The sequence below is a fragment of the Streptomyces sp. SYSU D01066-1 genome (assembly GCF_054956795.1).
This window is the reverse complement of record NZ_JBUDHV010000030.1, coordinates 1-85880: the sequence shown is the minus strand read 5'-3', so window position 1 is coordinate 85880 and position 85880 is coordinate 1. Positions and strand designations below refer to the sequence as shown.

The window sequence follows — 85880 nt, the reverse complement described above, 5'->3', positions numbered from 1 at the left end:
ACCCGTCGGTCACCACGGCGGGCGCGTCCACCTCGGCCAGCGCCTCCAGGTACTGCTCCAGGCCGATCACCCGGCGCCGGAGCACCTCTTCCGCCTCCGTCAGAGCCGCCTGAATCCGCTCCAGCTCGGCTTCGATTTCCTCCACCCGCGCCTCCGCGGCCTTCCGCCGCGTCTCCAGAACCGCCCGCATCGACGGCACCCGCCACCCCCACGACATCTCGGCCAGCAACGTAGCGAGACTCCCGCGATAACCGCGGTCTCATGCCTGACCAGCAGAAATCACACATGAGGTTCGGAAAGAGAACGGCCTCTGATCCGGCCTCGGGAACGGTAACCGTCGACCGTGGTGGCCGCTCGGCCGGTCGGACGCTCCGGCAGGCGTCCGGCCGGCCGTCGGCCTCGAACGAGGAGAGCGCACATGGCCGGGCCGGGGCCGCCGACCGGGGCGGCACGGTCCGACGCGGCCTTGCCCGAGCCTGTGTGCGGGAACCGGCTTCAGTGACCGAGGAGTTCGCGTACGAGCGCGGCGACCTGCTCCACTTCGACGAGGAAGCCGTCATGCCCGCAGGGGGATTCGATCACCCGGCAGTGATCCGCCGCGCGGATTCCGGCGGCCAGCTCCGCCTGCTGGACGAGGGGATACAGGCGGTCCGAGTCCACTCCAGCGACAAGCGTCCTGGCGGTCACGCGGCGCAGGGCGGCGCGCGTACCGCCCCGGCCGCGGCCGACGTCGTGCGTGTTCATGGCGTCCGCCAGCACGACATAACTGCCCGCGTCGAAGCGGCGCACCAACTTGGCGGCATGATGGTCGAGATAGGACTCGACCCGGTACCGGCCGCCGTCCCAGGGGTCCTCCGCACCCTGGGGCGCGCGGCCGAAGCGGAGCTGCAACTCCGGCTCGCTTCGGTAGGTGACGTGGGCGATGCGGCGGGCCAGTCCGAGCCCCGTGTGCGGCCCCCGGCCCGTGCCGTGGTAGTCACCGCCGCGCCAGTGGGGGTCGCTGCGGATGGCATGGAGCTGAATGCCGGCCCAGGCGATCTGCTCCGCGGTCGCCGCCGCCGCGGTGGCGAGCAGGAGGAGGGCGCCCGTGCGCTGCGGATACGACACGGCCCACTCCAGGGCGCGCATCCCCCCCATGGAGCCGCCGATCACCAGGGCCCAGCGGTCGATGCCGAGTGCGTCGGCCAGGCCGGCTTCCGCGGCGACCTGATCGCGCTGTGTCAGGGAGGGGAAGGCCGCCCCCCAGTACCGTCCGCCGGGACGTACCGAGGAGGGCCCGGTGCTGCCCTGGCAGCCGCCCAGCACGTTGGGAGCGACGACGAACCAGCGGTCCGTGTCCAATGCCAGACCGGGCCCCACGAGCCCGTCCCACCAGCCGGGGGTGGGGTGACCGGGCCCGGCCGGTCCGGCGACGTGGCTGTCGCCGGTGAGCGCGTGGAGCACCAGCACGGCGTTGGAGCGGTCCGGTGCCAAACGCCCCCAGGTCTCGAACGCGAGCCGCACGCCGGGTAGTTCGCCCCCCGCCTCCAACGGCAGCGGTTTCTCCCGCACGTGCCATTGGCGGCGACCCGGGGGGTCCCCCTCCCGCCAGGCCCCGGAGGCCGGCGGGAGGGGGACCCCGGAGGTCGTCGGTACGGTGTTCAGGACGCGCCCTTCGCCGCGCGGAAGCCCGCCTCCAGGTCCGCCTTGAGGTCGGCGAGGTTCTCCAGGCCGACCGACAGGCGAACCAGTCCGGGCGAGGCGCCGGTCGCCGCCAACTGAGCTTCGTCCAGCTGGCTGTGGGTGGTGGACGCCGGATGGATGATGAGACTGCGTACGTCGCCGATGTTGGCGAGATGGCTGAACAGCTCGACGGCATCGACGAACCGCTTGCCGGCCTCGACCCCGTTCCGCAGTTCGAAGGCCAGGACCGCGCCGGCGCCGCGCGGCAGATACCGCTGACCGGCCTCGTACCACCGGTTGGACTTCAGACCCGGGTAATGGACGACGGCGACCTCGTCGCGCTGTTCCAGCCACTCGGCCAGGGCCTGGGCGTTGGCGGAGTGCCGCTCGACGCGCAGGCTGAGCGTCTCCACGCCCTGCAGCAGCAGGAAGGCAGAGTGCGGGGAGAGCGCGGGTCCGAGGTCGCGGAGCAGTTGGACGCGCAGTTTGACGGCGAAAGCACCCGGGCCGAGCGCGGGCCAGTACCGCAGACCGTGGTAGCTGGGGTCCGGTTCGCTGAAGTCGGGGAAGCGGTCGGCGTGCGCGCCGAAGTCGAAGGTGCCGCCGTCGACGACGACGCCGGCGATGGTGGTGCCGTGGCCGCCGAGGAACTTGGTCGCGGAGTGGACGACGATGTCGGCGCCGTGCTCGACGGGCCGCAGCAGATACGGGGTCGGCACGGTGTTGTCCACGATCAGCGGGACACCCGCCTCGTGCGCGACGTCGGCCACCGCCCGTACGTCGAGCACGTTGCCGCGCGGATTGCCGAGCGTCTCGGCGAACAGGGCCTTCGTGTTCGGCCGGATCGCCGCGCGCCAGGCCTCGAGGTCGTCGGGGTCGTCGACGAAGGACACCTCGATGCCGAACTTGGGCAGGGTGTGGCGGAACAGGTTGTACGTGCCGCCGTACAGGGACGTGCTGGAGACGATGTGGTCGCCCGCGCTCGCCAGAGTCAGGACGGCGAGGGTCTCCGCGGCCTGCCCGGAGGCCAGGGCCACCGCGGCGACGCCGCCTTCGAGCGCGGCGATCCGCTGCTCGAAGACGTCCTGGGTCGGATTGTGGATACGGGTGTAGATGTTGCCCGGTTCGGCGAGCGCGAACAGGTCGGCGGCGTGCTGGGTGTCACGGAAGACGAACGAGGTGGTCTGGTAGATCGGTACCGCCCGCGCTCCGGTCGCCGGGTCCGGCGTGGCGCCGGCGTGGATCTGCTTGGTCTCGAACGACCAGGCCGAGGTGTCGGGGCCGGCTGGTTCGTCCTCGGGGGTGTGACCGGCGGTGACGGAGTCGATCGGCTGGCTCATGGTTCTCCCTTGTGCGGGACGTGCGGGGTGTGCGAGGAGAGCACGCGACCGCTGCCCGGACCGGAAGAGGACGGGGCGCGGACAGCGCGGTGCGAGAGTGGAGAAGGAAATGCGAATGCCGGAGCGCGGCGTCAGCCCACGGCGGAACAACACGTGGTGGTGACACGCACGTAGTCAACGTGGCGGCGGGTCACGAGCACGGTCATGCGATCAGGTAACCACAGATGGTGACGGCGCACCAGTAGGAAGTGGAGGAGGATGACACCTCGGACACCGGACCCGGGTCGCCGTCCCCTCCGCCGGGACACCTTGTGAACGCAGCTGCGCGTGTGTCCTCCGGTCCGGCCGTGGAGACCACTGGCCAGGCACACACGGTGTTGCCCGGCCCGTTCCGGGTGAGCCGTCGCGGCCGTCACGGTGCGGCCGGGGGCCGCCCGGTCGAGGCCGCCCACGGGCATGGGAGCGGTCCGGTGATCCCCTCTCACGCTTCCTCACGGGCGGGTGCGGGGTGCGGGTGTCCCAGCCCGGTGAGGGGGGCGTCGGGGGTCGTGAGGCGGGGGCGCGGCAGCGACAGGATGACGGCCGCGGTCGGCGGACTGGCGCAGGGGAGAGGCGCGCGAAAGCCGTACGGGGGCTGCCCGTCGGTCCCGACGCACCGCGCAGACGGCTCCCGGAGACAGTGCTCAGGGTGATGGCCGCGGCGATCCGCTGAGTCATCCGGAGAAGGCCGCCGGCCACTCCGGCGGCCTCGGCCGGGACGCCCTCCCCGCAACCGGTCTCGTCCCCGATCCGGATCCGCTTCCCGCAAGTGCCCGCCTCTGCCGCTGGGAACAGGCCTTCGCACGCGGTGTCACGGAGGCGGCGCCCCCTCCGTGTCACCGGGCCGAGGAAACCCGGTCACGACCGGACCGGACACCCGCGCCTCGGCACCCACCGCCGAAGAACCGGGCACGGTGGTTCCGTCAGGGGAAGCGGGCCACATGTGCCGGCGGTTGCGGACAGCGGCCGGCGATCGACCACCTCGAGGACACCGGGGAAACCGATGACGCCGCGCACCCTCCCGGCGCCGACGGGAAGCGCGTACTGCGGGGCGTGACGATTTACGACAGTATCGGGGGGCCTACGGACCTACGCACGCACCCGGCGGCCCGGCCCCCGGATCGCCGGCAGGATCCATCGAGCCCTCGGTGGTGCCGCCACCGTGATCAACGTGGGGCCGACGCCGGCTCCTGCGAACCGTCACGGACGGTGCTGGCCGTCGAACCCAGCTCAGTGATGATCGCCCAGCGTCCGGCCGGATCCGCGCGGGCCCTGGAAGCATCCGCGGAGTCGATCCCCCTGCCCGACGACTCGGCCGACGCGGCGATGGCCCTCCTGACCGTGCATCACTGGAGCGACCTGGAAGCCGGCATCCGGGAACTCCGCCGTATCGCCCGGCGGCGGATCGTCGCCCTCGCCTTCGACCACGACGTCAACCGCCGTTTCTGGCTGCTGGAGGAGTACCTGCCCGAGGCGGCCGCGGTCGACGGCGCACGAGCGGTCGCGGTCGGCCGCCTCGTCGCACTGCTGGGAGGCGCCCGCATCGAGACCGTCCCCGTCCCGCACGACTGCACCGACGGATTCCTCGCCGCCTTCTGGCGCCGACCCGAGGCATACCTCGATCCGCAGGTCCGGGCCGGTGTCTCGCTGTTCGCCCAGACCCGGGACGAAGCCCTCCGGCCGGGCCTGGCCCGGCTGTCCGAGGACCTGCCCTCCGGCCGGTGGCACCGACGCCATGCCGACCTGCTCGACCGCGAAGCACTCGACGCCGGCTACCGGCTTCCCGTGGTCGACCTGCAGCACCGGGCCAGCCGTCCCGACCGCACATGTCCCCGTACCCGGGTGAGCGGCACCCGGGCGGGAGCGGACGTGTGACACGTATACGATTGACCTGCACGTACGAGACGGCTGAGAGCGGCACCGAGGCAGGCACCACGCGCATGAACGTCACCCGAGGCTTCACCGGGCGCCCGCGCGTCCACAACCCCGGTCTGCCACCCGGTCAGTACGACGCCGGCGACGACTGGCCCGTCCTGTCCGCAGAGGTCACGCCCGACCTCGCGCCCGCGGACTGGACCTTCCGCGTCGACGGCCTGGTGTCCCGGCCCCGCACCTGGACCTGGGAGCAGGCCCACGAACTGCCCCGGTCCGCCTACGCGGGCGACATCCACTGCGTGACCAGCTGGTCGAAGTTCGACGTGCGGTTCGAGGGCGTGTCCCTGGACGCGTTCCTGGACGCGGCCGCCCCCGACGCCTCCGCCACGCACGCCCTCGCGTACTCCCACACCGGGTACACCACGAACCTTCCGCTGGCGGACCTGACCGGTGGCCAGGCCTGGATCGCGTTCGGGTACGGGGGCGCCCCGCTCTCCCCCGAGCACGGCGGACCGGCGCGGCTGCTGGTGCCGCACCTGTACTTCTGGAAGAGCGCCAAGTGGATCGCGGGCATCACCCTCCTCGACCACGACGAACCCGGATTCTGGGAGCGCAACGGCTACCACGCCCGCGGCAACCCCTGGCAGGAACAGCGGTACTCCGGTGACTGAGACCCACCTCCCCGCCACCCGCTTCGCGGTGCCCGGCCGGATCGCGGTGAGCAACCGGGCTGCGGCCGTGTGGCAGACGGCCACCCTCGTCGAGGTGCGGCGCGAGACCCCGCGCGCGTCGACCTTCCGGTTCGCGGTGCCGGCCTGGGCGGGACACCTGCCGGGGCAGCACCTGATGCTGCGGCTGCGCGCCGGGGACGGGTACGTGGCCCAGCGCCACTACTCAATCGCGTCCGCCCCCGACGACTCGGGGCACGTCGAACTGACACTGGACCACGTCGAGGGCGGCGAGGTCTCCGGCTGGTTCCACACGGTGGCCCGGCCCGGCGACACGGTCGAGGTGCGAGGCCCGCTGAGCGGCTTCTTCGCCTGGCCGGGCGACCGGCCCGCGCTGCTGGTCGGCGCCGGCTCCGGGGTCGTACCGCTGATGTCGATGGTGCGGCACCACCGGGCGCGGCGGCTGTCGGTCCCGCTGCGGCTGCTGGTGTCCGCCCGCTCCCCGCAGGACCTGATCTACGCGAGGGAACTGGGCCCGGAGACCACCTCCGTGTTCACCCGTTCCGCCCCTGGGGGGCACCCGGTGGGGCGACTGTCCGCCGCCCAGGTGACCACGCTGATCGCCGAGGCGCCACCCGGCGGCTGGGAGGTGTACGTCTGCGGGTCCAACGCCTTCGCCGAGCACGCCTCCCGGCTGCTGGTCGCGGCGGGGCAGCCCGTCGACCGCATCCGCATCGAGCGCTTCGGCTGACCGCCGTACGCACGCTGTCCGGCCGCGCGGACGGACGGTACAAGGCGCCGGCCGTGGGGACCGACCGACCTCTCCCCGGCCGCCCCGCACCCCTCGGGCCGACCCGCGCTTCTCGAGCCGACGCCGGTCGCCCGCGTCGGGCGGGCCGTGCGAGGCGGCGGCAGGTGCCGACGGACCGCGCGAGCCGACCGGTCGGCCGGAGGGAGCGACCGGACGCGTGCGCCGGTCCGACGTACGGGGCGACCGGTGAACCGGAGAAGGGGCCGACGCCCTCGTGCGGGCGGCGGCCCCTTCGCGGGCGGTGCGGGCGGTCAGTCCCGGGCCGCCGGGGCGGCGACGAGCGCGGCGAGGTCGGCGACGGCCGCGGCCTCGTCGATCGTGGTGAGCACGCGGTCGCGCATCAGCACGCGCCCGTCGACCACCGTGTCCCGGACGTCCGCGCTGTGCGCCGCGTAGGCGAGCGTCGACCACGGGTCGTGCTGCGGCTGGAGATGCGGCGCGCGCAGATCGAGCACGACCAGATCGGCCCGCTTCCCGGCCTCCAGCGAGCCCAGCTGAGCGCCGAGCCCCAGCGCCCGCGCCCCGTCGAGGGTCGCCATGCGTACGGCCTGCTCCGCGCCGACCGCCGTGGGGTCGCCGCCCGCCTTGTGCACCAGTGCCGCCTGCCGCACCGCGCCCAGCACGTCCAGCGAGTTGGAACTGACCGCTCCGTCCGTGCCGAGACCGACGGTCACCCCCGCGCTCAGCAGCCGGGGCACGGGGGCGATGCCGCACCCCAGTTTCAGGTTGGACACCGGGCAGTGCGCGACGGACGTGCCGGTGCGGGCCAGCGCCGCGATCTCCGGGCCGGTGAGGTCCACGGCGTGCGCGAGCAGCAGGTCCGGGCCGAGCAGCCCGAGCGCGTCCAGCAGTTCGACCGGCCGCCTGCCGTGCCGCGTCTCGACGGTGGCCACCTCGACGGCGTTCTCGGCCGCGTGGAGGTGCAGCAGCGCACCGAACTCCTGCGCCAGCGCGGCGATCTCGACGAGCTGCCCCGGGGCGAGGGTGTAGGCGGAGTGGGCGAAGAGCACCGGGCGCCGGCCGCCCCGGGCCGGTCCCCTCCGCTCCAGGTCCCGTCGTGCCCACGCGAGCCGCTCCTCGTACCCGAAGCCGTCCGGGGGCTCCGGCACGTCCATGAAGGTGGGGCCGGTGTGCAGCCGCCAGCCCGCCTCGCGGGCCGCCGTCTCGGCCGCCTCGTGGAACCAGTACATGTCCAGGGCCGAGGTCACTCCGGCCCGTACGCTCTCGGCGACCGCCAGCCGCACCGCCGCCGCCACGTTTCGCGGCGTCAGCAGTGCGGACTCCCACCGCAGCACCCGCTCCAGGAAGCCCTGGAGGGTGACGTCGTCGGCGCGGCCGCGCAGCAGTGTCATCGCGAGGTGGGTGTGCGTGTTGACCAGGCCCGGCAGGACGAGACACCCGGTCGCGTCGATCTCCTCCGCGGCGGTGCAGCGGGCCCTCAGGGCCTCGGCCGGGCCGACGGCGAGGATCTCCCCCTCGTGGACGGCGACCGCGCCACCGGGGACGACCGTCCCGGCGTCGTCGACCGTCAGCACCTCGCCGCCGTGGACCAGCAGGTCGATGGTCATGCCGGGTTCTCCTGCTCCGCCAGCAGCCGCAGCGCCTCCAGCGAGACGACCGCGCCCCGTTCGACACCGGCGGCGACGACGTCCCGGTGCGGGTCGTAGCCGCCGGTGCTCTCCACGTCGACCAGTTCGTCGGCGTTCGCCCCGTCGATCACCAGCACCCCGCCGGCCGCGAGGCCCCGCAGCGAGGCCGTCACCAGCAGCGCCGACAGCTCCATCTCGATCGCGGCGAGTCCGGCACCGGCGTAGGAGAACAGCGGCAGCAGACCGGGCTGGAACGCGGCCCGGGTCCAGACGATCCCCCGGTGGTACGGGGCGCCGTTGTCGCGGGCCGCGCGCGCCAGCGCGAAGACCACCTCGGGGGAGGAGACCGCCGGGTACTCCGGCGGCAGCAGCTGGTGGGTCACCCCGTCGTCGCGCACCGCCGCCTCCGCGACGACCAGGTCACCGTCGGCGATGCCCGGCTTCATCGCGCCCGCGGTGCCGAACCGGACGAAGGTCCGCACCCCCGCGTCGGCCAGCTCCTGGAACAGCAGGACCGCTCCCGGCGCGCCGACCCCGTGCGAGGCCACGACGACGGGCAGCCCCTTCCAGCTCCCCCGGAAGACGCGGTACTCGCGGTGGTACGACACCTCCTCGGCGCCGTCGAGGAGGGCGGCGACGGCCGTGGCGCGGGCCGGGTCGCCGACGACCAGCGCGTGGGCGGGGAGACCGGTGCGGGGGATCCGGGTGACGGGCAGCAGATCGAGGGTCATGAGGCGGCTCCGGTGGGACGGGCACGGCGGCGCAGACGGGCCGTGGTGAGGAAGAGGGCGCCGAGGGTGACGACGTACGGCGCGGCGTCGGTGGCCTGCTGCGGCAGTCCGAGGCCTTGGAGGCGGAAGCCGACCGCCTCGGCGAGGCCGAACAGCAGCGCCGACAGCAGCACCCCGACGGGCGCGGCCCGGCCGAGCATGACCGCGACGACGGCGATCCAGCCGCGGCCGGCGGTCATGTTCTCGGTGAACAGGGTGACGTTGCCGAGCGCCAGCTGGGCACCGGCCAGACCGCACAGCACCCCGGAGACGAGCACGGCCGCGTACTTGTACTTCACCGGGCTCACCCCGAGGGTGGCCGCGGCGTCCGGGGCCTCGCCGACCCCGCGCAGCCTCAGCCCCCACACGTGCCGGGAGAGCAGCACGGCAGAGAGGGCGACCGCCGCCCAGGACACGTACGCCAGCGGTGAGAAACCGCCGATCAGCGGCAGTCCGGCGAGCGAGGGATCGTCGAAGGTGCCCTGCACGCCGAAGACCGTGCGCAGCAGGAAGCCGGTCAGCCCGACAGCGAGCAGGTTCATGGCGATGCCCAGCACCACCGCGTCCCCGCGCAGCGTGACCGCTCCGACGGCGAGGATCAGCGAGTACGCCGCCGCGGCCAGTGCCGCCGCCAGGACACCGAGCCAGGGACTGCCGGTGAACCAGCTGGTGGCGACCGAGGTGAAGCAGCCGAGCAGCATCATGCCCTCGAGGGCGATGTTGAACACACCCGCGCGTTCGCACAGGGCGCCGCCCAGCGCGGCCAGCAGGATCGGGGTGAGCGCGCCCAGCGCCGACATCAGCAGATCGGTGTTGAGGAACATCACACGGTCTCCTTCTGCCGGACGCCGGAGTCAGTCCGGGGGGCACCGGCGTCCTTGGGCCGGAACAGGCGGCGCGGGAAGCGCAGCCGGGCGGCCAGGAACACGATCACGATCGCCTGCAGCACCTGTGTCAGCTCGCGCGGGACCTCGGTCGTGCGCTCCATCGCCAACCCGCCGACCTGCAGGACAGCGAAGAAGAAGGCGGCGATCACGGTGCCCAGCGGGGCCGCCGCGGCCAGCAGCGCGGCCGTCAGCCCGGTCCAGGTGTAGCCGGGCGTGGTCAGTGAACCGTCGATGAAGCGGTAGGGGAAGCTCAGCACGCCCAGGGCGCCGACCAGTCCGGCCAGGGCGCCGGAGACCGACATCAGCTTCAGCGTCAGCCCGCGCCGTTCGACGCCCGCGTACGCGGAGAAGCGCGCGTTGCGTCCGGTCATGCGGATCTCGTAGCCGAACGCGGTGCGCCGGTCGGTGAACCAGTACGCGGCCGCCGCGAGGACGACGAGGAGCAGCCCCGCCGTCACCGTCGAGTCCCCGAAGGCGGGCAGCGCCACCCCCTTCGGCAGCGCGCGGGTCTGCGGCAGGCTCGAACCGGGTTCCTTGAGCGGGTAGCGGGCCAGATAGGAGGCCAGGGACACCGCCGGGTAGCTCAGCAGAAGGCTGCTGATCAGCAGCGGGACACCGAGGTGGTTCTCGCACAGGGCGGCCAGCACGGCGTATCCGGCGCCCGCCGCCATGCCCGCCAGCAGGGCGACGGCGACGGTGAGGGGCGCGGGCAGCGGCGCGTACAGGCCGGTCACGGCCGCGGCGATGCCGCCGAGCACCATCTGTCCGTCGCCGCCGAGGTTGATCAGTCCGGCCCGCAGCGGTACGGCCAGCGCCAGTGCCAGACCGAGCACGCTGGTGCCGGTGGAGAGCGTGGAGCCGATGCCGTCGCCGCCCAGGGAGCCGGTCAGGATGGCGCCGTACGCCTCGAGCGGGTCCGCGCCCGTGCCGAGCAGGAACAGCGCCCCGATGACCAGGCCGGCGAGCACCGAGAAGGTGAGGGGGGAGCGCAGGGCTCCCGCTGTGAGGTTCCTCATGTCAGTCGATGGCCTTCCGCCACGGCGGAGTCCGCGTCGGTGCCGCCGGCCATGGCGAGGCCCAGCGTCCGCTCGTCCGCCTCTTCCTTGCCGTACTCCGCCGTGACGCGGCCCTCGTACATGACCAGCACCCGGTCCGCGAGCCCCCGAATCTCGCTGAGCTCGGCCGAGACCAGCAGGACGGCGTGCCCCGCGTCGCGGTAGGCGATCAGCTGGTCGTGGATGTTCTGGATGGCGCCGATGTCGACCCCGCGGGTGGGCTGCTCCACGAGCAGCAGCGGGGCCCCATGGGCGAGTTCACGGCCGATCAGCAGCTTCTGCAGATTGCCGCCGGACAGCGCGGAGGCGGGCACCGTGGGGGTGAACGCCTTGATGCCGAAGCGCTCGATCAGGCGCCGCGCGTGGGCGCGCACCGCCGGGGGCGGCAGCAGACCGTGGGAGGACAGGGAGGTGCGGTGGTGGCCCATGGCCAGGTTGTCCGCGACCGACGCGGACGGCGCCGTGCCGACGGCGTGCCGGTCCTCGGGCACGTACGCCAGCCCCCGCGCCCGTCGCTCGGCTGCGGAGGCGTGGGTGATGTCCGACGTGCCGAGCGTGACCCGGCCGGCCGTGACCGGCCGCAGCCCGGCCAGCGCCTCGACGAGTTCGCTCTGCCCGTTGCCGGCGACGCCGGCCACGCCGACGATCTCTCCGGCGCGGACGGTCAGGTCGACCGCGCGCACGCCGTCCGTGTCCAGGCCGGTCACGTCGAGCACCACGTCGCCGGGCGTGCCCGCCGGGTGGACGCGGTCGAGTGCGACCGCCCGGCCGGTCATCGCGGCCGCGATGTCCTCGGCCGACGTCCCGGCGGTGACCAGGCGTGCGGTCACCCGGCCGTCGCGCAGGACGGTCACCCGGTCGCTGCCCTCCAGCACCTCGCGCAGCTTGTGCGTCACGAGGATCACCGCGTGGCCCCGCGCGGTCAGTGACTTCAGCACCGCGAACAGCGCGTCGGCCTCGGCAGGCGTCAGGACGGCGGTCGGCTCGTCGAGGATGAGCGTGCGCGCCCCGCGGTGCAGCAGCTTGAGGATTTCCACGCGCTGGCGCAGCCCCACCGGCAGGTCGCCGACCCGGGCGTCCGGATCGACGGCCAGCCCGTGCTCCTCGGCGAGCGCGCGGACCCGGCTCCGGGCCGCGGCCCGGTCCACCAGGCCGAAGCGGCGCGGCTCGGCCGCGTAGACGACGTTCTCGGCGACCGTCAGGGAGTCGAACAGCTTGAAACTTTGGTGGACCATGCCGAGTCCGGCGGCCATCGCGTCGCCGGGACTGGTGAAGACCACCTCACGTCCGTCGACCGCGACGGTGCCGGCGTCCGGGCGTTCCATGCCGTACAGGACCGACATCAGAGTGGACTTGCCGGCCCCGTTCTCGCCCATCAGCGCGTGGATCTCGCCGCGCCGGACGGTCAGGTCGACGGCGTCGTTGGCGAGCGTGCCGGGGAACCGCTTGGTGATTCCCCGGAGTTCGACGGCGACGTCCATGTCAGCTCGCTGCCGGGTCATCGACCTTCAGCTTCCCGGACACGATCTGGTCACGCAGCGCCTTGACCTTCGTCAGGACGTCCTTGTGGTCGGCGATCACGCACTTGGAGGAGTCGACGCCGTCCTCCAGCCCCGTCAGGCTGATGCCGCCCTCCTTCAGGCCGTAGGAGACGGTCGTGCCGGTCCTGCCGCCGAGTACCGTCTCGATGCCCTTCTCCACGGCGATGTCGGTGCGCTTGATGACGTTGTCGACGACCGTGCCCGGCGCCGAGGAGCACTGGTTGACGTCGACGCCGTACGCGTACGCGCCCTTGGCCTCGGCGGCCTCGAACACGCCGTAGTTGCCGGCCGCGGACGCCGCCATGATCTGGTCGTAGCCCTGCGACAGCAGGGTGTTGGCCTGCTCCTTGGCGCGGGCGGAGTCGTCGAAGGGGGACTGGCCGCCGACGAAGCGCGTGGCGGACTTCGTCCCGGGGGCGACCTTCCTGGCGCCGGCCGCGAACGGGTCGCTGTAGCGGCGGAACTGGGGTGTGTCGAGCACGTCCACCGCGCCGACCTTGCCGTTCTTGCTGAGCAGACCCGCCTCGGCGCCCGCGAGGTAGACGGCCTCCTGCTCGCGGAAGACGGCGCAGCTGACGTTCTTGTACGTCTTGGTCGTGCACGCGTCGACGAGCAGGAACCGCTGCTCGGGGTTCTTCACAGCCTGCTGCGCGACGATGTCCGCGAACTCGAAGCCGACCAGTACGACGGCGTCGGGCTTGGCGTCCACCGCCGCCTGCACGTTCTGCTGCTGGGAGGCGGTGTCGGTGGACTCGTAGACCTTCTGCGCCCCGTCGTGCCGCTTCGCCGCCTGCTTGACACCGTCGACGGCGAGCTTCAGGAACTCGTTCTGTCCGACGGCGGTGGGCGTGACGAGCGTGAAGGACCTGCCGCTGCTTCCCGAGGAGGCGGACGCGCCGTCCTTTTTCGCGGCGGCGTTGCAGGCGGTGGCGAGGAGGACGGTGCCGGTGGCGAGCGCGGTCAGTTGCAGGGAGCGGCGGAGTCTGCGGTGCATGGGTGCCTTCCGGGTACGGCGGGAGAACACTCCGTGAGGAGCGCGCGACGGTGAGCGGGGAGGCCCGGGGGCCGGTGAGGAGGAACGGGCGCGGGGTCAGCTACGACAGCCGTCGCCGGCGCACCGGCCGAAATCCAGGAAGAAACGCCTGATGAAGAGCATGCGTCCTCCTTCTTCGTCTCGGCCTGCGGGTGCGGGGCTGGACTGTAACACCCGCCTCCGGATACGTGCTCCTTTGTCTCGAACTGTGGTTCGTCGAGGTCATGTACGGTGGCGGACACCGTCCGAGGAACAGGGGAGAGTGCCCGTCATGTCGCAGGAGCTGCGCGCCGTTGAGTGGACCGGGTCCGGTCTGGCCCTGATCGACCAGACGCTGCTTCCCGGACAGACCCGCACGGTGTTCGTCCACGACGTGGACACCCTGGTCGACGCGATCCGGCGCCTGGTCGTGCGGGGCGCCCCTGCGATCGGCGCGGCCGGTGCCTACGGCGTGGCCCTCGCGATGATCGAGGGCCGGCGCGGGGGCCACGGGCCGGAGCGGGTCCGCGCCGCGGTGGCGCGGCTCCGCGAGGCACGCCCGACCGCGGTCAACCTGATGGTGTGCGTGGACCGTGTGATGGCCCGCTTCGACGAGGGCCTGGACGCCGTCCTGGAAGAGGCGTCCGCCCTCCAGCACGAGGACGTCGAGGCCAATCACCTGATGGGAGCCCACGGGGCCGACTGGCTGCTGAAGCGGGTAGGCGGGGACCGGCCCCTGCGCGTCCTCACCCACTGCAACACGGGAGCGCTGGCCACCGCGGGCTGGGGCACCGCACTGGGCGTCGTCCGTGAACTGCACGCGCGCGGGCGGCTGGAAGTCGTCCACGCCGACGAGACCCGCCCCCTGCTGCAAGGCTCCCGGCTGACCGCCTGGGAACTGGTCCAGGAAGGCATCCCGCACTACGTCCAGGCCGACGGGGCGGCGGCCGGGCTGATACTGCGCGGCGGGGTGGACGCGGCGGTCGTCGGAGCGGACCGCATCGCGGCCAACGGCGACACGGCGAACAAGGTGGGCACCGTGGGTGTGGCCCTGGCCTGCGCGGACGCCGGCATACCCTTCCTGGTCGCCGCGCCCACGACCACCGTCGACCTGTCCACGCCCACCGGGGACGACATCCACATCGAACTGCGCGGGGAGGACGAGGTCCTGGAGTGGGGCGGGGTGCGGACCGCGCCCGCCGGGTCGCGGGGGTACAACCCGGCGTTCGACGTCACCCCCGGACGTCTGGTGACCGCGCTCGTCACCGAACGGGGCGTCCTGGAGGTGTCGGCCGGTGAACTCCCCGGGGACAGGCTGAAGTAGCCACCGCGTCGGGCGGCGGCGAGGGGCACCGGTCACGCACCGGTTCCCCCGCCGCCGTGGTCTGCGCCGCGGTGCGCGCACGGGCGCGGTGCGCGCACGGGACCACTCAGCGCCGGGTGAGCTCCAGCTCCAGCAGCCACTCCACGACCTCGGTGTGGTGGCGGGCCTGGCGCAGGTCGTCGCCCCACACGTACAGACCGTGCCCGGCGACGACCACGGCCGGCATCCGCGGGTTCCGGGCCTCCTCCAGACGGTCGCCGAGGACCTTCATGTCCTGGCTGTTGGCGATGACCGGCAGGGTCACTTCGACGTCGTGCGCCGGCTGGCCGACGCCCTTGAGCATCTCCAGGTCCCGGAAGGCGATCCCGCCGGGGTTGCGGTGTCCCAGGGCCACCGACGCCACCGTGTGCACGTGCACGACGGCACCGGCGCCGGTCAGCGCGGCGACCCGCGTGTGCAGTGCGGCCTCGGCGGACGGCCTGCCGCCCCGGACGGCCGCACCGGCCCCGTCCACCAGCACCACGTCCGCCGCGGTCAGTTCGCCCTTGTCGTGGCCGCTCGCGGTGACCGCCAGCCGCAGCGGGTCGCGGGAGAGCACCACGGACAGGTTGCCGGAGGTGCCCCGCATCCAGCCAAAGGAGGCGAACCGGGCGGACTCGGCGGCGAGGAACGCTCCCGCGGCCTCCAGGTCGTGGGCGGTGATGTCGACGGTCATGGGATGCTCCTGGTAGTGCTGACACTGATCTCGTCGAACGTCTCCACCTGCGCGTGGTCGCCGACGCCCTGCTGGTAGTACGGCTCTCCGGGCCGCCGGACACCCACCGTGTGCCAGCCCGCCGCGCGGGCGGCGTCGAGCTCCCCCGACCGGTCGGAGAGGAAGAGCAGCCGTTCCGCCGCGAGGCCGGCCGCCTCCGCGATACGGCGGTAGGAGTCCCGCTCCTGCTTGGGCCCCGCGTTCTCGGTGTCGTACAAGCCACTGACCAGCGGGAGCAGGTCGCCCTCGGGGGTCGAGGAGAACCAGGCCCGCTGGGCCGCGACCGACCCGGACGAGTAGACGTACAGCCGGACGCCCGCCGTGTGCCAGGACCGCAGCGCCGGCACCACGTCGTCGTAGAAGTGGGAGACCAGGTCACCGCGCGCGAAGCCCTCCGACCAGATGATCCCCTGGAGGGTCTTCAGCGGTGTGGCCTTGCGGTCCTCGTCGAGCCAGGCGTTCAGCGTCGCCTCGACGGCGTCCGGGCCGGCCGCGGGATCTCCCGTCAGCTCCCGCACCTGCGCCACCGCCCGGATCACCGCCTGCTCGTGGGCGCGCTCGGTCAGCAGCGTGCCGAAACGGGCGCGCGAGTAGGGGTAGAGCACGTCCACGACGAAACCCGTGGCGCTCGTGGTGCCCTCGATGTCGAGCACCACGGCGTCCACGTCGAAACGCAAGCTCACGCGCCGGCCCTGTCCTGCGCGTGGCCCGCGGCGATGGTGTCGTAGTCCGGGAAGCGGGAGGCGATGGGGGAGCCGGTGAAGTTGCCGACCCAGCCGTCCTCCTCGTGGAAGAACCGGATCGCGGTGAACGCCGGCTCGGTGCCCATGTCGAACCAGTGCGTGGTGCCGCGCGGCACTCCCAGCAGGTCGCCCTTCTCGCAGAGGACCGCGTGGACCTCGCCGGCCACGTGCAGGTAGAAGATGCCGGAGCCAGCGACGAAGAACCGGACCTCGTCGTCGTCGTCGTGCGTGTGCTCCTGGAGGAACTTCTCCCGGGCGGCCTTCGCCTTCACCGGGTACTCCGGGTCGTCGCTCGGGTGCAGGCCCAGCACGTCGACCGTGGTGAAGCCCTCCTCGGCGTTGAGCCGCTCGATCTCCGGACCGTAGGCGGCGAACACGGTGTCGCTGTCGGCGTCCGGGGCGACGTCCTCACGGACCGGCCACTGCTCGTAGCGCACACCGATCGGCTGCAGGGCCGCCGCGATCTCGACGGGGTCGGAGGTACGGCGGACCTGGACCTCGGGACCGGACTCGGGCCAGGTGGTGAGCAGGGTCATGGGGCACTCCACAGGGTGGGAAGGGGCGTCGGACACGTGGCGGGTACCAGACGGACGCACGGAGGGGGAAGACGCGTGACCGCGAGACCGGGGAGGGGCGTGGTCGGAGGAGGACTGTCAGCCGCCGCACACCGCGCCGACGGGGCGCCGCGTGCAGGCGGTACAGCGCCCCGCGCAGGGCAGGCGCCTCGCTGTCGCGACGGGTGCCGTCATCATGTGCCTCACTGTTCCGGGCCGGTACCGGCCCGGTCATATTACGCCCGCACCGCGCCTGACCGGCGGCGGCGAGGACGTCGTCTCAACTGCTGAGAGGGCGGGTGGTGGGGCCGGCGCCTCGGACGGACACGGCACCACGGTCGTGCGCCTCCTCGCCGGGGGCCGTCGGTTGAAGTGCCGGCCCCTCCTCCCGGCGTGGAGACGGTCCCTGCGGCCGGCCCTGCGGCCGGGGCGAAGACGGGGGCGGGAACGTTCTTCCGTGCGAGCCATTGACGAAAAAGCGCTTTCCTCCCAGGTTCCGGTCAGCGATGTGACTCGTGGACATTTCGACGACCCTGGATACGCGCGATTCAAGGCGTGGCGTCATGTCGCATTCAGTGAGAGATCCGATGTTCACCCATCCGAACAGGAATCGAAGAGCCGACGGTCGAACGAGGAGAACACATGGCACCCGCACCCCGCCGCGCGCACGACGGTTGCGCACACTGTCCGGCGCGCTCGCCGCGTGGACTCCGAAGGAGCCGTATTGCTGATCGAGCAGCGCGATCAGGGTCCGGACGCCCGCTTTGCCCAGGGAAAGGCTCACGTACTGCGGCTTGGGTTCGGGCATGCCGCCTGTGACAAGGAACGTTCCGTTCCCTCGGGCTGCCATTGCCGGCGCGAGGCGCGCTGCAGCATTCAGCGCGCCGACCGTATTGACCGCCCATGCTTCCAAGTGATCGCGCACCGACAACTCGCCCAGCTCGTCAGCGCGGACGAGCGCGGCGTTGTACACGGCGACCTCCGGTACGCCGTACTCGTCAACGGCCTGGTCCAGAGCCGCGTCCAACTCGGCCCGGTTGGTGCTGTCGGCTTGCAACGTAATGATCGGGACGTCATAGGGAGCGAGCTCGTCCGCAACGACGCGCAGCGTCCGTCCGCCCCTGGCGATCAGCGTGATCGGCATCCCCTCTCTGGCGAACCGACGGGCGACCGCCTGCCCGATCCCCGGTCCCGCACCAATGATCACTGCACCCGGCATGATCCGGCTTCTCCACTTCGTGATCTGTGACACTGGGGACGGTAAGGCTTCACATCAATGTGAAGGTCAAGGAGAAGACCGCGGATGCGAATTGGCGACCTCGCCCACGAAACCGGGGTGAGCAGACGGCTGTTGCGCTACTACGAGGAGCAGGGTCTGCTCCGGCCGACACGGTTGGACAACGGCTACCGCGAGTACGCGGCGGCAGACGTCACCATGGTGCGCCACATCCGAGCAATGCTCGCCGCAGGGCTCTCCACTGCGGTCATCGGCAAGGTCGTGCACTGTGTGCGCGACAAGGACGAGCTGAAGGCGCCATCCGGCTGCCCGACTTTCATCAGGGAGTTACGGCGCGAACGCGCCCGCATCACTGAGGCGATCAGCCAACTGCAGAGTTCCCGGCGAGCACTGGACGCCGTTCTCGACACAGCGCCTCGCAAAGGTGAAGATACGTCGCGCGACACCGCTCTATAAGCCGGGTCGGTCACGTGCCCCGGCACTGAGTGCGCCGTAGACCGTCCGTCGGCGACCGACTTCGAAGTTCGTCAGCACGAGCAGGGAGCGCAGGAAACGCGTTGCGCGAGCAGGATCGGTACGGAGCTTGGTGAGGATCCGCCAGTTCTTGAGAGGGCGTTCGATGTGGTCGAATTGCCGCTGGCAGAAGCGAGTGAAACGGACCACAGGGCCTGCACGGCAGGAGGCGAAGAAATTCGCGTACTTCCTGAAGCTGGATAAAGAAGGGCAGTGAGCAAAGCCGTTTCCGGAATGTGCCTACCTGAACGCCCTCTGAGAAGGTCGTCTTCGAGGTGAGCTTCTGAATCGTGCCGTTGCCGAGCTGGGAGTTTGTGTACCGGAGCCACGCCGGGGCGGGCGCGCCCGATGCGAGTGGCGCCCTCGCCACCTGCGAGGTGATCCCGCCGACGCAGCCGCCCACCAGCCGCCACCTGGGGTCGGCCACCTCGGATGTTGCCTTGACGGAGGCTGGCGGACACGAATGTCGACCATGCCAACCGTCAGGTCCGGCCGAGCTTCCTCGGCTGAGCGGGATCGTTCAGCGGGGAGCGTGCCGCTGACGCTCCGTACCGTGCGCGCTCGAACGGGGAGCAGCGACGCGCGGTACGGACCCCAGCGCGGTCGGGCGTCCCTACGGCGGAGGCGGCGAGTGCCTGCTCGGAGGCGGTGGTCGACGCACGGGAAACCGGCGGTCTCCTCCCCCCGGGCGCTGACGCGCGGACGTGCTGACTGCCGCCGTCCCCGCCGGCGCCCGCCTCATCGGCTGAGCGGACGACCGGGGCTTCCGGCGCCACGGATCCCCTGGCCCGCCGGAGCCGTGTCCCGTGGTTTGCCGACACGAACGGCCTCGGCGGGTGCCACGGGAAGGCCGGTGGTGCGGGGCCCGGCCGATCAGGGCCGGGAGTTCCGCCGCCCCGCCGCGGCGGACGCAAGCGGGGTGCGGGACAGGGTCCGGTCGGCCCTGTCGGGTACTCGGCGGATCAGGGGAGTGTGGGCCCCAGGGCCCGCACCCGTACCCTCCGACCGCATCCCGAACCGCAAGGGAACCCAGTATGTCCGTCGCATCACCACAAGTGTCAGGTTCGCTGACAGACGAGGAACTGAGGACTCTGGACGCCCACTGGCGTGCCGCGAACTACCTGTCAGTCGGCCAGATCTACCTGTTGGCGAACCCCCTGCTCACTGAGGAACTGCGTCCGGAGCACATCAAGCCGCGGCTGCTCGGGCACTGGGGCACCTCGCCCGGCCTGAACCTCGTGTACACCCACCTCAACCGGCTCATCCGCTCCCGGCACCTGGAGGCCCTCTGCGTCTGGGGCCCCGGCCACGGCGGTCCCGCCGTGGTCGCCAACTCCTGGCTGGAGGGGTCGTACACGCAGACCTACCCCGGCATCACCCGGGACGAGGCCGGGATGGCCCGGCTGTTCCGGCAGTTCTCCTTCCCCGGCGGCGTCCCCAGCCACGTCGCGCCCGAGACGCCCGGCTCCGTCCACGAGGGCGGCGAACTCGGCTACGCCCTCTCGCACGCATACGGCGCCGCCTTCGACAACCCCGGCCTGCTGGTCGCCTGCGTCATCGGCGACGGTGAGGCGGAAACCGGCCCGCTGGCCGCCTCCTGGCACTCCAACAAGTTCCTCGACCCGGTGCACGACGGCGCCGTCCTGCCAATCCTGCACCTCAACGGCTACAAGATCGCCAATCCGACGGTGCTGTCCCGGCTGCCGGAGCCGGAACTCGACGAACTCCTCAAGGGCTACGGTCACGAGCCGATCCACGTCACCGGTGACGAACCCGCCGCCGTCCACCGCGCGATGGCCCGCGCCATGGACACCGCCGCGGACCGTATCGCCGCGATCCAGCGCGCCGCCCGCGAGGACGGCGCCACCGAGCGGCCCCGCTGGCCGGTGATCGTCCTGCGCACCCCCAAGGGCTGGACCGGCCCCGCCGAGGTCGACGGCCTCCCCGTCGAGGGCACCTGGCGCGCCCACCAGGTCCCTCTGTCCGCCGTCCGCGACAACCCCGACCACCTGCGGCAGCTCGAGGAATGGCTGCGCTCCTACCGGCCGCAGGAGCTGTTCGACGAGCGCGGAGCGCCCCGCCCCGACGTCCTGGCCTGCGTCCCCGACGGCGCGCGCAGGCTCGGCTCCACCCCGCACGCCAACGGCGGCCTGCTGCTGCGTGAACTCCCGCTGCCCCCGCTGGAACGGTACGCCGTCCCGGTCGACAAACCGGGCGCGACCCTGCACGAACCCACCCGCGTCCTCGGCGACCTGCTGGAGAACGTCATGCGCCGGACCGCCGACCGGCGTGACTTCCGCCTGGTCGGACCCGACGAGACCGCCTCCAACCGCCTCCAGGCCGTCTACGCCGCCAGCGGCAAGGCATGGCAGGCCGGCACCCACGCCGTGGACGAGCACCTCGACCGCCACGGCCGGGTCATGGAGATCCTCTCCGAACACACCTGCCAGGGCTGGCTGGAGGGCTACCTCCTGACCGGCCGGCACGGGCTGTTCTCCTGCTACGAGGCGTTCGTCCACATCGTCGACTCCATGGTCAACCAGCACATCAAATGGCTGCGCGTGACCCGCCGCCTGCCCTGGCGCGCCCCCATCGCCTCCCTCAACTACCTGCTCACCTCCCACGTGTGGCGCCAGGACCACAACGGCTTCTCCCACCAGGACCCCGGCTTCGTCGACCACATCCTCAACAAGAGCCCCGAGGCCGTACGGGTCTACCTGCCGCCGGACGCCAACACCCTGCTCTCGGTGGCCGACCACGCCCTGCGCAGCAAGGACTACGTCAACGTCATCGTGGCCGGCAAACAGCCCTGCTTCGACTGGCTGTCGATGGAGCAGGCCAGGGCGCACTGCGCGCGCGGCGCCGGCATCTGGGACTGGGCCGGCACCGAGGACGGCAGCCGGGAACCCGACGTGGTGCTCGCCTGCGCGGGCGACGTCCCCACCCAGGAGGTACTGGCCGCCGCGCAGCTGCTGAGGCACCACCTGCCGGAGCTGGCCGTCCGGGTCGTCAACGTCGTCGACATCGCCCGGCTGCTGCCGAGCGAGGAACACCCGCACGGCATGTCCGACTTCGAGTACGACGGCCTGTTCACCCCCGACAGGCCGGTCGTCTTCGCCTACCACGGCTACCCCTGGCTGATCCACCGGCTGGCCTACCGCCGCACCGGCCACCAGCACCTGCACGTGCGCGGCTACAAGGAGATGGGCACCACCACCACACCGTTCGACATGGTCGTCCGCAACGACCTGGACCGCTACCGGCTGGTCATGGACGTCATCGACCGAGTGCCCGGCCTCGCGGTGCGCGCGGCGGCCCTGCGACAGGAAATGGAGGACGCGCGGCTGCGCCACCACGCGTACATCCGCGAGCACGGCGTCGACCTGCCCGAGGTCGCCGACTGGACCTGGGACGGCTGACAGGAGCCGGCGGGGCCCGGGCGGTGGATCGTACGTCCACCGTCCGGGCCCCGCCGCTTCTTTGGTGACCGGCCGCCGGACCTCGGTCCGGGGACGCGGGGTGCCCACCAGCGCTGTACGGGCCTGGAGGGCGCCGGTCCGCCCCGGGGCGGTCCGGAACGCGGCGGAAGCGGTCGCTGTCGAAGACGAGACGCGGCCCGCCGCGTCACTCCCGGGCCCGTCCGCGACGGTCCGTGCGCCGTCCGGCGCCCGGTCGGGCGGAACCGGACGCGCGGTGCCCGTCCGCCGACCGCGAAGGGACGACGGCACCGCGAATCCGAGCCCCGCACCCTCCGCCACCCCACCTCACCCCCACCACGCCACGCCCCGTCCGTCCCGCGGCCGCGCGGCCCGGGAGACGGGGCCGGAGGTCCCGGCCGGCCGGGCTCGCACCGGAACGGTCACGTCCCACCTCGACACCCCGCTCACCGGACCCCGGTCGCGCGACCGGGCGCGGGCGACGCTCCCCGCCCACGAGACGGGTCCGGTCCGTCCGCGCGGTACGGCCGACGGCCCGGCCGCCGTGGGGTGAGCGGCCCTTTGGCGACCGGAGGCAGCCGCGGTCGGACGGACAGCTCAGATCAGAGACGGAGACGTCTTTCCTACCGGCGGCGGACGCCCCGCGCGGACGGTCACGGCAAGCTGTCGCACATGACAGAACTCGCTTCCCCGCCCTCCCTCCCGTACCACCGGCTGGCCCGCCTCACCGGCCGCAACCGGTGGTGGCGGTCGCTGCTGGGGCTGCTGCTGATGACCGGCGGCTGGATGCTGCTGATCGTCGCCATCGACACGGTGGCCTACGGCGTCGGCACGGCGTCCGGCCGCCCGGAACGGCCGGACGGCTCCGTGGACCTCGGCCCGCTGCCCAACACCGTGCTGGACCTGTCGTACATAGCCCTCATGCTGCCCATGGCCCTGCTGGCCGCGCGCTGGACGGACCGCAGACCGGCCGGAAGCGTCTCGTCGGTGACCGGACGGCTGCGCTGGGGCTGGCTGGCGCGCTGCCTGGCGCTCGCGGTGCCCGCCTCCGCGCTGCTGCTCGCGGCCTCGTTCGTCCTCCCCGCCGGTGAGGAGGAGACCTCGGCGGCGAACGAGTGGGTGGGGCTGCCGACGTTCCTCGTCTCACTGGCGGTGCTGGCGGTGTTCGTGCCGCTGCAGGCGGCGGCGGAGGAGTACGTGTTCCGGGGCTGGCTGATGCAGGCGGTCGGCGGGTTCCTGCGCTCGCCGTGGTGCGCGGTGCCGCCGCAGGCGGCGCTGTTCGCCGCCGCGCACGGCTGGGGCACCCCCTGGGGCTTCGTCGACCTGCTGGTGTTCGGCCTGGTCGCGGGCTGGCTGACGGTGCGCACCGGAGGCCTGGAGGCCGCTGTCGCCCTGCACGTCCTCAACAACCTGATGGGCTTCGGCCTCGCCGCCGCCGTCGTCGACGGCCTGACCTCCGAGGAGACCGCCGCCGACCTGCCCTGGCAGATGGCCGCCGTCGACATCGCGACGATCCTGCTGTACGCCGCCGCGGTGCTGTGGCTCGCGCGCCGCGACCCGCCGCAGCGCCTCGCGACGCCCGCCCCCCTGCCCCTCGCACCCCCCGTGCCGGCCTACGGCCTGCCGCACTACCCGGCGCCCGTCGCGTACGCCCCCGCACCGTACCCGGCGCCGACGGCCGCAGCACCGTACGGCGCCGCGCACCTCCCGCCACCGCCGCCGCACGGGCCCGCGGCACCGGCCGCGCACCCGCCCGTCCACCGTCCCGGCGACGGGCCCGCGCCCCAGTGAACGGCGACGGCCGGCGGACCGCGCACGGCCCCGACGGCCGTGCGCACCGTGACCCCGTGCCAGAGCCGTCGTCGAGGGGGCATGAGCGCGGGTCTCGCTGACGCCGGTCCGCGGGCGAGTGGACCGGACACCGCGCATGAGCGACAGGCCGGCCCGTCTTTGCCGCGGAGCTTGTCCTGGAGCACGGCCGGACGGTCCTGAGGATGTGCACCGTCAACCCGGCCACCACCACGGCCGGCATCGACGCCACGCTCGACCTGGCGGTCCGCGCGGCGCGGGAGGCGGGAGAGGGACCCGGGCCACGCCGGGAGGACCCGGCCTGAGGGCCGCAGCCGCGCCCCGACCGCCCTCGCCCGTCCTTGTCCTGCGTCCGTCCTCGTCCGCCCCCGTCCGGCGACCGTCCTCGTCACCGTCCGGGTGCGGTCCCTTCCCCCGGCGCTGCCCGGCGGGACCGGATGCGACAATGGGACGCGGGGGTCGCAACCGGCAGCAGCGGACCGCAGGTGAGACATGGAGACCAGGCTCGTGCCCGTCGAGGGCGCGGTGGCGCCGAGGGCGAGGCGTCGTGGGTGAGGTCGCGCTCACAGCCGCCGGTCTCTACGTCATCGTGCTGCTGCGGGCCGGAGGGACGTTCGCCGTCGGGCGGCTCGCCGGTGCCGGCGCGCGGCGCAGCAAGCTCGCCGCACGGTACTCCTCGGACAGGTTCCGGCGCGTCGAGCGGGCGATCCAGCGCTGGGGCGCGCCCGTGGTCGCCGTCTCCTTCCTGACCGTCGGCTTCCAGACGGCGGCCAACTTCTTCGCCGGGAGCATGCGGATGCCGCTGTCGCGCTACCTGCCCGCGCTGTTCGTGGGCGGCGCGGGCTGGGCGCTGATCTACGCGACCGCCGGGCTCGGGGCCCTGGAACTGCTGGGGCGGCTGTTCGCCGAGCGGACGGCGTCGGGGGCGGCCGCGGTCGCCGCGGTCCTCCTCGCGCTGTGCGGCGCGGTGGTGTACCGCCGCCGGAGGAAGGGCGCCGCGCCGGCGCTCCGCGAGACCGTGGCCGAAGAGCGGCACTGACAGCCGCGCGTCGTCCAGCGGCGTTCCCCGCCCCGCCTCACCCGCCGCGCACCCGCCCCGCCACCCGCCGCAGCAGCGGCCAGGCCAGCAGCAGCACGACCACCGCGTACACCGTCACCGAGAACGGGGTGCCGACCAGGCCGGTGACACCGCCGTCGCTGATCTGCAGCGCGCGCCGCAGCTGCTGCTCGGCGGCGGGGCCGAGGACGACGCCGATGACGGCGGGCAGCACCGGCAGTCCGTAGCGCCGCATGCCGAAGCCGATCAGACCGATGACCAGCAGGATCACCAGGTCGATGACCTCGCCGCCGACGGCGTAGGCACCGACCGCGGCGAAGAACATGATTCCCGCGTAGAGGTAGGGGCGCGGGATGCGCAGCAGCCGGGTCCACAGCGGGGCCAGCGGCAGGTTCAGGGCGAGCAGCAGCACCATGCCGACGAAGAGGGAGGCGATCAGACCCCACACCAGCTCGGGCTCGTGTTCGAAGAGCAGCGGGCCGGGCTGGATGCCGTACTGCTGGAACGCGGCCAGCATCACCGCCGTCACCGCCGTCGTCGGCAGCCCCAGCGTCAGCATCGACACCAGCGTCCCCGCCGCCGACGCCGAAGCCGCCGACTCCGGGCCGGCGACGCCCTCGATGGCGCCCTTGCCCCATTCGTCCCTGTGCTTCGAGAGCCGTTTCTCGGTGACGTACGACAGGAACGTCGGGATCTCCGCGCCGCCCGCCGGGATCGCGCCGAACGGGAAGCCGATGAACGGGCCCCGCAGCCAGGGCTTCCAGGTACGGCCGAGGTCCGCCCGGCCGAGCCAGGGCCGGCCCACCGGGATCGGATCGGCCGGGCCGCGCCGCAGACGGGCCGCCACCCACAGCGCCTCCCCGATCGCGAACAGGCCGACCGCGACGATCACCACGTCGATGCCGTCGGCCAGCTGGAGCGAACCGAAGGTCAGCCGCTGCTGTCCGGTCATCCGGTCCAGGCCCACCAGCCCGATCGTCAGGCCGATCAGCAGCGAGGCCGTCCCGCGCACGCGTGAGGAGCCCAGCACCGACGTCACGGCGATGAACGCCAGCACCATGACGGCGAAGTAGTCCGGGGCGCCGATGTCCACCGCCAGGTCCGCGACCGTCGGCGCCAGCGCCACCAGCAGCACGGTGCCGATCATGCCGCCCGCGAAGTGGCCCACGGCCGCCGCCGCCAGCGCCTGTGCGCCCCGCCCCGCCTTGGCCATCGGGTTGCCCTCGACGGCCGCGACCACGGCCGCGCTCTCCCCGGGCGTGTTGAGCAGGATCGAGGTCGTCGAGCCGCCGAACATGGCGCCGTAGTAGATGCCCGCGAACATGATGAACGCGGCGACCGGGTCCAGGCCGTACGTCACCGGCAGCAGCAGGGCGACCGCCATCGCCGGGCCGATGCCGGGCAGTACGCCGATCGCCGTGCCGAGCAGCACGCCGAGCGCGGCCCACAGGAGGTTGAGCGGGGTGAGGGCGGTGCCGAAGCCGTCCAGGAGGGAGTCGAGGGCGTTCACGTCACAGCACTCCCATCAGCGGGCCGCCCGGCAGCGGGACACCGAGCAACTGGTCGAAGACGGCGTACGTGGCGACGGACAGCACCGCGGCGATCAGCGGGTCGCGGTCCGGGCGGCGGCTGCCCAGCGCGAACGCGGCGCCCCAGAACAGCAGCGCGCCCGCGACCGGGAAGCCGGCGGGCTCGATCAGGACGGCCGCGCCCAGGAAGACCCCGGCGAGCAGCAGCACCGTACGCCAGTCGGTGGGTTCGGACAGGTCGACGTCCTCGCCGCCCTCCGCCTCGCCCCGACCGCCGCGCAGCACGTCCACCGCGAGCAGCGCGGCGATCAGCAGCAGTCCGGCGCCGACCGCGACCGGCACGGTCCGCGGGCCGACCGGGCCGCGCTGGGCGACGTCGACGTCCATGGTCAGCGCGTCGGTCAGGACCAGCACGCCGAGCGCCAGCAGCAGGACGCAGACGCCGAGCTCGGAGCGGTCGCGCAGCCAGGAGCGCCGGCCGGCGGGGACGGGGTCCGTACGGGTGCTCACAGGCCCAGCTCCTCCAGTACCGACACCACGCGCCGGTCCTGCGCGTCCAGGAAGTCACCGAACTCCTCGCCGGCCAGGAAGGCGTCGTCCCAGCCGTTGGCCTCCATCGACTCCCGCCACTCGGGCGAGTCGTGCAACTCCTCGACCAGCCGGACCAGCTTGTCCCGCTCGGCGTCCGACAGCCCCGGAGGGGCGACGATGCCGCGCCAGTTGGTGAAGTCCACGTCGTAGCCCGCCTCCTTCAGCGTGGGCGCGTCCAGCCCCTCGATCCGCTCCGGGCCGGTCACCGCGAGCAGCCGCAGCTCACCCGCCCTGATCTGGTCGAGGTACTCGCCGACGCCCGAGACACCGAAGGCCACCTTGCCGCCGAGGACCGAGGCGAGCAGCTCACCGCCGCCGTCGAACGGGACGTAGTTGACCGCCTTCGGCGCGATCCCCGCGGCCCGCGCCATCAGCATCGGCGCGAGATGGTCCGGCCCGCCCGGCGACGAGCCGCCGCCCACCGGCAGCTTGCCCGGCTCCTTGCGCCACGCCCCGATCAGCTCGTCGATCGTCCGGTACGGGGAGTCCTCGGCGACCACCACGACGTCCTGCTCCTCGGTGAGGCGGGCGATCGGCGTGGTGTCGGCGAGGGTGCGGGGCGCGTCGTTGGAGCGGACGGCGCCCACCACGCCCAGGCCCATGGACATCGCGAGCCTGCCGTTGCCGTGCTCGCCCACCAGCCGGCTCAGCCCCACCGTGCCACTGGCGCCGGGCAGGTTGAACACCTCGATGCCATGGGTCAGCCCGGCCTCCTCGGCGTCCTTCGCGGCCGTACGGGCCGTGATGTCGTAGCCGCCGCCGGGGCTGTTGGGGACCATGAGGCGCAGGCCCGGGATCCGCGTACCGGCCCCGTCGCCGCCGTCGGCGTCCAGCAGCGGCGGTCCCACGAGCACCAGCACGGCGGCCCCGAGCAGGGCGAAGGGGGTGCGCAGGCGCACGAGTGCCACCACCTGTCGTCGTGTCGATGTGGGCCACATGGTGCCCGGTCCCCGGCGTCCCGTCGTCCTTGCGTCACCAACGGAGGTTGTGGTCTTTGCGGTCGTCGTCACCGCCCACCCCTGGCGCCGGCCCGGCCGGTCTGCGAACGTCACGGCGGTGAGATCCCGGTGACCAGCGCCCGGCGGGGTGCCGGGCACCGCCCGCACGACCGTCAGCCACCCCGTCGACGCGGTGGCGGAAGGAGCGACATGACGACCGGAACCAGCCGGACGGAGCCGATCGAGACCCTCGTGGTCGACGACGACTTCATGGTGGCCCGGATCCACCGCGCCTTCGTCGAACGCGTCGCGCCGTTCCGCGTCGTCGGCGCCGCCGCCACCGGCGAGCAGGCCCTCGCCGCCGTCGACCGGTTCCGCCCCGGCCTGGTCCTGCTCGACCTGTACCTGCCGGACGTGTTCGGCCTCGACCTCCTGCCGCGGCTGCGCGCCGCCGGCCACGACTGCGACGTCATGGTCGTCAGCGCGGCCCGCGACACCGACACGGTGCGCTCCGCCGTACGGCAGGGCGTCGTCGACTACCTCCTCAAACCCTTCGAGTTCGAGGACCTGCGATCGCGCCTGGAACGGTACGCCGTCCAGCGCGGCCGCCTGCTGGAGACGGTGGTCCGCGGCCAGGCCGACGTGGACCGGGTCCTGGCGGGCGCGGCCGGCCCCGCGCCCGGCCCGGCGCTGCCCAAGGGCATGAGCGTGGAGACCGCCGAGCTGATCGAACGCGCCCTCCGTGACGCCGAGGGCACGCTGTCCGCCAGCGAGTGCGCCGCCCGCACCGGCGTCTCCCGGGTCAGCGCCCGGCGCTACCTGGAGTACTTCCACACCGTCGGCAGCGCCGAGGTGTCCCTGCGCTACGGCGTCGCCGGCCGCCCCGAACGCCGCTACCGCCACCGCGACCCCACGGCGGAGTCCACCGGTCTGCCGTCCACTGGTCTGCCGTCCACCGCTCTGCCGTCCAGCGGCGGGGTGCGGGCGTGAGCCCGGCCCGGCCCGGTCAGCAACGCGGCCGGGGTGAGATCTCCAGGGCCCTGCCCAGCCCCTCGGCGTCGGTGCCCAGTTTGCGGTAGACCGAGGAGAGCACCTGTCGCACGCCCTGCTCGGTGAGGCGCAGTTCCTTGGCGACCACGTCCGGCGGATCGTCGCGGGCGGTCATCTCGGCCGCCCGGCGCTCCCGCGCGGTGAGCGTGTCGGTCCGCGCGTACCGCAGCGGCAGCGGCCGCAGCCCGGCCGCGGAGAGTTCGGCCCTGGCCCGGCCGGCCAGCCCCTCCGCGCCGCAGTGCACCGCGCGCTCCAGCCCCTGGTAGAGCCGGTCGGCCGCCTGCTGCACCCGGCCGTTGCGGGACAGCAGCGCGCCGTGGCCGACCAGCGCGCGGGCCAGCTCGTAGGCCGCCGGTGACGCCTCCAGCCGCTCCACCGCCTCGTCGTACAGCTCCAGCGCCGCCGCCCCGCCGGTCACCTCCGCCTCGGTGCACAGGGCCTGGCCGATCACCGACGCGGCCCCGAAGTCCCGGGCCCGCTTGACCGCCTCCCGGGCCAGCCGCGCCGCCCGGCCGGGGTCGGCGCGGGCCACGGCCCGGGACAGGTGCAGCTGCCAGGGGCACCAGGAGGGGTTGCGCCAGGCGCGCTCGTCCAGCCGTTCGCCGACCTCGGTCAGGGCGCGCGCCGCCGTCCGGTGCCGGCCTTCGGCCAGCAGCAGCTCGGCGTGGACGGTGCGGGGATCGGGGTAGATGACGGCGTTCGGCAGGGTCTCGCCGTAGTGGTACCGGTCGGCGAGCCGGCGTGCCTCGGCGGTCCGGCCCCGGGCCAGCAGCGTCTGGACGAGGATGCCGACGGCGAACCACTGCGCGGGCACCGCCCCGTCCACCTGTTCGGCGATCGCGAGGCCCGCCCGTACCAGGCCCTCCGCCTCGGCCAGCGAGCCGCGCCGGTAGCGGATGTACCCCAGGAGGGCCTGTCCCAGGGCCAGGTGGGAGCCGCGCCAGCCCTTGCTCTGGCACTCGGCGATGCCCTGGGTGAACAGGTCCTCCGCCCGGCCCGGCTGGTCGCCGTACAGGAACACCAGGGCGACGGAGACGGGCACCTCGAAGCCGCGGTGCTCGCTGGCCCAGCTCAGCCCGCCGCGCAGCGCCTCCTCCGCGAGGGCCAGGGAGATGTGCCGGGGTTCGCCGCGCAGTACGGCGTCCCAGGCGCGCATCCCGAGGATGTAGCGCTCCTCCAGGCCGCGGCCGGGCATCCGCTCGGCCAGCCGGACCAGCACGCGCGAGCGGGCGGGGGAGTCCGGCTCGTCGGCGCGGGAGGCGCTCCACACGAAGTGGTCGGCCAGCATGCGCAGCCGGATGCGGGCGTTGGTGGTCCGCCGGGCCTCCTCCCCGGCGACCGCGGCGGCCTCCGCGACCCGGTCGGTGTGGGCCAGTGCCTGGGCCAGCCGGAAGACGATCGAAGCGCGCAGACCGGGGTCGACGTCCGGTTCCGCCAGGGCCGCGCGGAGGTGGCTGACGGTGGCCGCGGGGTCGACCAGGAAGGTGGCGCGGGCCAGTTCGTGGAGCAGGGCGGCCCGCTCCTCGGACGGCGGCGGCTCCTGGAGCGCCCGCAGCAGCGCCCGCTGGGCGGCCTCCGGCGCACCGGCCCGCAGATACTCGCGGGCGGCCTCCCGCAGACAGGCGACGGCCGCCGGCCTGCCCTCGCAGGGCACCTCCAGGAGGTGCCGGGCGGCGGCGGTGGGGCCGAGCCCGGCGGCGAGGACGGCCTCGGCGGCGGTGTTGTGCATCCCGACGCGCAGACCGGGCGGGACGTCCCGGTACACCGCCCTGGCGATCAGGGGGTGGACGAACTCCAGGCCGCCGCCGGCCCCGGTGCCCGGGGCGAGGATACGGGCGGCGCGCAGCCGCTCGGCCGCCGCGGCGCCCTCCTCGGCGCCGACCACCGCGAGGGCCGCGGCCAGCTCCGGCGGGGCCGGTGAACCCAGTACGGCCACGGCCCACGCGAAACGGACGGTGGCACCGCCGAGCCGGCGCAGCCGGTCGGCCAGCCCCGGCCCCTTGACGGCCGAGGCGAGGTTCCGCATGGCCGCGAGATCGGACGAGGTGCCCGTGAGCCCGGCCTCGCCGAGCCGTACGGCCAGTTCGACGGTCTCGAAGGGGCTGCCGCCGGTGACCGCCCAGCACTCGGCGCAGAACGCGTCCTCGGCGCCCTCACCCACCACGTCCCGCACGATCCGGGCCACGGCGGTCCCGGTGAGCGGGGACAGGCTGTGCGGGCGTTGCCCGTGGCGTTCCACCAGGGCGCGGAACGCGTCGGCCTCGGGGGGCAGTTCGTCGGGCCGGTAGGCGGTGACGATCAGCAGTGGGAGGTCCTCGGTCCGGGGCGCGAAGGAGACGAGCCAGCCGAGCGACTCGACGTCCGCCCAGTGCGCGTCGTCCAGCAGCACGACGACGGGTGCCTCGCGCACGGTGAGCTGGGTCATGACCCAGTCCAGGCCGTCGCGGACGCTCAGGGGGTCGGGGGCCCGGGCGGCGCCGGCCGCCTCCAGGCCGAGGGCGGCGGCGACGATGTCGTACCAACTGCCCAGGAACGCGCGGCGCTCCCGGTCGTCCAGCGCCGCCAGTGACGGCTGGAGCAGCTGGCGCAGCACCCGGAACGCCAGCTCCTGCTCGTGCTCCTCGCCGCGGCCGGAGAGCACCGTGCAGCCACGGGCCGCGGCCCGGGTCCGGGCCCGGGACAGGAGCGTCGTCTTGCCCATCCCGGCCGGTCCCGTGAACGCGACCACGCCGCCCCGCCGTCCGCGCGGCGTGTCACCGCCGGTGCCGCACAGCCGTGCCAAGGCATCGTCGAGAGCGCGGAGTTCGGATCCGCGCTCCAGTAACGGGCGGTTACCGGTGCCGGATCGACGCAGTCCAGTCGCCATGTGCCGTACTGCTTCCTGTCGACGGCCGTCGGAGGACAGCGCCGAGCGTACGCCCCGGCGGAGCCGGACTGCCCGGATTCTGAGACAGGTTCGACGAGGACGGGTGAATCCGGCTCCGCCGGCGCATGGGACGGGCTCCTGGTGGGTAGCGAGGCGCGGATCGCCACCGTCCGGGCCGTCGGACGGCGTCGGACGCGCCAGACGGCGTTCAGGCGCCGCCGGGCGGTGTCACGGCCCTGCGGGCGCCACCGTGCCCGCCGGCCACACCGGCGCCCCGCCGTCTCCGCGTACTGCGGCACCACGCGCGACCAGTGGTGACAGCCCCGTGTCCACCCGGCCGTGCCCTCGACGTACCCGGCGCCGGCGCGGCTCGGTCCGGGGCGATCGCACGCCTCTTCCGCCGGCTTCCTCCTCCGCGCGGTGCCCGCCATACCGGTCACCGGCTCGTCATACGTCGGCACCCGCCTGTCGGAAGCCCGGTCCGCGGGACGCCGTCCCGGGGCGCGGGCGCTTTGCCCGGCAGGTGTGCCCGCGGTTCACGGACCAGTGCCGGAGACCGGAGGTCCAGCGTGGCCGCCGGACGGCGCGCAGCCGCCGGCGATGGGCGGTGACGGCCTCGGCGGTGACGGCCACGGCGGTGCCGGCCTCGGTCATGGGACACCACCTGCCTCAGCCGACGTACGGACGGACCCGGTGACCGCTCACCGGGCCGCTGCTCGAGTCATCGTTCCGCCCGGTTCAACGGCTCGCGGCCGGCCCGCGCCCCCCCGTGCGGGGGCGCGCGGACGCATGAAGGAGCGTCTGCGCGCCCCGGGAGGGACGGGGCCACCGGAGGGGACCGGGGCGGCATTCACCTCCCGGGCGCGCCCGCCCGCAACCCGTCCATGACGAAGTCCAGCAGCCGAGTGGCACGCGTCTGCCAGTCGTTGTGCGGCTCGATCTGCCACAGTCCCGCGATGGCGAGGTAGAAGTCGTCCGCGGTGACGCCGGGGCGGATGGTGCCGGCCTTCTCGTTGGCGCGCAGCAGGAGTTCGGCCGCGGCCAGCACCGGGGAGGGCTCCGGCTTGGCCGGGCCGTCCGGGGCGCAGGTGGCCTGCCGGATGGCTTCGGCCAGGCCCGCCTTGGTCAGGGCGAAGCGGGCGAGGTGGTCCAGCCACGCGCGCAGGGCCTGCTCCGGCTCCCGCTCCGCGAGCAGTTCGGCCGCGCTGTCGGCGACCTGTCGCATCTCGTGGCGGTAGATCTCCAGGACCAGGGCCTCCCGGTTGGGGAAGTTGCGGTAGAACGTGCCCTGGCCGACCCCCGCCTTCTTGGCGATGGCGCTGAGCGGGGTGTTCGCGCGGTGCGTCAGCTCGGTCAGCGCCACTTCCAGGATCCGCTCACGGTTGCGCTGCGCGTCCGAACGCAACGGCCCCTTCTGTTCCGGCTGTTCCACCAGTCCTCCTCACGGGTTCCTGGCCGGATCCCGTCCTTGCTAACCGGACAGCTGTCCGTTACGTTTTTGCCAGCGGACAGCTGTCCGGTTGGCACCAGCGTATCCATGAGCGTGGCACGCGCCGGAGCCCCGGCCCACCGGCCGCGGGCGGCCCTCGCCGTGCCGCGCCTCCCCCAGATGCTTCCCGAGCCCACCCTCCCGTACAGCGCCACCCCTTCGTTCCCTGACGCATGAAGAAGGCTGACTCATGGCTTCAGCGCCCTCGCCGACGTACAGCGCCATCACCTTGAACATCAACGGCGAGAAGCATTCCCTGACCGTCGACCACCGCACCACCCTGCTCGACGCCCTGCGCGAACGGCTCGACCTGACCGGTACCAAGAAAGGGTGCGACCAGGGACAGTGCGGGGCCTGCACGGTCCTGATCGACGGGCGCCGGTCCGTTTCCTGCCTGCAGCTCGCGGTCGCGGCCGACGGACGTGAGGTCACCACCGTCGAGGGCCTGGCCGACGGCGACCGGCTGCACCCGGTGCAGCAGGCGTTCCTCGACCTCGACGGCTACCAGTGCGGCTACTGCACGCCCGGACAGATCTGCTCGGCCGTCGCCGTCATAGAGGAGCACGCGGCGGGCTGGCCGAGCGCCGCCACCGACGACGTACGGCCCGAGGCCGGGCCGCCCGAATTGACACCCGAGGAGATCCGGGAGCGGATGAGCGGGAACCTGTGCCGCTGCGCCGCCTACGTCTCCATCGCCGACGCGGTGGCCCGCGCCGCCGAGGAGCGCGCGCACGGCACCGAGGAGGCGGCGGCATGAGGGAGTTCGGTTATCAGCGCGCCGACGACGTCTCCGGTGCGGTGGCCCTGCTCGCCGCCGACCCGGACGCCCGTTATCTCGGCGGCGGCACCAACCTCGTCGACCTGATGAAGACCGGCGTCGAACGGCCCGGCCTCCTCGTCGACGTCCGCGAACTGCCGCTGGACGGCATCGAGACGACCCCCGACGGCGGTCTGCGGATCGGCGCGACCGTCACCAACAGCGACCTCGCCGCCCACCCCGAGGTACGTCGCCGCTACCCCGCGCTGTCCCAGGCCGTCCTCGCCGGTGCCTCCGGACAACTGCGCAACATGGCCACCGTCGGCGGCAACCTGCTCCAGCGCACCCGCTGCGGCTACTTCACGGACACCACCCGGCCGTGCAACAAGCGCGTCCCCGGCAGCGGTTGCTCCGCGCTCGGCGGCGAGCACCACAATCACGCCATCCTGGGCGCCTCCGGCCACTGCGTGGCCACCCACCCCTCGGACATGGGCGTGGCGCTCACCGCGTTCGACGCCGTCGTCTCCTACGAGGCGCCCGACGGACCGGGAGAGCTGCCCCTCGCCGACTTCTACCTGCCCGTCGGCGACACCCCGCACCGGGAGACCGCCCTGCCGCCCGGCGCGCTGATCACCGGCGTGACCCTGCCGCCCGCCCCGGTCGCCGCCCGCTCCCGCTACCGCAAGGTGCGTGAACGGGCCTCCTACGCCTTCGCGATCGGCTCGGTCGCCGCCGCGCTCGACGTCCGCGACGGCGTCGTACAGGAGGCGCGGCTGGCCTTCGGCGCGGTCGCCTCCCGGCCCTGGCGGGCCCGGGCGGCGGAGCGCGCGCTGACCGGCGCACCCGCCGCCGCGGAGACGTTCGCCGCCGCCGCGGACGCCGAGCTGGCGGCGGCCCGGCCCCTGCCCCGCAACGGATACAAGGTGACCCTCATGCGCAACCTCGTGGTGGCCGTCCTGACGCAGCTCACCGAGGAGGCCGCCCGATGACCACCGCCACCACCGGCCGCACGGCACCGAAGGGCGCGGTCGGCACCGCCCACACCCGCGTCGAGGGCCGCGACAAGGTCACCGGCGCGGCCCGGTACGCCGGGGAGATCCCCTTCGCCGGTCTCGTCCACGGCTGGCTGGTGCTCTCCACCGTCGCCCGCGGCCGCGTCCGCGCGATCGAGACCGGCCCCGTCCTGGAGATGCCGGGCGTGCTCGCCGTGCTGCACCACGGCAACGCGCCGCGCGTGGAGACCGACTACACCGGCATGCTGGGCGTCCCCGACCCGACCGCCGCCGTCTTCCAGCACGACCGGGTGCCGCACGTGGGCTGGCCGGTCGCCCTGGTCGTCGCCGAGACGCCCGAACAGGCCCGGGAGGCCGCCGAGTCCCTCGTCGTCCACTACGACGAGGAGCCGCACGACACCGCGCTCTCGGCGGACCGCCCGGACGCCTACCAGGCCGACGGGTTCATGCCCGCCGTGACGCAGAAGGGCGACCTGGAGGCCGAGCTGGCGGCGTCCGCCCACGTCGTGGACGCCGAGTACACCACCCCCGAAGAGCACCACAGCATGATGGAGCCGCACGCGGCCACCGCCCGCTGGGACGGCGGCCGGCTGGAGGTGGTCGACTCCAACCAGGGCACCACCTGGGTGCAGAGCGAACTGGCCAAGATCTTCTCGCTGGACGAGTCCGCGGTCCGGGTCCGCTCCGAACACATCGGCGGCGGCTTCGGCAGCAAGGGCGTCCGCGCCCACCAGGTGTCCGCCGCGATGGCCGCCACCGTCCTGCAGCGGCCGGTCCGCGTGGTCATGACCCGCCGCCAGATGTTCTCCCTCGCCGGCTACCGCAGCCCCACCGTCCAGCGGGTCCGGCTCGGCGCCGACGCCGACGGGCGGCTGCGCGCCCTGGAACACCGCTCGCTGAGCCAGACGGCCACCGTCTACGAGTTCGTCGAGCCCAGCGCCGCCGTGGCCCGGGTGATGTACGACGCCGACGCCCACCGCACGGTCAACGACGTCGTACGGCTCGACGTGCCGTCCCCGACCTACATGCGCGCGCCGGGCGAGGCACCCGGGTCCTTCGCCCTGGAGGCGGCGCTCGACGAACTGGCCGAGAAGTGCGGCCTCGACCCGATCGAACTGCGGCTGCGCAACGAGCCGGAGACGGGACCGGTCTCCGGCCTGCCGTTCAGCAGCCGCAACCTGGCCGCCTGCTTCCACGAGGGCGCCCGCCGCTTCGGCTGGGCGGACCGCGACCCGCGTCCCCGCGTGCGCCGCGAGGGACGCTGGCTGCTCGGCACCGGCACGGCCGCCGCCTCCTTCCACGCGGGCGCCCTGCCCTCCACCGCCCTGGTGACCGCCGAACCCGACGGCACCTTCACCGTGCGGATCGCCGCCGCGGACATCGGCACCGGCGCCCGTACCGCCCTCACCCTGGTCGCCGCCGACGCGCTGGAGACGACGCCGGACCGGGTCCGGGTGCACATCGGCGACAGCGACTTCGGGCCGGCCGGGATCGCCGGCGGCTCCATGGGCACCCGCTCCTGGGCCTGGGCGGTCCAGGCCGCCGCCGCCGAGCTGCGGGAGCGGCTCGCCCTGGGCACCGGCATCCCGCCCGAGGGCATCACCGTACGGTCCGACACCACCGAGGCGCTCCAGGCCCTCGCGCAGAAGGAACGGCACTCGTTCGGGGCGCAGTTCGCCGAGGTCGCCGTGGACACCGCCACCGGCGAGGTACGGGTGCGCCGGATGCTCGGCGTCTTCGCGGCCGGCCGGATCGTCAACCCGCTCACCGCCCGCAACCAGCTGCTCGGCGGCATGGCCTGGGGCATCTCCATGGCCCTGCACGAGGAAGCCGTCCGCGACCACGCCTTCGGCGGCCACTACGGGCCCGACCTCGCCGGCTACCACGTCGCCACCCACGCCGACGTCCCGCGGCTGGAGGCCGACTGGGTGGACGACCCCGACCCGGAGGACCCGGTGGGCATCAAGGGCGTCGGCGAGATCGGCATCGTCGGAGCCGCGGCGGCCATCGCCAACGCCGTCTGGCACGCCACCGGCGTCCGCCACCGGCACCTGCCGATCCGGCCGGACCGCGTCATCGAGGCGGGCGGACATGCTTGACATCGCCGACGAGCTGCACCGCTGGGCCGCCGAGGGCCGGGACTTCGCCGTCGCCACCGTCGTGTCCGTCGGCGGCAGCGCCCCGCGCGGTCCGGGGGCCGCCCTCGCCGTCGACAGCGAGGGCACGGCCGTGGGCTCCGTCTCCGGCGGCTGTGTGGAGGGCGCGGTGTACGACCTGTGCGTCCAGGCCCTCGGGGACGGCCGAACGGTGCGCGAGCGGTTCGGCTTCAGCGACGAGGACGCCTTCGCGGTCGGGCTGACCTGCGGCGGCATCATCGACGTCCTGGTCACCCCGGTCCGCGCGCACGCGCCGTCCCGCGCGGTTTTCGAGGAGGCCCTGGCGGCTGCCTCCAGCCGGCGGCCCGCAGCCGTCGCCCGGGTCGCCGAGGGCCCGGCGGAACTGCTGGGGCACGCCCTGCTGGTACGGGCCGACGGGACGTACGAGGGCGGCCTCGGCGGCCACCCCGACCTGGACCGCACCGCGGCGGCCGAGGCCCGCGCCCTGCTGGACGCCGGCCGCACCGGCGTCGTCGGTCTCTCGGAGGACGGTTCGCGCTGTCCCGGCGGGCTCTCGCTGCTCGTCGAGTCGAGTGTGGAGCCGCCCCGGATGATCGTGTTCGGCGCGGTCGACTTCGCGGCGGCGCTGGTCCGGGTCGGCAAGTTCCTCGGCTACCACGTGACGGTGTGCGACGCCCGGCCCGTCTTCGCCACGGCGGCCCGTTTTCCCGAGGCCGACGAGGTCGTCGTCGACTGGCCGCACCGCTATCTGCGGAGCACGGCCACGGACGGGCGGACGGTGCTGTGCGTGCTCACGCACGACGCCAGGTTCGACGTGCCGCTGCTGACCGAGGCGCTGCGGATGCCGGTCGCGTTCGTCGGCGCGATGGGCTCGCGCCGCACCCACGCCGACCGCACCCGGCGGCTGCGCGAGGCCGGTCTGACCGACCGCGAACTGTCCCGGCTGCGCTCCCCGATCGGCCTCGACCTGGGCGCCCGCACCCCCGAGGAGACGGCCCTGTCCATCGCGGCGGAGATCGTCGCCGCCCGGCGGGGCGGCACGGGCGTACCGCTCACCGGTTCGGCCGCGCCGATCCACCGGGACCTGACGGGGGCGGCGGCCTGAGGCGCGGGGCGCGGCGGAGCGGTCCGGGAGCCGGGCTCACCGGTGACGCCGGTCACCGCCGGCCCACCCCGTGCTCCGCCAGCGGTCCCACCGTCAGGCCCGCGGTGCGGCAGCCGGTGACGACGGCGGGCAGGGCGCCCAGGGTCGCGCGCCAGCTCTGCGGGGCGCAGGCGTGGTCGCTGTCGTGGAGCAGGAGCGTCCCGCCGCCGCGCAGCTCCGCCGCGACCGCGCGGCGCACCGAGGCGGGCGTGGCGCCCCGCCGCCAGTCCTCGCCCCACGCCGTCCACAGCACCGGCCGCAGCCCCGCGCGCCGGGCGGCCGCCCAGCGTCCGGAGGTGAGGACGCCGTAGGGCGGGCGGTACCAGTACGGCCACCGGCCGGTGACGTCGCGCACCGCCCGCGCGGCCCGGACCAGCTCGCGGGCGTCCCTGGCCGGCGAGGGCAGCCACGGGCGGTCGTGGGTCCAGCCGTGGACGGCGAGTTCGTGCCCCCGGCGGACGGTCTCGACGGCCGGCCCCGGATGGCGGGTGACCCTCTCACCGAGGACGAAGAACGTCGCCCGCACGCCGAGTTCGTCGAGCGCCTCGAGGAAGCGCGGGGTGGAGACCGGATCGGGGCCGTCGTCGAAGGTGAGGGCGACGTGCCCGGAGCGGCCCAGGCCGGCCAGGGCGGGCAGCCAGCGGCGGCGCGGCCCCGGCAGCCAGGTGGCGGCCGGACCGACATGGGCCAGCGCCACGGCGAACGGCGCCACGGCGCAGGCCGCGCGCAGGGCACGGGAGCGGTCGCTCATCCGTCGGGCTCCTTCCGGCGGGCGTGGGCGCGGGCGTGCGGTCGTCCGGCGTGTCCCCGGGGCCGGGGCCGGCGCGCGGCCCACGTTCCGCATCATCTCCGTACCGAGCGGTTGCCGCCGCCCGGAGTCATCTCCGTACCGAGCGGTCCTCGCCGCCCGGACCGTCGCGCGCCGCCGCCGTGTCCCAGGCGCCGTGCACCGACGGCGCGCGGGCCAGCCCCAGACTGCCGAGGCCGATGAGCGCCACCCCGATCACCTCCGGCAGGATCCGCACGCCGAGGGCGATCTCCTCCCCGAACAGCGCCCAGCCCAGCGCCACGCTGGTCAGCGCGTCCCCGAGGGTCAGCGCGGGCTGGGACGCGGTGAGCGTCCCGGCGCGCAGCGCGCTCTGCAGCAGCAGGAAGCTGATCACGCCCACGACCCCGGTGGCGTACAGCGGCCACTGCGTCAGTACGGCGCCCGCACCCTGGGAGAACCCGCCGGTGACCTCCTTCAGCAGCGCGGCCGTCCCCCCGAAGGCCACCGCGGAGGCCGAACCGAACAGCGCGGCGCGCGGGGCGCCCCGGGTCAGCCGGCCGGTCGCGGCCAGCGCGGTCACCGCGCAGAGCACCACCGGCCCGGCCACCGCCCACCGGCCGGGCGTGGCGGTGTCCTGTCCCTCGGCGGGCGAGGCCGCGGCCAGGAACAGGGCCAGCCCGACGGCCAGTGCCCCGAACGCCAGCCAGGTCGTCGAATCGGGACGATGGTGGAACACCACGCTGCCGACCACCAGGGTGAACAGCAGCTCGCTGGCCATGAGCGGCTGGACCAGGGCCAGGCTGCCCACCGCGAGCGCCGCCGTCTGGAACACGGTCGTCACCGCGAGCAGCGCCGCGCCGCCGACCCAGTACGGGTCCCGGATCAGCCGCAGCAGCCAGCGGACCGGGTGGCCCGACGCCGCGTCGTCCGCGTCCTGCGCGGCGGCCCGCCGCTGGAGGACCGACGCGGCGGCGTTGGACAGCGCGGCACACAGCGCGAGGACGACGGTGAGCGCGCTCACCGCCGCGCACCCCCGGCCGTCCGACCCGGCCGCCCGCTCATCCGAACCGGACGGCCGGCCGCCGGTGGAGGCCCGGTGCCGCGCCGTGGATCCGGGACGGCGGGCGCAGCCGGCCCGGCACGTACACCCCGTCCCGGCCCCGGACGGCCGCGTCACGGATCGCGCTGGCCACGCGTTCCGGCGGCACGGGGCGGGGCCGGGACCGCCGGTAGGACGTGCCACGGCGTTCGTGGAAGGGGGTGTCGACGACACCGGGGACCACATGGCCGACGCCCGCCCCGGCCCCGCGCAGCTCATGGCGCAGGGCGTCCGCGAAGGCGCCGGGCGCCGCCTTGGCGGCGGAGTACACGGCCTCGCCCCGCACCCGCACGCAACCCGCCGGCGACCCGGCGAGCACCATCCGCCCCGTCCCCGCCGCCACCATGCCCGGCAGCGGCAACCGCACCAGCCGCACCGTGGCCGTCAGGCCGGTGCCGATCACCTCGTCGACGGCGCGCGCCGGCATCTCGCGGAACTCCCCGGCCCAGCCGATCCCGGCACCGGCCACCAGCGGGTCCAGCGGGCCCGGCGTCGCCGGGGTGGAGTCGGCGAGCCGGCGATCGGTCCCGGGAGCCGTGAGGTCGGCGGCGAGGGCGAGGGCGGTGGCCGACGACTCGTCGGCGACGGCGCGCAGCCGCTGCGGATCGCGGCCGGCCGGCACCGGTTCCCAGGTGCCCTCCGCCCCCGGGCGCCGGGCCAGGGCCGCGCCGATGCCGGAGGAGGCCCCCGTCAGCAGCGCCGTGCGTGTCCGCGGATCGGCCGGGCCCGTCCACCGCGGGACCCGGGCGACGGCCGCGTCGGGTGCGACGGCCGGCGGCGCGGCCGGGGACCGGGGGCGGGAGAAAGCGGGGACCATGGCCAACCACCTCGGCTGCGGACCGGACCACCGCGGACCGGACCACCGTGCGAGCGGTCGGCGCCGTGGCGTCCGACGGGACGGAGCGGTGACGGAGTATCCGGCCAGGACTGCCCGAAACGCCCGGATGATGGCGGTTTGGGTAGTGGTGGACGGGCTACTCCCACAGCCGTGCGCCCCAGCAGCCCGTCCACGCCCCATCGGCCGGCCCCGGTGTCCTCCCGGCCCGCCGGGCGGCTGCTGGTGGTCAGCGCCGCGATGGGCGCCGGACACGACACCGTCGCCGCCGAGCTGGTGCGCCGGGCCCGCGAACGGGGCGGCGACGCGGTGGTCGTCGACGTGCTCACCCTGCTGCCGTACGGTCTCGGCGGCGGGCTGCGGCACTTCTACCGCGGGTCGGTACGGCACTTCCCCTGGGCCTATGCCGCCCTGTACCGCCTGTTCCTGCGCCCCGGCCCCGGACGCCGCCCCGGCGCGACCCCCCTGGCCCGCCTGGCCGGCGACCGGCTGAGCCGGCTGGCCGAGCGGACGGGGGCCGACGTCGTGGTCCCGGTCTTCCACCTCGGCGCCCAGCTGACCGGGCATCTCCGCGCCCGGGGCCGGCTGTCCGTCCCCAGTGCCGTCTTCGTGCTCGACTTCGTGGCGCACCGGCAGTGGCTGCACCCCGGCAACGACCACTACCTGTGCCTCACCGACGAGTCCGCCCGCGCGGCCCGCCGGAGGACCGGCGTGCCGGCCCTGGCGTGCGGTCCCGTCGTGGACCCGGCGTTCCGTGCCGAGGCCCCCGGGGCCGCCGAGTGGCGGCGCCGGTTCGCCCGGCACGGTGCCGGACGGCCCCCGGTGGCGCTGGCCTCCGGAGCCTGGGGCGTCGCCTCGCGCCTCGACGCCACGGTCCGCCTGCTGGCCGGCCACGGCTGGCTGCCGGTGGTGCTGTGCGGGGCCGACGAGCGGTTGCGCCGCGCACTCTCCCGTGTCCCGGGCGTGCTCGCCCTGGGCTGGGTGACGGACATGCCCGGACTGCTGCACGCGGTCCGCGTCCTGGTCGACAACGCGGCCGGCCAGACCGCCGTACAGGCGCTGGCCGCCGGACTGCCGGTGGTCGGCCACCGTCCGATCCCCGGCCACGGCGCCGACGGCGTCCGTGCCATGGCGGCGCTGGGCGTCTCGGAGGCCGCCGCAAACGACGCGGAACTCCTGGCGGCGCTGCGCCGGCTCACCCCCGACGGCCCCGCACGCCGGGAGCGGGTCGCCGCCGGGCGGGCCCTCTTCCGGGACGATCCGGTGGACCTGGCCCTCGGCCTCGCGCTCCGCGCCCGTACCCGCACCCGTCCGTGTCCGTCGCGCGGGCCCGGAAAGGACGGGGTCGGATGAGACGGGCTCGGACGAGACGGCCCCGGACGGGACAGGGCCGGGCGATCCGGCCCTGGACGGGACAGGGCCGGATGAGACGGTCCAGGACAAGACAGGGTCGGACGAGACGGCCCCGAACGAGATCGGTGCCGCCGGTTACTCCGTCCGGGCGGAGGGCACCCGTCCGGAAGATCGAGCAAGGAGGCAGGCCGTGAGGGTGGACGAGTTCCTGGCCCAAGTCCGTGACCGCGGGGAGTACCACAGCCAGGAGGAGGCCGAGCAGGTCACCGAAGCGGTGCTGTGGGTCCTCGCGTCCCGGATCGTGCCCGAGGAGGCCGGTGACCTGGCAGCGCAGCTGCCCGCGCCGCTGGACGAGGCGCTGCGCCCGGAACGGGGGCGCACCGAACCGTTCGACCGGGAGGAGTTCCTCCGGCGGGTGGCGCGGCAGACCGGCGCGCGCCCGCGCACCGCCGAATGGGATTCGAGCGCCGTCCTGTCCACGGTCGCCGACGCGGTGTCCGAGGGACAGGTCGGTCACCTGCTGGAGCAGCTCCCGCCGGACTGGGCGGACCTGTTCGGCAGGACCGGCGAGAAGGCCGCAGGGAGGCACGCATGACGGACGACGAACGAGTCTACGGCGACGAGGAGGGCACGCCCCTCGGCGGCTACGCGACCCTCGCGACCACCTTCGCGAGCGGCGTGGGACTGTTCGCGTGGACGGCGCACCGGCGTGGGGTGCGCCTGCCCGAAGGGGTCCCGCCCTACGACCTGGCCCTGCTGGCGACAGCCACCTTCAAGGCGTCCCGCCTGCTGACCAAGGCCAAGGTCACCAGCTTCCTGCGGGCGCCCTTCACCCGGCGCGAGGCCGACAGCCACGGCTCCGAGGTCAACGACGCATCGCGCGGCAAAGGCCTGCGCCGGGCCATCGGTGACCTGGTCTCCTGCCCGTTCTGCACCTCCGCCTGGGTGGCCGGCGGGCTCGTCGCCACCTACGCCTGCGCTCCCCGGGCGGCCCGGCTGGTCTGCGCGGGGCTCAGCGCCGTCGCCCTGTCCGACTGGCTGCAGTACGCGTGGAGCCGTACGGAGCAGGCGGCGGAGGGCTGAACCCGGCGGGGCCGGGCCCGGTCCGGTCCCGCCCGGCGCCCGGTCCAGCCCGGCGTTCAGTCCCGCCCGGCGCGCTCGGTGTGCAGCTTCTTCACCCGGGCCGCCTCCTTGCGGACCTCGGCCTGCGTGGCGCGCTCCCGCCGGAGCCACTCGGGGTCCTCCTGCTTCAGCGCCTCGATCTGCTCCGTGGTGAGGGCGTCGTCGACCCCGCCGCGGCGCAGTCCGGCGATGGAGACGCCCAGCTTGGCGGCGACCACCGGCCTCGGGTGCGGGCCGTCGCGCCGCAGGTCGCGCAGCCATTGCGGCGGATCGGTCCGGAGCGCGTCCAGCTCGGCGCGGGAGACGGTGCCCTCCTGGAACTCGGCGGGCGTGGCGTCGAGGTACACACCCAGCTTCTTCGCCGCGGTGGCGGGCTTCATCGTCTGGGTGCTCTGGTGCTCGGTCATGGCGTCCAGGGTATCGAGCAGCTGACCGACCGCCGACCACGTCCGCCGGTCACCACCGCCGGCGCGGGCCGGGCGGCCTGGCGGGCCGGCCCGGTCGCCGGCCGGTTAACCTGGCCGGGTGACCGCCTCGGAAGACTCCCCCTCGTTCCGCCTCGCCTACGTCCCCGGGGTGATGCCCGGCAAGTGGGTGCGCGTCTGGGGTGAGCGGCAGCCGGACGTCCCGCTGTCCCTGATCCAGGCGGGCGCGGCCGAGGCCCCCGGCGCGCTGCTGGCCGGTGACGCCGACGCCGGCCTGGTGCGGCTGCCCGTCGACCGCGACGTGCTCAGCGCCATCCCCCTCTACACCGAGACGACCGTCGTGGTGGTCCCCAAGGACCACGTCGTCACGGCGGCCGACGAGGTGACCGTGGCGGACCTGGCCGACGAGATCGTCTTCCACCCCCTGGACGACGTCCTGGGCTGGCAGACGCCGCCGGGGCGGCCCGCGCTGGAGCGCCCCGCCACCACGGCCGACGCCGTCGAACTGGTGGCGGCCGGGGTGGGCGTCCTCGTCGTGCCGCTGTCGCTGGCCCGCCTGCACCACCGCAAGGACCTCACCCACCGCCCGGTCACCGACGCCCCCCGGTCGGACGTGGCGCTGTCCTGGCCGCAGGACGGGCACACGGACCTGGTGGAGGACTTCATCGGCATCGTCCGCGGCCGGACCGTGAACAGCACCCGGGGCCGCGGGCGGGCGGAGCCGCAGCCGCGCGAGTCCGAGCCGAAGAAGGACGGACGCGCCGCCGGACGCCGCAAGACCGGCACCGGCACCGGCAAGCGGGCCGTCCCGGCCAAGCGGGGCGGCGGCGCCCGGCGCGGCAGGCCCCGCCGCCGTTCCTGACCCCTCGCGCAGCTCACCGTAGTGCCGGACCCGGCGTCGGCGACGCCGTGTTCACCTCCAGCCCCGGCGGCTCGGTGAGCGACACCACCGGCTCCCCCGGCTGCGGCGCCGGCGGCGTCACCTGGGCCGCGGGCAGCCGCGGCGGGGCGGTCTGCTGGAGGTTGGCCTGGTCGAAGTTGACCAGGCCGGTCCTCTCCAGGACGGTGATGTGGTCCAGGACGGTGTCGTTGGCCTGGTCGGCCAGCTGACGGACCAGGCTGTTCTCGGTGTTGGCCCGGATCCTGGCGATCGCCGGGAGGATCTGCCCGTGGGTCACCCGCATGATGTTGACCGCGGTCGTGTCGAACTGCTTGCCCGTCGTCCCCTCCACGGTCGCCACGAACTGCTGCTGCTGGGGCGAGGCCCGGTTGGGCAGCGCGATGCCCAGCTCCGGCGCGATCCTGCGGCAGGTGGCGTCGAGCCGGGCGTGCCCCACGACCAGGTGCTCGCCGGCCTCCTTCATCTCCGGTGTCGTCCCCCGCTCCATCGACAGCAGCCCCAGCGGGTGTTCCCACAGCCCCGCGGCCCGGACCTTGACCACGAAGTCCCGGTCGGCCTCGGTCAGGGGGCCGTACCGGGTGTCGGCGATGACACGGTCCGGGCCACCGGTGGTGTTCCGCACCCCGAGCATGGTCGGGTAGGCGAGCGCGGTGAGGGTGAGGAGCAGGGCACCGCACACGAAGGCGGTGCCCGCGGTGGCGCGCGTGAGGCGCATCGTGCCTCCTGGGTTCAAGGCGGCTGGGACACCAGGAGATACGGACGCGCCCCGCGAACCGATCAGCGTTCCGCGCAAAACCTCGTACGGCCGTCGATTCCGTCAGTCCCGTGAATCTCCTCAGTCCGCGTACGACGCCCGCCGCGCCGTCGTCACCACCCGCTCACCGTCCGCCTCTCCCAGCAGTCCGTCGGCGACCCACCCGTCCATGACGGACCGCACCCGCCGCACCAGGGCCTCCTTGCTCCGGAACGGCGCCCCGGCCCACACCTCGTCCAGCAACGTGGTGCCGTCGGCCCGCGCGGGGTTGGCGACGCCCGCGTCGGTGCCGCCGAACACGATCCGCGGCTCGGCCCGGCGGACGTACACGTGCGTCGGATCCTCGGTCCCCTCGGCGAACGGCGCCCACCGGACGCCGTCGAGCCCGTCCAGCGTGAAGTGCAGCGGCGCATCGGGCACGGGGGTGAGCGCGGACAGCAGGTCCCCGGAGAGTCCCGCGCCGCCGTACAGGCCGACCTCCAGGAACCCGGTCGAGGACGAGCGCGCGACCAGGTTGACCGGGCCGAGGAACAGGGCCTGCGTCGACGGGTCGTCCAGGGCCCCCTCCACCCGCAGCCGGAACGGCATGGTGACGCGCACGGTGTCCCCCTTCCGCCAGGTCCGCGACACGGTGAAGTAGCTGCCCGGCCGCGGGGTCCCCGGCACCGCACGCCCGTTGACGGTCACCCGGAACCCGTCGACGGCCCAGGACGGCACCCGCAGCCTCAGCGCGAACGAACCCCCGGACCCGCCGACCCTCAGGACGCCGCCCTGCTCGCGCGGGAAGTCCGTGACCTGCGTGACGGTGACGCCCTTCGCCGCCCAGGTCACCGTGGACGGGACGTAGAGGTTGACGTAGAGGGCGCTTTCGTCGGCCGCCGCGAAGTACACCGAGTCCTGGTACTTGGTGGCGCTCTCCATGCCCGTGCCCTCGCAGCAGGTGGTGCCCTGCTTGGGCGTGTAGTCCCGCACCTGCCCCGGTGCCAGCCCGATGAAGTAGGTGACGAGCGGCTTCTCCGCGTCCGGGCGGTCCTGTTTGGAGCCGAGCACCTGGTTGAACAGGGTCCGCTCGTAGTAGTCCATGTACGCCGGGTCCTGTTCGTGCAGGAACAGCGCCCGGCTCAGCTTGAGCATGTTGTAGGCGCAGCAGGTCTCGGCGGTCGTCGCCCCGAGGGTCCCCGCGATCACGTTCCGTGCCTTCCAGAACTCACCGCTGCTGGTGCCGCCGATGGCGTACATGCGGTGCGGCACGACCATGCCCCAGAAGTTCCGCGCGGCGGCGAGGTAGCGCTCCTCGCCCGTCTCGTCGTACAGCCGCAGCAGACCGGTGAAGATCGGTATGTGCTGGTTGGCGTGGAGGCCGTCGAGGATGTCGGTGCCCGCCGCGCAGGCGTCGATGAGCCGGTCCAGGTCGAACAGCCGGGCCAGCGCGAGGTGTTCGGCCCGTCCGGTGAGCGCGTGCAGATCGCAGACTGCCTCGACGATGCCGCCGAACTCGCCGCTGGAGAAGATCCCCCACATCCGCTGGAGCGTCGCGGCCGGCAGCACCGACAGCCGCGCGTGCATCCAGTCGCCCATCCCGGCCGCGAGGTCCAGGGCACGCTCGTCACCGAGCGCGAGATACGCGTCCAGCAGCCCCCGCAGGATCTTGTGCGCGGTGTAGTACGGCGCCCACACCCGGCGGTAGTCGCTGCCGGTCATCGACTCCAGTTCGATGAACTGCGTCTCCGGATACGCGGCCAGGAACCCGGGATGGCTGGGCCCGCCCCAGGTCCGTCGTAGCGTCGCGGACAGCCCCCGCCCGGAGGCGTCCGCGAAGGTGCCGCCGCCGGTCTCGTCGAAGGCGTACGAGACGAGGTCGCCGCCGCCCGGACGGTTCAGGGCCCCGGCGATCTCGTCGGCGCCGAGCGCCCGCGACCACACGTCGAACCCGCCGAAGGCGCCCGCGAACACCGGGTCCGTAGCGAAGTGCGAACGGCCCAGCCAGTAGTGGGCGAGACCGCCGAGCGCGGCCGGGGTGAGCGACAGGTCCGTGTTCCGGTCCACCTCGACGCCGTCGACGTACAGCGTCCCGGTGCCATCGGCGAGCGTGACCGCCAGGTGGCTCCACTGGTCCAGGGGCAGCGCGGTGGTGCCGCCGAGCGCCTGCTCGGCGCCGGGCCCGCCGTCGGTGATCGCGAACCGGGGCAGCCCGGCGGAGTCCCGGACGGCCAGGTACAGATAGCGGGTCGTGTCGTCGCCGAAGTCGAAGACGCGCGCCCAGGCGCCGTCGTGCGTGGGCTTCACCCAGGCGGCCAGGGTGAGCGCGGGAGCCTGGCCGAGGACGCCCGCGGGCAGGTCGACGTACTGGTAGGACCCCCGCACGTTCTCGACGGCCCCGCCCCGCGGCCCGTCGACGCTCAGCACGGCCGGGTCGTGCCGCAGCGCCTCGCGTACGTCGGTCAGCGCCCCGACCATGGTGGTGATCCGGTCGGCGAACACTTGCTCGCCTGTGCTGCGGTACGCCTGTGCCAGCATGGTCAGGAAGTGCCCGGTGTAGTGGCCGCGCAGATTGCCGTTGGCCTCGCCGTCCAGTCCCTCCCAGCCGCCGGGCGCGACCGCGCCGAGCGTGGACAGGCCGGCGTTGGCGCGGAAGACCTGGAGCAGTCGGTGCACGTCGTAGCCGCGGGCGTGGTCCAGCATCAGCCGGCGCTTGTCGGCGAAGACGCCGGGCCCGAGCGTCACGTCCTCCAGGCCGAAGGGGAGGACGGTCCAGGACGCCGGTGCCGCGGCGGCGGCCCGCCGGTCACCGGCGGCGGCGTACGACAGTGCGGATGTGCCGGCGGTGATCGCCGCGGCCAGCAGGAGGGATCGCCGGGAGAGGGGCGCTGCCATGTGCTCCTCGTTCCTGTGCACTCACGGTGCGTTCGGTGTGTCGGTCTGTCGGTGTATCGATATGTCGCGTCGTTCGATATACCGGATGACGTTCGAAAGGTCGCCCAGAAGATAGGCAAGGGGCGGGAGGGCGTCAACGGTACTGACGGGTACGCCCGATCGACTCCACCAACGGCAGCAGCCGGTGCGGGACCCGCTCGCGCAGCGCCACCTCCGAGCGGGTGCGGACCACGCCGGGGAGGCTGATCAGCTTCTGGATCACGTCCTCCAGGTGGGCGTTGTCCCGCGCCACCACCCGGGTCAGCAGGTCCCCGCCGCCTGTGATCGAGAACGCCTCGACGATCTCGGGGACCCCGGCGAGCGCGTCCCCCACGTCGTCCAGGTGTCCCTGCGTCACCTCGATGTGCACGAAGGCGAGCACCGGGTGCCCGAGCGCGGCGGGGGAGAGGACCGGGCCCGTGCCGGTGATCACGCCGTCCCGCTCCAGCCGGTCCAGCCGCGCCTGCACGGTGCCGCGGGCGACGCCGAGGACGCGGGCGTACTCGCGGACGCTGGTGCGCGGCTGCTCCAGCAGCAGCCGCAGGATGCGGGTGTCCAGCTCGTCCACGGCCATGACGTCCTCCGTCCTCCGTGCGGTGTCTGGGCCGTTGGCCGGCCCATGGACATCGTAAGACCTCTTCCGCTGTGCCATTGGCCCAGCGGAAGAGGGAACTCTTGATCCAGCTGTGGGCGGGATGCTGAGATGGACGGGTCGATGGCGCTGCGGAGGAGTTCGCGGCGCTTTTTTGCTGCCGGTGTACCGGACCACGCGGAAGGGGGAGGCCAGCGGTGCTGAAGAGGATGTTCGTCGCGCCGGACCCGGGCCGGGCACGGCTCAGGTTCGCGTCCCGGGCCGTGCTGGGCGTCGGCGCCGCCGTCGCCGTCTGCGGACTGGCCGGACAGCCGCTCGCCGGCGCGGTCGCCGGCGGGCTCGCCGCGCTGCTCGCCCTGTTCACCGTCACCGACGCCACCGTCCGGGGCCAGGCGGTCACCACGGCGCTGCTGCCGGCCGCCGGCCTGCCGGTGCTCGCCGTCGCGGCCGTCCTGCACGACCAGCCCGTCGCCCGGGACCTCGTCTTCCTCGCCGTCACCGGCGCGGGCGTCTACGCCAGGCGCTGGGGCCCGCGCGGCCACAGCCTCGGCGTCTTCGCCTTCATGAGCTGCTTCGTGGCCCAGTTCCTGCACACCACACCGGGACAGCTCCCCCGGCTGTACGCCGCCGTCCTGCTGTCCGTGGCCACCGCCGCGGCGGTCCGCTTCGGACTGTGGTGCTACGAGCGCCGCCTCCCGGCGCCCGTGGTGCCCGTCCTGCCCGGCGGCACCGGGCTCGCCCGCGTCACCACCCGCCAGGCGGTCCAGGCGACGGCCGGCGCGGGCTTCGCGCTGGTCGTGGGGAACCTGCTGTCCGGAGAGCGCTGGTACTGGGCGGTGGGCGCCACCTGGTGGGTCTTCGTCAACACCACCTCACGGGGCGAGACCCTGGTCCGCGGCTTCCGCCGGGTCGCCGGCACGGCGGTCGGCGGCTGCCTCGGCCTGCTCGTCGCCGTCCCGGTGGACGGGGCGGCCCTGCCCAGCGCCGTCCTCGCCGCCGCCTGTGTCTTCGGCGTCTTCTACACGGCCGCCGTGTCGTACACCTGGATGATGCTCTGCGTCACCCTGCTCGCCGAGCTGCTCTACGGGCTGCTGGACGTGCTCACCCCGGCCCTGCTCGCCCTGCGTCTCGCGGAGACCGCCGTGGGCGTGCTCGGCGCGGCGCTCGCGGTGCTCCTGGTGCTGCCGGTCACCACCCACGCCGTCACCGAGGGCTGGATCCAGCGGGCCCTGCGCTGCGTCCACGCCTGCACCGCCGAGGCGGCCGCCCGGATCGCCGGGACCGAGGGCGCCGACCCGGCGTCGCGCGTGGCCGAACTGGAGCGGCTGCTCGACCGGGTCCGGCTGTCGGTGGCCCCGCTGACGCACCCGCTCAACCCGCTGCGCACCCGCACCCGGCGTGCCCGCCGGGTGCTCGCGCTGCTCGACGACTGCGCCCGGGAGATCCACGGCCTGGTGACCGTCGCCACCGACCCGGAGGCCTCGCACGACGCCCGTCTGTCCGCCGCGTGCCGCCGCGTGGAGGCCGCCGTCGAGGCGCTCACCGGGGACGGCGCGGTGCCCGAGCGGACGGAACGGGCGGGCGCGGTGGAGCCGGTCCTGGTCCATCTGCACCGTCTGGAGCACGCGCTGGCCGAACTTGCCGCGCCGCTGCGCGGTCCGGCTCCGCTCGGTCTGGACCGGGTGGCCTGACCGGTCACGGGACGGTCTTCCGAAGCCTTCCCGGTCCCGCCCGGCCAGGACCGGACGTGACCGCTGCTACCGTCGCCCGGTACGCCGGGGCACGCCGGGCCGGGCCGAGCGCGCCCGCGACGGGGGGTGCGACCGGGGCGACGAGGGACGCCCGACACGGCCACGCGCACCGGCGGCGACCGCGCGGCCGCGGCGAGCCGTGACAAGCCGCGGTGAGCCGTGACGAGAGGGGACAGCGGTGGCACAGGACGACGGCACGGGGCGGCGGGCGTTCATCGGTTCGTTCACGGCGGCCGGCGGCCCCGGCATCGTCACCGCGGCCGTCGACCCGGACAGCGGCGCGCTGACCGTCCAGGGCACCGTGAACGCCCTGCCCGACCCCTCCTACCTGGCGCTCTCGCCCGCCGGTGACACGCTGTACGCCGTCAGCGAGACCGCCGACGGCGCGGTGGCCGCGTACCACGTGACCCCCGACGGACCCGTACCGGCCGGGCCGCGGGTGTCCGTCGCCGGCCGCGGACCCACCCACCTCAGCCTGTTCCGCGGGCACGTCCTGACCGCCAACTACGGCTCCGGCAGCGTCACCGCCGTCCCCGTCCGGCCCGACGGCACCCTCGCCCGCGCCGCGTCCGGCGTGCTCCGGCACACCGGCTCCGGCCCGTACGCACCGCGCCGGCAAGGCCCGCACGCCCACCAGGTGCAGCCCGACCCGAGCGGACGCTGGGCCGTCAGCGTGGACCTCGGTACCGACTCGGTGCGGGTGTGCACCCTGGAGGACGGTGCCCTGGCCGTCCACCGCGAGACCGCTCTGCGTCCCGGCTCCGGCCCCCGCCACCTGGCCTTCCACCCGGACGGCACCCGCGCCTACGTGGTCAACGAACTCGCGTCGACCGTCACCGTCTGCCGCTGGGACGCCGACGAGGGGGCGCTGCGGCCGCTCACCGAGGTCCCGGTCCTGCCCGGCGCCCTGGCCGGTGACACCTACCCGTCCGGCGTGGTCGTCTCGCCCGACGGCCGGTTCGTGTGGACCGCGACCCGCGGCGCGGACGTCCTGACGGCGTTCGCCGTCGAGGGCGAGACGCTGCGGCCGGCCGGCACGGTGCCCTGCGGGGGGCACTGGCCGCGGGCGCTCACCGAGGCCGGCGGTTTCCTCTACGCGGCCAACGAGCGCTCCGGGGACGTGACCTGGTTCGCGGTGGACGCACGCACCGGCCTGCCGCGCCGGGCCGGCGCGATCCCCGTCCCGGCCGCCTCCTGCGTGGTCTTCGGCTAGCGCCGGCACCGGTCACACGGGCCGGCACGGGCACCCGGACACGACGAGGGCCGCCCCGGTCCTGTGGACCGGGGCGGCCCCACCCGTCACGGCGCCTCAGCGGACGGGCGCCCCCTGCGGCTGCGGCGGGGTGATGCCCAGCGCCGTCGTGTACTTGGCCAGCGCCAGCTTGCCGATGGCCGGGTACGGGCCGAGCGGCTCGGCGACGGAGCAGCCGGCCTCCTTGGCCGCCTCCTCCAGCAGCGCCGCGTCGATCTCCGGACCGATCAGATAGGGAGCCAGCGCCAGCTGCTGGGAACCGGAGCCGCGCAGCTGCTCGGCCACGGACGCGATCGAACCCTCCTGGTCCAGCGCCGCCGCCATCACCGGCACGGCCAGGCGCGCGGCGAGCAGCATGCCGGTGATCCCGGCCGCCTGCACGGCCTCGTCACCGCCCACCGAGGCCAGCACGATGCCGTCCGCCGCGGTCGCCACGGTGAACAGCCGGGCCCGGTCGGCGCGGGCCAGACCGGCCTCGGAGAGCCGGACGTGCAGCGCCTCGGCCAGCAGCGGGTGCGGACCCAGCACGTCCGTCAGCTCGGCCGCGACCCGGCTGTCCATCACGGCCTGGCGCACCCGGCGCAGCAGCGCGCTGTCCGGCCCGGCGAGCAGCGGCACGACGACGGCCACGGGGCCGTCGGGCTCCTTGGCCTCCGCCCCGGTGGCGACCGCCTGCTCGTAGCGGGCGGTGCGCTCCTCGGCGGCGCGGGCCAGCACGGCGGTCAGCGACGGGAACTCCTCCCCGTCCCCGTCCAGGTACCCGATCCGGGCGTCCAGGCCGGGCAGTTCGGAACGGGCGATGCTCACGACCTCGTCGGCCAGGCCCCGCGTGACGGCGCTGGGCGTGCCGGGTACGGCCAGGACGAGCGCGGGCGCGCCCTCGGGAGCCACCAGCGGCTCGGGTCGGCGGTGGCGCCCCGGCTGGCGGGGGCGCGGCATTCGTACTGGCAGGCCGGACGCGGGCCCAGTGGGGGAGCTCATGGCGCCGCATGTTACTAACTTCCTGGGCTCCTCTGTTCGGGGAGGGCCCAAGTGAGCGGTATCCGTCCGGTTTTGTCTGAAGAGTGATGTATGGATCGGACGACATCGGCACGATTCCCCTCACCGGAAGACCGAAGTCAGCCACTGCCCGGAGCGGTCACCCACAGCATTCCCGGAGCGTCCGGGAGGGCGGGCGGGCCGGCCGCCAGTCCGGCCGCGATCCGGACCGCGCCGTCCAGCGGTTCACCCTCGGCAGGCACCCGCCGAGCCCGCGGCAGCCGGCTCGCCAGCTCCTCCTCCAGCGGCCCGGTCAGCGCCCCGCCCAGCTTCGGCAGCCCGCCGGTGACGGCGACCCGGACACCGTCCCCGGCCGGGCAGACCGCGGCGGCGCAGTCCGCGATGTGCCGGGCGGCGGCCCGCAGGATGCCCGCGGCCACCGGGTCGCCGTCCGCTCCACTGCTGGCGCAGAAGGCGACGTCCGGTGCGAAGGAGGCGAGGACGGCGGCCCGGTCCGTACGCGGGTACAGGGCACCGGGCAGGCCGGTCACCGGACCGAAGCGTTCCGTCGCGCGGGCCAGCAGCGGCGCGGAGCCGCCGGGCCGCCCGTCGTACGCCCGCAGGGCGGCTTCCAGCCCCGCCCGCCCGATCCAGGCGCCGCTGCCGCAGTCGCCGAGCAGGTGCCCCCAGCCGTCCGCGCGGCGCCAGCCGGTCAGGTCCGTGCCGACGGCGATCAGTCCGGTGCCCGCGGCGACCACGGCGCCGGGCCGCAAGCCCAGCGCCCCGGCGTAGGCGGTGACGGCGTCGGCGGCCAGCGCGACCGTCCGTGCCCCCAGCTCCCGGGCCAGGGCACCGGGCAGTTCGGCACGCAGGGCGTCCCCCAGGGTGGCCAGCCCCGCCGCCCCGACCACGGCGACGGCGATCCGGTCCACCCCGGCCTCGGCGGCCGACGCCCGGGCCATCGGAACCAGCAGCTCCATCAGGTGTCCGGGGTCGATGCCCCGCACACCGGTACGGACGGGCTCGCGCGAGGCACGCCGCACCGGCGTACCGCCCGTGCCGCCTCCGCCGTCCCCCACCGCTCCGACAGCGACCCGGAGCCCGGAACCGCCCGAGTCCACGGCGAGATATCCCTCCGTCACGGCGACGAAGCGTACCGCTCGCCGGGCCCGCCGTCCCGGCTCCGGCGGAGCACGCTCCCGTGCGCCAGTAGAGTGACTCTCCGTGGCACCACGACCTCTCCATGAACTCGTCGAGCCCGGTTGGGCGAAGGCCCTGGAACCGGTGGCCGGGCGCGTCGCCGCGATGGGTGACTTCCTCCGCGCCGAACTCGCCGCCGGCCGCACCTACCTGCCCGCCGGACCGAACGTCCTGCGCGCGTTCCAGCAGCCCTTCGACGACGTGCGCGTCCTGATCGTCGGACAGGACCCCTATCCCACGCCCGGGATGGCGATCGGCCTGAGCTTCGCCGTGGCCCCCGAGGTGCGCCGCCTGCCCGGCAGCCTGATCAACATCTTCCAGGAGCTGCAGAGCGACCTGGGCCTGCCCCGCCCGTCCAACGGCGACCTCACCCCGTGGACCCGGCAGGGCGTGCTCCTGCTGAACCGGGCGCTGACGACGCGGCCCAACAGCCCAGGCTCGCACCGCGACAAGGGCTGGGAGGAGGTCACCGAACAGGCGATCCGCGCGCTCGCCGGACGGGGCCGGCCGCTGGTCTCCATCCTGTGGGGGAGGGACGCCCGCAACCTGCGCCCGCACCTCGACCGCTACCCGGTCATCGAGTCCGCCCACCCCTCGCCGCGCTCCGCCGACCGGGGCTTCTTCGGCTCCCGCCCCTTCAGCCGGGCCAACGACTTCCTCGCCCGCCAGGAAGCGGAACCGGTCGACTGGCGCCTGTCCTGACCGGCCCGGCCGCGGGGCCGCGCCGCGCAGGACGCGCTGCGCCCGCCGGGCCACGCCACCGCCACCCGTCGAGCGCCGGCCCCGCCGTCCCGGCCGGCGGGGCCGGGACGGCGGGCCGGGGGACGGGTGCGGGTCAGTCCCGGCCGTCCGGGCGGCCGAACCAGTCGTAGTACGGCGATCCGGGGCCCCAGTCGCCCGGACGTCCGTCGGCGTCCTTCGTCACGAAGACGCTCGGCTGGGAGGCGGTGACGCCGCCGCCGGCGGAGCGGGCCGTGACGAACCAGGCGTGCGCGGCACCGGGCTCGAGCCTCCGCCAGGTCACCGAGGCGACCTCGCCCGAGGCGACCTCGGCCCTGCCGATGACGCTGACGGGGCTGTACAGCGCGACCGAGTCGGTCCTGAAGGTCGTCTTGCGGGACTGGAGGTCGATCGGCAGCACCATGTTGTCCTCGGTGCCGTCGTACCGGTGGTCGGAGTCGTACTCGGTGGCACCGAACTCGTCGAGGAACGGTGAATAGGTGTCGACGGTCAGCTCGGAGCGGTCCACGTCGAACTGGAGCATCCGGAAGAAGCTCGCGCCGAGGCGGAGCTGGTCGTCGGGCCGGTAGCCGCCGGTCTCGGTGAGGCCGAGGCGGTCCGCGGAGACCGTGTAGAACTGGTAGTCCGCCAGGAGCTCGACCACGCCGTGGCCGACCTCGCCGGCCTTCGGCTTCACGTTGGTGCCCACGCCGTGCTCGTGACCGGCGAGGATCAGGAACACGTTCGGGTTGTCCTGGACCACCGTCTTGTACAGCATCGAACCGTCGGGCGCGGAGAACGGGGCGCCGCGTCCGTCGGGGCTGGTGCTCGGCGCGAGGTAGTCGTGCGAGAGCAGGATGCCGTTGCGGTCGGAGAACCGCTCGAAGACCGAGTCGGCCCACGCGGCCTCCTCGCGGGTCACGCCGTAGGACAGGCCGACCACGACGAAGTCCTGGCCGCCGGCCGAGAACAGGTCGTAGTGGTTCTGGTTGTCGCCCGGCTTCCAGGGACCGCCGTAACTGGCGTGTTCCCAGCCCTCGGAGAGCGCCTGGTAGCGCTCGGGACCGTAGTACTGGTTGTAGATCGCGTCCGGGCCGTTCTCGGTGCCCGACTGGTTGTCGTGGTTGCCCGCGATCACCCCGTTGGGGATGCCCGCGTCGTCCAGGATCCTCTGCTGCTTCGAGGACAGCTCCAGCTCGCCGGCGATCTGCTGCCGCACGGCCTCGGTGGTGGGCTTGCGGATGTTGTTCTCGATGATGTCGCCGGTGTGCGCGACGTACGCGATCTTCCGCTCGTCCTTGTTGGCGACCACCCAGCGGTCGACGTCCCCGTACGCCTTCTCCCAGACCGCGCGCTCGGCGGCCGTCTCCTGTTCGACCGCGCCCTCGGAGAGGTACTGCGTGTCGGTGTGGTGGACGATCGAGAAGTCGTACGAGTCCGGGTCCGCGAAGGAGTCCGGGTCACCGGCCTCGATGTCGTCGGCGAACGGGTCCTCGCCGGTGACCATGACGTGGACGGTGCGCCGGTCGACGTAGGTGTCGTCGTCCAGGACCGCGCTCAGCACCGTGTCGCCCTCGGCGGTGCCGCGGGCGCTGCTCACCACGTCCCACTGCCGGGTGCCGGTGTTCCACACCCGCAGCGCGGCGAGGCGCTCGGGGTCGATGACGCCCTCCCAGCGCAGCACCGGCCGGTCGGCCCGGCCGTGCACGCCGACGTCGAACCGCTGGAAGGTGACGTCGGAGGAGGCGGGCGCGTCCAGTGTCCGTCCGTCGGCCGGGGCCAGGCCGGCCGCCTCGACCTTCTTCTCGCCCTTGACCTTCAGGGTGGTCGGCACGGCGGTGGCGGTGCCCTGGTACACCTGCCCCGGGGTGAGGATGTCGGCCTCGGCGAAGGTGGCGGTGACCTCGCCGCCGTCGGGTTCGGCCACCTTCGCGGACAGCGTGACGTTCCGGCCGGTGTCGGTGGTGCCGGAGGCGGGGGTCAGCCGGCTCGGGGTGTCCGGGATGCCGGCGGAGGTGAACGCGATCTCGCGGGTGCCGGTGTTGCCGAGGCCGTCGGTGGCGGTGACCGAGAGCGTGTGCGGGCCGGCCTTCAGGCCGGGGCCGACGGCCTCGCCGGCCTCGACCGCCTCGCCGTCCAGCTCGATCCGCGGACCGTCGGTCACGCCCGAGGGGTCGTCGACCCGGACGTCGAGGACGACCGCGGCGGTGATCCGCTGCCCGGCCTTCGGGGTGCTGTTCGTGACCGCGGGCGCCGAGTTGTCGGTGGCCAGGACGCGGGTCGCGGTCCTGCCGGACTGCGAGGTCGCGGCCAGCGTGTGCGCGCCGTCGGCGATCTTCGTGGTGTCCAGGTCGCTACGCAGGCCCTTGGCCGGGCCGTCCACGAAGAACTCGAGGTCGACCTCGTCCAGCGGGTTGACGCTGGAGCCGCAGGAGCCGTCGCCGAAGCTGTAGGAGCCCTTCACCATCCGCCCCTCGGCGGTGCCGCCGACCGGGGTGAGGGTGAGGTCGGAGAGGACGAAGTCGTCCCGGTTGACGCCGCAGGAGCTGTCGATGCCGCCGGTGACGACGTCGATCGTGTTCCAGCCGGGGACCAGCCACTCGTTGGGGACGGCCAGATCCACGCGCTGACTGACGTAGTCGCTCTCCAGCGGCACCTTCCGGCCGTTGACCAGGACGTGGTTGCCGTAGCGCGCCTCGACGGAGTTGCTCCCCACGGTGAAGCCGAGGACGGCGGTGCCGGAACCGAGCGTCTGAACGACCGGCACGGCCGGGGCGTCGATGGTCCAGTGCAGCTCGGCCTCGCGCAGCGCGGTCGACGACGAACCGCACGTGCCGTCGCCCATCGGGTACGAGGCCGCGATGTCCTCGCCGGTGACGGTGGCGCCGTCCAGGGCGAGGTCCAGGCCGCCGATCTGGAAGTCGTCGCGGTTGGCGCCGCAGCTCTCCTGGTAGGCGCCGGTGACGACCTTCAGGGTGTTGTCGCCGGGCACCAGGAAGCGGGCCGGCACCGGCAGGGAGACGCGCTGGCTGACCCAGGTGCCGCCCAGGTCGATGCGCTTGCCGTTGACCAGCAGGTGGTTGTCGAACTTGTCGTCGATCGAGTTGGCGCCGACGTCGAAGGAGAGGACCGCCGCGCCGTTGCCCAACTGCGGCTTGGCGGTGGGCGCCTGGCCGTCCACGGTCAGCGCGGCGACCCGGCCGTCGTCGCCGGCCGGCAAGGCGGCGGACACCGGCTGCTCGCCCCGGACCAGCGTGCCGTCCTCGGGCAGCAGGCGGGGGGCGCCGGCCGGGGCGTTGTTGACGGTCACCTTGTTGGTGACGGCCTTGCCCGAGGCGGTGGTCGCGGTGAGGGTGTGCTCGCCGCCGGCGAGCCGCGTGGTGTCCAGGTCGCTCCGCAGGCCGGTGGTGCCCCGCGGGTCGCCCAGGACGAAGAAGCTCAGCGACGCCTCGGTCCGCAGCGAGGTGTTGGTGCCGCAACTGCCGTCGCCGAACGAGTAGGTGTACTCGTTCTCCTCGCCGTCCGCGACCTCGCCCAGCAGCGTGAGCCGGATGTCGGAGAGCACGAAGTCGTCGTGGTTCGTGCCGCACGAGCTCTCGATGGCACCCGCGAAGAACCGGATCTCGTTCTCGCCCTTGACCAGGTGCTCGTTCGGGATCTCGATGGTGGCGCGCTCGTTGACGAGGTCGCCGAGGGCCGCCCGGTACTCGCCGTTGACGAGGACGTGGCTCCCGTAGCGCGCCTCGACCGAGTTGGAGCCGACGTCGAAGCTCAGCCGGGAGACCCCGACCGTCCTCTCCGCCTCGACGGCCTTCCCGTCGACGGCGAGCCCGGTGACGGAGTCACCCGCCACGGTCGGCACCGCCTCGATCGCCCGGGTGCCCTCCAGGTAACTCCCGTCGGCGGGGGTCAGGACGGGCAGGGACGTCGCGTCCGCCGGGTCCCGCTGGTCGGTGGCGTGCCGGTCGGTCCCGGGAGCGGCGTACGCCGCCGTCGCGTTCCCGCCCACGAGGACGAGCGCGGCGAGCGCGGCACCGGCCAGCCGCCGGCCGCCAAACCCTCCGCCCCGCCCTCTTCGTCGCTGTGCTGGCCGCATCGGCAGCCGTCCTTCCTGTCGTCGCGCGTCCTGGCGTCGCGCGTCATGTCCCGCGCGTCCTGTCGGCACGAGGCCCTGTGGAGCATGCGCACGTCAGATGAACGCCCATGAGCCACCTGTGGGCGAACAGGGGAAGGAATGTCAGGCGACTTTGAACACGGCCGTGACAAAGTGTGGACATGTCAAGCAGAAGTCTCCTACCTTGACGGCGGAACTGCAGCCACACCGCTCACGACCGGAGCGACTTCCGGCACGGTCCGGTCCCCACCCCCGGAGGACCAATGCACCCACGCCCACGCCTGTTGCCACGCCTGCGCGGACGCGCCGTTCTCCTGCTGGCGTCGAGCGTCCTCACCGGTGGCCTGTACGCCGTCCCGGCCACCGCCACCGCCGCGCCCGCGGACATCCCGCCCCAGGAGCCCGGCGTCACCCTGCGCGTCTTCGACACCCAGACCCCGCTGAGCAAGCTCTGCGTCCTGAAGCCGGGCCAGACCCCCAACCACGACAAGCTGATGCCGACCGTCGACTGGTCCACGGAGGCCGACTTCGGCGGCTTCGCGGACAACTTCACGTCCCAGGCGTCCGGTTACCTGGACATCCCGGCCGACGGCAGCTACGTCTTCCGCCTCACCAGCGACGACGGTTCACGGCTGACCATCGACGACGCCACGGTCATCGACCACGACGGCCTGCACGGCGCCGAACCGAAGGACGGCACCGTCCACCTCACCGCCGGCCCGCACCCGTTCCGCGTCGACCACTTCGAACGCGACGGCGGGCAGCAACTGCGACTGTCCTGGCGCCCGCCCGGCGCCGACGGCTTCACCGTCGTCCCCACCGAGGCGCTGAGCACCGACGCCGGTGTCGTCCGCGTCACCGCACCGGGCCGCAAGGAGTGCGAGGCGGGCCGCGACACCCCCGGCGACGGCCTCCCGCTGACCTCCGTACGCCCCGACCTGACCCTCACCGACCTGCGCCCCGAGGGCTTCGAACCGCAAGTCAGCGGCATGGACTGGCTGCCCGACGGCCGCCTGGCGATCAGCACCTGGGGCGGCACCGACAACGTGGCCGGTGAGGTGTACCTGCTGGACAACGTCACCGGGGCGACCAGCGCCGACAAGGTCACCGTCAAGAAGGTCGCGAGCGGACTGCGCGAACCCATGGGCATCAAGTACGTCGACGGCGACCTGTACGTCTCCCAGAAGCACGAGCTGACCCGGCTCGTCGACACGGACGGCGACGACGTCACCGACGCCTACCGCACCGTCGCCACCTGGCCGTACGGCGGCAACTTCCACGAGTTCGCCTTCGGCCTCCTCTACCGCGACGGCTACTTCTACGTGAACCTCTCCGTCGCCATCAACCTCGGCGGCGCCACCACCGTCCCGCAGCCCGCGCCCAACCGCGGCGCCACCTACAAGGTGAGCAAGAAGACCGGGAAGATCAGCCCGGTCGCGGGCGGACTGCGCACGCCCAACGGCATCGGCTGGGGACCCGGCGGCGACCTGTTCGCCACCGACAACCAGGGCGGCTGGCTCCCGGCCTCGAAGCTCGTCCAGATCAAGCAGGGCCGCTTCTTCAACCACTACATCGAGCCCGCCGGGCCCTTCAGCGACAACCCCGTCACCGAACCGGTGCTGTGGTTCCCGCAGAACGAGATCGGCAACTCGCCCTCCACCCCGCTGTACCTGAGGAAGGGCCAGTACGCGGGCCAGATGCTGATCGGCGACGTCACCTACGGCGGCCTCCAGCGCGCCTACCTGGAGAAGGTCAAGGGCCAGTACCAGGGCGCCGTCTTCCGCTACACCCAGGGCCTGGAGGCCGGCGTCAACCGCATCACCCTCGGCCCCGACGGCGCGGTCTACGCCGGCGGCCTGGGCGCCGACGGCAACTGGGGCCAGGAGGGCAAGCTCAAGTTCGGCCTGCAGAAGCTGACCCCCAACGGCGGCAACACCTTCGACATCAAGACCATGCGCGCCGTACCCGGCGGCTTCGACCTCACCTACACCCAGCCCCTGTCCGCCGAGACCGCGGCGCGGCTCGCCGAACGCTACGAGGCCGAGCAGTGGCGCTACACCCCGACCGCCGACTACGGCGGCCCCAAGATCGCCGAGGAGCGGCTCGGCGTGCGCTCGGCCACCCTCTCGGGCGACGGCCGCACCGTCCGCCTGCGCCTGGACGGACTGAAGCCGGACCGCGTGGTGCACCTGCGCTCCCCGCGCCCCTTCGCCTCCGCCTCCGGTGAGGCCCTCTGGTCCACCGAGGCCTGGTACACGCTCAACGAGATGCCCGGCGAGCAGCCGCCCGCCGCGACCCTGTACGAGGCCGAGGAGGCCACCCTCACCGGCACCGCCGGCATCCACAGCGACCACACCGGCTACTCCGGCGACGGCTTCGTCGACCGCTGGGCCACCGAGGGCAAGGTCGCCACCACCTTCGACGTGACGGTCCCGAAGCGGGGCGCCTACGACGTCAACCTGCGCTACTCCAACGGCCCGGACCCCTTCCGGGGCACCAAGTCCCTCTCCCTGTACCTGAACGGCGAGAAGCTGCGCCAGACCCGGCTCCCGTCCACCGGAGACTGGGACACCTGGTCCACGAAGACCGAACGGCTGCCGCTGCGGGCCGGACACAACTCGATCTCCTACCGCTACGACCCCGGCGACACCGGGCACGTCAACCTCGACCTGATCACCGTGCACCCGCGGGGCGAGCGCGTCACCCTCTTCGACGGCACCGCCGCCTCGCAGTCCCAGTGGCAGCACACCGACGGCCGGCCCACGGCCTGGCCGCTGTCCGACGAGAAGTCCATGGAGGTGTGCTGCGGCGACCTGCGCACCAAGGACGCCTACCAGGACTTCGCGCTGCACGTGGAGTTCCGGGTGCCGCCGCTGCCCCCGGAGGTCACCGGGCAGGACCGCGGCAACAGCGGCATCTACCTCCAGGACCGCTACGAACTCCAGATCCTCGACTCCTACGGGGACACCACACCGGCCCCGGACGAGGCCGGGGCGCTCTACCTCAAGAAGGCACCCGACGCGAACGCGGCCACCGCGCCCGGCACCTGGCAGACGTACGACATCGTCTTCCGGGCGGCCCGCTTCGACGAGAACGGCGACAAGACCGCCGACGCCCGGGTGACGGTGGTGTGGAACGGCAAGAAGGTCCACGACGACGTGGCCCTCGACGGTCCCACGGCCTCGGGACGGCCGGAGACCCCGGCCGCGGGGGCGATCCGCCTGCAGGACCACGGGAACACCGTCCGGTTCCGCGACATCCGGGTGCGGCCCCTGAGCTGACGCGATCGCCAGGGCACGAGTCCGGTCCTTCCGCCCGCCAGCCCGCCCGCGGCGCCTTCCCGGCGCCGCGGGCGGGTCCCCGTGGTGCCGAAGGACCTCACCAGGGGCGCCACCGCCTCACCCGACCGCCGCCGCCCGCACGCACAGCACGTCCGGCAGGTGCGAGGCCGGCCGCCGCCGGCCGCCGCCGTCGTCGGCCGACGCGTACACCTCGCCGTTGCGGTTGCCGAAGCACACCCGGCCCCGGCCCGCTCCCCGGCGCCGTCGGCGCACAGCGCGTCGCGCAGCACCGTGCCGTAGTGGTGCTCCTGCGACAGCCCCGCCGTGAGCGGCTCCCGGCTCCCGCCCGCGTCGGACGTACGGAAGACCCGGCAGCGCCGGCCGGCCGGGACCCGGTCCGCGTCGGCGCTGCCGGGGAAGACGTACGCCGTGTCACCGCGCCGCGGACGCGCCGCCACCGCGAACCCGGACGTGGACGGCAGGCCCTCGCCGGTGTCCGACCAGTGCGCGCCGGCGTCGCCGCTGCGGCGCACCTCCCAGTTGTTCCGCGGACACAGGAGATGCCGCAGGCCCTGACGGAGCCCGTGACCGCGCCGCTCGCGGTCCGCTGACAGGGTGCTGCGCGGGGTGCTCGACGCGTGTCCGCTCGTCACGGATGTGATGCGCGGTTACGTTCCGTAGGTGGCCGAAGCATCGCACGTTCATCGTTCCCTCCGGCTGTCCGACCGCTGCCCGGACGACGGCGAGGTCTCCGTGCGGCACGCGTGGAACGTGTGCGAGGACGGCGCCACCGCCTCCTGGTACGACGTCCGGCTGGTGTTCGCCGACGGCGCCCGGATCGAGGTCCTGGCGGTGGTCTCCCCGGACGGCGTCTGCCTGGAGGACGTCCAGGCCCGGCCCGCGCTCTGCCTCGACGACCTGACGGCGCTCGGCGAGTGGCTGGAGGAGCCCCTCGCCGAGGCGTGCGGCGCCGGCCACGCCGACGGCACCCCCTCCGCGGTACGGCACGCCCGGCCCGGCTGTCCGCGCGGCCGGGAGGGACAGCGGCTGGTGGCACGGGAGTACCGGGCCGCTCAGGAGCGGGGCGGCGACCCCGTCCTGGCGGTGATGTCCGCGACCGGGCTGAGCAGGCGCGGTTCGCTGCGGCTGATCGGCCAGGCCCGGGACGCGGGACTGCTGGCACCGCGCCGGGCCCGCCGCTGACCGTCGTCCGTTCCGCGTCCGGTGCCTGTCCGCCGTGGCCGTCGTCCGTTCCGCGTCCGGTGCCTGTCCGCCGTGGCCGTCGTCCGTTCCGCGTCCGGTGCCCGTTCGCCGCTGACCGTCACCCGCCCGCCGTAGCCGTGCCCGCAGCCGCAGCCGCAGCCACGGCCGCAGGCACCGGCACCGGCGTCACAGCATCTCCCGCATCCGGGAGATCTCGCTCGTCTGCTGGGCGACCACGTCGTCGGCCATCTCCTCGATCCGGACGTTGTTGCCCTGCGCCTTCACGTCCGTCGCCATGGTGATCGCCCCCTGATGGTGGGTGATCATCAGCGTCAGGAAGAGCTGGTCGAACGCCTTCCCCTTCGCCGCGCGCAGCTGCTCCAGCTGCGCGTCGGTCGCCATGCCCGGCATCGCGGCGTGGTCGTGCGCGCCGCCCGTCTCCGTCTCCTCCTCGCCGTGCTCCGTCAGCCAGCCCCGCATGGCGTCGATCTCCGGTTCCTGCGACGCGGCGATCCGCTCGGCGAGGCGCTCCACCTTCCGCGACTCGGCGCGCTCGGGCACGAGCGCGGTCATCACCAGCGCCTGGGCGTGGTGCTGGATCATCATCCGCGCGTAGTCGACATCGGCCGAGTTGGGCGAGTCGTCGTCGGCGCGCTGCTCCTCGGCGTCCTGGGCGGACAGCGTGCGATTGGCCTCACCCGGCCCGCCGGGCGCGATCACCGAGGGACCGGAGGAGACGGCCGAGGCGGAGTCCGCGCCGGAGCCGCCGAAGTCGCAGGCCCCGAGTCCCGGCACGGCCAGGGCGGTCAGCGACACCGCGACGAGCGAGGCACGGGACAGGACACGGAAGGGCACAACGACCTCCTGGGGCAGCCGGGATGGAGGACACCTCGTGAGTGTCCTGACCGTCCTAGCACGCTTCCGCACACCGCTGATCGGAAAACTTCATTACGACTCTGTTGCCCCCTGTTGGTATGAGCATGCCGAAGACGATACTGCGGCATGGACGCACCGTTCGAACGCGAACGGACCCAGGGAGGAAGCAGTGATCCTGTTGAACGACCCGAGAACACGGCGCAGACGTCTGGGAGTCGCCACGGCCGCCGCCGGGCTGCTGGCCGCGCTGCTCACCGCCTCGCCGGTGGCGGCGACCCCCGACCCCGGGGACAGTCCGGCCGCGTCGAAGGAGGTCTCCAAGAGCGCGCGGGCCGAGGCGAGCGAGGCGATCGCGAGCGGCGAGATACCCGGCCAGGACGAGATCGTCCACTCCGGCAACATCGAGCACCTCGCCAACGTTCCCAAGGACGTGCTGCCGGGCACCAACTCGGACCTGGCCTTCCAGGGCAAGTACGCCTTCGCCGGCAACTACGACGGCTTCCGCGTCTTCGACATCAGCGACCCGAAGAAGCCGAAGACCGTCTCCCAGGTGCTCTGCCCCGGCTCGCAGAACGACATCTCCGTCTCCGGCGACCTGCTGTTCCTGTCGACCGACTCCTCGCGCAGCGACGACAGTTGCAACAGCACCACCCAGCCGGCGACCGAGAAGTCCTCCTGGGAGGGCATGAAGGTCTTCGACATCAGCGACGTGCGCAACCCGAAGTACGTCGCAGCCGTCGAGACCGCCTGCGGCTCGCACACCCACACGATCGTGCCCGAGCGCCGCAACGTCTACATCTACGTCTCCTCGTACTCGCCGAGCGCGTCCTACCCCGACTGCCAGCCGCCGCACGACGGCATCTCGGTCATCAAGGTGCCGCGCAACGCCCCCGAGAAGGCGGCGGTCGTCGGTTTCCCGGTGCTGTTCCCCGGTGAGGGCCCCGACGGCGGCGGCAACCCGGGCGCGCCGACCAACCCCGGCGTCACCAAGACCACCGGCTGCCACGACATCACCGTGCTGCCCTCCAAGGACCTGGCGGCGGGCGCCTGCATGGGCGACGGCATCCTGTTCTCCATCGAGGACCCGGAGCACCCGAAGGTCATCGACCGTGTCCAGGACAACGTCAACTTCGCGTTCTGGCACTCGGCGACCTTCAACCAGACCGCGAAGAAGGTCGTCTTCACCGACGAGCTGGGTGGCGGCGGCGCGGCCACCTGCAACGCGGAGATCGGTCCGAACCGCGGCGCCGACGGCATCTACGACATCGTCGGCAAGGGCGAGAAGAGCAGGCTCGTCTTCCGCAGCTATTTCAAGATCCCGCGGCACCAGGCCGACACCGAGAACTGCGTGGCCCACAACGGCTCGCTGATCCCGGTCAAGGGCAAGGACCTCATGGTCCAGGCCTGGTACCAGGGCGGCGTCTCCGTCTGGGACTTCACCGACTCCTCGAAGCCCAAGGAGATCGCCTGGTTCGAGCGCGGCCCGCTGTCCACCGACACGATGGTCACCGGCGGTTCCTGGTCGGCGTACTACTACAACGGCCACATCTACTCGAACGACATCGCCAAGGGCTTCGACGTGCTCAAGCTCAGCGACCGGCGCACGGACGCGGCCAAGCGCGTCCGCCTGGACGAGCTGAACGTCCAGACGCAGCCGGATTACTTCGACTGACCTTCCGGCCGGTCCGCAGGGGCCGGTGAAGTGGCGAAGAAGCGCGACAGGTCCGTGTCCGTGTCGTGTCTCCCGCCGGACGCCCCGGTGTCCGGCGGGACACCCATGTCCCACGCCAGCCGGTAGCGCGCGAACAGTTCGGCGCGCAGCACCGGCACCGGCATCGGCGCCCCCGGCATCAGCGCGGCGTAGACGGCGCCCATGAGCAGGGCCCGCAGCATCGGATAGTCCCGGTCCACGTCGCGCGAGCCGTGCCGGGCGACGGTGTCCCGCAGCAGTTCGGCCAGCCGCCGCTGCTCCGGGCACGGCACGAAGCCCTCGGGGTGCAGCAGGCCCGCCATGTGCTGGCGCATCAGCACCGGCCGGTCACGGGCCAGGCCCAGGACCGCGTCGATCGCCCGCGCCATCCGCTCCCGTCCGTCGCCGGAGCGCGGTTCCCGCTCCAGCGCCTCCTCCAGCGTGCGGTGCATCAGCCGGTGCACGGCGGACTGCACGAGCCTGCGCTTGCCGGGGAAGTAGTACGAGATCAGCCCCCGCGCCGTCCCCGCCCGGTCGGCGATGTCGCCCAAGGTGGTGGCGTCGTAACCCCGTTCACCGACCAGCTCCACCGCTGCCTGGAGCAATCGCTCCTGCGAGCGCCGGCGCAACTCTTCGTTGACTGAGGCGCTCCGCGGGGACATGCTGTGACTCCTGCGTTGACTGGCTGCCAGCCAACTATACTCGGCGCTACCGGACCCGCTCCGCCGCGGGTGAGTCCGGCCACCGCCCACCTTGGGCGACGCGGGGGATCGTCCAAGGTCGGCGGTGGACGCCGAGCGCCCTGTGCCGACCCGGTGGATCCTCGGCCGCCGTCGGCCGGACCGACACCATCCAGCGGTGGCATCCCCTCTCCGTCACATCCAGGGGGGATCACGGAAGACAGCGCCTCCGGCTCGCCCGTGGTGCCACCGGCCCCGCCGGCGCCCGTTCAGCCGCTCGTCACAGCACCGGCGCCGGCCACGCCGCCGGCCGCGCCCGCGGTGCCGGTGAAGAGACCCGGCCCGCTCGCCGCAGGGCTCCTCGGATGACCCCCACGCCCGGGGAGAGCCTTTCGCGCGGCCGTCGGGCTCGCCGCGGCTCGTCAGGGGACGAGACCGAGCACCGGCCGCAGCCCGTCGGGCCGTTCGTGTACCGGCAGGTGGTCGACGAAGTGCACCGCGCAGCCGAGGGCCGCCGCGCCGCCGTCCGCGCGGCGGTCGTCGCCGACCATCAGGGTGCGCGCCGGGTCGGCGCCCAGCGCCGCGCAGGCCGCGGCGAACAGGGCGGGGTCCGGCTTGCGGAGGCCGTGCTCGAAGGAGAGCACGTAGGTGTCCACGTAAGGATCGAGCCCGTGCTCCCGGAAGACTGGGCGCGGGTCCCATCCGATGTTGCTGACGACGCCGACCGCGACCCCGCGCTCGCGCAGCGCGCGCAGCACCTCGGCGGCGTCGGGGTAGGGACGCCAGGCGGCCGGCTTCATGTGCCGTTCGTACAGCGCCTCGTGCAGCGCCGGGTCGGGCAGCGGCACCCGGCGGGAGAGCCCCGTGTACGCCGCGCGGTGCAGCTCCGGCGTCTCGTCCCGGGTCTCCCACACGGCGGCCAGTTCCTCCGGCACCCGCGCGGGCGCCGCCCCGCCCGGCAGCGCGCCCGCCTCCTCCAGCGCCCGCGCGGTGCGGGCCACCTCCGGCTCGGACAGGTGGACCTGGGCCTCGGTGAGCACCGCGCGCAGCCACGCCTCGCAGGACTCGACGCGAAAGAGGGTGCCGGAGAAGTCGAAGAGCACCGCTGTCATGCCGGGATCCTACGAGGCGGAACTGTCCCGGGGCGAGGGGGCGGTCCGGCGCGCTGCCGGCCCGGGCCACCGGCGACGGTGGACCGACACCGCCAGGCACACCGTCAGCGCGCCCATGAGCCAGCCGGCGACGACGTCCGTGGTCCAGTGGACGCCGAGCCAGACCCGGGTCAGGCCGACGCCGGCCACGGAGACCACGGCCAGGGCCGTCGCGGCCAGGCACGCGGCGCGGGCGGCGGCGTAGTGGTGCAGCAGCCACAGCAGCAGGCCGCAGACCACGGCGGCGGTCATGGCGTGGCCCGACGGGAAGGCCGCGTAGTGGGCGCTGTCCACGGGGTCGGGCCAGACCGGTCGCGCACGGCCCACCGCCGCCTTCAGCACCTGCTGCACCAGCGCGGCCAGCGCGCACGTCGCCGCCAGCCACAGCGCCGTCCACCAGGCGTCGCGCCGCAGCCCCAGCCACAGCGCGGCCGCCGCGCACAGCAGGCGCATCGTCCACGGATCCCACACCCAGTCGGTCAGGACACGGAAGACCTGCGTGACGCCGGGCTCCTCGACCGCCCAGCGGTGCGTGGTGCGGGAGACGCCGGTGTCCAGGTCGATCAGCGGGCGCCACTCGGCGGCGACCAGGACGAGCAGCAGCACCGAGCACGACGCCAGGATCCAGGCGGTGCGGGACACGGCGCGGAGCGCGGTGCGGGGCCGCGGTGGACGGGGCGGGGAGTCTGGGTAGGGCGTCTGCATGGTGAGATCCTCGCCGACCCGGCGGCCGGGGGGCCAATTCCGGTGTTCGCGGACGGCCGGGGGCTCCCGGCGCTCCTGCGGCGTGAGTTCAGAGCATCGCCAGCATCGCCAGCATCGCGATCCCCATCGACAGCCGGCAGGCGCGGGCCAGCTCCGGCCGGTCGCCCCACCCGCCCGCGGGGCCGGCCGCCGCGGGCACCGGCACCAGGCGGACCCCGGCCAGCAGCACGTACCCGGTGAAGTAGAGCAGCAGGACGCCGGTGAGCAGGGGCACGCCGGAACCGCCGTGGCCGTGCCCGGGGGCGGCGGCCATCACCAGCGACATGTAGACCATCGCCCCGGTGCCGACCAGGTGGTGGAGATGGCGGCGGCCGTTCCGGGCGGCCCACAGGGCGCGCAGCCCGGCCGCGCCGAACACCACCGCGTAGACGGGCCAGACCCACGCCGGCTGGGTGACCACGGCCGCGGGCACGGCCATCGCGGCCATGCCGAACCCCATGAGCGCCTCGCCGCCCGCGGCGCGGCGCTGCTCCTCGACGTCGCTGCGCATCCGCAGCAGGCAGTAGGCGCCGGTCACCGCGCACAGCGCGACCAGCAGCCAGCCGGAGGACACCGGTCCGTGCACGCGCCCCTCCCTCGCTCGGCCGTCGGTCAAGGGATGCCCGCGGCGTGCGGCGCGCACGCGAGCGCAAGGAGGCATCCGAGGGGCACCCGCGGGAGCGCGACCCCGGGGAGGCGGCGGACCCGCCCGGGGGAAAGCCATATTCTTTACGGGTAAAACACCTGCTAAAGTATTTGTATGAGCAGCGCGACCCCCACCCCCGGCACCGTCCGCACCCGCCGCCTCCCGCTGGCCGCCGCGCTGCGTCCGCGCCGCCCCTCCGACATCTGGTTCAAGCCCGCGCTCAGCTCCGTCGCCTCGCTCGCCCCGCCCAACCTCACCCTGCTGGCGCTCGGCCGGCTCGACCTGGCCATGTACACGATGGCCGGGTCCATGTGCGCGCTGTACGCCCACAACCGCCCCTACGCCGCCCGCGCCCGCGCCCTGGTGTGGGTGATCCTCGGCATGGTCGGCGGCCTCGCCGTCGCCCTGGTCAGCGCGTCGCTCACCGACGACGCCGCCGTGCTGGTCGCCGTCGGCGCCCTGCTGGCCGCCGCGCAGAAGACGCTGTGCGACGCCACCCGCATCGGCCCGCCGGGCAACGTCATCCCCACCTTCATCAGCTCGGCCGCCCTGTTCGTCCCGCAGACCCTCGGCCAGGTCCCCGCTCACCTGGCCCTCGCCCTCGCCGCGGGCGCCTGGGCCTGGGTCGTCGGCATGGCTCCCGGCCTGGTCCGCCCGCACGGCCCGGAGCGCCGCGCCACCGCGGCGGCCCTGTACGCCGCCGCCGCGTACGCCGACACCCGCGGCACCGACGACGGTCACGCCGGCGCCCGTGCCGCCGGGTACGCCGCCGTCCAGGCAGCCTGGCAGGCCCTGCTCGCCGTACCGGCGTCCGGTACCCGCGCGGCCACCCGCCGCGCCCTGGAACGCCTGGTCGTCCGCGCCGAGGTCGCGCTCGCCGCGCCCGTCGGCACCGACCCGGAACAGCTGCGCGGCTGGGCCCGCGACCTGCGCGGCACCGGCCGCGTCCCGAGCACCGGGGACAGCGCCGCCGACGCCGAGGAACTGCTCGGCGTCGAGACCGAACGGGCCGTCCGCCCGCCCTCGCTGTGGCACCGGGCGGGCCCGCTCGCCCCCATCGCGGTGCGCACCGCCCTCGGCTGCGCCCTGGCCGGCTGGGCCTCCCTCGCGATCGGCGTCGGCCGCCCCTACTGGGCCCTGGTCACCGCCGCGGCGCTCTACCAGGCGAACCTGACCCTCACCTGGAGCCGGACCGTCCAGCGCGTCGTCGGCAACTTCGCCGGAGTGCTGCTGTTCGCCGTGATCGCCCCGGTCGCCCACCTCCACCAGGCGTTCCTCGTGCTGCTCTGCCTCGCCTGCGCCTTCGGAGCGGAGGCGTCCATCAGCCGCAACTACTGGATCGGCACCGTCTGCGTCACCCCCATGGCGCTGCTCATCAGCGAGTTCGTCCGCTACCAGGACCCCGGGGAACTGATCACCGAGCGTCTGCTGGACACCGTGGTCGGCGCCGTGGTCGGTCTCCTGGCCGCGGTGGCCGTCACCAACCGGCGCGCGGCCTCCCGGGTCGAGGAGGCCGTGACCGCCGCCGACCGCGCCCGCGAGCACGCCGCGCGACTGCTGGCCGGACCCCGCCCCGACCCGGCCGGCCTGGAGACCGCCCGGCGTGCGCTCGCCGCCGCCCTGACCGAGCTGCGGGCCACCGCCGAAGCGGCGGCCGGCGAGTGGTGGCAGCGGGCCCTGCCGCAGGAGAGGGTCGTACTCGCCGAGCAGGCCGGACACCGTACCCTCGCCGCTACGGTGCGCCGCCGGACGGCCGGCGCGGACCAGGACTCGGGCATGACAACGGAGGACGCGAAGCCATGACGGCAACCGACCGGCCCTCGGCGACCAGGGACGACATGACGGGGCCGGGGAGGGCCGGCGTGACCGGGCCGGGGGCGGGAGGCGCGGCGGGGCGGGGGAAGGGCGGCGCGACCGGGCCGGGAACGGGCGAGGCGACCGGCCCGGTAGAGGCCGGTTTCCCCGGGCCCGCGAGGGGCGACACCGTCGCCGGCGTCGTCCGGCAGTGGCAGGCCGTCCACCCCGACCTGGACACCGGCCCCATGGAGATCATCGGCCGCATCAACCGCTGCGCCGCCCTCCTCCAGCAGGCGGAGGACGCGCCGCTGCGCCGGGCCGGGCTCAGCCGGCCCGAGTTCGACCTCCTGGGCGCCCTGCGCCGCACGGGGCACGAGCTGACCCCCGGAGAGCTGGCCCGCGAGACCTTCTCCTCCGGCGCCGCCGTCACCAAGCGCCTCAAGCAGCTCACCGAGCGCGGCCTGGTCGAACGCCGCGGCGACACCCGGGACCGCCGGGTCGCCCACGTCCGCCTCACCGACGCCGGGCGCGACACGGTGGACGGCATCCTGCCCGAGCAGCTCGCCTACGAGACCGCCGTCCTGTCCGGCCTGGACACCCCCGGCCGCGGCGCGCTGGCCGGGCTGCTCGGCGAACTCCTCGTCCAGCTGGAAGGACGCCTCGGGGTGCCGCGCGCCTGACCCCGAAACCCGGGTCCGGCGGCGCGTCAGCCCCGGCCGCCGCCCGTCCCGTACACCCCGAACATCGCCCCCTGGGGGTCCCGCAGCACCGCGATGCGCGGGCCCTCGGGCAGCGAGGTGGGCAGCATCAGGACGGTGCCGTGCCCGCCGGTGGTGCCGGCGGCGGCACGGTCGACGTCCGCCACGGCGAAGTAGGGCAGCCAGTGCGCGGGCACCTCGTGCGGGAACTTGTCGTCCATGGTCACCATCGAGCCGAACTCCACACCGCCGACGCTCCACCGCGGCGAGCCGCTCGCGCCGATCGGGCCGCCCAGCCGCCAGCCGAGGACCGCCGCGTAGAAGTCCGCGGCCCGCTCCGGTGCCCGGGTCAGCAGTTCCGCCCAGCCCAGTGAACCGGGCACCCCCGGCGGGGCCACGCCCGCGAAGGCGCCGGCCTGCCACAGCTGGAACACGGCGCCGCCCGGGTCCACCGCCACCACCAGACGGCCCGCGTCGGTCACGTCCAACGGGCCGGACAGGACCGCGCCGCCGGACGCCGTCACCCGCCGGGCGGCGGCGTCCGCGTCGGCCACGGCGAAGGCCACGTCCCAGCCGACCGGCTGCTCGGGCCGGTACAGCGGGGCCAGCCCGGCGACCGGCGTGCCCGCGAGGCACGCCAGTGTGTAGCCGCCGGTCGCCCGGCCCGCGACCGTCCGGGGCCACCAGCCGAACAGCCCCGTGTAGAACCGCCGGGCGGCCTCGACGTCACTGGTCCCCAGCTCGGCCCAGCAGGGCCCGCCGGGCACGGGCGGGTCCGTCTCCATCACGTCGGGCATGGTGCGAGGCGTCCCTTCCGCGGCGGTCGGCGTCCCCCTCCAGCACGCTAAGCCCGACCACCCGCCCCGGCCATCCGGAGCCCTGGCCGTCCGCCGTTCCCGGCCCGCCGCCGTTCCGGCCGTCTGCCGTTTCCGGCGCTCCGGCGCCCCGGCCGCCCACCGCCCCCGGCGCTCCGCCGCCCCCGGCCCGCCGCCGCTCCGGCCGGCGGCGGGCGACGGTCCGCCCCGCCCGTGCGGACCGGCTCAGACACCCGGCCGGTAGCGCAGCGGATGGTCGCCGGGGACCTCCACCAGGACGATCCGGGTCCCGTCCGGATCCTCGATCCACATCTCCACCAGGCCCCACGGCTCGCGCACCGGCTCCCGCACGATCGGCACGCCCTTGGCCCGCAGCTCGTCGTGGGCCGCCGCCGCGTCCGCCACCTGCATCCAGACGCGCAGCCCCGGCGCGGCCGGGGCCTCGGCGCGGCCGGAGACCTCCAGGAAGCCGCCGCCGAGGAAGTAGACGGTGCCGCGTTCCGGACCGGTACCGAACTCCCGGTGGACGGCGAGGCCGAGCTGCTCGCCGTAGAAGGCGCGGGAGCGGTCGGGGTCGACGGGACGGAGCAGGATACGGCTGCTAAGTACATGCACCATGCGTCCGGAGCCTAACGGCAGCGCTACGCTCGACGCTGCCCGCGCCGCACCGCGCCGCACCGCACCCGAGGGAGACGTGCTCCATGGACACCGCCGACCGCCTCGTCACCGACCTGACCTTCCGCGACGCCACCGTCGCCGACGTCGACGCGCTCGTCGCGCTGGTCGAGTCGGCGTACCGGGGCGACAGCAGCCGGGCCGGGTGGACCACCGAGGCGGACCTCCTCGAAGGGCAGCGGACGGATCCCGACGGCGTGCGGGAGGTCATCGAGACGCCCGGCGGCACCCTGCTGACGGCCGAGCGGGAGGGGCGGATCGTCGCCTGCTGCCAGCTGGAGCGCCGGGGGGACCACGCCTACTTCGGGATGTTCGCCGTCCGCCCCGTCCTCCAGGGCGCCGGCCTCGGCAAGGCGGTCCTGGCCGAGGCCGAGCGGCGGGCCCGTACGGACTGGGGCGCGACCGAGATGCACATGACGGTGATAACGGCGCGCGAGGACCTCATCGCCTGGTACGAGCGGCGCGGCTACCGCCGCACCGGCCGCACCAGCCCGTTCCCGTACGGCGACGAGCGCTTCGGTGTACCGCGGCGCGCGGACCTCGCCTTCGAGCTGCTGGTCAAGGAACTGTCCTGAGGATTCAGGCGGTGGAGCGGCCGGTGCGCTCGATCCCCGGGTAGTCGGTCGTCACGCCGTCCAGGCCGAAGGCCCGCGCCAGGCGCAGGTGCTCCTGGGTGTTGACCACCCAGCCGATGATCCTCAGCTCCGCCTCGCGGGCCAGTTCCACGGTCTCCAGGGTGAGCCGGCGGATGTTGAGGCAGACGGTCGCGGCACCGGCCTCGACGGCGCGTTCCACGATGCCGGTGCCGACGGGGGCCCTTCCGCTCGGGTCTGTCCGGGAGGGGGAGAGGCCGGAGATGAGGGCGGTGCGTACGCCCGGCACCAGCCGGCCCACCTCGGCGACCGCCTCGTCGTGGAACGAGGACACCTCCACCCGCCCGGCCAGCCCCCGCGCGTTGATCACCTCGGCCAGGGCCCGGGCCGCCGCCACGTCCTTGATCTCCGCCTGCAACGGCAGCGACACGGCGTCGAGCACCTCCTCGAACACCGGGACGCGCTCCCCCCGCCCCGCGTCGAGCGCGCGCAGCTCGGCGAGGGTCTTCCCGGCGACCGGGCCGGTGCCGTCGGTCGTGCGGTCCACATCCGTGTCGTGCATGACGACGAGGGCGCCGTCCTCGCTCAGGTGCAGATCGAGTTCGACCATGTCGAGCCCGGCCTGCTCGGCGGCGGCGAAGGAGCGCAGGGTGTTCTCGGGCTCGACGCCCATGACACCCCGGTGGCCGATGGTGAGGAGGTCCACGGCGCGACCCGCTTCCGTCGGACGGTGACAGGACCCGCAGCCTAACCTCCCGGCGGAGCCGCCCCTGCCCGGCGCCCCACAGGAAAAAGTGCGGTGAACTCCGGGGTGCAGCAGGATAATTTCCCGAGGTTCCTCTTGATGAGGGAAACCTTGTGTGCATACGGTGCTCTTACGCGAGGTTCTCCAGTGGAGGATGGGACATGACGGAAATTCTTGTGCGGCCGGGTACGGAGGAGCGGCCCCCTCCGGCGGACAGGGTGGTGGAGCACCCCGCCTGGCCCGTGCTCAAGGACGCCGTGGAGCGTATCCGTCCCTGGCAGGCCAAGGACGGGTCCATCGACCTCACCGCCGAGGGCGCTCCGGAACGGGCCGCCGCGGAGGAAGCCGTCCGCCGGGTCGCCGGCGCCGTACGGGAGCTGTCGCCGCTGCTGCCGCACGACCGCGCGTACCACGAGGCCCTCGTGGCCGACCTCGGGCGCTGGGCCGAGGGCGGCTTCCAGGTGCCCGACTTCCTCGACTCGCTGCTGGCCTTCCAGCCCGCCGCGCACCGCGCCGACGGCCTCCAGCACCTGGTCGTCTTCCCGATGTACACGCAGAACGGCAACCCGGACCGCAACCTGGAGGCGGTCGTGCTGCGCATGGTCTGGCCCCAGTGGCTGGCCGAACTGGAGCGCACCCGCTACGACAACCCGCTCTTCTGCGGCATCGCCTTCGAGGACTTCACCTCGGGCTACGACACCAACTCCGCCGTCCTCTTCCCCGAGACCATCGCCGTGCGCGAGGCCCCCGAGCGCTTCACCTGGGGCGGCATCTTCTGCGACCGCGAGGCCGCCCGCTTCCGCCGCGTCACCGCCGCCGCCGTCGACGTCCTGGGCCTGGAACTGCCCGAGGACGTCGCCGCGATGGTCCACGACCAGCAGCGCTGCCAGGAGGCGTTCGTGCTCTGGGACATGATCCACGACCGCACCCACAGCCACGGCGACCTGCCCTTCGACCCGTTCATGATCAAGCAGCGCCAGCCGTTCTGGATGTACGGCCTGGAGGAGCTGCGCTGCGACCTCACCGCCTTCAGGGAGGCCGTGCGGCTCGCCGCCGAGGGCGTGCCGCAGGCCCGGGACGTGCAGACCGCGGTCCTCTTCGACCGGATGTTCCGCTTCCCGGTCACCGGTGAACGCGTCCGCAACTACGACGGCCTCGGCGGCCAGCTCCTCTTCGCCTACCTGCACAAGCACGACGTCGTGCGCTGGACCGACAACCGGCTCTCGATCGACTGGGAGCGCGCCCCGCGGGTCACCAACCAGCTCTGCGCGGAGATCGAGACCCTCTACCGCGACGGCATCGACCGCCCCAAACTCGTCCACTGGTTCGCGGGCTACGAACTGGTCTCCGCCTACCTCGCCCCGCACCCGGGCTCCAAGTGGGCCAAGGGCCCCGACGCCCTCGACCTGACCCTGCCGCCGCGCAAGCTGGTCGACGACGTGCTGCCGGACGAGTTTCCGCTGAGCATGTTCTACGAGGCCCTGTCCAAGAAGCTCAAGAACGTGATCGCATCGACCCGGGGCATCACGGCGGACGGCGCCGAGCGGACCGCCGCGTGAGCGACGGCACCGACGACGGGAACACGGCTCGGGAGGCGAGGACCATGGGGTCCAGGGAGAACGGGGCGCTCGACGGCGCGGTGATCGCGGTGGCCGGCGCGGGCGGCCCCGCGGGACGGGCCGCGCTGCTGCGGCTCGCCGAGGCGGGGGCGACGGTCGTCGGCTCGGACAGCGACCCGCAGAAGCTGGCGGAGGCGGTGGACGCGGCGCGCTACGCGCACGGCGGCGCCACCGTCACCGGCGAGACCGTCGACCTGCTCGACCTGGACGCCGCACGTGCCTGGGCCGACGGGATCGAGAAGGAGTACGGCCGCGTCGACGGCCTGGTCCACCTCGTGGGCGGCTGGCGCGGCAGCCAGACCTTCACCAAGACCGACCTCGGCGACTGGGACCTGCTGGAGAAGCTCCTCATCCGCACCGTCCAGCACACCTCCCTCGCCTTCCACGAGGCCCTCCAGCGCAGCGACTGCGGCCGGTACGTCCTGATCAGCGCGGCCGGCGCGACGAAACCGACCGCGGGCAACGCCGCGTACTCCGCCGCCAAGGCCGCCGCCGAGGCGTGGACGCTCGCCATGGCGGACTTCTTCCGCAAGGCGGGGGGCGGGCAGGGGCCGACCTCGGCGGCTGCGATCCTGGTGGTGAAGGCGTTGGTGCACGACGCGATGCGCGCCGAGCGCCCGAACGCGAAGTTCGCGGGCTTCACGGACGTCAAGGACCTGGCCGAGGCGGTCGCCGGAGTCTGGGAGAAGCCCGCCGCGGAAGTGAACGGAACCCGTCTGTGGCTGACCGAGAAGCCGTGAACCCCCCGAAGACCGACGCGCGTCGCCGTCACGACCCCGCAGAACGCGGTTTCGCCAGCGACAACTACGCCGGGGCCCACCCGGAGGTGCTCGCCGCCCTGGCCCTGGCCAACGGAGGCCACCAGGTCGCCTACGGCGGGGACGCGTACACGGAGAACCTCCAGCGGGTGATCCGCGGCCACTTCGGGCCCACGGCCGAGGCGTTCCCGGTCTTCAACGGCACCGGTGCCAACGTCGTCGCGCTCCAGGCGGTCACCGACCGCTGGGGCGCGGTCGTCTGCGCCGAGAGCGCGCACATCAACGTCGACGAGGGCGGCGCCCCCGAACGCATGGGCGGCCTCAAGCTGCTCACCGTCCCCGCCCCCGACGGCAAGCTCACCCCCGAGCTGATCGACCGGCAGGCGTACGGCTGGGACGACGAGCACCGCGCCATGCCCCAGGTCGTCTCGATCACCCAGAGCACCGAGCTGGGCACCCTCTACACCCCCGACGAGATCCGTGCGATCTGCGACCACGCCCACGCGCACGGCATGACCGTGCACCTGGACGGCTCCCGGATCGCCAACGCCGCCGCCTCCCTCGACGTCCCGATGCGGACCTTCACCAACGCGGCCGGCGTCGACATCCTCTCGCTGGGCGGCACCAAGAACGGCGCCCTGTTCGGCGAGGCGGTCGTCGTCATCAACCAGGACGCCGTGCGCCACATGCCGCACCTGCGCAAGCTGTCCATGCAGCTCGCCTCCAAGATGCGCTTCGTCTCGGTGCAGTTGGAGGCGCTGCTCGCCAAGGACCTGTGGCTGCGCAACGCCCGGCACGCCAACGAGATGGCCCAGCGCCTGGCCGAGGGCGTGCGCGCCGTGCACGGCGTGGAGATCCTCCACCCGGTGCAGGCCAACGCCGTCTTCGCCCGGCTGCCGCACGACGCGGGCGAACGCCTGCAAAAGCGGTTCCGCTTCTACTTCTGGGACGAGACGGCCGGCGACGTCCGCTGGATGTGCGCCTTCGACACCACCGAGGACGACGTGGACGCGTTCGTGGCGGCGCTCAAGGAGGAGATGGCCCGATAGGCGCGGCACAAGGGCAGCGATGCATAGGTATGCGGTCACCTGGAATTCTATTGACCTTGGGTGATCGCTTTCCTATGCTCTGCGGGCATGGAGCTGATCCAGGAAACCCCTGACCTGTCCGCCTATCTGGCCGCCGACGAGGTCATCGACCATGAGCACCCGCTGGTCCGGGAGACGGCCGCGCGCCTCGCCGAAGACGCGGAGGACTCGTATGCCTATGCGCGGCTCGCCTTCGAGTTCGTCCGGGACGCCGTGCCGCACTCGCAGGACTCGGGCGACCCGCGCGTCACCTGGCGGGCCTCCGACGTCCTGGAGCGGCGCACCGGCATCTGCTACGCCAAGGCCCACGCCCTGGCGGCGCTGCTGCGGGCCGAGGACATCCCCACCGCGTTCTGCTACCAGCGACTGCTGCACGACGACGGCGGCGGACACGTCGTGCACGGACTGGTCGCCGTACGGTTCAACGGCGCCTGGCACCGGCAGGACCCGCGCGGGAACAAGCCCGGCGTCGACGCCCGGTTCTCCCTGGACGGTGAACGGCTGGCCTTCACCCCGGACGCCGGGGCCGGCGAGGCGGACCTCCCGCTGCTGCACGCCGCGCCGCATCCGGCCGTGCTGCACGCCCTGCGCACCGCCACCGACCGGCCGCATCTGTGGCGGACCCTGCCGGCCGCCCTGTAGCGCTTCGGGGTCAGTGCGCCTCGGCCGCGCGGACCTGCTCCGGCGTCGGGGCGGTGCCGCCCAGGTGGGCCGGCATCCACCAGGTGTCCTCCGGGCCCTTCGGGCGCACCGGGTAGGCCCGCTGAGCGGCCTCCAGCAGCTCGTGCACGCGCCCGCGCAGACGGCGCGTGATCGCGCCCGCGTACTGCTCGCGCGGGGCCTCCACCGCCTCGCCGACCCGGATGGTGATCGGGGTGTGGCTGCGCTTGAAGTTGCGCGGGTGGCCCTTGGTCCACAGCCGCTGGGTGCCCCACAGCGCCATCGGCACCAGCGGGACGCCCGCTTCCTGCGCCAGCCGCGCCGCACCCGACTTGAAGCTCTTGAGCGTGAACGACTCCGAGATCGTCGCCTCCGGGAAGACCCCGACGATCTCACCGGCACGCAGCGAGTCCAGCGCGTGCGCGTACGCGGCCTCGCCCTGCTTGCGGTCGACCGGGATGTGCTTCATCGAGCGCATCAGCGGGCCGGAGACCCGGTGCCGGAAGACCGACTCCTTCGCCATGAAGCGCACGAGCCGCTTCTGCGGCAGCGCGGCCAGGCCGTCGAAGATGAAGTCCAGGTAGCTGATGTGGTTGCTCACCAGTACGGCGCCGCCCGAGCGCGGGATGTTCTCCGAACCCTGGCAGTCGATCTTGAGGTCCCACACCTTGAACAGGGTGCGGGCGAGACCGATGGCCGGACGGTAGACGAGTTCTGCCATGGGCGGCGCGGACCCTTCCTTCTTCGCCTGGGGAGGGGACTCCCAGAGAAACTTACGCAGCCGTAGGTTTACGGCTTGCCGCAGATCGTGCCCGAAGAACGACCGGCGTACCAGCCCTGGTGCCTGTAGAAGGCGAGATTCTCATCACGTCCCCCTCGTGCGGCGGACGGACGGGAATCTTTCCGCGCCCCGCGGGCGCTGCACGGCGTGGCGGGGGACCGGATCGAGGCGGGAGCGTGCGCGTGGGCGGGCGGAACGAGGACCGGCGGGACGCGAGCGGGCGGAACGAGGACGGACGGAACGAGGACGGACGGGACGAGGACGGACGGGACGAGGGCGGACGGGGCCGGGGCGGGCGGCTGGGCGCGGCCGAGCTGGGCGCGGGGCTGGGGGAGCGGGCCACGCTCGTCCAGTTCTCCAGCGCCTTCTGCGCCCCTTGCCGGGCCACCCGCCGGGTGCTGCGCGAGGTCGCCGGGCTGGTGCCGGGCGTCGCCCACGTCGAGATCGACGCCGAGGCCCGCCTGGAGCTGGTCCGCGCCCTGGGCGTCGTCAGGACGCCGACCGTGCTGGTCCTGGACGCGGAGGGCCGTGTGGTGCGGCGGGCCGCCGGGCAGCCGCGCAAGGCGGACGTGATCGCCGCACTGGGGGAGGCCGTGTGACGGCGCCTCCTCGACGCCCTGGGTTCCGCATTCCGGAACACCCGCTTGACGGTGCACGCCACCTGTCGTCAGCCTGACACTTGAGCCTCCGGCCATCCCTTCCCCGGCCGGGGCGCGGCGCAGAAGGACTCACGCATGACGGTCACCCCCGACCTGGCCCGCCTCCGATCCGACACCCCCGGCCTGCTGCGGTCCGTCTTCCGGCGGCACGCGGCGGGCGTCGCCGTGATCACCGCGCGCGGTGACGCGGGCCCCGTCGGCTTCACCGCCACCTCCCTCACCTCGGTCTCCGCGGAGCCGCCGCTGGTCTCCTTCGGTGTCGGCACCGGGTCCTCCAGCTGGCCGGTGATCGCCGAGGCCGGCCACGTCGGCGTGCACATACTCGGCGAGCACCAGCGGGACCTGGCCGCCACCTTCGCCCGCAGCGGCGCCGACCGCTTCGGCCCGGCCACCGCCTGGCGTACGGGCCCCGAGGGGGTGCCCGTCCTGGACGGCGTCCTCGCCTGGCTGGTCTGCCGGGTCGTCGGCCGCGTCCCCGCGGGGGACCACCGCATCGTGCTCGCCGAGGTGCTGCTCGGCGACCCCGCCGGCGACGGCCGGCCCCTCGTCTACCACCAGGGGGGATTCGTCGGCCTGCGCGGCTGACCAGCGAGGGGGCGCTCGAACGGAGTCGTCGGGTTCCGGTTACGCTGCGTTGCGAAGGTCACAGTTCAAAGCGCTTGCTCAGCGGGCACGAACTGAGTGTACTGACGAGTAATATTTCGGACGGGGTGCGGGTCGCCCCGGCCGGGATCGGCCGCTTGGGGCGCCTATGCTGCCTGCAAGAGGCAGCAACGGAAATGTCGACGCAGTAGGAGAGCCGGCGTGAGCTTGAGGATCGTTGTCACCGTGAAGTACGTGCCCGACGCCACCGGCGACCGGCACTTCGCCGATGACCTGACCGTCGACCGGGACGACGTGGACGGTCTGCTCTCCGAGCTGGACGAGTACGCGGTCGAGCAGGCGCTCCAGATCTCGGAGAACTCCGACGACGACGTGGAGATCACCGTCCTGACGGTGGGTCCCGAGGACGCCAAGGACGCGCTGCGCAAGGCGCTGTCGATGGGCGCGGACAAGGCGATCCACGTCGAGGACGACGACCTGCACGGCACCGACGCCATCGGCACCTCCCTGGTGCTGGCCAAGGCGATCGAGAAGGCCGGCTACGACCTGGTCGTCTCCGGCATGGCCTCCACCGACGGCACCATGGGCGTCGTCCCCGCGCTGCTCGCCGAGCGCCTGGGCGTGCCGCAGGTCACCCTGCTGTCCGAGGTCTCCGTCGAGGACGGCACGGTCAAGGGCCGCCGTGACGGCGACGCCGCCTCCGAGCGGCTGGAGGCGTCCCTCCCGGCGGTCGTGTCGGTGACCGACCAGTCGGGCGAGGCCCGTTACCCGTCCTTCAAGGGCATCATGGCGGCCAAGAAGAAGCCGGTTCAGTCCTGGGACCTGTCCGACCTCGGCATCGACGAGGACGAGGTCGGCCTGGAGAACGCCTACACGGTGGTGGAGTCGGCGGCCGAGCGCCCGGCGCGCACCGCGGGCACGATCGTCAAGGACGAGGGCGAGGGCGGCAAGCAGCTCGCCGAGTTCCTGGCGGGCCAGAAGTTCATCTGAGCCCCGCGTTCCGCTGACCGCCCCTCACATCCCGTAAGCAGGAGAGAAGAAGTCCCATGGCTGAAGTTCTCGTCTACGTCGACCACGTGGACGGCGCCGTCCGCAAGCCGACCCTCGAGCTGCTCACCCTGGCCCGCCGCGTCGGCGAGCCCGTCGCCGTCGCACTGGGCAACGGCGCCGCCGACACCGCCGCCGCCCTCGCCGAGCACGGCGCGGTGAAGGTCCTCACCCACGACGCCGCCGAGTACGCCGACTACCTGGTCGTACCGAAGGTCGACGCCCTCCAGGCCGCCGTCGAGGCCGTCTCCCCGGCGGCCGTGCTGGTCCCGTCCTCCGCCGAGGGCAAGGAGATCGCCGCCCGTCTCGCGCTGCGCATCGGCTCGGGCATCATCACCGACGCCGTCGACCTGGAGGCCGGCGACCAGGGACCGGTGGCCACCCAGTCGGTGTTCGCCGCCGCCTACACCACCAAGTCCCGCGTCTCCAAGGGCACCCCGGTCATCACGGTCAAGCCCAACAGCGCCGCCGTGGAGCCCGCCCCGGCCGCCGGCGCCGTCGAGACCCTGTCGGTGTCCTTCTCCGCCGCCGCCACCGGCACCAAGGTCACCTCGCGCACGCCGCGCGAGTCGACCGGCCGCCCGGAGCTGACCGAGGCCGCGATCGTCGTCTCCGGCGGCCGTGGCGTCAACGGTGCGGAGAACTTCGCGATCATCGAGGCGCTCGCCGACTCGCTCGGCGCGGCCGTCGGCGCCTCGCGCGCCGCCGTGGACGCGGGCTGGTACCCGCACACCAACCAGGTCGGCCAGACCGGCAAGTCCGTCTCCCCGCAGCTCTACATCGCCTCCGGCATCTCCGGCGCGATCCAGCACCGCGCGGGCATGCAGACCTCGAAGACCATCGTCGCGGTCAACAAGGACGCCGAGGCCCCGATCTTCGACCTGGTCGACTACGGCGTCGTCGGCGACCTGTTCGACGTCGTCCCGCAGCTCACCGAGGAGATCAAGGCCCGCAAGGGCTGAGCCTTCCCAGGAGCCCGCGCCGGGGCCCCCGCGACCGTCACCGGGCGCGGGGGCCCCGGCCGTCCCGGCCCCCTCAGCCGAGGGCCAGTGACGCCTGCACCGGCAGGTGACCGCTCGGGAACCGCCCGTCCCGGGAGAACGGGTTGACCGCCGCGCGGTGCACCGTGACGCCCGGGGTGACCAGGATCCGGTCGATCCGGGCGAGGTCGCCCGCCTGACCGGGCCGACCCGCGCCCGTCCGCAGGCCTTCTCGGCTCCCTGGCGCGGCGGCCTGACGGCTGCGGCCCGGTGACGCGTGCGGGTCCGCCGTCAGTCCGCCGGGGGCAGCTCGCCCGAGCCGCGGGCTATCAGCCGGGTCGGGAGTTCGACGCGTTCGGGGACGAGCAGCCCGCCGTCCAGCTGGGCGAAGAGGCGCTCCGCGGCGGTCCGGCCCAGGGCCGCCGCGTCCTGGGCGACCACGGTGAGCCCCGGCCGCAGCAGGTCGGCGAGTTCGATGTCGTCAAAGCCGACCAGGGCGACACCGCGAGTGTGCTCGGCCAGGACCCGGATCACGGTGACCGTCACCCGGTTGTTGCCCGTGAAGATCGCGGTGACCGGATGCGGGTCCGCGAGCATCTCCTCGGCGGCCCGGCGCACCCGCTCCGGGCCGGTGGCGCCCAGGGACGTCCAGGAGTCCTTCACCGGTATGCCCGCGTCCTCCATCGCCGCCCGGTAGCCGCGCAGCCGCTCCGCGGCGGTGTGGATGCGGGGCATGTCACCGATGAAGCCGATCCTGCGGTGGCCGTGCGCGATGAGGTGGGCCACTCCGTCCCGGGCGCCGCCGAAGTTGTCGCACAGCACCACGTCCGCGTCGACATGACCGGCCGGCCGGTCCACGAAGACCGTGGCGACCCCGGCCTTCAGCTCCGGTTCCAGATACCGGTGGTCGTCCCCGGCCGGGATCACCACCAGTCCGTCCACCCGCCGCGCGCACAGGGCCAGCACCAGCTCCCGCTCCCGTTCCGGGTCCTCCGCGCTGGACCCGTTGATGAGCAGGGCGCCGTGCGAACGGGCCACCTCCTCCACGGCTCGGCTGAGCGGTCCGTAGAACGGGTCCGCGAGGTCCTCCAGGACCAGGCCGACGCTGGCGGTGCGGCCCTTGCGGAGCACCCGTGCGCTGTCGTTGCGGCGGAAGCCGAGCGCGTCGATGGCCTCCTGGACGCGGCGCTCGGTCTCCGGGGTCACCCCCGGCTCCTCGTTGACCACGCGGGAGACGGTCTTCAGGCCGACACCGGCGCGGGCGGCGACGTCCTTCATGGTCGGACGGTTGCCGTAACGGTTCCCGCTGCTGCGGTGTGCGGTGCGGGCCATGTCGGGCACGATGGGGGATCCTGTCCTGTCGTCCACGGGAAGCGACGGCTCCTGTCATCCACGGGGCGGGTTCGCCCATGGGGTCGTATGAGGATGTGGCGTCGAGCATAGAGCCTGGACAACGTTGTCAGATCGGGTGGACACTGTCCATCGCGGAGAGCGCGACGCGCTCGTGTTGTCGACGGCTGACGGGGAGAACCGACTCTGATGGACACCGACCTCGTGGCCGCGCTGGACATCGGCGGCACCAAGATCGCCGGTGCGCTGGTGGACGGTGACGGCCGGATCCTGGTGCGCGCCCAGCGCGCCACCCCCGCGGGGGAGAGCGGCGACACCGTGATGGGGGCCGTCGAAGGGGTGCTCGGAGAACTGACGGCGGCGCCGCTGTGGGCGCGCGCCGCGGCGGTCGGCATCGGCAGCGCCGGGCCGGTGGACGCGTCGGCCGGCACGGTCAGCCCGGTCAACGTTCCCGGCTGGCGGGAGTATCCGCTGGTGGCCCGGGTCCGGGACGTCGCGGGTGACCTGCCGGTCGAGCTGATCGGCGACGGGGTGGCGATCACCGCGGCCGAGCACTGGCAGGGCGCCGCCCGCGGCCACGACAACGCGCTGTGCATGGTGGTGTCGACGGGCGTCGGCGGCGGCCTGGTCCTGAACGGACGGCTGCACCCCGGCCCCACCGGCAACGCCGGCCACATCGGCCACATCAGTGTGGATCTCGACGGTGACCCGTGCCCGTGCGGTGCGCGCGGCTGTGTGGAGCGCATCGCGAGCGGTCCCAACATCGCGCGGCGTGCCCTGGAGGACGGCTGGCGTCCGGGAGCCGACGGGGACGCCTCCGCCGCCGCGGTGGCCGCCGCCGCCCGCGACGGCGACCCGGTGGCCGTCTCCTCCTTCGAGCGGGCGGCGCGGGCGCTGGCCGCCGGCATCGCGGCCACCGCGACCCTCGTCGAGATCGACATCGCCGTCATCGGCGGCGGCGTCGGCAAGGCGGGCGAGGTCCTCTTCGCGCCGCTGCGCCGGGCCCTGGCCGAGTACGCGACCCTCTCCTTCGTACGGCACCTGACGGTCGCGCCCGCGCGGATGGGAACGGACGCGGGACTGGTGGGCGCGGCCGCGGCGGCTCTCACCAGGAGGGCCGGCGTCACCGCGGCGGGCGTGTGAGGCGCGCTGGGCACGACGTCGTCGCCGGAGGGTGTGCGGGGCGCGGCCCCAGGGCGTCGGCGGGTGTGCGGGGCGCGGCCCGTATGACGTCGGCCGACATGACGTCGGGGGCGTCCGGGGCGCGGCCGTCGTGGGCCCGGTCGGTGCCCGGGGCCGGCGGGCGCGACGGCGGCGGGCGTTCGGGGCCTGGCGGGTGTTCGGGTGCGGGGCGGACCTGACGGCGGCGGGGGCGCTCCTGACGGCGGCGGACGGTGGCGGACTGCCGGGGTGCGGTGGGCGTGACGGCGGCGGCACCCGAGGCGCGGCCGGGAGGGAACCGGCGGGTGACCTCCGGCCGCCGGAGCAGTTGAACCCGGTATGAAGAAGCGCAGCATGCTCGCCATCGCCTCCCTCGCCGCCGGCTTCGTGGTCGCGGCCGTCACCCCCTCGCACGGCGTGGCCGACCTGCCCGTCGACCGGCACACCGCCACGGACGCCCTCGGTCACGCCGACACCGGCGAGGACGTCCTCGCCCCGCGGGAGGAGACGCCGAAGGACTGACCGGCACGGCACCCGGCCACCCGGCGCCGGGGGCCCCCCCCGGGGGCCCGGGGCCGGTTGGCCCCACCGCAAACGGGGGGGGGTTACCGGGGGCGGGGGTGCGGGGCCC

At 73.9% G+C, this 85880-nt stretch carries 73 protein-coding genes and 2 pseudogenes; 36 read left to right on the top strand and 39 right to left on the bottom strand.

Features of this window, described 5'->3' with window-relative positions; translation table 11 throughout:
- The 3 genes and pseudogenes from ACY1JF_RS24010 to ACY1JF_RS24000 all read right to left on the bottom strand — a co-directional run.
- Window positions 1–190: pseudogene (locus ACY1JF_RS24010) on the bottom strand (hypothetical protein); the annotation flags it as partial.
- Between the two features lie 305 nt (window positions 191–495).
- On the bottom strand, window positions 496–1644 hold the full coding sequence (metX, locus tag ACY1JF_RS24005) for a homoserine O-acetyltransferase MetX (protein WP_462707302.1): 1149 nt from the start codon (window positions 1642–1644) through the stop codon (window positions 496–498).
- Window positions 1641–3002 (bottom strand): bifunctional o-acetylhomoserine/o-acetylserine sulfhydrylase, encoded by a 1362-nt coding sequence (locus ACY1JF_RS24000; protein WP_462707296.1) that lies wholly within the window; start codon window positions 3000–3002, stop codon window positions 1641–1643. The genes metX and ACY1JF_RS24000 overlap by 4 nt, the downstream gene beginning before the upstream one ends.
- A 1275-nt stretch (window positions 3003–4277) precedes the next feature.
- On the opposite strand from ACY1JF_RS24000, the gene ACY1JF_RS23995 reads away from it, so the two are divergent.
- From ACY1JF_RS23995 to ACY1JF_RS23985, 3 genes are all read left to right on the top strand, one after another.
- On the top strand, window positions 4278–4916 hold the full coding sequence (locus tag ACY1JF_RS23995) for a methyltransferase domain-containing protein (RefSeq protein WP_462707295.1): 639 nt from the start codon (window positions 4278–4280) through the stop codon (window positions 4914–4916).
- Between the two features lie 65 nt (window positions 4917–4981).
- Window positions 4982–5587 carry a sulfite oxidase-like oxidoreductase gene (locus tag ACY1JF_RS23990; protein ID WP_462707294.1) on the top strand — a complete coding sequence of 202 codons (606 nt, stop codon included), beginning with the start codon at window positions 4982–4984 and terminating at the stop codon, window positions 5585–5587.
- Window positions 5580–6335: a ferredoxin reductase gene (locus ACY1JF_RS23985; protein ID WP_462707293.1), complete on the top strand. Its 756-nt coding sequence runs from the start codon at window positions 5580–5582 to the stop codon at window positions 6333–6335. Before ACY1JF_RS23990 ends, ACY1JF_RS23985 begins: the two co-directional genes overlap by 8 nt.
- 311 nt (window positions 6336–6646) lie before the next feature.
- Here ACY1JF_RS23985 and ACY1JF_RS23980 read toward each other — a convergent pair whose 3' ends face one another.
- From ACY1JF_RS23980 to ACY1JF_RS23955, 6 genes are read right to left on the bottom strand one after another with little or no spacing between them, the layout of a single operon-like run.
- The gene (locus ACY1JF_RS23980) at window positions 6647–7963 is read right to left on the bottom strand and encodes an amidohydrolase (RefSeq protein ID WP_462707292.1); all 1317 of its coding nucleotides are present in this window, start codon (window positions 7961–7963) and stop codon (window positions 6647–6649) included.
- Window positions 7960–8715: a nucleoside phosphorylase gene (locus ACY1JF_RS23975; protein WP_462707291.1), complete on the bottom strand. Its 756-nt coding sequence runs from the start codon at window positions 8713–8715 to the stop codon at window positions 7960–7962. The genes ACY1JF_RS23980 and ACY1JF_RS23975 overlap by 4 nt, the downstream gene beginning before the upstream one ends.
- On the bottom strand, window positions 8712–9578 hold the full coding sequence (locus tag ACY1JF_RS23970; protein ID WP_462707290.1) for an ABC transporter permease: 867 nt from the start codon (window positions 9576–9578) through the stop codon (window positions 8712–8714). Before ACY1JF_RS23970 ends, ACY1JF_RS23975 begins: the two co-directional genes overlap by 4 nt.
- A complete protein-coding gene (locus tag ACY1JF_RS23965; protein ID WP_462707289.1) occupies window positions 9578–10657 on the bottom strand; it encodes an ABC transporter permease in 1080 nt (359 codons plus the stop codon). Before ACY1JF_RS23965 ends, ACY1JF_RS23970 begins: the two co-directional genes overlap by 1 nt.
- A complete protein-coding gene (locus ACY1JF_RS23960) occupies window positions 10654–12198 on the bottom strand; it encodes an ABC transporter ATP-binding protein (protein WP_462707288.1) in 1545 nt (514 codons plus the stop codon). The genes ACY1JF_RS23965 and ACY1JF_RS23960 overlap by 4 nt, the downstream gene beginning before the upstream one ends.
- Window positions 12179–13231, bottom strand: a complete 1053-nt coding sequence (locus ACY1JF_RS23955) for a BMP family ABC transporter substrate-binding protein (RefSeq protein ID WP_462707287.1) — start codon at window positions 13229–13231, stop codon at window positions 12179–12181. The genes ACY1JF_RS23960 and ACY1JF_RS23955 overlap by 20 nt, the downstream gene beginning before the upstream one ends.
- Window positions 13232–13541: 310 nt before the next feature.
- On the opposite strand from ACY1JF_RS23955, the gene mtnA reads away from it, so the two are divergent.
- A complete protein-coding gene (mtnA, locus tag ACY1JF_RS23950; RefSeq protein WP_462707286.1) occupies window positions 13542–14573 on the top strand; it encodes an S-methyl-5-thioribose-1-phosphate isomerase in 1032 nt (343 codons plus the stop codon).
- 106 nt (window positions 14574–14679) lie between these two features.
- Here mtnA and mtnB read toward each other — a convergent pair whose 3' ends face one another.
- From mtnB to ACY1JF_RS23930, 4 genes are all read right to left on the bottom strand, one after another.
- Window positions 14680–15288 (bottom strand): methylthioribulose 1-phosphate dehydratase, encoded by a 609-nt coding sequence (gene mtnB / locus ACY1JF_RS23945; protein ID WP_462707285.1) that lies wholly within the window; start codon window positions 15286–15288, stop codon window positions 14680–14682.
- Window positions 15285–16010, bottom strand: coding sequence for an acireductone synthase (gene mtnC, locus ACY1JF_RS23940; protein ID WP_462707284.1), 726 nt, complete (start codon window positions 16008–16010; stop codon window positions 15285–15287). Before mtnC ends, mtnB begins: the two co-directional genes overlap by 4 nt.
- Entirely contained in the window at window positions 16007–16606 is a 600-nt protein-coding gene (locus tag ACY1JF_RS23935) for a 1,2-dihydroxy-3-keto-5-methylthiopentene dioxygenase (protein WP_462707283.1), read from the bottom strand. Before ACY1JF_RS23935 ends, mtnC begins: the two co-directional genes overlap by 4 nt.
- Window positions 16607–16904: 298 nt before the next feature.
- Window positions 16905–17843: an SDR family NAD(P)-dependent oxidoreductase gene (locus ACY1JF_RS23930; protein WP_462707282.1), complete on the bottom strand. Its 939-nt coding sequence runs from the start codon at window positions 17841–17843 to the stop codon at window positions 16905–16907.
- A gap of 84 nt (window positions 17844–17927) precedes the next feature.
- Between ACY1JF_RS23930 and ACY1JF_RS23925 the strand changes: the two genes are divergently transcribed.
- From ACY1JF_RS23925 to ACY1JF_RS23910, 4 genes are all read left to right on the top strand, one after another.
- Window positions 17928–18317 carry a MerR family transcriptional regulator gene (locus ACY1JF_RS23925; protein WP_462707281.1) on the top strand — a complete coding sequence of 130 codons (390 nt, stop codon included), beginning with the start codon at window positions 17928–17930 and terminating at the stop codon, window positions 18315–18317.
- A gap of 1112 nt (window positions 18318–19429) precedes the next feature.
- Window positions 19430–21793 (top strand): phosphoketolase family protein, encoded by a 2364-nt coding sequence (locus ACY1JF_RS23920; RefSeq protein ID WP_462707280.1) that lies wholly within the window; start codon window positions 19430–19432, stop codon window positions 21791–21793.
- A 690-nt stretch (window positions 21794–22483) separates the two neighbouring features.
- Window positions 22484–23602 (top strand): lysostaphin resistance A-like protein, encoded by a 1119-nt coding sequence (locus tag ACY1JF_RS23915; protein WP_462707279.1) that lies wholly within the window; start codon window positions 22484–22486, stop codon window positions 23600–23602.
- Window positions 23603–24167: 565 nt separating this feature from the next.
- A complete protein-coding gene (locus ACY1JF_RS23910) occupies window positions 24168–24659 on the top strand; it encodes a DedA family protein (protein ID WP_462707278.1) in 492 nt (163 codons plus the stop codon).
- A gap of 37 nt (window positions 24660–24696) precedes the next feature.
- On the opposite strand, the gene ACY1JF_RS23905 is transcribed toward ACY1JF_RS23910, so the two are convergent.
- The 3 genes from ACY1JF_RS23905 to ACY1JF_RS23895 are packed head-to-tail and all read right to left on the bottom strand — an operon-like array spanning window position 24697 to window position 27696.
- On the bottom strand, window positions 24697–26187 hold the full coding sequence (locus ACY1JF_RS23905; RefSeq protein ID WP_462707277.1) for a tripartite tricarboxylate transporter permease: 1491 nt from the start codon (window positions 26185–26187) through the stop codon (window positions 24697–24699).
- A gap of 1 nt (window position 26188) precedes the next feature.
- Window positions 26189–26716, bottom strand: a complete 528-nt coding sequence (locus tag ACY1JF_RS23900) for a tripartite tricarboxylate transporter TctB family protein (RefSeq protein WP_462707276.1) — start codon at window positions 26714–26716, stop codon at window positions 26189–26191.
- On the bottom strand, window positions 26713–27696 hold the full coding sequence (locus ACY1JF_RS23895) for a Bug family tripartite tricarboxylate transporter substrate binding protein (protein ID WP_462707301.1): 984 nt from the start codon (window positions 27694–27696) through the stop codon (window positions 26713–26715). The genes ACY1JF_RS23900 and ACY1JF_RS23895 overlap by 4 nt, the downstream gene beginning before the upstream one ends.
- A 249-nt stretch (window positions 27697–27945) precedes the next feature.
- Between ACY1JF_RS23895 and ACY1JF_RS23890 the strand changes: the two genes are divergently transcribed.
- Window positions 27946–28725, top strand: a complete 780-nt coding sequence (locus tag ACY1JF_RS23890) for a response regulator (protein WP_462707275.1) — start codon at window positions 27946–27948, stop codon at window positions 28723–28725.
- Window positions 28726–28741: 16 nt separating this feature from the next.
- Here the strand turns inward: ACY1JF_RS23890 and ACY1JF_RS23885 are convergent, their stop codons facing one another.
- Both ACY1JF_RS23885 and ACY1JF_RS23880 read right to left on the bottom strand, forming a co-directional pair.
- Window positions 28742–31651 (bottom strand): ATP-binding protein, encoded by a 2910-nt coding sequence (locus ACY1JF_RS23885; protein WP_462707274.1) that lies wholly within the window; start codon window positions 31649–31651, stop codon window positions 28742–28744.
- Window positions 31652–32501: 850 nt separating this feature from the next.
- Window positions 32502–33083 carry a TetR/AcrR family transcriptional regulator gene (locus tag ACY1JF_RS23880; RefSeq protein WP_462707273.1) on the bottom strand — a complete coding sequence of 194 codons (582 nt, stop codon included), beginning with the start codon at window positions 33081–33083 and terminating at the stop codon, window positions 32502–32504.
- A gap of 247 nt (window positions 33084–33330) precedes the next feature.
- Here ACY1JF_RS23880 and ACY1JF_RS23875 point away from each other — a divergent pair, with 247 nt between their 5' ends.
- Genes ACY1JF_RS23875 through ACY1JF_RS23860 form a run of 4 tightly spaced genes read left to right on the top strand, consistent with a single transcriptional unit; the run spans window position 33331 to window position 38132 of the window.
- Window positions 33331–33897: a 2Fe-2S iron-sulfur cluster-binding protein gene (locus tag ACY1JF_RS23875; protein ID WP_462707272.1), complete on the top strand. Its 567-nt coding sequence runs from the start codon at window positions 33331–33333 to the stop codon at window positions 33895–33897.
- Window positions 33894–34886 carry an FAD binding domain-containing protein gene (locus tag ACY1JF_RS23870; RefSeq protein ID WP_462707271.1) on the top strand — a complete coding sequence of 331 codons (993 nt, stop codon included), beginning with the start codon at window positions 33894–33896 and terminating at the stop codon, window positions 34884–34886. Before ACY1JF_RS23875 ends, ACY1JF_RS23870 begins: the two co-directional genes overlap by 4 nt.
- Window positions 34883–37009, top strand: coding sequence for a xanthine dehydrogenase family protein molybdopterin-binding subunit (locus ACY1JF_RS23865; protein WP_462707270.1), 2127 nt, complete (start codon window positions 34883–34885; stop codon window positions 37007–37009). Before ACY1JF_RS23870 ends, ACY1JF_RS23865 begins: the two co-directional genes overlap by 4 nt.
- Complete coding sequence (locus tag ACY1JF_RS23860; protein ID WP_462707269.1) at window positions 37002–38132, top strand: XdhC family protein; 1131 nt, start codon at window positions 37002–37004, stop codon at window positions 38130–38132. Before ACY1JF_RS23865 ends, ACY1JF_RS23860 begins: the two co-directional genes overlap by 8 nt.
- A gap of 52 nt (window positions 38133–38184) precedes the next feature.
- Here ACY1JF_RS23860 and ACY1JF_RS23855 read toward each other — a convergent pair whose 3' ends face one another.
- From ACY1JF_RS23855 to ACY1JF_RS23845, 3 genes are all read right to left on the bottom strand, one after another.
- Window positions 38185–38922, bottom strand: coding sequence for a polysaccharide deacetylase family protein (locus ACY1JF_RS23855; protein WP_462707268.1), 738 nt, complete (start codon window positions 38920–38922; stop codon window positions 38185–38187).
- Between the two features lie 127 nt (window positions 38923–39049).
- Window positions 39050–39961 carry a DMT family transporter gene (locus ACY1JF_RS23850; RefSeq protein WP_462707267.1) on the bottom strand — a complete coding sequence of 304 codons (912 nt, stop codon included), beginning with the start codon at window positions 39959–39961 and terminating at the stop codon, window positions 39050–39052.
- Between the two features lie 37 nt (window positions 39962–39998).
- Complete coding sequence (locus ACY1JF_RS23845; RefSeq protein ID WP_462707266.1) at window positions 39999–40856, bottom strand: SDR family NAD(P)-dependent oxidoreductase; 858 nt, start codon at window positions 40854–40856, stop codon at window positions 39999–40001.
- Window positions 40857–41027: 171 nt separating this feature from the next.
- On the opposite strand from ACY1JF_RS23845, the gene ACY1JF_RS23840 reads away from it, so the two are divergent.
- The 3 genes from ACY1JF_RS23840 to ACY1JF_RS23830 all read left to right on the top strand — a co-directional run bounded on the left by ACY1JF_RS23840 (window position 41028) and on the right by ACY1JF_RS23830 (window position 43310).
- Window positions 41028–42227 carry an MGDG synthase family glycosyltransferase gene (locus ACY1JF_RS23840; RefSeq protein ID WP_462707265.1) on the top strand — a complete coding sequence of 400 codons (1200 nt, stop codon included), beginning with the start codon at window positions 41028–41030 and terminating at the stop codon, window positions 42225–42227.
- 190 nt (window positions 42228–42417) lie between these two features.
- On the top strand, window positions 42418–42822 hold the full coding sequence (locus ACY1JF_RS23835; RefSeq protein WP_462707264.1) for a DUF2267 domain-containing protein: 405 nt from the start codon (window positions 42418–42420) through the stop codon (window positions 42820–42822).
- The gene (locus ACY1JF_RS23830; protein WP_462707263.1) at window positions 42819–43310 is read left to right on the top strand and encodes a DUF1360 domain-containing protein; all 492 of its coding nucleotides are present in this window, start codon (window positions 42819–42821) and stop codon (window positions 43308–43310) included. Before ACY1JF_RS23835 ends, ACY1JF_RS23830 begins: the two co-directional genes overlap by 4 nt.
- Window positions 43311–43366: 56 nt before the next feature.
- Here ACY1JF_RS23830 and ACY1JF_RS23825 read toward each other — a convergent pair whose 3' ends face one another.
- Window positions 43367–43756: a DUF5997 family protein gene (locus tag ACY1JF_RS23825; RefSeq protein WP_462707262.1), complete on the bottom strand. Its 390-nt coding sequence runs from the start codon at window positions 43754–43756 to the stop codon at window positions 43367–43369.
- A 118-nt stretch (window positions 43757–43874) separates the two neighbouring features.
- Here ACY1JF_RS23825 and ACY1JF_RS23820 point away from each other — a divergent pair, with 118 nt between their 5' ends.
- Window positions 43875–44636, top strand: coding sequence for a LysR substrate-binding domain-containing protein (locus tag ACY1JF_RS23820; protein WP_462707261.1), 762 nt, complete (start codon window positions 43875–43877; stop codon window positions 44634–44636).
- 13 nt (window positions 44637–44649) lie between these two features.
- On the opposite strand, the gene ACY1JF_RS23815 is transcribed toward ACY1JF_RS23820, so the two are convergent.
- The 3 genes from ACY1JF_RS23815 to ACY1JF_RS23805 form a co-directional block, all read right to left on the bottom strand.
- On the bottom strand, window positions 44650–45390 hold the full coding sequence (locus tag ACY1JF_RS23815) for a DUF4142 domain-containing protein (protein WP_462707260.1): 741 nt from the start codon (window positions 45388–45390) through the stop codon (window positions 44650–44652).
- Window positions 45391–45510: 120 nt separating this feature from the next.
- On the bottom strand, window positions 45511–48303 hold the full coding sequence (locus tag ACY1JF_RS23810; protein WP_462707259.1) for a beta-L-arabinofuranosidase domain-containing protein: 2793 nt from the start codon (window positions 48301–48303) through the stop codon (window positions 45511–45513).
- A 133-nt stretch (window positions 48304–48436) separates the two neighbouring features.
- Window positions 48437–48916, bottom strand: a complete 480-nt coding sequence (locus ACY1JF_RS23805) for an Lrp/AsnC family transcriptional regulator (protein ID WP_462707258.1) — start codon at window positions 48914–48916, stop codon at window positions 48437–48439.
- 215 nt (window positions 48917–49131) lie between these two features.
- On the opposite strand from ACY1JF_RS23805, the gene ACY1JF_RS23800 reads away from it, so the two are divergent.
- The gene (locus tag ACY1JF_RS23800) at window positions 49132–50625 is read left to right on the top strand and encodes an FUSC family protein (protein ID WP_462707257.1); all 1494 of its coding nucleotides are present in this window, start codon (window positions 49132–49134) and stop codon (window positions 50623–50625) included.
- Between the two features lie 238 nt (window positions 50626–50863).
- On the top strand, window positions 50864–51898 hold the full coding sequence (locus tag ACY1JF_RS23795) for a lactonase family protein (protein ID WP_462707256.1): 1035 nt from the start codon (window positions 50864–50866) through the stop codon (window positions 51896–51898).
- 96 nt (window positions 51899–51994) lie between these two features.
- On the opposite strand, the gene ACY1JF_RS23790 is transcribed toward ACY1JF_RS23795, so the two are convergent.
- Both ACY1JF_RS23790 and ACY1JF_RS23785 read right to left on the bottom strand, forming a co-directional pair.
- A complete protein-coding gene (locus tag ACY1JF_RS23790) occupies window positions 51995–52918 on the bottom strand; it encodes a sirohydrochlorin chelatase (RefSeq protein ID WP_462707255.1) in 924 nt (307 codons plus the stop codon).
- 137 nt (window positions 52919–53055) lie between these two features.
- Window positions 53056–54057 carry an N-acetylglucosamine kinase gene (locus tag ACY1JF_RS23785; protein WP_462707254.1) on the bottom strand — a complete coding sequence of 334 codons (1002 nt, stop codon included), beginning with the start codon at window positions 54055–54057 and terminating at the stop codon, window positions 53056–53058.
- A gap of 82 nt (window positions 54058–54139) precedes the next feature.
- Here ACY1JF_RS23785 and ACY1JF_RS23780 point away from each other — a divergent pair, with 82 nt between their 5' ends.
- On the top strand, window positions 54140–54817 hold the full coding sequence (locus tag ACY1JF_RS23780; RefSeq protein ID WP_462707253.1) for a uracil-DNA glycosylase: 678 nt from the start codon (window positions 54140–54142) through the stop codon (window positions 54815–54817).
- Between the two features lie 133 nt (window positions 54818–54950).
- Here ACY1JF_RS23780 and ACY1JF_RS23775 read toward each other — a convergent pair whose 3' ends face one another.
- Complete coding sequence (locus tag ACY1JF_RS23775; protein ID WP_462707252.1) at window positions 54951–58931, bottom strand: metallophosphoesterase; 3981 nt, start codon at window positions 58929–58931, stop codon at window positions 54951–54953.
- A 281-nt stretch (window positions 58932–59212) separates the two neighbouring features.
- On the opposite strand from ACY1JF_RS23775, the gene ACY1JF_RS23770 reads away from it, so the two are divergent.
- Window positions 59213–62230, top strand: a complete 3018-nt coding sequence (locus ACY1JF_RS23770; RefSeq protein WP_462707251.1) for a 3-keto-alpha-glucoside-1,2-lyase-like domain-containing protein — start codon at window positions 59213–59215, stop codon at window positions 62228–62230.
- Between the two features lie 117 nt (window positions 62231–62347).
- Here ACY1JF_RS23770 and ACY1JF_RS23765 read toward each other — a convergent pair.
- Window positions 62348–62778, bottom strand: a pseudogene (locus tag ACY1JF_RS23765) (exo-alpha-sialidase); the annotation flags it as partial.
- 169 nt (window positions 62779–62947) lie between these two features.
- Between ACY1JF_RS23765 and ACY1JF_RS23760 the strand changes: the two are divergent.
- Window positions 62948–63433 carry a DUF6214 family protein gene (locus tag ACY1JF_RS23760; protein WP_462707300.1) on the top strand — a complete coding sequence of 162 codons (486 nt, stop codon included), beginning with the start codon at window positions 62948–62950 and terminating at the stop codon, window positions 63431–63433.
- 186 nt (window positions 63434–63619) lie between these two features.
- Here the strand turns inward: ACY1JF_RS23760 and ACY1JF_RS23755 are convergent, their stop codons facing one another.
- A complete protein-coding gene (locus ACY1JF_RS23755; protein ID WP_462707250.1) occupies window positions 63620–64288 on the bottom strand; it encodes a DUF305 domain-containing protein in 669 nt (222 codons plus the stop codon).
- 190 nt (window positions 64289–64478) lie between these two features.
- On the opposite strand from ACY1JF_RS23755, the gene ACY1JF_RS23750 reads away from it, so the two are divergent.
- On the top strand, window positions 64479–65981 hold the full coding sequence (locus ACY1JF_RS23750) for an LVIVD repeat-containing protein (protein ID WP_462707249.1): 1503 nt from the start codon (window positions 64479–64481) through the stop codon (window positions 65979–65981).
- On the opposite strand, the gene ACY1JF_RS23745 is transcribed toward ACY1JF_RS23750, so the two are convergent.
- The 4 genes from ACY1JF_RS23745 to ACY1JF_RS23730 all read right to left on the bottom strand — a co-directional run bounded on the left by ACY1JF_RS23745 (window position 65969) and on the right by ACY1JF_RS23730 (window position 69160).
- The gene (locus ACY1JF_RS23745; protein WP_462707248.1) at window positions 65969–66661 is read right to left on the bottom strand and encodes a TetR/AcrR family transcriptional regulator; all 693 of its coding nucleotides are present in this window, start codon (window positions 66659–66661) and stop codon (window positions 65969–65971) included. The two genes, ACY1JF_RS23750 and ACY1JF_RS23745, sit on opposite strands and share 13 nt — an antisense overlap.
- Before the next feature lie 440 nt (window positions 66662–67101).
- Window positions 67102–67791 (bottom strand): HAD family hydrolase, encoded by a 690-nt coding sequence (locus ACY1JF_RS23740; RefSeq protein ID WP_462707247.1) that lies wholly within the window; start codon window positions 67789–67791, stop codon window positions 67102–67104.
- A 9-nt stretch (window positions 67792–67800) separates the two neighbouring features.
- Window positions 67801–68535: a phosphatase PAP2 family protein gene (locus tag ACY1JF_RS23735; protein ID WP_462707246.1), complete on the bottom strand. Its 735-nt coding sequence runs from the start codon at window positions 68533–68535 to the stop codon at window positions 67801–67803.
- Between the two features lie 88 nt (window positions 68536–68623).
- Complete coding sequence (locus ACY1JF_RS23730) at window positions 68624–69160, bottom strand: DUF5134 domain-containing protein (RefSeq protein WP_462707245.1); 537 nt, start codon at window positions 69158–69160, stop codon at window positions 68624–68626.
- Window positions 69161–69334: 174 nt separating this feature from the next.
- Here ACY1JF_RS23730 and ACY1JF_RS23725 point away from each other — a divergent pair, with 174 nt between their 5' ends.
- Complete coding sequence (locus tag ACY1JF_RS23725; RefSeq protein ID WP_462707244.1) at window positions 69335–71023, top strand: FUSC family protein; 1689 nt, start codon at window positions 69335–69337, stop codon at window positions 71021–71023.
- A 35-nt stretch (window positions 71024–71058) separates the two neighbouring features.
- Complete coding sequence (locus ACY1JF_RS23720; RefSeq protein WP_462707299.1) at window positions 71059–71697, top strand: MarR family winged helix-turn-helix transcriptional regulator; 639 nt, start codon at window positions 71059–71061, stop codon at window positions 71695–71697.
- A gap of 26 nt (window positions 71698–71723) precedes the next feature.
- Here ACY1JF_RS23720 and ACY1JF_RS23715 read toward each other — a convergent pair whose 3' ends face one another.
- The gene (locus tag ACY1JF_RS23715) at window positions 71724–72500 is read right to left on the bottom strand and encodes a VOC family protein (protein ID WP_462707298.1); all 777 of its coding nucleotides are present in this window, start codon (window positions 72498–72500) and stop codon (window positions 71724–71726) included.
- 255 nt (window positions 72501–72755) lie between these two features.
- Complete coding sequence (locus ACY1JF_RS23710; protein WP_462707243.1) at window positions 72756–73148, bottom strand: VOC family protein; 393 nt, start codon at window positions 73146–73148, stop codon at window positions 72756–72758.
- An 83-nt stretch (window positions 73149–73231) separates the two neighbouring features.
- Here ACY1JF_RS23710 and ACY1JF_RS23705 point away from each other — a divergent pair, with 83 nt between their 5' ends.
- Window positions 73232–73780 (top strand): GNAT family N-acetyltransferase, encoded by a 549-nt coding sequence (locus ACY1JF_RS23705; protein WP_462707241.1) that lies wholly within the window; start codon window positions 73232–73234, stop codon window positions 73778–73780.
- A gap of 4 nt (window positions 73781–73784) precedes the next feature.
- On the opposite strand, the gene ACY1JF_RS23700 is transcribed toward ACY1JF_RS23705, so the two are convergent.
- Window positions 73785–74504 (bottom strand): glycerophosphodiester phosphodiesterase, encoded by a 720-nt coding sequence (locus ACY1JF_RS23700; RefSeq protein WP_462707240.1) that lies wholly within the window; start codon window positions 74502–74504, stop codon window positions 73785–73787.
- Window positions 74505–74704: 200 nt separating this feature from the next.
- On the opposite strand from ACY1JF_RS23700, the gene ACY1JF_RS23695 reads away from it, so the two are divergent.
- The 4 genes from ACY1JF_RS23695 to ACY1JF_RS23680 all read left to right on the top strand — a co-directional run bounded on the left by ACY1JF_RS23695 (window position 74705) and on the right by ACY1JF_RS23680 (window position 78650).
- Window positions 74705–76102 carry a DUF6421 family protein gene (locus tag ACY1JF_RS23695; RefSeq protein ID WP_462707239.1) on the top strand — a complete coding sequence of 466 codons (1398 nt, stop codon included), beginning with the start codon at window positions 74705–74707 and terminating at the stop codon, window positions 76100–76102.
- A gap of 44 nt (window positions 76103–76146) precedes the next feature.
- Window positions 76147–76902 (top strand): SDR family NAD(P)-dependent oxidoreductase, encoded by a 756-nt coding sequence (locus ACY1JF_RS23690; protein ID WP_462707237.1) that lies wholly within the window; start codon window positions 76147–76149, stop codon window positions 76900–76902.
- Window positions 76899–77969: a threonine aldolase family protein gene (locus tag ACY1JF_RS23685; RefSeq protein WP_462707236.1), complete on the top strand. Its 1071-nt coding sequence runs from the start codon at window positions 76899–76901 to the stop codon at window positions 77967–77969. The genes ACY1JF_RS23690 and ACY1JF_RS23685 overlap by 4 nt, the downstream gene beginning before the upstream one ends.
- 87 nt (window positions 77970–78056) lie before the next feature.
- Window positions 78057–78650, top strand: coding sequence for a transglutaminase domain-containing protein (locus ACY1JF_RS23680; RefSeq protein ID WP_462707235.1), 594 nt, complete (start codon window positions 78057–78059; stop codon window positions 78648–78650).
- Between the two features lie 10 nt (window positions 78651–78660).
- Here ACY1JF_RS23680 and ACY1JF_RS23675 read toward each other — a convergent pair whose 3' ends face one another.
- Entirely contained in the window at window positions 78661–79389 is a 729-nt protein-coding gene (locus tag ACY1JF_RS23675) for a lysophospholipid acyltransferase family protein (protein WP_462707234.1), read from the bottom strand.
- A gap of 359 nt (window positions 79390–79748) precedes the next feature.
- On the opposite strand from ACY1JF_RS23675, the gene ACY1JF_RS23670 reads away from it, so the two are divergent.
- The 4 genes from ACY1JF_RS23670 (at window position 79749) to ACY1JF_RS23655 (ending at window position 82720) form a co-directional block, all read left to right on the top strand.
- Window positions 79749–80048 carry a TlpA family protein disulfide reductase gene (locus tag ACY1JF_RS23670; RefSeq protein ID WP_462707297.1) on the top strand — a complete coding sequence of 100 codons (300 nt, stop codon included), beginning with the start codon at window positions 79749–79751 and terminating at the stop codon, window positions 80046–80048.
- A 135-nt stretch (window positions 80049–80183) separates the two neighbouring features.
- Window positions 80184–80693 carry a flavin reductase family protein gene (locus ACY1JF_RS23665; protein ID WP_462707233.1) on the top strand — a complete coding sequence of 170 codons (510 nt, stop codon included), beginning with the start codon at window positions 80184–80186 and terminating at the stop codon, window positions 80691–80693.
- 219 nt (window positions 80694–80912) lie between these two features.
- The gene (locus ACY1JF_RS23660; protein WP_462707232.1) at window positions 80913–81701 is read left to right on the top strand and encodes an electron transfer flavoprotein subunit beta/FixA family protein; all 789 of its coding nucleotides are present in this window, start codon (window positions 80913–80915) and stop codon (window positions 81699–81701) included.
- A gap of 56 nt (window positions 81702–81757) precedes the next feature.
- Window positions 81758–82720, top strand: coding sequence for an electron transfer flavoprotein subunit alpha/FixB family protein (locus ACY1JF_RS23655; RefSeq protein ID WP_462707231.1), 963 nt, complete (start codon window positions 81758–81760; stop codon window positions 82718–82720).
- Window positions 82721–83029: 309 nt separating this feature from the next.
- Here ACY1JF_RS23655 and ACY1JF_RS23650 read toward each other — a convergent pair whose 3' ends face one another.
- Entirely contained in the window at window positions 83030–84070 is a 1041-nt protein-coding gene (locus tag ACY1JF_RS23650; protein WP_462707230.1) for a LacI family DNA-binding transcriptional regulator, read from the bottom strand.
- Between the two features lie 207 nt (window positions 84071–84277).
- On the opposite strand from ACY1JF_RS23650, the gene ACY1JF_RS23645 reads away from it, so the two are divergent.
- Both ACY1JF_RS23645 and ACY1JF_RS23640 read left to right on the top strand, forming a co-directional pair.
- On the top strand, window positions 84278–85231 hold the full coding sequence (locus ACY1JF_RS23645) for an ROK family protein (RefSeq protein ID WP_462707229.1): 954 nt from the start codon (window positions 84278–84280) through the stop codon (window positions 85229–85231).
- A 357-nt stretch (window positions 85232–85588) separates the two neighbouring features.
- Window positions 85589–85771, top strand: coding sequence for a hypothetical protein (locus ACY1JF_RS23640; RefSeq protein WP_462707228.1), 183 nt, complete (start codon window positions 85589–85591; stop codon window positions 85769–85771).
- Window positions 85772–85880: the final 109 nt, after the last annotated feature.

What these genes read in the sequence shown, in the direction of transcription:
- ACY1JF_RS24000 (WP_462707296.1), bottom strand. Translation starts at nt 3,002, where the DNA reads ATGAGCCAGCCGATCGACTCCGTCACCGCCGGTCACACCCCCGAGGAC.
- ACY1JF_RS23995 (WP_462707295.1), top strand. Translation starts at nt 4,278, where the DNA reads ATGATCGCCCAGCGTCCGGCCGGATCCGCGCGGGCCCTGGAAGCATCC.
- ACY1JF_RS23990 (WP_462707294.1), top strand. Translation starts at nt 4,982, where the DNA reads ATGAACGTCACCCGAGGCTTCACCGGGCGCCCGCGCGTCCACAACCCC.
- ACY1JF_RS23980 (WP_462707292.1), bottom strand. Translation starts at nt 7,963, where the DNA reads ATGACCATCGACCTGCTGGTCCACGGCGGCGAGGTGCTGACGGTCGAC.
- ACY1JF_RS23975 (WP_462707291.1), bottom strand. Translation starts at nt 8,715, where the DNA reads ATGACCCTCGATCTGCTGCCCGTCACCCGGATCCCCCGCACCGGTCTC.
- ACY1JF_RS23970 (WP_462707290.1), bottom strand. Translation starts at nt 9,578, where the DNA reads ATGTTCCTCAACACCGATCTGCTGATGTCGGCGCTGGGCGCGCTCACC.
- ACY1JF_RS23965 (WP_462707289.1), bottom strand. Translation starts at nt 10,657, where the DNA reads ATGAGGAACCTCACAGCGGGAGCCCTGCGCTCCCCCCTCACCTTCTCG.
- ACY1JF_RS23960 (WP_462707288.1), bottom strand. Translation starts at nt 12,198, where the DNA reads ATGACCCGGCAGCGAGCTGACATGGACGTCGCCGTCGAACTCCGGGGA.
- ACY1JF_RS23955 (WP_462707287.1), bottom strand. Translation starts at nt 13,231, where the DNA reads ATGCACCGCAGACTCCGCCGCTCCCTGCAACTGACCGCGCTCGCCACC.
- mtnA (WP_462707286.1), top strand. Translation starts at nt 13,542, where the DNA reads ATGTCGCAGGAGCTGCGCGCCGTTGAGTGGACCGGGTCCGGTCTGGCC.
- mtnB (WP_462707285.1), bottom strand. Translation starts at nt 15,288, where the DNA reads ATGACCGTCGACATCACCGCCCACGACCTGGAGGCCGCGGGAGCGTTC.
- ACY1JF_RS23935 (WP_462707283.1), bottom strand. Translation starts at nt 16,606, where the DNA reads ATGACCCTGCTCACCACCTGGCCCGAGTCCGGTCCCGAGGTCCAGGTC.
- ACY1JF_RS23930 (WP_462707282.1), bottom strand. Translation starts at nt 17,843, where the DNA reads ATGCCGGGTGCAGTGATCATTGGTGCGGGACCGGGGATCGGGCAGGCG.
- ACY1JF_RS23925 (WP_462707281.1), top strand. Translation starts at nt 17,928, where the DNA reads ATGCGAATTGGCGACCTCGCCCACGAAACCGGGGTGAGCAGACGGCTG.
- ACY1JF_RS23915 (WP_462707279.1), top strand. Translation starts at nt 22,484, where the DNA reads ATGACAGAACTCGCTTCCCCGCCCTCCCTCCCGTACCACCGGCTGGCC.
- ACY1JF_RS23890 (WP_462707275.1), top strand. Translation starts at nt 27,946, where the DNA reads ATGACGACCGGAACCAGCCGGACGGAGCCGATCGAGACCCTCGTGGTC.
- ACY1JF_RS23885 (WP_462707274.1), bottom strand. Translation starts at nt 31,651, where the DNA reads ATGGCGACTGGACTGCGTCGATCCGGCACCGGTAACCGCCCGTTACTG.
- ACY1JF_RS23875 (WP_462707272.1), top strand. Translation starts at nt 33,331, where the DNA reads ATGGCTTCAGCGCCCTCGCCGACGTACAGCGCCATCACCTTGAACATC.
- ACY1JF_RS23870 (WP_462707271.1), top strand. Translation starts at nt 33,894, where the DNA reads ATGAGGGAGTTCGGTTATCAGCGCGCCGACGACGTCTCCGGTGCGGTG.
- ACY1JF_RS23865 (WP_462707270.1), top strand. Translation starts at nt 34,883, where the DNA reads ATGACCACCGCCACCACCGGCCGCACGGCACCGAAGGGCGCGGTCGGC.
- ACY1JF_RS23860 (WP_462707269.1), top strand. Translation starts at nt 37,002, where the DNA reads ATGCTTGACATCGCCGACGAGCTGCACCGCTGGGCCGCCGAGGGCCGG.
- ACY1JF_RS23855 (WP_462707268.1), bottom strand. Translation starts at nt 38,922, where the DNA reads ATGAGCGACCGCTCCCGTGCCCTGCGCGCGGCCTGCGCCGTGGCGCCG.
- ACY1JF_RS23845 (WP_462707266.1), bottom strand. Translation starts at nt 40,856, where the DNA reads ATGGTCCCCGCTTTCTCCCGCCCCCGGTCCCCGGCCGCGCCGCCGGCC.
- ACY1JF_RS23830 (WP_462707263.1), top strand. Translation starts at nt 42,819, where the DNA reads ATGACGGACGACGAACGAGTCTACGGCGACGAGGAGGGCACGCCCCTC.
- ACY1JF_RS23825 (WP_462707262.1), bottom strand. Translation starts at nt 43,756, where the DNA reads ATGACCGAGCACCAGAGCACCCAGACGATGAAGCCCGCCACCGCGGCG.
- ACY1JF_RS23815 (WP_462707260.1), bottom strand. Translation starts at nt 45,390, where the DNA reads ATGCGCCTCACGCGCGCCACCGCGGGCACCGCCTTCGTGTGCGGTGCC.
- ACY1JF_RS23810 (WP_462707259.1), bottom strand. Translation starts at nt 48,303, where the DNA reads ATGGCAGCGCCCCTCTCCCGGCGATCCCTCCTGCTGGCCGCGGCGATC.
- ACY1JF_RS23805 (WP_462707258.1), bottom strand. Translation starts at nt 48,916, where the DNA reads ATGGCCGTGGACGAGCTGGACACCCGCATCCTGCGGCTGCTGCTGGAG.
- ACY1JF_RS23790 (WP_462707255.1), bottom strand. Translation starts at nt 52,918, where the DNA reads ATGAGCTCCCCCACTGGGCCCGCGTCCGGCCTGCCAGTACGAATGCCG.
- ACY1JF_RS23775 (WP_462707252.1), bottom strand. Translation starts at nt 58,931, where the DNA reads ATGCGGCCAGCACAGCGACGAAGAGGGCGGGGCGGAGGGTTTGGCGGC.
- ACY1JF_RS23770 (WP_462707251.1), top strand. Translation starts at nt 59,213, where the DNA reads ATGCACCCACGCCCACGCCTGTTGCCACGCCTGCGCGGACGCGCCGTT.
- ACY1JF_RS23745 (WP_462707248.1), bottom strand. Translation starts at nt 66,661, where the DNA reads ATGTCCCCGCGGAGCGCCTCAGTCAACGAAGAGTTGCGCCGGCGCTCG.
- ACY1JF_RS23740 (WP_462707247.1), bottom strand. Translation starts at nt 67,791, where the DNA reads ATGACAGCGGTGCTCTTCGACTTCTCCGGCACCCTCTTTCGCGTCGAG.
- ACY1JF_RS23735 (WP_462707246.1), bottom strand. Translation starts at nt 68,535, where the DNA reads ATGCAGACGCCCTACCCAGACTCCCCGCCCCGTCCACCGCGGCCCCGC.
- ACY1JF_RS23725 (WP_462707244.1), top strand. Translation starts at nt 69,335, where the DNA reads ATGAGCAGCGCGACCCCCACCCCCGGCACCGTCCGCACCCGCCGCCTC.
- ACY1JF_RS23720 (WP_462707299.1), top strand. Translation starts at nt 71,059, where the DNA reads ATGACGGGGCCGGGGAGGGCCGGCGTGACCGGGCCGGGGGCGGGAGGC.
- ACY1JF_RS23715 (WP_462707298.1), bottom strand. Translation starts at nt 72,500, where the DNA reads ATGGAGACGGACCCGCCCGTGCCCGGCGGGCCCTGCTGGGCCGAGCTG.
- ACY1JF_RS23710 (WP_462707243.1), bottom strand. Translation starts at nt 73,148, where the DNA reads ATGGTGCATGTACTTAGCAGCCGTATCCTGCTCCGTCCCGTCGACCCC.
- ACY1JF_RS23705 (WP_462707241.1), top strand. Translation starts at nt 73,232, where the DNA reads ATGGACACCGCCGACCGCCTCGTCACCGACCTGACCTTCCGCGACGCC.
- ACY1JF_RS23695 (WP_462707239.1), top strand. Translation starts at nt 74,705, where the DNA reads ATGACGGAAATTCTTGTGCGGCCGGGTACGGAGGAGCGGCCCCCTCCG.
- ACY1JF_RS23690 (WP_462707237.1), top strand. Translation starts at nt 76,147, where the DNA reads ATGGGGTCCAGGGAGAACGGGGCGCTCGACGGCGCGGTGATCGCGGTG.
- ACY1JF_RS23680 (WP_462707235.1), top strand. Translation starts at nt 78,057, where the DNA reads ATGGAGCTGATCCAGGAAACCCCTGACCTGTCCGCCTATCTGGCCGCC.
- ACY1JF_RS23675 (WP_462707234.1), bottom strand. Translation starts at nt 79,389, where the DNA reads ATGGCAGAACTCGTCTACCGTCCGGCCATCGGTCTCGCCCGCACCCTG.
- ACY1JF_RS23665 (WP_462707233.1), top strand. Translation starts at nt 80,184, where the DNA reads ATGACGGTCACCCCCGACCTGGCCCGCCTCCGATCCGACACCCCCGGC.
- ACY1JF_RS23655 (WP_462707231.1), top strand. Translation starts at nt 81,758, where the DNA reads ATGGCTGAAGTTCTCGTCTACGTCGACCACGTGGACGGCGCCGTCCGC.
- ACY1JF_RS23650 (WP_462707230.1), bottom strand. Translation starts at nt 84,070, where the DNA reads ATGGCCCGCACCGCACACCGCAGCAGCGGGAACCGTTACGGCAACCGT.
- ACY1JF_RS23645 (WP_462707229.1), top strand. Translation starts at nt 84,278, where the DNA reads ATGGACACCGACCTCGTGGCCGCGCTGGACATCGGCGGCACCAAGATC.
- ACY1JF_RS23640 (WP_462707228.1), top strand. Translation starts at nt 85,589, where the DNA reads ATGAAGAAGCGCAGCATGCTCGCCATCGCCTCCCTCGCCGCCGGCTTC.